The sequence below is a fragment of the Nocardia sp. NPDC051750 genome (assembly GCF_044453135.1).
Taxonomy (GTDB): domain Bacteria; phylum Actinomycetota; class Actinomycetes; order Mycobacteriales; family Mycobacteriaceae; genus Nocardia.
Window position 1 is genome coordinate 57,672 of the sequence record NZ_JBITCK010000006.1, and the last position, 115,343, is coordinate 173,014.

The window sequence follows — 115,343 nt, forward strand, 5'->3', positions numbered from 1 at the left end:
GCCGCGCGAGACGAAGCTCGGCGCGATGGGCGCGGCCGGAAGTATCGCCGACCGGCATCTGCTCGACCGACAACCCGACGGTCACGAACGATGTCATCACATCGTTCGGATCGGACCGATAGACCAGCACATCGAGCCGATCGATCGGGCCCGGGCCCCCAGGGAAGGCGTATCCGCCGTCCTCGGGGCCGTAGGTTTCCTGGAATGCGTCGTAGTCACCACCGACACCGGCCGGCGCGGTGGTTTTACATTTCCTTGATCCACCTTCCGGCCTGTGGTGATAGCGACGTGGAGAAGAATTCGGCATCGCCCAGGGGTACGTTTCGCCGGCAATCGGTCACAATCGGGCCTTGTGAACGCATACCGTTACGATCCCGCCGCCGGGGCCCGATTCCGCCCTGGGCTCACACCTGTGCGCGTGCCGCAGGAGGCGGGCGAGGGGTGGCTGATCTGGGCAGCAATGACCGACTTCCTGTTGGCCCCACTGATCGGTATCGCAGCCGTCGCCGGGTTGCTGCAATACTCGTTGACCGACCTGGTCTTCGCCCCAACTGTCTTCGGTATCGCGCTTGCCGCCTCGTTCGTCAACCATGTAGTCGGCACTGTGCTGTTCCGGGGCAGTCTCGGTAAACTGGTGTTCGGTCTCCGGGTGGTCCGGGCAACCACCGGGGCCCGGTCCGGTTTCTGGCGTGCGGTGGGCCGGTGGCTGCTCGGCTTTGTGCTCCTGGGCGTGATGATGCTCGCCCAGGACGGCGGCGGAATCGGTGAGTCGAACGGCCTGCGGGTCATCCGGCGTCGCGATGAGCGACAGTAATGGTCCGGACCGGCACTATCTGCTTCAGCCGTGTTGGCTGCGGTAGTAGGCGGCTGCGGCGGGATGCAGCGGAATGTTGCCGGTGCTCACGAGCCAGCGCCGGTCGAAGAATTGGAATCCGCGCGCGCGTTCGGGAACCAGCGCGCCGCTGTCGTGCAGAAGGAGTTCGGCCAGGGCAACGACGATGTTGTCGGCGACGTCGGGCGCCACGAGAATCAGAACCGGCACGCCGATCGTCTCGAACCCGGGAACTCCGGGATATGTGTTGGCGGGAACCGGCACCCGGTCGTAGGGGTAACCGAACTGTTCTCGCATCGGCTGCACCCAGTCGCCGAGATCGAGGAGCTGGATCGGGGCGGGCGCTGAGACTCCGGAGGTCGGCAAGCCGGCGCCCCAGACAATCGCATCCACGGCTCGGGATCGCAGCGCCGGGAGCGCTTCGGACAACTCTCGGTGGTAGAGGGTGATATCGGTGCCGGGCTCCAGCCCCGCCGTGCGGAACAACCGCTCTGCGGTGAGTGCCGCGCCCGACCCTGCCACACCCACATCCACTCGGGCGCCTCGCAGATCGTTCATCTGCCGGATATGACTTTCGGCGCGAACAGCCACGTGGATGTAACTCTCATAGAGCCGGCCGATCGCAAGCCCGCGAGTGCCGATGGCGATGGCGGTATCGCCGAGTGTGAGGGCCGCGTCGATGGTGCCGGCGTCGAGAAAATCCAGATTCGTTACCGATCCGGCGGTCGGTACCGGGGTGATCCGGACGGTTGTCGAACGCTCTGCCGCCTCGGCCAGCGTACTGCCGAATTCGTGAAACAGTCCGCCCTCGAGCCCGGAGCCGAGGCGGATGCGATGGGGTGGGGTGGTGCATGCCGCTACGGCAAAAGCCACAGTCGCTGCCGCCAGATGGAGAATTCTGCGCCGATTGATATTTGTCGCGCCGGCAGCGCTACCGAACATTGGACGCTGCACTCCTCGATATCAACCGAACCGGCTTGTTACCGCATGACGTGGAACATGCCGTGTGACGAACAGACAGAGGTTAGCGTATTACTGGCGGGTTGCCTATTGATTGCCGAGAATGGTACTGCTATGCAACTGGCAGGTGGTTCGACAGTCCGGATGAGGTGTCGCCGGTCGGTGCCGCGATCTCAGTGGGCCGGAACATCCGAACCGGCCGAGGGCTGCCGTGGCAGGTCGATACCCGTTGTGACCGGTCCGGATTCAGCTCCGTGTCGATCGAACGATGTCTGTTGCCTGCGAACCGGTTCAACATCTTCGGCGAGATTCTCTTCCCGGACGGCACGTGGATTTACACAGGGCTGATCTCGTGCCTCTCGGGAATGCGCGCGAAAACGAGTAACCTACTGCCGGTGAGTGATTCGCAAGGTTGGGATGCAATCGACGAAGCCCTGTCCGGCTTGTACGGCCACGACGCGCCATTTCATCTGGGAACGGAGCATCCCTGGGGACTCGGTGGTCCGGATCCGCTCGACGGAATCAGCGTCTACCCGAGGGAATCACCCCGCCCGCATTGGCACTATGTCGGATACGGGATGTCGGAACTGTACGAGAAAGAATCCACGAACCCGGAGATATCCGGTTGGGGTTTCGAATTCACAGTTCGTGTTGCCCGCATCGTGGATGGCTCGCCGCCGCCCGTGTGGCCGGCCGGGTTACTGCAGCAGCTCGGCCGGTATGTCTTCGATTCGGGCAAATGGTTCGCGCCGGGACATACGATGAAGGTGAGTGCCGGGATCGACCCGGATCGCCCGGAAAGCGCCATTCGGGGTCTCGCCTTTGTCGAAGACCCCGAGCTCGCGACAATCGACACCCCGCATGGAGCACTGCAGTTCCTGCAGGTGGTCGGAATTACCGCGGATGAATTCGCCGCGGCCAAGGACGGTCGTGCGAGGATCCTGCTGGATCGGATCGCTCCACGTCTGCCGCTGTGGGTCACCGATACCGCACGCGGCACTCTGATCGCCTGACCTCGGCTTTCTTCTCCGTATGGATATCAACGACCGGTAAGCTCCGGTTGAGATCCCGAAATGAGGGCGCAGTGTGGTGTTCGATAGTGCAGCCCGACAGTTCGTCCTCGGTCGGGAACCGACCGGCCCGCGCCCGTCGTCTATCCGGCGGTTCACTGCACGCTCGATCATCGGGATGGGTGGGGTCCACCGGCTCCGGAGTAGCGCTGATCGGCAAAGATGGGGTGTGCCAGTGCATTCGATTGGCCCTACGGTAGGTCGTCCCGGCCTGAAGGAGTATGTGTTCGTGACCCGAGACGAGGTAGAAAGGCCCGATAGTGGTGTGGGGCCGGAGCCAGAACGCCGGCGGATCCGATTCGGGGTGGTCGAGGACGACGACGATGTGGGCGATGCGCTGGTCGAGGTGCTGGAGGAGTGCGGATACCACGCCGAGCGAAAGACTCGCGGCGCGGATCTCCTGCTCGGTCACCGCAATTACGATGCTGTGATCCTCGACCTCGGTTTGCCCGACGGTGACGGGCTGGACATCCTGCGCAAGTTACGCGAGGTGAGTTCGGTCCCGGTGGTCATTCTCACCGCGCGCGATGATGAGCGCAGTGTGGTGCGAGGATTGCGCATCGGCGCCGATGACTACCTGGTGAAACCACCGCGGGTCGCCGAGATGATTGCCCGGCTCGAGGCCGTTGTCCGGCGAGCCAACCCCGTCGACCGTGCCGGCGCGGACCGGGTTGTCGTCACCGGCGATGTTCGAGTGGATCTGGGCGCACGAGAGGTGACTGTCGGTGATTCGCCCGTCGATCTCACCCAGAAAGAATTCGAACTGGTGGAGGTTCTGGTCAGCCGTCCGGGCTGTGCGGTGAGCCGGGAGATGTTGATGGACCAGGTGTGGGGTGATGCCTTTCTTGCGGTCTCACGATCACTGGACGTGCACATCTCCACTTTGCGCGGCAAATTGGGGCGGCCGGGACTGATCACCACGATCCGGGGGTTCGGGTACCGGTGGGGTTCGTGAGTTCCGGTGGGCATGCGCAACCGACTAGTCGCGATCCTGGTGGTCATGGCTGCACTGACCGTCGCCGGGCTGGCCTTTCCGCTGGGTGCGTCGTCGGCGACCGGGCGTACCCAGGAATTATGGTTCAGCAGGTATGTCGATGCCGAATGGTTCGGTGATCTCGCTGCCGAAGCGATAACCACGGGCAACACCGAATCCTTGTTGCTGGCCATGAATCGGTACCACGAACTCTACGGAGATTCGGTGATCGTGGTCGATGCCGCGGGCCGGGAAGTGGCGAACTCCGGCGTGCCGTCGGACGATCCGGCCGTGATAACACTGCTGACCGAGGCACGGCGGAACAGGCACGCTCGGCAGCCACCGCACCGGCTGCGTCCGTGGGATCCGGAGACGATGCTGGTGGCGCTTCCCGTCGGCCGCGGGGTACGAATCGAAGGCGCAGTGCTCATCGAGACCTCCACCGGCGAGGCGATCGAAGATATCGAGAACCGTCTGGCAGTCATCACATTCCTTTCCTGGACGGCGCTGGCGGTGTTCGCGGTGGTAGCGGTGCTGCTGAGCCGCTGGATCCTCGGTCCGCTCATGCGGTTGTCCAGCTCGGTGCGCCAGTTGACCGGCTCGCTACCGAAACCTGTCGCAGCGGCGGCGCCGAGTGTTATGCAGCGGCACTACGGCGGGCCGCCGGAAGTCCGGATGCTTGCGCAGTCGTTCGACTCGATGGCGCTGGCGGTCACCGAATCGGTCGATGCCCAGCGGCAGCTGGTCGCTGACACCGCACACGCGATCCGTAACCCGCTGGCGGCCTTGGCGATCCGGCTGGAATCGCTGGAGCGGTTCATTCCCGAAGAAGGTGCCGCCGCGTATCGTCGCACAAGCTATCAAGTGGACCGGCTCTCGTCGGTGCTGGACGGTTTGCTCCGGTTGGCCGTGGCCGAGACGCCCACCGGCTTCGCCGCCGCACACCCGGACGGGGACTGGCCGAGTGAATGCCTGGTCCGTTCTGCGGTGGCCGATCGAGTGGACGAATGGCAACCGGCCTTCGAAGCGGCGGGAATGACGCTGGCCGTCGAACCCTCGCCGGTGCCGGACGATCTGGTGGCCGCGATACCGGGCCAGGTACTGGATCAGATACTCGATATCGCCTTGAGCAACTCCTCGCGGTACGCCGGCGCGGGCACAGCAACCCGGGTCACTGTCGAGATCGTGCAGAAATGCGTGCGAATAGCGGTGACCGACGACGGGGTGGGGGTTTCTCCGGCCGAGCTGGACCAGTTGGTGAACCGTTTCTTCCGCGGGGCCTCGGCGGCGGCGGGCGGGACGGGACTGGGACTTTCGATCGCGGCTGCCCTGGCGACCCGGCACGGCGGCGAGCTGTCCGTCGAGTCGGCGCAACCGCATGGGCTCCGGATCGCTGTCCGTGTGCCCGTCGCGACACCGCATGAGAAACGCTGATCATCCGTGCTCGGCTCGATAGTAGGCTGCCGCGGCGGCATGCAGCGGTACTTGACCGGTACCGACCAGCCATCGTCGGTCCAGGAACTGGAAACCGATGGTTTGTGCGGGTACGAGGAGATCACCGTGACCGAGCAGGAGCTCGGCGATACCGGTTACCGCGTGGTCTGCCAGATCGGGTGACGCCAGCAGCAGAGTCGGTACGCCGACCGTGTCCACGGCACCGGATCCCGGATAGGTATTCGAGGGAACCGAAACGGTGTCGTACGGATAGCCGGACCGCTCGTACATCGGTGCTACCCATTCGGAGAGGTCGAGCAAGCGCAGCCGTGTCGGATGCTCGAATACCGGGGTGGGCACCTCGTCGCCCCACAGAATCGCATCCACCTCCCGGCGCTGGAGGGCTCGCACTGCTGCGGAAAGGTTCCGGTGCTCGATCGTGATATCGGTCCCGGGCGTGATACCCGCGGTGCGCAGGAGTCGTTCGCCGGTCACGGCGGAACCTGACCCGACCAGCCCCAGGTCCATTCGCTGCCCGCGGAGGTCGGCCAAGTGCCGGACCGGACTATCGGGCCGGACCGCGACCTGGATATAGCATTCGTACACACGCCCGATCGCGAGACCACTGTCGTGCGGGCTCGCTGCGTCACCGAGCGTGAGTGCCGCATCGATCTCCCCGCGCGCCAGCAGTCTCAGATTGGTGAACGAACCTTCCGTGACGATCGGCTCGATCCGTAATCGGCTGTACTTCTCCGCCGCGGCGGCGAGAGCGGAGGCGAACTCGTGGAATTGACCCCCGGGTTGTGCGGTACCCAGCCGGACCCGTGCTGCGCTGCCGGTGCAGCCACTGGTCGTCAGGCCCGCCGCCACAGCTGCGGAAAGGGCCAGGACTCCGCGCCTGCTGATCCGCTTCGTGAACCCGGGATCGCGCGAGATCGCGGTGGGGGCTGTGTTCACCGCGGGCCAGGCTTGTTCGAGTGCGGGTGGGAAAAGGGAAAACGCGACCGGGGCGCGCTGCCGTACATATATCCGCGTTCCTAGACCTGCTTCTCCGGGCTCTCCGCCGAACGGCAACCGGCATTCGCCGCTGCGAATGCTCTGATAGGGGATCCTAACCGTGTCGGATCGGGAGTCAAATCGCCGGAGACGAACACGGATACGTACCCTGCTCTCCGGGGTTCTGCGCAGGCCCTTCGGCTCGGACTCTCGGTGAAGTACCCGATCCGCCAGGCGATATCGGTGGTTGCTACGAGCAGGTCGTCTGTGGCGGCGCGCTTTCCCACTCAGCGTTCCCGGAGCACCAGCGGCAGTCCTCCTTTGGGCTGACAGGTGACCACATATCGCGGGATCACCTCGAAGCCCTCCACTATCGTGAACTCGAAGTTGCGAACCAGTGCGCTGACCACCATTTGCGTGATCGTGACCGCCAGCCGTTCCCCTATACATACCCGGCTACCTTTCCCGAACGGGTAGTAGGCGTGCCGACGGGCGGAGTCGAAGCGGTCGGGAGTGAACCGGTCGGGGTCGAACGCTTCGGGATCCTCCCAGAACCGCGGATCACGGTGGGTGATATGTGGATTGACGATGATCTTCGCGTTTTCCGGCAGTCGATAGGAGCCGAGGATGTCGGCGTCGACGGCAGTGCGGAACCAGATCGGAAATGCGGGATGGAGCCGGAACGCTTCGTCGATCACGCGGCGCTGATACCCGAGCTGGGAGAGCTCGGCAAAGGCTGGAAGTGTCCGCACGCCGGCCCGGTCGAGTTCGCCGGCCACGGCATCGGCGATTTCGGGGTGCCGGGCGAGTTCGTAGCAGATCCAGGTGGTCCCGGTGGCCGTTGTTTCGTAGCCGGCCATGAACAAGGTGAAGACCTCATCCCGCAATTGCAGATCGCTCATCCGCTCTCCGGTGTCGGCATGCTCGGCGTCCAGCAGCAGGCCCAGGAGATCTCGGGGCCGGGTGGCGGCGGTCCGTCGTTCGGCGATGATCCGGTAGACCTCGGCATCGAGCTCGGCCACGGCCCGTCGATAGGCCGTCGCACCCGGCAACGGAAGCCGGTCCGGGACGAAGAAGGTCCATACCTTCGACGCCAGCCCGGCGAATACCTGGGAGGTGAGTGCGCGCAGGCGCTCGGCGCGCTCGACGTCGAGCGAGGTGCTGAACAGTGTGCCGAGCACGATCTCGACATTGAGCCGGGTCCCTTCCTCCATGATGTCGAGCGGTGTGCCTTGTGCGGCGGCGCGCCGCCAGCGCTCGACAGCGCGCTCGACACATCCGGCGATGTGGGCTTCCATGGCCTGTAACTGTTCACTGTGGAACGCGGGCTGCATGAGCCGCCGCTGACGCTTCCAGTAATCGCCCTCACTGGTCACCAGGCCGTTGCCCAATGCCGTCCGGAACGGAGCCATCATCGAGCCTTTCGGATAATTGGCCGCATTCGTGACCAGGATCCGGCGGATGTAGTCGGGATGGCTGACGACGTAGACGTTGAGCAGGGCGGGGCCTATGCGGACCAGGCCGTCGTGCCGGGCGGCGGCATCCATGAGGTACCGGAAGGGATCTCGAAACAGACCCGCGCGCACACCGGCGGCAGGCGGTTTCTCGGAGACCGACGTGGTTTCGGTGGTGCTGGTCATTCCGGTACTTTCCTCGGTTTCACGCGGTTCGGTTGTTCGAGAAGTTTTTTCGAGTATCCCTAGGTCACGTGCCCCGACTGTTCACCGATGGGGATGATCCGGGCGGCGATCGGGCGGAGTAGGGACCGAGCTCGGCGCCGTGCAGGTGGGATCCGAGTCGACGGGATATATCTCGGTGCGCGGAAGAGGCCGTCGCCGAACAGTTCTTACAGGTTGTTGAGGTGGTGTGCACCGGAAGGATCAGTGGGGCCGACTGGGCACGCGATGCGTGCCGAGTGACCGGCGGGGCGCGAGGATTCCGAGCCGTGCGCTGACCAGATGGCTACATCCTCCGGATCCGGGTGTGTACGAAGGTAAAGCTGCGGCGCACCCCGCAGCGCCGCAACCATATATTCGTACACACCGGATCCGGAGAAGCCTCCACAGCGGGATCAGCGAAGGACCGACGCGAGGTGCTATATCGCCTTCGCGTTATACGCGGTATCCAGCCGGATATTCGGCGGGGTGCGCGGTGCGGAGGTGTGGGCGAGGTGCGGCGGGTCCGTGCGTCGCGGGCGCGAGTTGCGCAGTGGTCATAGCCGGCCGTTCACCCTTGGTCTCCGATGTTCACACGAATACGGTGCCGTCACCGAAAGCGACGGCACCGCTGTGGCTCGACGTTACTGGGTGGGACACATCGAGCGGAGGGGCGGAAGCGACAGGATGCGATCGGTTTGCGACATGTGCCCGACTGTTCGTGACTGCGACGCAAGGGGGCTGAACAGACCGCTCGGTTTCCATGGTTGAGTGCCTGTCCGTATCCTGCCAGCGTGGATGTGGGCATTTTCGTCGTGGACGGTGTGGGTGACCTCGGCCTGGGTGCCCTGCTGGGGGCATTCAGCACAGCGAACGTTCTCCGCAAAGAACTCGACCATCCACCTGCTGCGTGGAATGTGCGCACGGTATCCCTCGGTAGTTCGGTCCTCTCGGGCAGTGGCAAGCTGGTGCCGACCGTTCCGTTGAGTCAGGTGTCCGCACCGTTCGATGCCGTGGCGGTGGCCGCCGTCAGTGTCTTCGAGCCCGGCCCCCTGGTGGAACTCGTCTCGGATCCGGGCAATGCGTGGCTCCTCGACCGGATCCGCAGTGCACACGCCCATGGCGTGCACCTCGCCGCGGCCTGTACCGGGACGTTCTTCCTGGCGGAATCCGGCGTACTCGACGGTTCACCGGCGACGACGAGCTGGTGGCTGGGAGCGAGTTTTCGCGGCCGTTATCCCGGGGTCGACCTCGATGAGCGGAGCATCGTCTGTCACGGTGACGGCATCACCACGGCGGGCGCCTCGCTGTCGCATATGGATATGGCGCTGTCGCTGGTATATCGGACCAGTCCGGAGCTGGCCGAGCGGGCCCGGCGCTACCTGGCGATCGAGGACCGGACCAGCCAGGCGGACTACATCATCCCCGAGGTGGTGGCCCGGGGGAACCCGTTGATAGTCGGTTACGAGCGGTGGGTGCGCGAGCACATCTCGGACCAGTTCCTGATCACCACCGCCGCCCGCGAACTCGGCGTCACCGAACGCAGCCTGCAGCGGGCGACCCGCGCGGCGCTCGGTATGTCGCCCAAGGATTTCGCCGACGATATCCGGCTGGACCGGGCCACCGGATTGCTCCGCACCACCGGGCTCACGGTGGAGGCGGTGGCCCGCGAGGTCGGCTACGTCAATGCCAGTGCGCTGCGAGCGCTGGCCCGCCGGCGCCGCGGGATGTCGCTGGCCGAGATCCGGGCCACCCGCGCCCCGTGGTGACCGCACCGGCGCCGAACCGGGGGCCGGTACCGCGTCCGCTCCCTAGACTGGGCGCATGTCTGTTCGACGGCTCATCGCCGCTGCTCTGCTCGTAGCCACCGCATCCCTGGGTGTTTCCGCCTGTACCGCCACCGGCGCGGGCGCGACGAGCCAATGCGACGTCAGCGGCTGCACCGTGACCTTCGACCGGGGCGTGGACGCGAAGATCAGCGTCCTGGGCGTCGATGTCGAGCTCGCGGCGGTGCAGGGCGATATCGTGACGCTGAAGGTCGCGGGCCAGGAGGTGACTGTACCGATGGGGTCGACCGAAACGACGCAGGGTCTGGACCTCACCGTTCGTGAGATCACCCAGGAGAAGGTCGTCGTGCAGTTGTCCACCGGGCTCTGACCGCCGCTGCCCGCATGCGGCAGTCCGGCCGCTGCCCGCATGCGGCAGTCCGGCCGCTGCCCGCATTCGGGCCGGGCGGGCCGACGGCTCACCCGGGTTCGCGTACCGGGGTCTCTTCCCAGTGGGGTGCGGTGCGACCGTAGCCCGGCGCGGGGAACGGATAGTCGGGGAATTCGGCCAGCGCCGGGGCCGCGGTGGTGACACTGCCATGCGTCACGGTGGTACCGGCTCCCGGTACCGCGGGGGCCGGATGTTCGGGTGTCCGGCCCCGTTCGGACAGCAGCCACATGGCGGTACGGGCCAGCGATACCCGGACATCGCGGCCGCGGCCGTCGCCGGTCCGGGCGGTGAGTGCGTCGACGATACCGGCCGCGAGCAGGTAGCCGGAGGCATGATCGAGTGCCTGGGCGGGCAGTGCGCCGGGCATCGAGGACGCTCCCTCGATCACCGCGATCCCGGTGGCGGCCTGCACGATACTGTCGAAACCGCGCCGACCGGCCCACGGCCCGGTGAAACCCCAGGCACTCACCCGGGCATGCACCAGTCCCGGCCGGCCGGCCAGCCCCAGACGTTCCAGCGCACCCGGCCGGTAGCCGGTGACCAGGACATCGGCGGTATCCAGCAGCCCCTCCCACTGTGGGTTCGGAGTGCGGAGGTCCAGGAGCGTGGAGCGCTTTCCCTGGCCGGTATCGGTGTACTGCCACGGAATCTCTGGTAGCTGCGGTGGATCGATCCGCAGCACTTCGGCGCCGAGCAGGGCCAGTGCCCGCGTCGCTACCGGGCCCGCGATCACCCGGGTCAGGTCCAGCACCCGCACACCTCGCAGCGGCTGATACGGGGTACCGGAGACCGGAAGCGTATAGCGCCGGCGGTCCCGCCGTTCGACCACGGCCACCAGCGGTCCGGCCGCTGCCGAACCGGACTGCGGGTGCGCGCGCCACTGTGTCTCGTCACGGACCCGGACCGCGATCGCGCCGCGCGCCGCCGCGAGTTCTTCCAGGTCCGCGGCGCGGATCATGGCGATCTGGGATTCGGCCTGTTCCACGGGGGCATCGGCGGGCAGTTCGAGTGCGGCCAGGAGCCGGGCACGGTGGTGCGGATAGTTGGCGTGGGTGCGGACCCAGCCGTCGAAGGTGGGAAAGAATCCGGACAGATCGGCGAATCCGCCGACGGCCGCGCCGTCGATCCGCAGCAGCCGGTCGCTGGTGAACGATGCCGCGATACGTTCGGGGTCGAGGCGGTGCCGGATGGGTGCCGTGCCCGCGGCCGCGCGGTAGCGGTCGGTGGCGGCGAGGAATGCCTGGACGGATCCGGCGGCTAGACCCCACACCGGTAGGGTCGCGGCGAGGTACTGCGCGGGGTCGGGCCAATCCACCGGGGCCGATCCGGCGACACCCGCACCGTCCTCGTAATCACGAACAAGCCGTGCACCGACGTCCACCGCACCGAGCCTACTGGCCCGGATTGCCGGTGATCCCCGGGTCACCCGTTGGCACAGCGATTTTCATCACATGGTCACCGCGGGTGTACGCGGTCAGCCGGTGATCCGGGCGGCGGAACGGCCGGGATCGCGATGGGCGCGCCACCACCAGCCCGCCCACGAGGCCAGGACACACGCCGCGACCATGATCTGCACCTCGACGAGCATGCTCTCCGGGTAGATGACGCCGGTCAGGTAATGGTCGATGAACCCTTCCGGGGGCAGGCCCTGGAGTCCGGCACGCAGCCGGGCCCAGTTCTCGGCATAGGTGAGCGGACAGTCGTAGCCGATCAGTACCGTGCCGAAACCCCAGGCCGCAGCCCCCGCGTGGAACCAGATCGTGCGCGGCCACCGCCAGGCAACAAAACCTCCCACCACCACGTAGCCGATGAACAGCACATGCGCGGCGGCGGTCAGATCGGCGAGCAGCCGGTACCACACCCTTCCAGGGTATGTCCTGATTCGGGTGGCGGCGAAGGAATTTACCAGGGTGAGGCCTGATAGTCCTTGAGGAAGCAGCCGTACACATCGTCGCCGGCCTCGCCGCGCACGATCGGGTCGTAGACCCGGGCGGCGCCGTCCACCAGGTCGAGCGGGGCGTGGAAGCCCTCGTCGGCCAGCCGGAGCTTGGTGTAGTGCGGGCGCTCGTCGGTGATCCAGCCGGTATCGACCGCGGTCATGAGAATGCGGTCGGTATCGAACATCTCGTTCGCGCTGGTACGGGTGAGCATGTTCAGTGCCGCTTTGGCCATATTGGTGTGCGGATGCCCGGGGCCCTTGTAGCCGCGGGAGAACTGGCCCTCCATCGCCGAAACGTTCACCACGTACTTGCGGCGGGCCGCCGCGGCGGCCAGGGCCGGGCGCAGCCGGGACACCAGGATGAACGGCGCGACGGAGTTGCACAGCTGTACTTCGAGCAGTTCGGTCGGGTCGACCTCGCCGACGGTGTGTACCCAGCTGTTGGTGTGGGCGATATCGGGGACCAGCCCGCCGGCGTCGATCGCGATACCGCGGGCGATCCGGTCCGGCGTCGCCGAACCGGCCACCAGGGCCAGCTCGGCCACATCGGCGCCGGTGAGATCGGGGGTGAGCGATGCGGTGAGCGCGGTCGGATGGGCCCGGGTCGTCTGGCCGAAGGTCACCGTGTCGGGAAGCGCGCCCGCGGGCAGCGGGTCGGATTCGGCGGCGACCAGCGCACTGTAGGAACCGGGGGAGCGGCGGACGGTCTGCGCCGCATTGTTGATCAGAATATCGAGCGGTCCCGCGGCCGCGACATCGTCGGCCAGCGCCACGACCTGGGCGGGGTCGCGCAGGTCGATACCGACGATGCGCAGGCGGTGCAGCCAGTCGGCGCTGTCGGGTTGTGCGGCGAACCGGCGGATCGCATCGTTGGGGAAACGGGTGGTGATCGTGGTGTGCGCGCCGTCGCGCAGCAGCCGCAGCGCGATGTACATGCCGATTTTCGCGCGACCGCCGGTGAGCAGCGCCCGGCGGCCGGACAGGTCCGTGCGGGCGTCGCGGCGGCGGTGGCTCATCGTCGCGCAGTCGGGGCACAGCTGGTGATAGAAGGCGTCGACGCGGGTGTACTTCTGCTTGCAGATATAGCAGCCGCGGGCCCGCAGCAAGGTCCCGGCCGAGCCGCCGGAGGTGGCCGAGCTGATCGGGATACCCGCGGTCTCGTCGTCGATCCGGTTCGGCGACCCGGTGGCCGTGGCGGCCACCACCGCGCGGTCGGCCGCCGATTTGGCCTGCCGGGCGGCTGTCCGGCGCTGACGTTTGAGTTCCTTGAACATGCCACCGACCGCGCGTTGCACGGTGACCGAATCCGGGTGGCCGGGGTCCAGCTGTCCGGCGTGCTCGAGTACGCGCAGGCAGGTGGCGAGGTCGTTCGGATCGATACTGGTCTCGGCCATCGGTGCGGGGGATTTCCTTCGTGAGCTGGGCAAGCGTGCCCACCATTGTGGCAAGGGGCGGGAGCGACCCGGCCGCCGGGCGGGGCGGCCGGGTGCGATCCCTTCGTTGACATAGCGCCAATAGTGCGGGAAAGTCGACTCCGGACATTCCGGCACCGGTGTGCCGGCCTGGGTGATCACGAAAAAGAGGACGCGATATGGCACGCCCCGCGTGGAGCGACGACGAGGTCGAGGCGGTTCGGGAACTCGCGCGCACCTACTTCGACAAGGAAGTGGTGCCGCATGAGGAGAAGTTCATCGAGCAGGGTCATCCGGACAAGGCGTTGTACCGCCGGGCCGGCGAACTCGGCCTGCTCTGCCCCGCGGTCGCGGAAGACCTCGGCGGTGGCGGCGGCACGTTCGCCCACGAGGCCGCCATCATCGAAGAGCAGGTGCGGGCGGGCGACGGTGCCCTCGGTATTCCGGTGCACAGTTCGATCATCGCGCCGTATCTGGCCGAGTTCGGCTCCGACGAGCTGAAGAAGCGCGTGCTGCCCAAGGCCTGTAGCGGCGAGATGGTGCTGTCGATCGGGATGACCGAACCGGGGACCGGTTCGGATCTTCAAGCGATCAAGACCCGTGCCGTGCGCGAGGGCGACGAGTACGTGATCACCGGTTCCAAGATCTTCATCTCCAACGGCTGGCTCTGCGACGGCATCATCATCGCCGCCAAAACCGACCCCGAGAAGGGGGCGTCCGGAGTATCGCTGCTGTTCGCCGAGGTCAGTGACGACACCCCGGGTTTCACCCGCGGCCGGATCCTGTCCAAGATCGGCGGCAAGGGCCAGGACACCGCCGAACTGTTCTTCGACGGCCTGCGGGTCCCCGCGGGGAATCTGCTCGGCGGGGTAGAAGGCCAGGGCTTCTATCAGATGATGCAACTGCTGGCGCAGGAGCGGCTCGTCACCGCGATCATGGCGGTGGCGATGATGGAGCGTGCGGTCGAATTGACCGTCGAGTACACCAAGGGCCGGGAGGCCTTCGGCAAACCGCTGTTCGCGATGCAGAACACCAAATTCGAACTGGCCGAATGCGCGACCATCGCACGGACCAACAGGGTCTTCCTCGACGACTGCATCACCCGCCATCTGAAGGGCGAACTCGATATCCAGTCGGCGGCCATGGCCAAGTACTGGTCCACCGATCAGCTCGGTGTCGTCGTGGACCGCTGCCTGCAGTTGTTCGGGGGCTACGGGTATATGACCGAATATCCGATCTCTCAGCTGTACACCGGCGCCCGCGTTCTGCGCATCCTCGCGGGCAGCAACGAAGTCATGAAAGACCTCATCGCGCGTGGGCTCTGACCTCGAACGCGCCATCGGGTCCGGCACCGCGGCGGACGGGGCCGGTGCCGGGGCCGCGGTACCGGCGCGGCGGCGCCGGCTCGAACCCGACGAGCGCCGGGCCCAGATCCTGGCCAAGGCGATCGATATGTTCGGCGAGCGCCCGTACGCAGCTGTATCCACCGCCGAACTCGCCCAGCGCGCCGGGGTGGCCCGCGGGCTGATCAATCACTACTTCGGCAATAAGCGCGACCTCTACCTCGCGGTGGTCCGCCGGATGGTGACCCTGCCCCGCGCCGGCGAACTCGCGGTGCCCGCGGGCAGCACCCGGGAACGGATCGACGCCAGTGTGCGGTGGTTGCTGGATACGATCTCCGAACACGGCAGCACCTGGGTGAAGGTGACCAGTCACGAAGGAGTCGGCGACGATCCCGAGGTGCAGCAGATTCTCGACGCCGCCGACGATGCGGCGGCGCAGCGCCTGCTGGCGATGATCGGACTGTCCGGCGCCGCGGCGGGGGAGCCGCGCCGTGCGATGGTCCGCGCCTACGGCGGAATGGTGAAGGTCGCCGGCCGGGAATGGCTCACCCGGGGCACGATGACCCGGGCGCAGGTCCACGCACTCCTGGTCGATGTGCTGACCACCCTCGTCACCGAATCCCTGCCCCGGGTGCCCGAGGAGAATTGACCGGGCACATCGGGTCTCGTTATGAGATAGCACGGCGTGTCGGGTGGACACATGTGATCCGAACCCCTCCCGTTTCCCGGGACTGTCGCGGCGATCCGGCCTATATTTGGCGAAGTGCCGGGCGGGGTCTACTGCTCCGGGGTCTCCCGGCAGCAGTGCGAAGGGATCGGGCATGGCGTATTCACAGCGTTGGGGCGAGCAGCGCTGGCCGGAAGTACCAGCGGACCGGGACGAGGAGCCGCCACCGCGACCCGGCCGCCGAAGACCCGGGCAGCGCGACGAACCCGAGGAGATCGACCTCGACGAACCGCTCTACACCGATCGACCGATCGTCAACCCGTATGCGATCGTTGCACTGGTCGCGGCCCTGATCCTGCTGTTCCCGGTGGCGATCGTCTTCGGGCTGATCGCGTTCACGCACCCGCGGGGCCGGGTGATGGCCTTCGGCGCATTCGTGCTCGGTGTCGTCGAGGCAGCGTTGCTGGCGGCCTTGGTCGTACTACCGCACGACGGCGTCGCCGGTATGTTCTCCCGGGTCGGTGACGCCGTGAGCGAAGCGGCGGGTTCCCCGTCCGCCGCAGACGACCCCGCTGCTCCGGCAGTGCCCGGCGCGGTGGTGGAGAGTGCCGCTGTCTCGATCCCGTCCCCGCCGACCCGCACCACTCCCGCCGGTCCGCCACCCTCGACTCCCCGGAGTGTCCCGGCCCCTGTCCCGCCGGCCGCCGAGCTGGATACCGCCTGCCCCGAGGCGGGCCTGCTCGGCGCTTCCGCTCGCGGTGACACCCTGCTGTGCCTCGCCGACCCCGCGTCGGTCACCGGCTATCAGTGGTCCGGCCCCCACCGAATCGCCGAGGACATCCGCGAGGCGGGCGGTGAGTGCACGCCCGGCGGAGCGACGGCCCGCACCGACGCCGGCTATGCGCTGGTCTGCGAGCGCGGCGAATGGGTCCTGTGGACCTCGTGATCCAGTGGATGCCGGTAGGCCCGTGATCCGGATCGGTTCCGCGGCGCGGGCGGAATGTCCTGCCCGGCGCTCGACGGCGACCGCCCACCTCGGTACCTGGGTCTACCGCTCGGGGACGTGCGCTACCGAGCCGGGGCGCGCCCCGGCTGTGGTCGGTGATCCGCGGCGTTCGCGCTGCGGACGGCCTAGCCGGCCGGGTCCGGTTTGCGGGCCCGGCTGGGTTGGACCCGCGGTGGTTCGTTCGGCATCTTCGGATACTGGGGCGGCCAGGGGGCGTCCATGAGACCGGCGGCCAGATCGCGTTCCGACATCTCCAGCAGTACATCGATGGACTGCGGCGCCCGTTCCGCCCACGGATCGCCGAACGCGGCCAGCCGCGCGGGCACCGTCGCGATCGTGAGGTCCTCGGGAACTATTGCGTCCAGCTCGGACCAGCGCAGCGGCGTGGACACCTGCGCGCCGACCTTGGGCCGCACACACCACGCCCCGAAGACGGTTTTGTGCGGGGCGTTCTGGTTGTAGTCCACGAACACCCGCCGGCCCCGCTCCTCTTTCCACCAGTGTGCGGTGATGTCCTCCGGGTACCGGCGTTCCAGCTCGCGGGCCAGGGCGACCGCCGCGGCCCGCACCTGGTACCCGTCCCAGCGGTGTTCCAGCGCGATGTACAGATGCAGGCCGCGGGACCCCGAGGTTTTCACCCAGCTGTCGATACCGAACTCGGCACACAGTTCCCGGGTGCGCAGCGCCGCGGCCCGCAATTCCGCGAAGCCGATACCGGGTGACGGGTCGAGGTCGATCCGGAGTTCGTCGGCGACCCGCAGGTCCGCGGCGTGGTTGGGCCAGACGTGGAAACCCAGGCAGCCCTGGTTCACCGCCCACAGCACATGGGCCATATCGTGTGCCACCAGCGCATCGCTGGTGGTGCCGTTCGGCGTGGACACCTCGACGGTCCGCAGCCAGTCCGGCGCCGATTTCGGGACCCGTTTCTGGAACCACGATTTGCCCGAGGCGCCGTCGGGATAGCGTTCCAGCAGCAGCGGCCGTCCGCCGTTGACGCGCAGGAACGCCTCGGCGACGCTCTGATAGTAGTGCACCAGATCCAGTTTGGTTTCGCCGCGACGGGAGAAGTACACCTTGCCGGGATTGCTGATGGTCAGCACGCGGCCCGCCGCTTCGATCTCTATCGATTCGCTCATTTCGCCACCGGAGTCCCGAAGATCTCGTGCAGTTCGGCGGGCGCTACTTCCTCGAGCTGCGCGTAGGTACACGATTCCGGTGTGCGGTCGCTGCGGAACCGGACCAGCCGCGCCCCGTGCCGGAACCGGCCGGACTGCAGGTGTTCGTACCGGACCTCGGCCACCAGCTCCGTGCGCAGCGGTTCCCAGGACAGATCCTTACCGGCGCTCCATCGGCTGATCCCGCCCGGCATCGAGCCGCCCGCCGCCGCCTGGGCCGCGGTGTCGGCCCATTCACGCCAGGGATGGTGGTCGAGGGCGTTCTCGCGGTAGGGGTCGAGCTCCGCGACCAGCTCCTCGCGGCGGGCGGCGGCGAAACTGCTGGCCACCCCCATATGGTGCAGGGTGCCCTGGTCGTCGAAGAGGCCGAGCAGCAGTGAGCCGACCCCGGCCCCGTCCTTGTGCCAGCGGAATCCCGCGACCACGCAGTCGGCCGTGCGCTCGTGTTTGACCTTGAGCATCACCCGTTTGTTCTGCTGATACGGCTGGTCGTCGGCCTTCACCATCACCCCGTCGAAACCGGCGCCCTCGAACCGGGTGAACCAGTCCCGGGCGACGGCCGGGTCACCGGTGAGCGGGGTCAGGTGCACTCGGCCGGGCGCGGTGTCCAGGATCGACTCGAGCAAACCGCGGCGTTCGGCGAAGGGCGCGGCGGTGAGATCCCGGTCGGCGAGTGCCAGCAGGTCGAACGCGACGAAACTGGCCGGGGTCTCGGCGGCGAGTTTGGTGACCCGGGACGCCGCGGGGTGCAGGCGCTGCTGGAGGACGTCGAAATCGAGGCCGTGTTCGGTGACCACGACGATCTCCCCGTCCACCACACACCTATCCGGCAGCGCCGCCTTCAGCAGCTCGGCGACCTCGGGAAAGTACCTGGTCAGCGGCCGGTCGTTACGTGACCCGAGTTCCACCTCGGCGCCGTCGCGGAACACCACACACCGGAAACCGTCCCATTTGGGCTCGTAGCTGAGCCCCGGGCCGGGTGGGATATCGGGTGCCGTTTTGGCCAGCATGGGCCGTACGGGTGGCATCACCGGCAGATCCACTGATCCTCCTCGGGTCGATCCTCACCCGTATCGACGTCGCGGCGAGCGCCGATTCATCGCTCCCGATACTAGGAGCCGACCCCGACAGATCGATGGATCCGCCGCGTCAGTCCGCGATCCAGCCCTGGTCGGCGGCGAAATCGGTGAGTCGTTCCCGGATCACCACGATCTCCCCGGCGGTGAGCGCCGGGGAGGCGTCCAAGAGCAGTTCGGTGACCTGCCGGAGGTATTCGCCGGCGGTGAGGCGGACCCCCGCCGGAGCGGCGGTATCGGGCCGGGCGCTGTGCATGCGTGGCGACCGGAGATTGATCGCTTTCGGGCCACGGTCACCTTCGGTGACGTCGAACTCGAACACCCGGCCTTGCCGGAGTTCGTCCTCACCGAGGCCTATATCGTTGACGTGGACGAATACGTCGGGCCCACCGTCCTCGGGCCGGATGAAACCGAAACCCCGCGTTCCGTCGAACGACACCAATTTCCCGCTGGCCACCACACCGCTCCTCGCCGCAGTTACGCGGTCACTCTATATCCCGTTTTTCCTCGTTGTCGGCGATCAGGGCCTTTTGCAGCGAGTTGAATACGGTGAGCCCCTGCCCGACCATTCCGTTGAGCAGTTCGCCGACCCCGTCCGGGCCGTTGAGCACGGTGAGATTCGCATTGGACAGCCCGCGGGCGGCCTGTTCCACGATCAGCGGGAGCTGTTCGATCAGCATTTGGTCGAGCGCGATCCGGTTGTTGGAGGCGGCGGCCTCGGCCTGGATCCGGGTGCGGTTGGCTTCGGCCTCGGCCAGGATACGCACCCGGTCGGCTTCGGCCTGGGCCGGTTTCACCACTTCGGCCTGCAGCTGCTGTTCGCGCAGTTCGGCTTCCTTCTGTGCCTGGGCCGCCTGGGCGCTGAGCACTTCCTGCTGTGCGAGTGCGGCGGCCAGCGGACCGGCCGCGGCGGCTTCCGCCTCTGCCTTGTCGATATCGCGCTGGTAGCTCGCCTTGAGGATGGACGTCTCCCGCGAGTATTCGGCCTGTTTGCGCAGCGATTCCTGTTCGGCCTCGGCCGACCGCTGAGCCGCCTGCGATTTCGCGATCTGGGCATCCCGGTGCACCGCCGCGTTGTGCGGGGCGGCGAGGGCGGAGATATAGCCGAGATCGCCGTCGTCGATGGACTGGATCTGGAACGAGTCGACCCACAGCCCGATATTGCTCATCTCCACCTTCGAGGCGACCAGCACCTCGTCGGCCAGGCGCTGGCGTTCCCGGATGATCTCCTCGACCGTCATCGAACCGACGATGGAGCGCAGATGGCCGGAGAAGATCCGCCCGGTCAGCACCGACATCTCCTGTTCCTGTTCGGACAGGAAACGCTGCGCCGCGTTCACGATCGACGCGGTGTCGTTGGCGACCTTGAACGCGATCACCGCACGGACCTGCAGCACGATGGCCTGTTTCGTCACGCAGCGTTCGGTGATCTCGGCTTCGAACATGGCCAGCGACAGATACCGGACCTTGCGGAAGAACGGCATCACCCAGGTGCCGCGGCCGATGATCACCCGGAACGGTGTGGCGTCGCGGCTCTTCGCACCGCTGACCAGCATGGCCTCGTCGGGATCTGGGACGTGATAACCCAGCACGTAATGACTCCTCGCGTCGAAATGCTACGGTGCCGGGTCCGGGGTGAGGGGTATCCAGGGCACGACATCGGCGATACGGCCGGAATCGACCCCGACGACCAGCACAGTGCTACCGGCCGGGATGGCTTCGGCGGCGCGGGCGATGTACCCCTCGGTTCCCCCTCGTACGGCGACCAGGACCTCTCCCAGCGTCCCGGGGCCTCGGATCGGCGAGGTCAGCTTACCTGTCGACCCGACGACTTCGTCGTGCAATATCGTGAACCTCCTTGCCCGGCCGTGGCTTCCGTCCACGCGCGAGGCTACTGGTACAGCGTGCGGTACGCGCCCAGCATGGCGACGAGGTGATCGACGATCTCCTCGCGGGTGGCGCGCAGTGAACCGTTCAACCACGCCGAGAACATGCCCGCGTTCCCGCTGGCCATGGTGACGGCCGCGAGGCGGCGCCGCACGGGGTCGTCGATCCGGGCGAACAGATGGTCCTGGATCAGCCTGGTGAAGGCGGGCATCACCGAAATGGTGGTCTGGCCGAGTCCGGTGCTGGAATACGGCTCGACCAGGAACAGGCGTGATTTCCGCGGATCGGCGAGCACCTTGTCCACCAAGGCCTCCGACAGCGCCCGGTCCCGGGAGGAATCGTCGGCGACCGCGAACGCGGTCATCGGCTCCAGGAAATCGTCGGCGGTCTGCCGATACAGCACATCGAGCAATTCGTCGCGGCTGGCGAAACTTTCGTAGAAGTACCGGTCGGTGAGATTGGCCCGGCGGCATACCGCGCGCATGGTGACGCCGGCCGCGCCGGCCTCACCGATCAGGTCCAGCGCGGCTTCGAGCAGGGCGCCCCGCCGGGCCTGCTTGCGCTCCGAAAGCGTGGTACCACCCCAGATCCGGGGTCCGCCGTCGTCCGATCGCTGGTTTGCACGCACCCGTTCACAGTAGTGTCCGCCTGCCCGCTCGCCTGCCGGTGGTCGGCCGGGCCGGGCGGTGGGGTGCCGGTAGCACGCTCCGGCGGCCGGGCGATCAGTACGGCGTGGCCGCGATCGAGATCGACCCGATCGCGCGGTGGCGCGCCGTCGCTGTGGTCGTCGCGAAGCATCGACTGCTCGGCGCGGTCGTCCAGTTCGCGGCGTTTGGTCCCGTACCAGAACGCGGTGATCTCCTCGACCCCGGCCGCGGCGAGCCGGGTCGATGTGTGCGCTGCTGGAGCCTGCCCGGTCTTCGGGAACCGCGAATAGACCCACCGGGTCGCTGCCGCGGCGCCGAGCAACAGCATGAAAGCCGGGGCACCGAGGAAAAGGAGTTCCACAGGCCGACGATACCGGTCGCGGACGGAACGCGGAGTGCACCCGGAGCACGCCCGGCCCGGGCCTCCGCGTTCGAATTGTGCTGGACACAGGGGCACGCTGCCTGAGTATTTCCAGCGGTGCGGGCGGCGAACCTTCCCTGGCCGTGGCCACTTGCGGGCCGAACCGGCTGCCCGGGGGGACCTCCCGCATGACTCTGAGCCGTCCCTGTCCGTTTCGTCCGACTGCCGGCAAATCCGTGGCGACTATCGTGAAACGCATGGTCTTCCTCGCTGCGCTGCTGTTCGTGGGGTTCATGGCCGCCACCGGGTTCGTGCTCGCCGGTGACGCGCTGACCGGTCTCGACCGTCCGGTGTACGAATGGGTGCTCGGGCGGCGGGAGGAACCGTTCACCACAGCCGCGACCGTGATCACCCATGCCGGTGGATCCGTCATGATGTGGGCGCTGGCCTTACTGGCCTGCGGATGGCTGCTGTGGCGTGGCGACACCGGGAATCTGGCCCTCGTCGCCGGTGTGGGAATGTCCTCCGCGATCCTGGTGCCGGTGTCCAAACACTTGATCGACAGGCCACGGCCCCCGGTCGGTAACCGGTTGGTGGAGGTCGGCGAGCCGTCGTTCCCGTCCGGGCACAGCACCGGTGCGGCAGCCGTGATCGGTGTGCTCGCCGCCGTCGTCTACCTGCGGTCCCGCCATCGGACAGCGGCCCGGATGACCGCGGTGTGCGCCGCGGTATTCGTCGCCCTCGTGGGCCTGACCCGGATCTATCTCGGTGTGCACTGGACGACCGACGTACTCGCCGGCTGGGCTCTCGGCGCCCTGCTGGTGGTGCTCGGTGTGCTGGTGCGTGGCCGATTCGGCGAGCCGGGGTCCCGGCGAGGACGCGGGGAGCCATCACCGGGGACTGCTCATCCTTCCGGATCCGCGGTCTCTGCCACGTCCACGCCGGGTGGCACCCGCGGCTGATCCGCCGGTCAGCCACCTCGTTCCAGTGCCATCCCGGCCGCGCGCCAGCCCGCGATCCCGCCGTCGAGGCTATAGGCGGTGTGCCCGGTGCGCTGTGCCAGGGCGGCGAAGTGCCGGGAGATATCGCCGGTGGGGCAGGTGAAGACCACCGGATGTGCCCGGGAGAACGGGGTGCCGTGCGCGAACAGATCGGTGAGCCGGTCATCGGGGATATTGACGGCGCCGGGAATATGCCCGACGCGGTAGGCCATCGCGCCCCGGGTGTCCACGATGATGGGCCGCTGCGTGTCCACCAGGACGGCGAGTCCGGCCGGGTCGAGCACGGCGGCCGCGGCGACCTCGGCCGGTCCCGGCGTGGCGGCCCGGGTCTCGCGGCCGAACAGTTCGGGACGCCGCTGTTTGATATACGACAGGTACGGTTCCAGCCGATCGCACACGATGACCACCGCGACCAGCGGGGAACCACCCCGGCCGGGGCGGTTCAGTACCTCGCGCGCGGCGGCGTAGGCGGCACCGCTGGTGGGCCCGGCGAGAACCCCGTATCCGGTGGCGAGTTCCAGCGTGGCGTCGATCGCCGGCCCGGATTCGACGGTGACGATCTCGTCGTAGAAATCCGGCTGGAACAGGCCCACCTCCCACATCTCCCGCTCGGAGCGGATACCGGGGACGAAATCGCTGCGATCGGACACCACCGCCACCGTCCGCAGGTCGGGATGGTATTTGCGCAGATAACTGCCCGCGCCCCGGCTCGACCCCGTGGTGCCCAGGCCGCCGAACAGGTAGTCGATACGGTCGACGCCCGCGGCGGCGAGATCCTCGTGGATCTCCCGGCCGGTGCCGTCGTGATGCGCGGCGATGTTCTTTTCGCTCGTGTACTGCGACAGATGCCGGAACCGCGCTGGTTCGGCCGCCATGGCGCGCTCGATCGCGGAGTACACATCGTTCGGGGTGGTGGGATCGGGGCATTCCGACAGCCCGGGTAATTCGACGATATCGGTACCGAGCAGTCGCAGCAGATCGCGGACCTCGCCGACCTTGATCCGGTTGGTCATGGCCCGCAGGCCGATCCCGTGCACCGCGCCGAGAATGCGCAGCGCCTTGGCGGTGTTTCCGCTGGATGCCTCGATAAGGGCCCGGCCCTGGTCACGCAGCGTATCCAGTTCGTCGCGCAGCATCGCCCAGGCGACCCGGTCCTTCACCGAGCCGAACGGATTGTGCGATTCCAGTTTCGCGTACAGTTCGACGCCGTCGAGCCGGTGGACGGCCGGGTCCAGGCGGAGCAGAGGAGTGTCACCGATCAGTTCGGTGATGTGCTGGTAGATCGTCACGAAACCTCGGGAGATGCAGATCCGGGATGGGGGAGAACCGGACGGAACTCGTCGTCCGGAGTGATACCGAAACGGCCGTCGCGGAGATCGACCGCCACCTTCTCGGCCGGCGGATGCATGGCGGCCGGACCGGCCGAGAGATCCATGTGATAGCCGGCGGTGTTCGGGAAGACGATCAGATCACCGGGCCGGGGATACCACGGCAGCCATATCTTGTGCGTGCTGACCAGATCGCGTTCCAGACAGAGCCGCCCGGCCAGATAGACCCCGATCGGACTGCCGGACGGTGCCGGCCCGGGGCCCGGTAGCAGCAGCGGATCGGCCATCACCTCCTGATCCGCCGGGGTCACCGTATCCCGGCTGAGATCGAGATGGACGAGCACGCTGCCGTCGGCGGCCTCCTTCACGAACTCCACCCGGGCCAGGGTGATCCCGGCATGATCGGTCAGCGCCTTGCCCGGTTCCAGCCAGATCTCCAGCAGGTTGTCCGCGACAACCCGGCCGATACTGCGCCCGCCCTGGCTGTCGAGCGGGGCGGCCAGCAATTCGGCCAGCATCTCGTCGGCCGGGACGGTGTTGGCGTATTTGTGGAACACCGGTGTGCCCCGCACAGCGCTGCCGTCCACGTGGTATCCGAAGGTATCGGTGCCCCAGCTCATCCGGGGCCCGTGGCCGGTCAGTCCCGCACGCAGGCGATGCACATAGTCGTCGAACCGGTCCGCGTCGGCGGTGAAGACCTGTCGCAGGCCGCCGCCGATATTCAGCACGGCGGGCAGCAGATCCCGGGCGTAGGCCCGTTCGAGCAAGGTGAGACAGGTATCGGCCGCGCGCACCCGTTCCGCGGTGTCACCGGTATCGAGGTGGAACGCCAGACCGCGGAAATCGAGCCGGTCACGGTTGTCCGCGAGGACGTCGAACGCCTGGTCCACGGTGTCCACCGCGATCCCGAACCGGCTGACCTGCGAGCCGGGGAATCCGCTGATCCGCAGCAGCACCGGGACCGGTGCCGCCCCAGCGAGCCGGGCCAGCGTCCGCAGTTCCCAGTGGTTGTCGACATTGACCGTCACGCCGCTGCCGGCCAGAACGTGAAGGAATGCCTCCCCTTTCGGGCCGGTCACCTCGATCCGGCCGGGTGGGAACCCGGCCTGCCGGGCCGATTCCAGTTCGCCGGCCGACGCGACATCCACGGCGGCGCCCAGCGCCGCGGCGGTACGGACGAATGCCCGGGATCGATTGACCTTGTGCGCGTAGCAGATCCGATACGGTACGCGAGCCGCGTCGAGTACATCGGTCAGGCGCTCGAGGTTCCGGCCGAACACCGCGGGGAAGACGAGGTGCAGGGGAGTACCGAACCGCGCCACCGCCCGGTCGAGCGCCGCCCGGTCGTTCAGGAAAGCGCGGACCAGCGGATCCCAGCGCGCCGGTAACGCCGGCGGCTCGCTGTCCCGCGGCGGTGTGTCCCGGCCGGTGGGGATCGACGGCTGCCGCACGATCACTGCCCCGGCTCGTCGGGCGACGTGTCGAGTCGTTCACCCACCGGGTTGTAGCCGCCGTCGCGCAGGGCTTCGAAGGCCCGGGCCCGATTGCGCGGGCTGCGGAATTCGGCCACCACCCGTTTACTGTCCAGGTCGATCTCGACCACCCGGATCTCCATGGACTCCAGTACCCCGCCGATGGTGCGCACACAGTGTTTACAGGTCATATCGGGCACGTAGAAGACCCGGTCCTCGGCGGCGACCGGGTGATCGCCGGGACCTTCGGTCTCCGGCGGGACCGCCACGGGTTCGCATCGGGTCGCGAGTTCGGTGAACACTTCGACGAACCGCTGGACGACCACCGGGAGCAGGCTGTAGTTCGCACCGTCGATCCGGTGCGTGACGGCGGCGAGGCAGGACGGCCGCGCCCCGGCCGGGAGCAGCGCGTACTGGCGGGAGATGAGGTCGAGGTCGTCGTGATAGCGGGCGATGGCGTCGGGCACCGAGAGGCCCTCGCCGGTGGTGGCCCGGTGCATGATCCGGTGCGCGTCGCCGATCGTGGCCTCCTTCATCGCGCGCAGGGTCGCGATGGTCCCGGACGAGTAGCGGAGCGTTCCGTCTCCGGCGCTCTGCAGGGTCACCGGGATCATGCCGCGCCGGTAGGTGGAGGCCTGTAATTCCCAGAACCAGCGGGTCGCCACCGCGGTGAATATCCCGGAATCGCGGAGTCCACGGGCGAATTCGGCGGCAGGCCGGTGCGGGAGACGGTCGGTGAGCAGGGCGTGCTGGGCCAGCGCGCGCCCCGCGGACTCGATCCCGACCCGGAAGATATCGATCGGCTCGTGATCGGTGGTGGTCGCTTCGAGCACCGTGCGTTCGCCGGGCCCGAGTCCGGCGATCCGTTCGGTCAGCGCCGTCTCGGCATCGATCTCCTCCCAGAGCGCGAGTACCGCCTCACGGACGGCGATCGGCACCCGCGGCCCGAGCCCGTCCGCGCGGTAGAAGCCGGTATTGGGGATGCCCGAACTGTCGGTCCAGGTCATCCGGTGGGTGGCGGAGGTGACCTCATCGGCCCGGCACGGACGCATGAACCGGTCCAGGTACAGCTGCTGGGAGACGGTGAGGTGACTTCCCGGTTCGGGACGCAACTCGGTGGCCGTGTAGTCGAAACGCCGCGCCGGTCGCGGTGGGGCGGTGCCGAACAGGCCGGGCCGGGCGAGCCGGGACAGGATCTCCGACGCGGCCCGCCGATCGTAGTGGGCCGTCCGGCTGCTGCCGGCGGGTATTCCGGTCTCGGTGGTCATGCGAACTCCTCGGCCAGGGCGCGGACGCGGTCGGTGAATCGGTCGATATCGTCGAGTCCGGTGTAGATATGGGTGCTGACCCGCACCGATTCGGCGTCGCCGGCGGTCTCCGGAACACAGTGGGTGCCGGTGCGGACCAGAAAGCCGTATTCGGCGAGGACGAAACCCAGGTCGGCCGCCGAGATTCCGTCGAGGGTGAACGAGACGATGCCGTGCCCCGTATCGCCCGCGTGGGCGGGCCCGGGCAGGAAATCCACGCCGGGCACACCGCGTAATCCCGCCAGCAGGCGCCGGGTCAAAACCCGGTTGTGGGCGGCGATCGCGGGCATACCGTAGGAGTCGAGGACCTCGATCGCGGCGCCGAGGGCGAGAATGCCCGGGATGTTCGGGGTGCCGCCCTCCAGCAGACCCGGCATCTGCCCGGTACCGAATCCGCCGGCCGTGAGCTGCGCATCCGTCCCCCCGCCCGGCAGGAACGGGCGCAGTTCGGAGTGCACGCGGCGACGACAATAGAGGATGCCGGTGCCGGGGGCGCCGAACATTTTGTGCGCCGCGAACACCGCGAAATCGGCACCGAGCGCGGTGACGTCGACCGGCAGGTGGCCGCCGCTCTGGCTGCAGTCGTAACACACCAGCACCCGGCCGGGTATGCGGTCGCGGATATCGGCCAGCGTGGTCAGGCCGCCGAATACATGGTGCAGATGGGTGACGGTCAGCAGTCTGGTGCGGGGACCGAGTTTATCGGCGATATCGGCGCTGTCGGCATGCCCCGACGGTGTCGTCCGGTACGGAACGAGTTCGATCCGCCGGCCGAACCGGGCCAGCGTATCCCGCAACAGATACCAGGGCAGGACGTTCGTCGCGTGATCCGCCGGGCTGTACAGGATCTCGTCGCCGTCGCGGAGGGCGGTGAGGCCCCAGGATAGGGCGACCGCGTTGAGCGCGGCGGTGGCTCCCGCGGTGAAGACGATTTCCTCGGGATACGCGGCGCCGACGAAGCGCGCGGTCCGGGCCCGCACCGCGGCGATTCGCTGGGTGAGCGCTGTCGCCCACGGATAGGTGCCGCGGGCGGCATTGGCCGTGGCGGACTCGTGGTAGTTCCGGACGGCGTCGATCACCGCGCGCGGTTTCTGTGTCGTGGCCGCGCTGTCCAGGTAGAGCTCGCGGGCCTGGACGAGGGCGGGAAACGACTCGCGTACCTGCGGCGGGAACAGCTCGGCGGGCGCGGAGGCCTGTGATTCGGTGGCGGCCGGGCGGGCTGCGCGATCCGGCCGATACGGCGGGGAAGTCATCGCGATCGCTCCTTCCGCTCGTACGCCGGACTGCGATCAACGATACCCACGGCCCGGAGTTTCGCCCAGTATTATTGGCCCGCAAGAAGTTTGGAAAAACTGCTGATCGGGTGCGTGCGGATCGCCGGATATGTCGGTGGTGTGTACTACGTTGCCGGTATGCCCCTTACTCCGGAAGACCGTCAGGCGTTTCTGGCCGAACCGCATATCGGTGCGCTATCGGTATCCGCGGGCCCGGATCGGGGCCCGCTCACCGTTCCGATCTGGTATCAGTACATCCCCGGTGGCGAGTTGTGGGTGCTCACCGGCCCGGAATCGGCGAAGATGCGCCGGATCCGGGCGGCGGGACGATTCAGCCTGATGGTGGAGCGGGTGCAGCCCACGGTGCGCTACGTGAGCGTGGAAGGTCCGGTGACCGGCATCGGCCCGGTGTCGGATAGCCGGCATCGCGAGATGGTCGAGCGCTACCTTCCGGCCGAGCAGGTCGAGGGCTACCTCGCCTACGCCGCCGCCGAACTCGGTGAACACGTCATGGTTTCCATGCACCCGCAGCGCTGGCTGTCCGGAGATCTGGGCTGATCGGGTCAGTACCCGCCCTGCAGATATTCCACCAGCTGCTCGCGTTCGGTAGTGAGCTCCGACAGGGCACTTTTGACCACATCGCCGATGCTGACGATTCCGGCCAGCCGGCCGTTGTCGACGACGGGGAGGTGGCGCACGCGATGTTCGGTCATGATCCCGCGGAGCCCGTCGACGCGATCGTCGGGGGTGCAGGTCCGGACCGCGGTCGTCATGATCCGTGCGACAGGCGATTCCAGGAGCGTTGTGCCGTACCGGTGCAGGGCCCGGACGATATCGCGTTCGGAGACGATTCCGGCGATACGGTTACCGTCCGGCGAGACGACGGCGGCGCCGATGTTCTGTTCGGCCAGCAGCGCCAGAAGAGCGCGGATATCCGTTTCGGGCCGGACAGTCACAACGGCGCTGCCCTTGGTATTGAGGATTTCGGCGATTCGCATGGTCACCATCCACATGAGCGCGGGATTACAGAATCTCGCGGCCGGCCCCGGAATACCAGCACGAATCGGCATCGGCCGGCCGCCGGAATATCGGCTCGGACAACGCCGGCGCCGCGGGCCCTACTCGTCATCGAGCCCGGCGGAAAGGTAGGCGGCGGCCGCGAGCCATTGCCGGCATTGCGGGCCGTGGACATCATGGACGTGCAGGATGGCCCGGGCCTGCCGGTAGGTGAGTACCGGCGGTTCGGCGCTGCAATCGGCACCGACCTCGGGTGCTGCCATGTGATGCAGCGGCTCCGTGTGCTGCCCCAGAGGATGGGCGCCGGCCGCACCGGCGACGGCGTTCCGGGGGGGACTTCGGAATGGCTGGATCATTCGGTTGCCCCTCACGTGCGATATTGCGGGGGGACGACGGTCCAGCCGGTGAAAAGGACTGGAAATACTGCGTATCGCCCCTCTTGGTGGACCGAGTCTAGGCTGCCGTAGCTTGCAAATGCAAGTACATCTGTAAACAACAGACGAAAAACTATCTGTGGCGGTTGTGTGCCCGGCCGGCGCGACCGCCGCAGTGGCACTGTCCTTCTCGGCGGCCGGGCGCGTGGGCGCCCGCGGGGACCGGTCACGGTTTGCGTGCCACACCGCCGTATGCCGGGATCGGCTCGATGTCCCCGGGGTCCGAGGTTTCCGGGCGCCACCGGGCTACCGAGACGAAGCCGGGCTCCACCAGGTCCAACCCGTCGAACACGGCCCGGATCTCGGTGCGCGGCCGCGGTATATAGGGGGCGCCGCCGGTATCGGTGTAGCCGGCGCACAGGCGGACGTAGGCCTCGCTGTCGTCGGTTCCGTCCCACAGGATCAGGTAGCTGCCAGCGGGCGTCGCCTCGAGGACGGTACGCACGATCCGCAGCATGTCGGCGTAGGAACGGGCGTGGCCGAGGACGCCCATGAACATCACCGCGACCGGCTCGGTGAAGTTCAGAATGTGCCGCGCGTCGGCGACGATGAGCTCCGGGTGATGGTAATCGGCGTCGATATAGGTGGTGACGCCCTCGTCGGTGCCACTGGTCAGCAACATGCGAGCGTGCGCGAGGACGAGCGGGTCGTTGTCGACATAGACAACCTTGGACTCGGGCGCTACGCCCTGTGCGACCTCGTGTGTGTTCTGCATCGTGGGCAATCCGGTTCCGATATCGAGGAACTGGCGGATTCCCTTCTCCTGTGCCAGGTATCGGACGGCGCGGAGGAGGAATCGCCGGGACTGGGTCGCCATCGCGATGATCCCGGGGTAGGTGGCGATACCCGCGTCGCCGGCGATCCGGTCGACGTCGTAGTAGTCGGTGCCGCCCATCCAGTAGTTCCAGATGCGGGCGGGGTGGGGGATATCGGTCCGGGTGGTTCGAGGGTGATCATCGGGCACTGTGGGCTCCTCGGCGGTGCGGTGTCGGAAGCGTGCCGGAGGGTGTGCTGCGCCCGGCTCCCGAGGGGGTGGAACCGATCTTGTCTTGGGACGGTACAAGACTCGCCGACGGTCACCCGAGCCGACGCGCCAGCCGGTTACCACCCCGTGGCGTGACCGAAACCGCCCCGGCGATCCGGGTCGCGGGGCGCCCGATCCGGTCGATGGGGATCCGTGGACGCGCGTCGGCGAACTTCGTGCTATCGTCCTGATGTCGGTGCAGATGCAAGAACACCTGCGAGTGCATCTGTAAGGACCGGCGTATGCGACTGTGGTGATCAGCAACCATGAGCAAGGAGTAGGTCCTATGTCGGAAATGACCAATCAGGTGATCGGAGATTGGCGGAAGAGCACCTTCAGCAATCCGAGCGGGAACTGTGTCGAGTTCGCCGAAGCGGCCGGCAACCAGGTGGCCGTCCGTAACTCGCGTTTCCCGGACGGTGGTGTGCTCTTCTATACGCGCCCCGAGATCGAGGCCTTCCTGCAGGGCGCGAAAGCGGGAGAGTTCGACGATCTGGCCGTCTGAGAGGTAGCATGGGCCGTCGGCGTGGTGCGCTGCGGAATACACTGTGGCGCACCGTGGGTTAACCCGAAAGCGGAGACGACTCCATGATCGCAGAGCCCGAGAATCGTGGCGGCAGAAGTTCCGTCGAGGCGGAACGTGGCCCCACGGTTCTACGTATCGCACTCGGCGGGCAGTTACGGAAACTGCGTGAGAGCAAGAAGATCACCCGCGAGGCCGCGGGTGAGGCGATCCGCGGCTCCCACGCCAAGATCAGTCGGCTCGAGCTGGGCCGCACGAGCTTCAAAGAGCGGGATATCCGGGATCTCCTGACGCTGTACGGCGTCACCGATCCCGAGGAACGCGAAAGCTTTCTCGATCTCGCACGCAAGGCGAACGAGCCGGGATGGTGGCATCGCTACGGCGATCTGCTGCCGTCCTGGTTCGGCACATATCTGGGCCTGGAACAGGCCGCGAGCAAGATTCGCACCTACGAATCGCATCTGGTGCCGGGTCTGCTGCAGACCCCGGACTACGCGCGGGCTGTGGTAACCCTCGGCTACGAGGATGCCGATACGGACCGCCGGGTGGCGTTCCGGCAGCGCCGGCAGGAGATTCTGCACCGGGCGCATCCGCCCGTCGTCTGGGCGGTCATCGACGAGGCGGCCCTGCATCGCCCCGTCGGCGGGGCGGAGGTGCACCGTGCGCAGATGGAACATCTGCTCGATCTGACACAGCTTCCCAACGTGACCATTCAGGTGGTCCCGTTCTCCGCCGGTGAACATCCCGCGGCGGGAAGCTCTTTCACCATTCTGCGATTCGCCGAGGCGGAATTGCCCGATATCGTCTATCTGGAGCAGCTGACGAGTGCGCTGTATCTGGACCGGCGTGAAGACTTGGCACTGTATCTGTCGGTGATGGACCGATTGAGCGTGCAGGCCGCGACTCCGGAGAAATCGCGGGCGATTATCGCCGACTACACGAAAGGCCTGTCGTAGCAGGCATGTAGTGCGGGGGTGAATGTGGCGGGGCGTTTATTCCGTCCCGGCGCCGAGCCGCCGAGACGGTGAATGTCGCTGCCGTCAGGCCCTGATGAAGGTCGACGCCACCCGCCAGAACGTATCCGGCTGCAGTGCGCGGAAGTCCCAGTCGTCGGCGAGGGCGTGGACAGTGGCGACGATCTGGTCGATATCGAAATCGTCACGTGTCGCCGCGCCGGTGGATTCGATTGCGTCGATGACGAATTCGACGGCGGTCTCGCGCGTCGAACCGGTGCGCGGGCGGCTGCCGCGGACGCTGAATGTACTCATATCAATACCGTTCGCCGACTTGCCGATCGGGGCGGGATCCATTCGGGCCGAACTACTACCGAATCGGTTCGGATCCGTCGGGCTGTCCCGCAGTTGTGGCGGTAAACCACTGGCGAATGTTGTTGTCGGCTCACTCACGCGGCCTCCCCTAGTTTTCCCCTGTATAGCGGTGTGGGATGAGTCTAGGTCGGTAGTGCTTTCAAATGCAAGTACATCTGCACGATCGATTCTTTGTGTCCTAAGGGATTTCGGACGATCCGTCAGGTCGCCAGGGCGGTGACCGCCTCGGCGATCGGCGTGCTGCCCGAGACGAGTTCCAAGGTCCGGCCGGCCGTATGTGACGCGTCGAGCAGTGCCGCGACAACGGTGGCCACATCGGCGCGGGGGATTTCGCCGCGGTCCAGTCGCGGTGGTGCGAGCGTCACGGAACCGGTGCCCGGCTCGTCGGTCAGGCGACCCGGGCGCAGGACGGTCCAGTCCAGGTCGCGGCTGCGCAGATCGTCCTCGGCCTGCGTTTTGGCGTCGATATAGGCCGCCCAGACTTCATCGGTACCCGGTGCCGGGGGCAATCCGGTACCCATGGCCGAGATCTGCAGGAAGCGGCGGGTTCCTACCCGTTCGGCGGCTTCGGCGAGCAGCACCGAGCCGTCACGGTCGACGGTGTACTTGCGGGCGGCGCCGCTGCCCGGCCCGGCTCCGGCCGCGAAAACCACGGCGTCCGAACCCTGGAGGGTCGCGGCGAGATCGGTGACAACCGCCTGTTCCAGGTCCAGGACCACGGGTTCGGCACCGGTGGCGTAGACCTCGGGCGCATGGGCCGGGTTGCGGATCAGGGCAATGGCGCTGTGCCCGCGGCCGGTGAGTTGTTCGGCGAGCAGCAGGGCGATCTTGCCGTGTCCGCCGGCGATGACGATGCGCATAGGGGGCTCCTCTCGTAGCTCAGCGTTCGGGTCCGCCGGGATTGCAGGCGGCGTCGACGGTTGCGTCGTACCCCACCGGCGGCCGCCAGGGTTCCAGATTCCAGGTCGGTTTATCGGGTGCGATGAGCCGCGCCCACTCCCAGTGGCAGCGGAACTGGTCCCACATTCCGGGTGCGTCGGCCGCCGGATCGCGGGAGCGGATCTCCTGCCATGCGCGCAGATCGGATCCAGGGAATGTCGTATCGCGCCCGGCGCGGGTGGGATGAACCATGAGGCGTGGGCCGTCGACGTTGGTGGTCCATTCCAGCTGATCGATCAAGGGTATTCCGGCATAGGGATCGATCACCGGGGTGGCCGAGAGTGTGGCTGTGACCGGGGAGGATGCGCTCGGGAGGGTCATCGTTGTCCGGGCCGCCGCCGAGGTGCCGGGGGCCGGCGGCTCCGTCGTCCCGCAACCGGCGACCATCATCGCGGACAGGAGAGCGAGCGCGCCGGCCGCACGGGACGCGGATTCGGTCGGCATACACGCTCCTGCGGTCGGGTCCGGCGACCTGGTGTGGCCCCGGTGCTCCCGAGCTTAGAGGGCGTGGCCTCGGTTGTGCGGCCGTCCCGGTGTGTGTGGCGGAGTCGGCCGGTTGTGCGCCTGCGGCGCGGCGAGGGCGGGTAGGCCGATCAGCGCCACAGAATGTGGCACGGCAGCCGGCGGAGTCCGGGCCTGATCTTGCTGTCCACGGTCACGGTGAGCCCGGCGTGGACTGCCGCGGAGGTGAACTCCCAGGCTTCGGTATTGGTTGCCGCATATTCCAGGACGAGGGAATTATCCGGAGCCGGTCCGTCGAAGTAGACCGTCACCCGGCGTGTGAGGTTGTCGCGAGTGCTGTTGTCGCGGTCGGCCGTGGCCGATGTCGTGGCGTCCACTGTCGCGCCTCCTTCCGGATAGCGTCACCGTTGACGCCGATGTGTGTAACTCTAAGTCCGCACCATGGGTGAGAACATGTTCCGGAATCGGGTTTGGGCGATTCACAGCGGGCGGTCGATCGCCTCGGGCTGGGTCACGAACGCGGCGACGGCAGGGCGGGGGCCGGAAATCGATACTTGTGTGGTACCGGCCCGTTGCCGGATCTCCGTCGCGGTGGGACCGCTGATGTGTGCCGCGGTGGGACCGCTGATGTGTGCCGCGGTGGGACCGCTGATGTGTGCCGCGGTGGGACCGCTGATGTGTGCCGATACGCGAATTTCGTTCACGGCGGGAGTGATTCGTTTGGTCTCGCGTACCGCTCCCATGCGAAACTCGAATAATGGGTGCTTCTGGGATGCGATCGGCGTTGGAAACGGCTGCCTCGACCGGATCGGGGCCCTCGGCACGTGCCGGGGTAGAGGGAGGCCCGACTGTGCTGCGGATGGTCCTCGGGGGGCGGTTGCGCCGGTTACGGGAAGCCAGCGGGCTCTCGCGGGAGCAGGCGGGGGACCATATCAGGGGGTCGGATTCCAAGATCAGCCGACTGGAACTCGGGCGTACCAGTATCCGCGAACGCGACCTGGTCGATCTGCTCGAGCTCTACGGGGTCAGCGATCCCGAAGAACTCGCGGCATTCCAGGAACTGGCCCGTCAGGCCAACACTTCGGGATGGTGGCATCGGGACAACGACTGGCTCCCGAAGTGGTTCGACATGTATCTGGGCCTCGAACAGGCCGCGCAGGTGATCCGCTGTTACGAGCCGCGCACGGTACCCGAACTGTTGCAGACGCCGGATTACGCGCGGGCGCTGCTCACGCTCGCACATCCGGCGGAAGCAGAGGATGCGATCGAACGCCGGGTCGCGCTGCGGATGCGCCGGCAGCACATTCTGGACCGGGCGCACCCCCCGCATCTCTGGCTGATCGTCGAGGAGGCGGCGCTGACCCGGCGGATCGGTGGTTCGCGGATCTGGTCGGCCCAGATCGATCAACTGCTGGCCGCGGCGCGGCAGCCGCATGTCACGGTGCAGGTGCTGGCCGATCATGTCGGCGGTCCGGCGCTCGCCGACGGGGCCTTCACCTATCTGCGGTTCGCGGAGGCGGACCTACCCGATATCGTCTACCTGCAGCAGCTCACCGGTGCTCTGTACCTGGACAAGCAGGCGGATCTCGACGCCTACCGGTCGGTGGCCAACCAATTGTCGGTGCATGCCGCGCCACCCGAACACACTCCCGGCCTGCTCGCGGCGCTGCGGCGCCGGCAGCCGCGGATCCTGGACCATCCGGTGCGCCGGGAGCCCGGGCGCGGTGGTCACTGACGTTCCGGCGTCGACCGTTCGCCGGAGCGTTACCTCCTTGTGATCGAACCCAATTCGCGGTCGGTCCCCTGATGAACTGTCCGGACTAGCGGTGGATGGGCCCCACACGCCGAACTCGAGGTTACTGTCCAGTAGTTATGGTGGGCAGTAAGGCAGCCGGCTCCGGGAGCGCAGACCTGGAGGCCGAACTCGTGGCACATTTCCGGTGCCCCGAACCGGGCTCGGAAACGGCCGATATGGTCACCACGGTCCGGCACTGCTTGGCGGCGGCCGCACAGGATCTCGGCCCGCGGCCCGCCGCGGCGCCGGCCGCGATCAGCGCCGCGGCCGCGCGGTGGGCACGCGAAGGGGTCGCACTGGAATCGGTGCTCACGGCCTGTCACGACAGTGCCCGTGGCGCGTTCGAATTCCTCGCCGCGCGAATGGCCGGCGCGGCCGCACGGGGTGAGACCCTGGCCGATGCCACCCGGCTGCTGGGGCGGGTGGTCGAGGTGGTGACGACCGCGGCGGCGACCGCGTATCTGGACGAGCACCGGATCGTCGCGCGCGAACATCAGACATCGGCGCAGACAATGGTCGCGGCGCTGCTGAGTGGTCATGGAGTCAGTGCGCTGGCCAGGAAATCCGGCCTTCGGGTCGCTCCGGCATATCAGGTGGTGGCGCTGGCGATCCCGCCGAACGCGGAGGAGTACGCCGGCGGCCCCGGTGTCGTCTCGGCGGCGCGCCGGAAACTGCGCCGGGTACAGGCGGCGCTGGGACCGCCGCTCGGCTCCCGTTCTCTCTCGCTCTTGCGCGCCGACGGTGGCACCGTGCTGATTCCCCTGGAATCCGCGCACGACAGCGGAGCCGGACCGGCGGCCGCCGGGGTGATGAGCGCGGAGGTTCTGCATCTGGTGGCCGAGGCCGCGGACGTCCAGCCGACCGCCGCCGTCGCCGCCGGGGCGACCGCGCAGGTACCGGAGCTGGCCGGCCGCACCCATGAGGCGCTGGACCGGCTGTGCGCCGGCGGCCGGCCTCCCGGCCTGTACCGGATCGGCGAGGACGCAGTGCTCGAGCCGGACGGTTTCGCGAGGGATTCGATGCGGTTGCGGCGACTGCCGCGGGTCGCGCCCGGGCTGCGGTCGCGGCCGGGCAAACCGGGGGCGGCATGACGGTGGGGACGAGTGGCAGCGTTTCGGCGAGGTGTGAGATGAGATCCCGGCTGACTGTTCTGGCCGCACTGGCAGTGATGGGCGTCGCTGCCACCGCTACCCCGGCGAGCGGGGCACCGCCCGGCGCCCCGGCCCCGCCGGCGACGACCGATACGCAGCAGGCCGGTCCACGGCTGCTGCGTGTGGAGGTCCTGGGAGACCAGCGGATCCGCTTGCACATCCGCTCGGTGGCCATGCGCCGGGAGATCGCGATCGATACCTTGATCGGTTCCGGTCCGGCGCCGCGGCCCACCCTGTACTTGCTGGACGGGGTGGACGGCGGCCCTACCTCGGGCTGGTTGACCGAGGGTGGTGCCGCGGAATTCTTCGCGGACAAACCGGTCGATGTCGTGCTCACCACGGGCGGGACGGCCAGTATGTACGCGGACTGGATCCGGGTGGATGCCGCACTAGGGCTCAACCGGTGGGAAACGTTTCTCACCGAGGAGTTACCGCCCATTGTCGAGAAGTATCTGGGGTCCACCGGGGTCCGCGCGATCGCCGGTGTCTCCATGGGCGCGCAGGCGGCGATGATGCTGACCCAGCGGCATCAGGGGTTCTACCGGGGCGTCGCCGGGATGAGCGGCTGCTATTCCACCGCCGACCAGCTCGGCCGGGCGGTCACCGTGATGACAGTGGCCTCACGGGGCGGTAACCCGGAGAATCTCTTCGGGCCACCGGCCTCGCCGGAATGGCTCGAGCACGACAGTCTGCTGGGCGCGGACCGGCTGCGCGGTACCGAAATCTATCTTTCCGTCGCCAACGGAACCCCGAGCGGTGCCGCGTTGATGTCGATCGGCGACAGCCCGGAGATTCTGGCCGTGTTGCTCGGTGGCGGTTCGCTGCTCGAACAGGGCGCACGGCTGTGTACGGAACGGCTCGCCGACCGGCTGACCGAATTGGATATTCCCGCGGTGGTCGATTATCTACCCGAAGGTATGCATTCCTGGCCCGATTTCGAGGTGCAATTACACCGCAGCTGGCCGACCCTGAGCAGGGCATTGGAAATTACGGGTCGGCCCTGAAAGGCAATACGCAACCGGTTCGGTTTCGCGGAAATCCTGTGCAGCGACTCGTATCCCGTTTCGTGGAATCTGGAACATCATGCCGGAAACTGGATTCCGCAGCGCCCGCCCGGTGATTCTTGCCGATGCTCCCTCGTTCCGGCATTGCCCGTCACGGACCGAAAACGGTGACGAATTCCGGGATCTGCCCGGGGGTGAGTGTCGACACCACCGGCACCCCCGCCTTGGCGAAACTGTCCGCCGCGCGGCCGATATGGTTCTCCGAGGTCACCACCACGACGTCGTGGGCGCCGAGGGCAAAGATGAGCGGCGCGCTGCGCTCGGCGTTCTGCAGGGTGTCCGCGGCCGCGGGCTCCTGGTGCACCCGGTGTGCCGGAAGGCCGTGGCGGATCAGCCAATCGGCCATGGCGGCGGACTCGGTGATGCCGTTGCGCGGGTTGCCGCCGGTGACGATGACCGGTGACTGCGGTGCGAGCAGCGCTTGGATATATCCGGCGCGGAGCCGATCCACCAGCTCAGGACGCATACTGCCGTCGGGAAGGAGGCCGTAGCCGAGGATGACGATCGCGGTGCCGGGTCCGTGGATCCGCGCCAGCGGGCCGGTCATGAATTCGGTGAGCCCGGCGGCCACCCGGTCCGGGGTGGGAGGCGCGGCGCCGGCCTGGCCGCACAGGCCCGCGGTGATCGCGGCGGCGGTGAGAGCGGTGGTGAGTCCCGTCCGTAGCGGCCGGGTTCGGCTGCTCCGGCGGGGACGTCTCCGTGGGCGGGTGCGGCCGGAATGTGAATCGGGCATCGGTGCTCCGAAGGGACGGGGCCGGATAGGCCGGGTGTCGAAGATCGGCAACTACATATTCCGCCAGAAATGCGTGATCGATTTGTGATCTGTTGATTTATTGGAGATTCCACGGATCCTGGCAGGGCGCGTTAGTGCATGCAACGGTGCGCTCCGGCGTGGCGAGTGAAATTTATGGGTCCGATTCACAATCCTGCTGTGAACGGCACCAAGACGATTTTCGTGGTTTGGTGATGTCTCCAGTTCCGAGCCGCGAATTCTTGGATATCCGACAGGGAACCGTAGGCTGTGAAGAGTGTCCCCGCCGCGAAATACCTTTTGTGGCAAAAGAATCGGACTGTGGAAAGGTCCTCGATGATTCGACCCACCTCCGGCCGGCTGCGGGCCGCGCGCGTATGTTCCCGCCACCGTGCCTCCGGAGCAGGGGGCACCCCTGCACCGGATCCGGCCGAGCGGAGACGTCGGCACGCCGCCGTGATCCGGTCGTAGACGGGTGCACATCGGGTGGTCGCAGTCCGACTCCACTGTGCCGCCCGGTGTGCGCACGGCCGCCGGTCCGGCCGCGGTGTCCGGGGTTCGTCCTCGTGCTCTGCGCGGATCGGTCCGGCGGCAATGAGCCCACCGGTGGCGTCACCGCACAACCGCCACCGGTGGGCTCACGAGGACACCCATCGGAGCTGCCGGTCCCGAACCGCGTCCGGACCGGCAGCTCCGGAAGTCAGTCCCCGGTCAGGAAATCGGCGGCCCGGGCCCCGATGAACACGCTCGGCGCATGGGTGTGGCCACGCACCAGCACAGGCATGATCGAGGCGTCCGCCACCCGCAACCCCTGCACACCGCGGACGCGCAGCTTCGGGTCCACCACGCTCCGGTCGTCCGATCCCATCCGGCACGTGCCGGCGGGGTGGTAGAGCGTATGGGAGTACCCGTCGAGTGCCGATGCCCGGGTCTGCTCCGACAATCCGTCACCGGGTACGTCCGGCGGGTAGCACAGCGGGCCGAGAACATCCTTCATGGCTTCGGTGCCCGCGATCTCGGCGCAGTAGCGCAAGCCGGCCATGACCGCGGCCCGGTCGGCGCCGTCGGGATCGGAGAGATACTTCGGATCGATCACGGCCTTGGCGAGAGGGTCCTTCGATGCCAGGGTTATCGTGCCGCGACTGTGCGGGCGCAACAGCACCGTCGCCAGGATGACCCCGTGCGCGGTCGGGTCGATCAGGCCTTCGTTGTAGAACGGCGCGGGCGCGTAGACCAGTTCGAGGTCGGGGTACTCGAGTTCCGGGGCGCTGCGCACGAAACCGTAGGCTTCGCCGACATTCGAGGTGAGCATCCCGCGATGCCGCAGCAGGTAATTGGCCAGCTGGGCCGGCTTCTCGGCGGCGAACAGGGAATCGGCGGCCACCGAGTAGCCGAGCCCGGCAACGAGGTGGTCCTGCAGGTTGGCGCCCACCTCGGGAGCATGATGGCGTACCTCGATCCCGTGCCGTTCGAGTTCGGCGCGGTCGCCGATTCCGGAGAGCATGAGCAGCTGCGGGCTGTTGATCGCCCCACCGCACAGGATCACCTCGCCGGTGGCCTTCACCTGCTCGAGGCGCCCGGCCCGCGAGTACTCGACACCCACCGCGCGGTCCCCGTCGAACAGCACCCGGGTGGCGGTGGCCTCGGCGTGCACCGTGAGGTTGCGGCGTTTCATCGCGGGACGCAGGTAGGCGTCGGCCGTGCTCCAGCGCCGACCCCGGTACTGGGTGACCATGGTCTGCGTGAAGCCCTGCGGTTCCGGCAGATTGGCGGCTTCGACGGGGTAACCGAGCTCGGCGACGGCCCGCAGGTACGCGGCGGTGGACGGCCGCGGGCTGCGCTGATGGGAGATGTGCAGGGGCCCGCCGATGCCGTGATCGGCCCCGGCGGGGCTCTCGACATCCTCGATGGCGCGGAACTGTTCGACTGCCTTGTCGAACCCCCAGTCGGGTCCGGCCACCGCGGCCCATTCCTCGTAGTCGGCGCGGAAGCCGCGCACCCACATCTGAGCGTTGAGCGAGGACGATCCGCCGAATGTCTTGCCCCGCGGCCAGTAGATCTGCCGGTTGTCCAGTGCGGGTTGCGGTTCGGTGAGATAGTCCCAGTCGTACGGGCTGCGGAAGAGTTTCGAGAAGCCGGCCGGGATCCGGATGAACTTGTCCTTGTCGGCCGGGCCGGCCTCGAGCAGGATCACCGAACGTCCGGGATCCGCGCTGAGCCGGCTCGCGAGCAATGCGCCCGCCGACCCCGAACCCACGATCACATAGTCCGCACTGACTTCTGTCACCTTCGCACCTTTCGATATCGCGTACGGCAAACATACGAGAGTCGGTGCGGGGATGGGGTGGGTTCGTACCGGTGTCCCGGACACCGGCGGTGGATGATGTGACGGCTGCTCGGAGATGGGTTCCCGACCGCCCGCCGTGCTCGCCGGGCACCTTCCCGACCTGCGGTAATGGCGATAGGTCAGGCCGGTGAGCCCTGGGCGAGGTATAACCGGCTCCATGAGTTACCCGGTGGACCTCGGGGTGCTGCAGGCCGGTGCGATCGTCGCGATCGTTCTCGGTGTGGCCCTGCTGATCTCGGCGCTGATCGCGCTGCGCAGGAAAGGGCCCGGGGCGTCGATCGCGCGGGGCGGGGGTGGTCTGGTGCTGCTGCTCGCCGCGACGCTGGTGCTGTGGACGGCCACTCTCCTGCAAACATATCTGGGTTTGACGGGGGAGATCCGCGCCGCCCATGTGGTGGTTTCCCCGGTCCCCGACGCGGAGCATCAGCTCGAGGTCGAATTGACCCTGTACGACGCCGAAGGCGGTACCACCGAGCGCAGTACCCATCGGGTCGAGGGCGACCTGTGGGTGCTGCAGGCGCAGATCGTCGAACTGGAACCTTGGGTGAACGCACTCGGCTTCCATTCGGGCTACAAGGTATCTCGCCTGTACGGGCAACGGCTCGACGGTGTCGCCACCGGGCAGAATCACATCTTCCTCAACGGCGGCGATCGTGATTTCTTCCGTGAGATGACCGAGGACCGCTGGTTCACCTCGCCGTTCGTCCGCTCCGCCTACGGCAACGCCGTGATCGCGATGCCGGGGGAGTACGACGTCTACATCTCCCGGGACGCGATCAAGACGCGTCCGGTGCCGTAACCGGCCACGGGACGGGGGCCGTGCCGATCGCTGAGCGGCACAGTACGTTCAGCTCGTCGACCACGGTGTCCAGCGCGGCGGGAGTGCGTTCGGTGCGCGCGAGGACGAGGGCGCCTTCCAAGGCGCTGACCACCAGCACGGCGACCGAGCGGGCACGTTCCGGCGCGGCCCCGTCGCGGACGAGCTTGCCGACGATCAGGTCGCGCCAGGTGTCGAAGGCCGCCCCCGCGGCGGTGACGGCATCCGGCTCGTTACCGAGTGCCGCGGCGGCGATGGGGCAGCCGACCGCGTAGTCGCCCCGGTCGAGCCCGCGGGCGAGGGTATCGGCGAGCGCCCGTAACGCCGCCGCGGTGTCGGGGATGCCCAGTGCTTCGGTGAGTTGACCGGTGACCCGGTCTCCGGCCACCCGGGTGGCCTCGGTGACCAGCTGTGCCCGGCCGCCGGGGAAGTGGTGGTAGACCGAGCCGCGGGGTGCACCGCTGGCGTTCAGCACATCGGCGAACGAGACCGCCGCGACGCCCCGGCGGCGGATGAGCGAGATCGCGCTGCGGATCATCGCCGCCCGTGGTCCGTCCGGATCCTTACGTCGTGGCATCGCACTGCTCCCGGTTGCCTCTCATTTCTATGTATGTTGTCATACTTATATTCGTCCCACCACCCGAACATCGGCACAATTCGCAGGAGGACCCGTGACCGGGATCGACGCGCCACCCCATCCGTTCGATACCGCCATCGCGACCGAATACATCGATACGCACCGTCTCACCGGCCGGACCTGCCCCGATTACGCGAATATGGTCGGGCCGTTCGGCGGTGTCACCGCGGCGGCGCTGCTGCGGGCGGTCGAAGAACATCCCGAGAGGCTGGGCGACCCGCTGTCGCTCACCGTCAACTACGCGGGCCCGATCGCGGACGGTCCGTTCGAGATCACTGCCCGTCCGGTCCGCACCAACCGCACGAATCAGCACTGGCAGCTCGAACTCGCCCAGGACGGCGCGATCACCACCACCGCGACCGCGGTGTTCGGGATCCGCCGCGACACCTGGGCGGATCTGGAACTCACCAGGCCGGCGGTGCCGGGTCCCGAACAGGCGGTACCGCAGGAATTCCCGGAATTCATCGCCTGGGGCCGCAACTACGATCTGCGTTTCGTCACCGGCGCCGTCCCCGAGGTCGCGCCGGCCGAACCGCAGCCCGGAAATCCGGATTCGGTGAGCACACTGTGGCTGCGCGACCAGCCGGCCCGGCCCCTGGATTTCGCCTCGCTCACCGCGATGTCGGACGCGTTCTACCCACGGGTCTTCCTGCGTCGTGGTCAGTACGTCCCCGCCGGAACCATTTCGCTCACCGTGTACTACCACGCCACGGCCGCTGAACTGGCCGCCCAGGGCACGGAGTACCTACTGGGCAGCGCCCGCGCGAACCGTTTCACACATGGTCATTTCGACCAGAACGCTCAGCTTTGGGGTCACGACGGCAGTCTGCTGGCGACGAGCCACCAGCTCGTCTACTTCAAGAGCTGACGTCCATCGCCGGCCGTGGCCGCAGGTTCAGCCGGCGGCCGGGTCGGTGACAGCGATGATCGGCAGCCGCAACGCGGCCGGTGCCGACTCGGGAACCACCGGCGATTTCGGGGATACGGGCGCGATCCGGCGATACGGTGCATCCTGCGGGGGCCGGGTATCGTCCTCGCCCTTGTTCGGCCAGTACGCCGCTGCCCGTTCTGCCTGAGCGGTGATGGTCAGCGAGGGGTTCACGCCCAGATTCGCCGATACTGCCGCACCGTCGACCACACTCAGCGTCGGATAGCCGAAAACCCGGTGATAGGCGTCGATCACCCCGGTGTCGCGGTCGGCGCCGATGGCCGCGCCGCCGAGGAAATGCGCGGTGAGCGGGATATTGAACACCTCGCCCCAGGTACCGCCCGCGGTTCCGCCGATCTGTTCGGCGACCCGGCGGGTCGCCTCGTTACCCGCCGGGATCCAGGTCGGATTCGGTTCCCCGTGCCCCTGCCGGCTGGTCAGCTTCCGGCCGAACAGGCCGCGCGTGGTGTAGGTGGTGATGGAGTTGTCCAGATGCTGCATCACCAGCGAGATGATGGTGCGCTCACTCCAGTTGCGGACACTCAGGAAACTGAGCAGCAGCAGCGGATGGCGCAGGGCGGTGCCGAGGAACCGCAGCCAGCGCGGAATCCGGCCACCGCCGTCGACCATGAGCGTCTGCAGCAGCCCCATCGCGTTCGAACCCTTCCCGTAGCGGACGGGTTCGATATGGGTATCGGGGGTCGGGTGGATCGACGAGGTGATCGCGACGCCGCGGGTGAAATCCTGTCCCGGGGCGAGTTTCTTGGTGGCGGCGCCCACGATCGACTCGGAATTGGTGCGGGTGAGCAATCCGAGCCGGTCGGACAGCTTCGGCAGCACTCGGCGATCTCGCATCGCATGCAGTAGCCGCTGGGTCCCCAGGGTTCCGGCGGCGACCACGACCTGCCGTGCGGTGTAGGTTGTCCGTTGTTTCCGGATCCACGCACCGGTTCGTTCCGCCGAGACGACCCAGCTCCCGTCGTCCTGCGGCTGCAGTTCGGTCACCGTGGTCATCGGCACGACCCGCGCCCCGGCCTGTTCGGCGAGATACAAGTAATTCTTGACCAGTGTGTTCTTGGCGCCGAACTTGCAGCCGACCATGCAGTCGCCGCATTCGACGCAGCCCGTGCGGGCGGGTCCCACACCACCGAAATATGGGTCGTCCACGGTTTCTCCGGGTTCGCCGAAGAAGACGCCGACCGGTGTCTGCACGAAGGTGTCGCCGACGCCCATATCCTCGGCAACCTGACGGAACACCTCGTCGGCCGGTGTGATGTGCGGGTTCTGCACCACCCCGAGCATCCGTTTCGCCTGCTCGTAGTAGGGCGTGAGCTCGGCTCGCCAGTCGGTGATATCGCGCCACTGCGGGTCCTGGAAGAAGGGCTCCGGGGGAACGTAGAGGGTGTTCGCGTAGTTCAGTGATCCGCCGCCGACGCCCGCGCCACCGAGGATGAGCACATTGCGCAGTGGGTGGATGCGCTGGATTCCGTAGCAGCCCAGTTTCGGTGCCCACAGGAACTTGCGCAGATCCCAGCTGGTCTTGGGGAGTTCGTCGTCGGTGTAACGGCGTCCCGCCTCCAGGACACCGACGGTGTAGCCCTTCTCCACGAGTCGCAGGGCGGTGACGCTGCCACCGAACCCGGAGCCGACGACGAGTACATCGAAATCGGTGGCCGCCTCGGACATGGGGCTACTCCTTGGTTCGGAAGGTCATCAGTGACTGGCGGTAACATTAACACAGGGATATGGAAGCGGCGATCACTCTTGTTGACACTGCTCTCGTCAATGGCCAGGCTGGGCCGGTGACGACCCCTCGTGCCCGCGCTCGCGCTCAGACCATGACCGATATCGTGCGTATCGCGCGCGAACATCTTGCCACCGGCGGCGCCTCCGCTCTGTCGCTGCGCGCCGTGGCGCGTGATCTGGGAGTGGTCTCTTCCGCGGTGTACCGCTACGTGCGCAGCCGGGACGAACTACTGACCCTGCTCGTGGTGGACGGCTACGACGCCCTCGGCGACGCGGTCGACACCGCCCTGGCCGAGGCCGGTGACGACCCGATCGAGCGGCTGCGGATCACCGCCCGCGCCGTGCGCACCTGGGCGCTGGCCGAACCCGCCTGGTACGGACTGCTGTTCGGCACCCCGGTACCCGGCTACGCCGCCCCGGCCGACCGTACCGAGATCCCGGGTACGCGGGTGATCATCACCCTGGTCCGTATCGTCGCCGAAGCACACCGGCGGCAGCTGCTGACTCGTCCGGCCGTGGACCCTCCGGTGCCGACGGGCCTGGCCCGCGATTTCACCCGGATCCGCGACGACCTCGGCCTCGAGCTACCGGACTGGGCACTCGCCCGTGCGCTCACCGTGTGGTGCACCCTGTTCGGTGCCGTCAGTTTCGACGTCTTCGATATGTACGGCGCCGACACCTTCACCGACCGGGCGCAGGTGTTCGAAGCCCATATCTCGGCCCTGGAGTCGCTGCTCGGCTGCTGAGGGCGCCTACTTCTCGGCAAGCCCGGCCTCGGTGCCGGCCACCGGTGGCTCCGCGTCACTGCCCGGATCCCCACCCGACCGGGCGACGGCGACATCGATCTGCTCGCTGATGTACCGGATCACCACCGCCACCACGGCCACCACCGGAACCGCCAGGAACGCGCCGGTGATGCCGTACAGCGTGCCGCCGCCGGTGACGGCCAGCAGCACCACCACCGCATGCAGTTTCATGGTCCGGCTCTGCAGCACCGGCTGCAGCACATTTCCCTCGAGTTGCTGGACGGCGATGATGATCGCCAGCACGATCAGCGCCGTGGTGAACCCGTTCCCTACCAGCGCCACCAGCACCGCGAGCGCCCCGGCGACGAAAGCGCCCACCATGGGGATGAACCCACCGAGGAAGGTCAGCGCGGTCAGCACGCCCCACAGCGGCACCCCGAGTATCACCAGTCCGAGGCCGATGAAGAAGGCGTCGATAAAACTCACCACCGCCTGGGTGCGGATGAATCCGCCGAGGACATCCCACACCCGGACCAGCACTTCCTCGAAGTGACGTCCGCTGCTTCCGCCCACGAACTTGTGCAGCCACGGCAGGAATTTGGGGCCGTCCTTGATGAAGAAGAACGAGAGCACCAGCACCAGGAAAATGGTGATCAGCACCGAGGTCGCCGTGCTGACCCCGGTGAAGACCCCGGAAGCGATCTGCTCGGCGCTGGACTGCATCCGCGACACCACCGCGTCCACCGCGGAATCCAGCTGCTCGTCGCGGATGTTCAGCGGCGGCCCCTGCAGCCAATCCCGCACGGTATTGATACCGGTGGTGGCTTTGTCGGAGAGTTCGGGCACCTGATCCACCACCGAGGGCACGATCAACGCGATCCCGCCCGACAACACCCCGATGAAGCCGATCAGGGTCAGCGACGCCGCGGCAGCGGGCGGTAGGCCCGCTCTCATCAGCAGCCCGGTCGGCGGCCACAGCACGGTGGCGACGACGATGGCCAGCAGCACCGGCAGCAGCACCACCCACAGTCTCGCCGCCACGAACCCGAGCACCCACGCGCCCGCCGCTATGGCAACGATGCACAAGGCCCATTTCGCGAGCCACAGCACCCCGGATCCCATCACATCCCCCCGGTCCCGTGGGGCGGAGGTAGTTGGGCCGGAGATGTCGTCGCGGATCTCTTTCTCCCCGTTCACCCGGCCAGTCTCGCACGAGGGTTCGACCGGGGCAGTGCACCGGCTCGATGTAACGTTTCGTGGTGGCCGGATCAGTGCGGCACGGTCACCGGATCGGTGCAGCTGGACGTCCCGTCCACGATCGAACATGCCGCGGGTGCCCGGGTCGGCCGATAGTCACCCGGCACACCACCGTGGCGGGTGATCGCCGAGTAGGCGGCGACCGCGTCGGTGGGCCGGCGGGTGAGGTCCGGATCGCCGAGGACGTCGACTGTGTAGAGCCCGAATCGAGGCGTGTAGGAGCCCCATTCGTAGTTGTCGGTCAGGCTCCAATAGTTGTAGCCCATCACATTCATTCCGTCGGCGGCCGCGCGCTGCAGCCAGTAGACGGTGTCGCGGAGCAGGTCGGCGCGGGTATAGCCGTCGGCCCGGGGGCGCCCGTTCTCGGTCGGCATGCCGTTCTCCACGATGTACAGCGGTGTGCCGGGGAAACGCCGCGCGTAATGGTCGAGCGCGTAGTAGATCCCCTCGGACTGCAGGGACAGCGTCCACAGTTTGCCGGGGTCCGGGAACTGAGTGAGCACACTGTGCGGGGAGAACCCGTAGTAATAGTCGATCCCGATGTAATCGAGGTTCGCACCGACACGGTCGATGAAACCACCGTTGACGGCGTCCTCGGCGGCCGGGATATAGGCGACGTTGCTGCTGACCATCGCGCCGGGCCGAATGCGGTGGATATGGTCGTAGACGGCATTGTGGGCGAGGGCCATCCGCTCCTGCATCACCGGGATATCGGCGATTCCGATACCGCCGTGGCGCACCTCGTTCATCAGGTAGGCCGCGGGCTCGTTGAAGGTGATCCACAGGGGATCGAAAGCCGTATATCGCTCGACGACGGTCCGCGCATTCGCCAGCCAGTCGTCGACCATTCCGGCGCGCCGCCAGCCGCCCCGGTCGACCTGCCACCCCGGGTACACCCAGTGATCGAGGGTCAGCATCGGCCGCATGCCCGCGGCGCGGATCGTGGCGATCACGTCGTCGTAGAACCGGAATCCGTTCTCGTCCCAGACACCCGGCTGCGGCTGGACCCGCGCCCATTCGATTCCGATCCGGTACACCCGCACACCCAGGCCGGCGGCGAGCGCGATATCGGATCGGTAGCGCGAGTAGAAGTCGACGGAGTCGAGGTAGGGATCCTCGGTTTTCCCCGCGGCGATGTAACGGGTCCAGTTGCTGTCCGGCGCCCGGCCCTCGGACTGGAACCCGGAGGACGCCACACCCCACAGGAATTCGCGTCCCAGCGGTGCGACTTCCAGCGGGGGAGCGGGGCGGCCGGCGGCCGTGGCCGTTCCGAGCGCGAGAGCGCCGGCGGTGAGCGCGCCGGTGGTCAGAAATCGGCGACGGTTCAGCGGACCCATCGACTCGGCCTCCTTTTCGGCATTGCCACGACCGGCCCGAGGCGGCGCCGGTCCCGGCGCACCAGCCTAGCGGGCGTAGCCCGTTCACAGAGGGGGGATTCGGAGCGACAGCCCAGGCCTGCCGTCACAGAACCCGCTCGGGTGCAACGATTCCCGCAATAATCCGTCGTGCGGACCCGTCGGCATCGAGAGCTGAAGGACTCCAAAAGTCGCCATCCGTAGAGCAAACGGTGATACGTTTATATGCGCATCAAAATATGTGTGGTGAAATCCGACTCCGACCACGAAAGCTCGACGCTCAACGCGTGGATCGATCGGTTCTCACGTTCGCGCAGGCCGGTCAGGATAAGGAGGAATCACCGGAACAGTTCGCAGAACACCTCTACGGAATATCCGCGAGCGGGGCAACGTCGGTCGGGTGAGGTGTCCCGTTGCTCGATCGGCTTACGGAACAGCTCAGGATGTCGTGGCGACTTGGAGCCGGCCCTCTCCGCTGGAGTTGACCAGCAAAGCCTCCCTATCCCGGCGCGCTATCCGCCTGCGTGTGGTGCGCGTGCGGCGGAGGATCCTTCTCGGAGGACCTCTCCGGTGAGATTCCGGTTGGCGTCAGATCCCAGGAACACGATCAGGTGGGCGACATCGTCAGGATCGGACAGTCGCCGGGTCGGGGTGCCCGCGGCCAGCTCGGCGATCACGGCCTCGGGAAACGCCGCTCTGGTTTCGGTGAGTGTGAACCCGGGGGCGACGACGTTGACGAGAATGCCGTCCCGGCCGCCTTCCCAGGCGAGACTGCGCGATAGACCGTACAGGCTCGATTTGGCCGTGCCGTACGGGCCGGGTCCGGGGATCCCTTCCTCGGCCACGCTGGAGGAGATCAGCACCATGCGCCCCCAGCCGTTCCTGCGCATGCCTGGCAGTACCGACCGGATTACCGCCACGGTGCCGATCAGGTTGGCGCCGATCATCCTGTGCCAGTGGTCGAGCGGCACATCCTCGAACCGAATGCTGGGGTCGGGCGGGGCGTCCCCACCCCAGTCGACCGCGTTGGCGACGAGAACGTCGATATCACCCCAGCGCTCGGTGACCGCTCCCACCGCCGCGGTTGCGGTGGCGGCATCGGCGAGCCGCAACGGCACGACCATCGCCTCCCCGCCGGCCGCCTCGACCGACGACGCCGCGGTTTCCGCGCCCGCGCGGTCGGTGTGGTAGGTGATCGCCACCCGGGCCTGCTCGGCCCCGAACGCGCGAGCCGTGGCAGCGCCGATGCCTTTGGAGGCTCCGGTCACCAGTACCACGCGGCCCTTCATTCCTGTATCCATGTTTCTCCGATTTCCGGTGTTTCCCGGGGCTCGTGAGCGCCCGCTCGAAAGTTGTTGCAGGAGTTGGCTCAGCTCGACGGTTGCAGTGGTCGTCCGATCGAGGTGGCGAGCGCGGCGGCGGCTTCCAACGCGGCGGCTCGCGACCTCTGGTGAGAGTCCTTGAATTCGGCGAGGAACGGGACGTGGAGTGCGTTGGTCAGTTCCGTATGGATGAAGTGCAGATCCGTGAGCCCGAGTGTCTCGAAGTAGGCCCGTAGGTAGGGCTCTTGGTAGTCGTGGGCTGCGCGTGGTGTTTCCGGCGCGTACGAGCCGCCCCGGGCGGTAACCACGACCGCGGACCGCCCGGTCAGCGGCAGCCAGGGGAAGGAAATCTGGTCGATCCACGCCTTGAGCGTCGAGGGAAGTGAGAAGTTGTACATCGGGCTCGCGATCAGCAGCACGTCCGCTGCCAGCAGTTCCTCGATCAGCGGCCGGCTCACCGCCCAGCTTCTCTCCTGTGCCGGGGTTCGCACCGCACTGGACATATCGGCCAGCTTCCGGATCTCTGTTGCGGATGCCTGGATCGCGATCTCGGTGCGCGCCTCGTCGACCGGCGGCACGGGATCGGCAGCCAGATCCCGGTAGGTGTAGTCGTCGTCGGGGTGCCCGGTGCGCCATTCGGCGGCGAACACTCCGGCGACTTCGCGGGAGAAGGACGCCCTCCTGACGCTTGAGTCGATGTGCAGCAGATGTGCCACGGTATCTCCGATCTTCAGATTATATAGCCGACCATATAATAGCCGACTGTATAATAGTCGGCTATGGAACTGCCTCGACCAGGATCAGGCCGCGACATCGCTCGCGGCGTAGGTCCGATCGGCTACGCCCTCGCACTCGCCGCGCGTGCACACCGGGCCGATCTGACGCGGCGGCTTGCCCAGTTAGGGTTGCATCCCGGCCAAGAGCTCATCGTGGTCGACCTCCATGAGCACCCCGGGTCGACGCAGGCCGAGCTGGTAGATCGCATGGGAATCGAGCAGCCCACGATCGCCAAGACCATCAGCCGAATGGAGCGCTCCGGCTTCGTGGAGCGGACCCACGACGATTCCGACCGGCGAGTCATTCGACTGCGTCTGTCCGCGCAAGGAGAACAGGCAGTCGAGCCGGTGCGAGCCGCGTGGCGCGACGCCGAAACCGTGATCACCGGTCGGCTCAGCGCGGCCGAACGCCGCCAACTCATCAATCTGCTGCAGGGGATCGGTGACCCGTGATTCCGGGAAGGCGTAGTCAGACCAGGGTGCCGCGCCCCCTCCGTTGTTCTCTGCGCCGTTACTACCGGGACCCCGACCTGGGGGAGTGGTGGCGTCTATGGTCGGGCCCAGCCGTGTCACCGAGGTCGTTCTAGGCGCTGAGCGGGCTCGGGAATCCGCGCTGCCGCCGGTTCACTCAATGCCGCTTTGCCCGTGGTTCAAGCCCAAGAACCGGCCGGTGCGGGCGAAAGTGTGGTCCACGGTCTGCTGGTCGGTATCGACCGGAGTGGTGAGCGCGGGCATCATCCTGGTCAGCACCGGCTCCCACCGCGTGGCATGCTGCGGAAAGCATCGCGCCAGCAGGTCGGTCATGATCGCCGGGGCGGTGGAGGCGCCGGGGGAGGCTCCGAGCAGTCCGGCGATGGTGCCTTCGGCTCCGACGACCAGTTCGGTGCCGAAGGTCAGGATGCCGATCTTGTGTGGATCCGGTGTGATCAGCTGGGCTCGTTGGCCGGCTCGGATCGGATACCAGTCGGCGGGGTCGGCGTCGGGGTAGAAGCGTTGGAGTTGTGCGAATTTGCGGCGGCGGGTGCAGAGGAGTTGTCCGACGAGATAGCGGACGAGGGGCAGGTTCCGAAGGCCGGCGGCGAGGAGTACGGCAAGGTTGGACCAGCGGATCGTGGTGAACACATCGGTCCGCCGCCCGTGGGTGAGCAGTCTGGTACCGAAGGTGGCGTAGGGCCCGAACAGGAGCGATCCGCGGCCGTCGACGACGCGCCGGTCCAGATGCGGCACCGACATGGGCGGGGCGCCGAGCGCGGCTTGGCCGTACACCTTCGCGTCGTGGCGGGCGACTACATCGGGATTGTCGGTGCGCAGGAACTCGGCGCCGAACGGGAACACCGCATAGCCGCGGACTTCGGGAATGCGGGCCTTCTGCAGGAGCCGGAGGGCGCCGCCGCCCGCCCCGACGAAAACGAACCGGGCCCGGATCGCATGGCGCCGTCCGGTATCGCGGTCGTGCACGTCGAGGGTCCAGAGCCCATCGCGGCCGCGCCGCAGCCCGGTGACCTCATGCCGAACCAGGACCTGGGCACCGGCAGCGGTCATGATCGCGGTGAGTGCCCGGGTCAAGGCGCCGAAATCGATATCGGTGCCGGCGCGGTACCGGGTGGCGGCCATCGGTCCGGTGTGGGCGCGGCCGGACATGATCAGTGGCGCCCATTCCGCGAGAGTGCCCGGGTCTTCGGTGTACTCCAGCGCGGAGAACAGCGGCAGCGTCCGCAGTGTCGCGTAGCGCCGGCGCAGGTAGGTGACGTCACGCTCGCCGAATACGACGTCGATATGCGGTGCGGAACGGATGAACGAGGCGGGGTCGGTGAGGTCGCCGTTCTCTACCAGTGCCGCCCAGAACTGCCGCGAGAGGTGGAACGAACGCCCGATCTGCGCGGCCTTCTCCGGATCGGACGGGTCGGGCATATAGTTCAGCTCGCAGAACCCGGCATGACCGGTGCCCGCGTTGTTCCACGGGCTCGAACTCTCACCTGCTACCTTGCCGAGCCGTTCGAACACGGTCACCGACCAGTCCGGCTGCAGTTGGGCCAATAACGCGCCCAGTGTCGCGGACATGATGCCGCCCCCGATGAGCGCAACGTCGAGAATTTCCGGTGCACCCGGTTTCGGGTCGCCGGCGGCTGAGGGCTTCATCCGATGCCTCCTGTGTCGGTGTTGATGGCATCGTGGCCGCCCGGCAACTCATGCGTCTACAAGCAATAACGGGAGAATATGATCCATATATGGATGAATTTCCGTCTGCCCAGGTCGAGGCCCTCGCACCGCTACTGGCGGCGTTCGAGGCGGCGGCTGGTGAGGGACACATCACGCGCGCCGCTCATCGGCTGGGCGTCCCGCAATCCTCATTGAGCAGGCGGTTGAAAACCGTCGAACAGGCGATCGGCGTTCCGCTGTTCCAGCCGGTCGGCCGCGGTATCGCACTCACGGCCGCGGGACGCGAATTGTTCGACCGTACGCGGGGGATGGTCCGCGCCCTCGATGACGCCGTCGCGGTGGTGCGCGGTCAGGCCGATCCGGACAGTGGGCTCGTTCGTTTCGGATTCCCGCTCACTCTCGGGCCGGTCAGCATCCCTTCGTTGCTGGCCGAGTTCCACCGGACTGCACCACGGATACGGCTGCATCTGGTCCAGGCTCATGGGGAAGCCCTCGCCGAGATGATCCGAGACGGGCGACTCGATCTCGCTGTCGTGATTCCCGCACCCACCGACCTCCCGGCAATCACGCTGGGACACCAGCGCATCCATCTGTATGTCGCCCACCACCATCGGCTGGCCGGACGGGACACGGTCGGCCTCGCCGAGCTCGCCGACGAGACGTTCATCGCGAACCCGGCCACCTACCACTTGCGCCGACTGCTGGATTCCTGCTGCGCCGCCGCAGGGTTCGCTCCGAATGTCGCGTTCGAGATCACCGAGTTCGAAACCTTGCGCGCGCTCGTCGCGCGCAACCTGGGCATCGCCCTGCTACCCGAAGCCGAAACGCCGCATGCGGATCTGCACCGGATCCTCCTGACCGATCCGCCGGAACGCAGCATCGGCCTGGTCTCCGGGAACCACCGCCCGACGCACGCTGTCGCACGCCTGCGCGATGTGCTGGCGCAGCATCTGGACCGAGCCCTGAGGACTTCGACCCCCGCGTGACGCCGGGGTAGGGGAGTGTGCGGTCCGGAGGCCCCCAGCGTTGCCCGGGCAAGTCCGCGTGGCCGTCGCCGGGGACCGGGGTTCACTGCGACCGGCAGTCGGTGTTTCGTTCCTGCTCGGGATATGGTTACCAAAATAAGATAGATACGGCGATATGCGCATCTAACAATATAGGTCTGCTCCAACTATCGCCCCACCTACAGAGACAACCTCCTGACCAAAACAAGCAACGGACTGGGGGAGGATCTTTCAGCCGTCGTTTGTGCTGCTCGCCGCGGTCATGTCGGCGAGCCGGTCGACGATGTTCGGGTATCGCATCGTATGAGCGCCGCCGTTGAGATCGATCGCGGCGCCGGTCATCCAGCCGGCCGCATCGGACGTCAGGAAGCCGATGGTCTGCGCGATGTCCTCGGGTGTGCCCGGGCGGCCCAGCGGTGTGTTTTCGACGTATTCGTCGACGAGTCCCGGCACCAAGGTCGCGCCGTAGGTGAGCGGCGTGTGGACGAACCCCGGGTTGACCGCGTTGACGCGGATCCTGCGCGGCGCCAGTTCCATGGCCGCGACCTCGGCGAGCATGAGCACTCCGGCCTTGGCGGAACAGTATGCACTCATCGCCACGCCCGGCTGTCGCCCGTTCAGCGAGGCCACGAGTACCACCGAGCCGCCCTCACGCACGCTTCGTGCGGCTTCTTTGACCGAGAGGAAGGCCCCGGTGAGGCAGACATCCACGGTGGCTTGCCAATCGGCGAGAGAGAGGTCGGCGATGGTTCCGGGGCGGGATATCCCGGCACAGTCGACGACGGCGCCGACCGGGCCGTGGTCGGCGGTGACGGTGTCGAAGAGTGTGCGCATACCGGTCTCATCGGTGACCTGTACCTGATGGCCGGCAGTGGATCCGCCGAGTTCGCCGGCCCGGGCGGTCGCGGCGGCACCGTCGAGGTCGGCGATGATCACCGTATCCCCGCGGGCGGCCATGAGCGCAGCGGTGGCCCAGCCGATTCCGGAGGCGCCGCCGATGATGACCGCGACCTGTCCTTGTGTGCTCATAGCCATGCCTCCGTAACTGTTCTCGGCCGCGTGTCCCGGCCGACTCGGTTCGGACACGAATCTATACGGCTGTCCAGCACCTTCTCCGGACTTCGGCCGATACCCGCACCGCCCGAAGAATGAAGTCCTCCCGAACGTCCGGGCCGAGATCGATCGGGCCGCGTGTCGCCGTGGCCGGCCGGTCGGGCGAACAGTCCGTAGGCGGGGAGGAACGCATTGAGACATCCCTCCCATTGCGCCAAGCGGCATTGCATGCCCTGCGCCAGGGGAGTTTTCCCGCGGCCGGCGTTGTGACCTGGGGTGGGCCGTCTTCGCCGGCAGAACGACTGCGTGATTTCTCCGATGCAGGTGGTCCGTTCGACTGTCCGTTGTGCGAAGCGGCGTTTTATGCCCTCTGCGGGAGGCCAATAGCGTCCGATTCATGGAGTGGAATTATCGGTCGGCCGAAGAGCTCGTGGCCGCTTTGCGTGTCGGTGCGGTGACCTCGGTGGAATTGACCGACGCGGCGATCGCCCGGATCGAGCGCGACGACAAGGTGATCAACGCGATCTGTGTGCCGGACTTCGACCGTGCGCGGGCCGCCGCGCGCGATGCCGACGAGGCGCGCGCCCGCGGCGTGGACCGGCCGCTGCTCGGTATCCCGGTGACGGTCAAGGAGTCCTACAATATGGCCGGTCTGCCGACGACCTGGGGCATGCCGGAGTACCGGGACCATGTGCCGGCCGAGGACGCGGTGCAGGTGTCGCGGTTGAAGGCGGCCGGCGCGGTGCTGCTCGGTAAGACCAATGTGCCGTTGACGCTGCGCGATATCCAGAGCTTCAACGAGATTTACGGCACCACCAATAATCCGTGGGATCACGGCCGCACGTCGGGTGGGTCGTCCGGGGGTTCGGCGGCGGCCTTGGCGGCCGGATTCGGTGCGCTGTCCATCGGTTCCGACCTCGCCGGTTCGCTGCGGACTCCGGCGCATTTCTGCGGTGTCTACGCGCATAAGCCGACACTCGGGCTGGCGCCGACCCGCGGCATGGTCGCACCGCCCGCACCGGCCTTGCCGATCGACCTCGACCTCGCCGTCGTCGGCCCGATGGCGCGCACCGCCCGCGATCTCACGCTGCTGCTCGACGTGATGGCCGGACCGGACCCGCTGACCCACGGCGTCGCCTACGACGTCGCAGTGCCGCCCGCGCGCCACGAGCGGCTGGCGGACTTCCGGGTCCTGATCATCGAGGACCATCCGCTCATTCCGACCGGATCGGCGGTGCGGGCGGGCGTGAACCGGGTCGCCGAGGCGCTCGCCGACGAGGGCGCCCGCGTCGAACGGCACAGTCCGCTGCTACCCGATCCGGCCGAAGCGGCGTCGCTCTACATGCTGTTGATGCTGTCGAACGCCGCCGCGGGTCTTCCCGTCGACGTGTACGAGCAGCTGCAGACCCACGCCGCCGCACTGAGCGCGGATGACCGGAGTCTCGATGCGGCGCGGCTGCGCGGCATGGTGCTCAGCCACCGCGGCTGGGTCGAGGCGAACAATGGTCGTGAACTGCACCGCCGCGGCTGGCGGCAGCTGTTCGCCGAGTTCGATGTCGTGGTGTGCCCTATCACGCCCACTCCCGCCTTCCCGCACGACCACAACGGAGGTCTGGAGGACCGGCACATCGATATCGACGGCGTCGACTACCCGTACTTCGATCAGCTCGTCTGAGCCGGGGTGGCCTCCATGCCCGGTCTGCCCGCCACCGCGATCCCCGCGGGCCGCTCGCCCGCGGGGCTGCCGGTGGGAGTGCAGCTCATCGGTCCGATGTTCGAGGACCGCACCCCGCTGCTGCTGGCCGAACTGCTGGAGCAGAAGATCGGCGGTTTTCAGGCGCCGACGTAAGGCTGCACTCTCAGGGGAGCATTTCTTCGATCAGGTCGGCTGCGCGCCGTGTTCCGCCTTCGGCGCGGGCGGCGTCGCGCAGCCGGGCCGACCGCTCGGCGACGGCGGGGTCGCCTGTCAGGTCGAGCAGTGCGGCGCGCAGTGTTTCGGGGGTCGCGTCGCCGGTGTCGATGCGCTGGGCGACGCCGAGTTCTACCAGCCGGTCCGCGTTGGCGAACTGTTCCGCGGCCTGGGGGACGGCGATCATGGGGACGCCGGTGAACAGTCCTTCGCTGCTGCCGCCCATTCCGGCGTGGGTGACGAAGGCGTCGGCCTGTTCGAGGATGGCGAGCTGCGGTACCCAGGAGTGCACGTCGACGTTGGCCGGGATATCGCCGAGTTCGTCGTGGTCGGTGTATTTTCCGATCTGCAGGACCACATACCAGCCGGGGAGGTTGCCGAATGCGGCCAGGCACCGCCGGTAGAACTCGGGTTGCCGGGTGTAGGCGGAGCCGAGGGAGATCAGGAGCACGTTGCCGTCGTCGGCGGGCCGGGTCCAGGTGTCGCGGGCGGCGCGTTCGCCGAAGCAGGGGCCGACGAAGGTGACGGCGTCGGTGTCGACCTGTTCGGCATGCGGTTGCATCGCGCGGGGTATGAGGGCCAGGGCGCGGGCGGGCCGGCCGGAGAAGGTGTCGACATCGGTGGTTGTGGCGCCGGCGTCGGCGAGCCATCGGGAGAACCGAGAACGGTAGGTGTCGGCGCCGGGAAGTTGCCAGAGTTGGGTGGCGAGCTCGTCGTGGTCGTAGCCGGACCAGGCGACGTAGGTGGGGGACAATTGCAGGACGGGCCGGTTCTGGGTTTCGGCCAGGGCTCGCGCGGCGTAGGCGCCGATGTCGTACAGGTACAGGTCGGCGGGGTCGGGGTCGTAGGTGGCGCGGAGTTGCGGAAGCGCCTGTATCGCGTTGTCCAGGAACAGGCTCATGGCGGCGATGGGATCGTCGGGCCAGTTGTTGTCCGCGGTGGGCAGTGTCGAGTCGCAGGGGACGAGTTCGGCGCCGGTGGCGGTGATCAGGTCGGCGACGGCGGGATCGTTGGCGTAGGTGACCCGGTGGCCGCGGGCGACGAGTTCGCGGATGATCTCGAGGCTGGGCAGGATGTGGCTGACGGCGGGTACGCCGGCCATGGCGATATGGGCTGGGCGTGCGGGCATGAGATCTCGTTCCAGGTCTACGGCGAATGGTTTGTCACCCGGGCCGGGGTCCGGGTGCTGTGGTGGGACATCGCGTCCGTCCGTTCAGCAGTAGAACTGAGGAAAGTACAGTGGTGCGACCCATTTTCCTGCGGGGGGCGAGCGGTCCGGCAGTCGATGGCGACACGCGGTAATTATCAAATGTGCAATTGTGAGTTGCGTTGGTTATCTGATTCGGAATCCGCGGTTCTCTTCGTGGCTTCGTCCCGGGGGGAGTGGTGTAACCGGCTGGGATCCGGCGCCAACGCGGTGATGCACTCGGGGAGTTGACTGCTGACCAGTCGAATGGTCAGGAGCATCAGGGGAAACGGGCTCAGCTCCCAGGCATGGTTGCGTCGTTGACGTCGCCCGCGACCGGGCCCGAGGCACGGAAAGTGCGCCGGTACGTCGACGGGGCGACCCCCGCTTCCGCCGCCAGGTGCCGCCGCAGCGAGGTGGCGGTGGCGAAGCCGACCTCATGGGCGACTCGATCCACCGGCAGGTCGCTGGACTCCAGCAGGTGCCGTGCCCGCCGCAGCCGGTGTTGGGTCAGCCAGCGGCCAGGACTTAGACCGGTCTCCTCCCGGAAGCGTCGAGCGAAGGTGCGGGTGCTCATCGCCGCGTGCGCGGCCAGCTCGTCCAGCGACAAGGGCAGTTCCAGCCGCTGCAGCGCCCAATCGCGGGTCGGCCCGGTGCCGCTTCCGCTCCCCGGGGGCAGCGGCCGCTCGATATACTGCGCCTGCCCGCCGTCCCGGTCCGTGTCACAGCATCTCAGCCGGGGCGACCAGGGCACCGTAACGCCGCCACCCGCTAAGCGCGACTTTTCCTCGTCGCTGGACCTTCCGTCGCCAATTGCACCGCACCACTCACGAATCTGGACAACCCGGCCGAATCGCCTCAGCGCCGGATCCCGGCCAGTTACACCACTACTCCCGTCCCTGGCCGATTCCCAGATGCGGGGCCCGGCAACTCGTTCGAGTCCGCCGGGCCCCGCGTGAGCGTGCAGGAGCTGGCCCTGCGACTGCTCGGTACTTACTACATCTGGCGAACCTGCTGGCGAACCTGATGCAGTTGCAGTTCGAACTGCATCGCGCGGTCCTGGGCCCGGCTGGACTGTTCCTCGGCCTGCTGGGCGAGGTAGGCGGCCTGGTCGGCCTGGTCCTGCGCCGACTGACAGCGCTGGTTGGCCTGGTTGGCATCGGCCTGGGCCTGCTGGGCCTGGCTCTGCGACCGGTCGGCTTCGCTCTGGGCCTGCTGGGCTTGGTTCTGGGCCTGCTGGGCCTGCTGGCGGGCCTGCTGGGCCTGCTGGGCGGCCTGGTTGGCCTGGCTCTGCGCGATCTGGGACTGGTGCTGCACCTGCCGGGCCTGCTGTTGGACCTGGCGGGCGAGGTTCTGTGCCTGTTGGGCGTATTGCCGCGCGCTCTGCGCTTCCTGCCGGATCTCGTCCAGGCCCATGCGCAGCATCTCCAGGCTCTGGACTTGCTGACCGCTGCCATTGCTGGTGTTGGTGCTGGTACGGGGAGCAGCGGTACTGGTGTCTTGCGCCATCTGAGCATCCTTCCAAAGTGGGTTTGAAACGGACTGACTCGTGGAGCGCTCAATATCCTCGCACAGTCCGGCTCCCGCGGACCCCTCCGATTTCACCCGGAATCCGCGGGATATGCGCTGGTCGGAGCGCCGCTCGCGGTTATCGGACGTGACCGCGGCGCGACGGCGGCCGATGTGTTCGCCCCCGATGCCGGGCGATGCCGGATCGAGACCGCACCGTCATGAGCCGACTGCGGCTGCGGCGGTATCGAGGATGGTGTCGAAGGCCTTGGCGATCACCGGCCCGAAGAGCTTCATCGCGGCGGTTCTCAGGGCCGCGAAGGGCAGCGGCAGTTCGGAGGCCGTACTCCAGACGACTCGCGTGCCGCCGGGCACTTCGGTGAAGGTCATGCTGCCGCCGCCGTGGCGGGCGGGAGGAACGCTGCGCTCGACGAGATACTCGAAGCTGTGCGGTGCGTTGTATGCGGTGATGCGTTCGCGGAACCATCCGATCACCCAGAGGTGAACCCGGACGGCGCCGATGCCGTACGGTGCGGCGTCACCCGGCCGGGCCCAGCGGTTGCGCAGTACGAACGGTGATCGGGCGTAATTGCGCGAATCGGCGAACCAGTCGAAGACCTTGTCGATCGGTGCGGGGATAGTCCGCTCGACTGTGATGGTGTGCATGCCGTAACCCTCCCACTGTCTACTACAGATGATAGTAGACAGTGGGTTCCGGCGTCACAATAGATGGCGAAGTCCTGTTCGCCGGATCGCAGGACCGAAGGCACCGCACGCCACGGCAATTCATCGCGCGATCGCTTCAGAGCCCCAGTTTGGTGACGGCGTTGTCGGCGAGGGGGTCGGACGTTCTGATGTAGCGGTGGACGGTGCGCGGGTTGCTCCATCGGCCCTGGCGCATGATTTCCCGGTCGGCGGCGCCGCCGAGTGCGGCCTGGGTGGCAAATCCGGCGCGCAGGGAATGGCCGGAGAAGAGGGCGGGGTCGAGTCCGGCGCGGGCGGCGTAGCGTTTGACGATTTCGGCGACGGCGCGCCCGGAGAGGGCGGTTCCGCCGAGACCGCCGTGCCGGTTGATCGCGGGGAACAGGGGTTGTTCGGGGGCAAGTCGCGGGTCGGGGTGGTAGCCGTGGCAGCGGTGGATGTGGGTGTCGCCGCCGGACTGTCCGTCGATCCAGGCCGGGACGTTTCGCGGGTTCTCGGTGTGTACAGCCAGGAGTCGCAGCCATTCGGCGCAGGCACAGACGGGGCAGGTATGCGCCTGCCGGCCGCGGGGGAGGGCGACGTGTTGTTCGGTGATGCCGGTGGGGTCGGTTTTGGTGGTGGGCAGGTGGATCAGCAGGAGCGGTTCGCCGGTGCCGTGGTCGGTGCCGAAGTGGATATCGGCGATGCGCAGTCCGGCGAGTTCGCTGCGGCGCAGCGCTCCGGCGAAGCCGAGGAGTAGGAGCAGGGTGTCGCGGCGGCGGGCGGGTTCGCCGGGCCAGCCGGGTTCGGGTAGGCCGGTGAGGAGTTCGCCGAGGGTGTGCAGCAGGATCGGCCGTTTGCGGTCGGGGCGGGTGCGACGGGTGCGGCGGATACCGCGCAGGGTCAGCCGGACGACGTCGCTGCGGGTGGGTGCGGGGAATCCGTTGGCGGCGTGGACTGCGGCGATGGCCGCAGATTTTCGTTCGAGGGTGGCTGGGCTGTATGCGTGCCGGCCGTCGGCGCGGCGGGTGTCGGCGGCGGCGGCGAGGTAGACGGCGACGTCGAGTGGGTCGGCGGGGAGCGCCTGGCGGTTTTCGCTCGCGCACCAGGCCGTCCAGGCGATCCAGTCGGTGCGGTAGGCGCGCAGTGTGTTGGGTGATTGGGAGGCGGTGAGGTAGCGGCCGAGTGCGGTGGCTTGTTCGCTGTCGAACCGTTCGCGCACGCTGCGCAGGGCGGCGGTGTCGACGAGGACGCTGGTGACGCCGCGACGTAGTTCGGTGCGGACGGTGTCGGGTAGGTCCACGGCGTGGTCGGCCACTGGGCGTCTCCTCGGTAATTGAGTCACAAAATACGTTTGGTTGCGGGTGACGTAACGAAACGTATTGTTCCGGAACATCTCTCCTGACACTCTACGTGGCTGACCGCCGATAATGTTCACTTATCGGTGGTCAGAACTGAGGCCATACCGAAGCCACTCCAGGCGACACTTCCGATTTCGTTTCGTATAAATACGTAGCGACACAACGAAACAACGCTACGATTCCACGGTGCCAACAGTCTGCAACTACCCCGGCTGCACCCGCCCCCTCGCACGCCCCACCGGACCCGGCCGGCCCGCCGAGTACTGCGATCTTCCCGACCACACCCGCTGGCGCGCGTGGCGCGAAAGGCAACGCCTCCAACAGGAGTCCTCCGCCCCGGCAGAGAACGTCACTGTGACGAACCCCGGCCCCGTAACTACCGCCCGGCTCCGCGCCGACGAACTGCTCGCCCAGTTCCGCACTCTCGCCGACCAACTCGGCACCACCCTGACCGCCGCGGTCACCGAAATGTCCACCCTCGCCGACCCCTCGGCCGCCGAAGCACAGGTTCAGGCCGTCCAGGCCGACGCCTCCCGCCGCATAGCGGAAGCCGAAATGGCCGCGGCCGCGGCCGAACAGGCACGCCGCGAGGCACACGAGGCGCGGAAGCACGCCGAGGAAGCGGCGGAGGACGCGGCGCTGACCGCCGAGACCGCGGAATCCCGGATCGCTGCCGCCGAGGCACGGACGGCCGAGGCACTCCGGGCGCGCGAGGAGGTGCTGCGCGAAATCGAAAATGTCACCACCCGCGCAGCCGAGGATGTCTTCGCCGCCCACAGCGCGGCCGACGCGAAGATCCGCGATGTCCAGAACGAAACCGCCGCGGAGATCACGCGGATCAGGGAACAGTGCGCCGCGGAGATCACCCGCGCACAGCAGGCCGCCGACGCCGACACGGAACGGTTGCGCCGGGAATACGCGCAACGGGAGTCCGCGGCAACAGCGGAACGTGATATGGCCGTTCAGCGCGCCGCCGATATCGAACGGGCCCTCGAACGCGCCGAACAGTCCGCCGCGGAACGCGCCGAGGCGGCCCAGGAGATGCGCGCGGAGTTGCAGCGAGCGCGAGCCGAGTCCGACACCGTCCGCAAAGAACTCGCCGAATACCGGCTCCACGCCGCCGACGAGCTCGCGTCCGTCCGCGCCGAAGCCGCGGACCGGCTGGAGAAAGACCGAACAGAGGCGGCGCAACGTATCCAGGCGCTCGAACATGCCCGCACACAAACGCTGATCCGTGCCGAGCGGGCCGAACGCCAGCTCGACGACCTCTTCGCCGAGCGAACACCCGAGACGACTACCTCTGCGACGGCGTCGGCCGGCTGATCCACCCCACGCTTACTCTCACGCCATGACCGGGCCGGACCCCGCATGAGGTCCGGCCCGGTGGGCAGCGGATCGAACCTCTGAATGCCCGGTAGTACCAGGCTCGCCGGAAACCGAACCGGTACGGTGACCGCATGCCGGAAGATCCATTGGAGCGGTTGCGGGAATTATGTATCGCCTTGCCGGAGACTTCCGAACGGCTAAGCCACGGCGAGCCCACCTGGTTCGTTCGCGGGAAGAAAACTTTCGTCACCTATTCCGATCATCACCACGACGATCGGCTGGGATTCTGGTGCGCCGCCCCGCCGGGAGCGCAGGAGGCGCTGGTCGCGGCCGAACCGGACCGGTTCTTCCGCCCGCCCTATGTCGGCCACCGCGGCTGGCTCGGTATCTACCTGGATGTCCCGGTCGACTGGTCGGAGATCGGCGAAATCGTCATCGACGCCTACCGCGCCGTAGCTCCCAAGACGCTGGTGGCCCGCCTGGACGAGCCCTAGCGGACTGCCGACGGGTCACATGCGCAGCGGCAGCCCGGCTTCCACCCGCGCGACGCGGTCGGCGTGCACGATATGCGAGCGTTCGAGCAGTGCGACCAGTTCCGTTTCGCCTTCCCGGATGCGGCGCCGGTATTTCGGCGGCAGGACGGCGATGGTTTTCTCCTCCTCCAGCATCCGGGCGTAGGTGCGTTCGCGGAGGCTCTGGTCGGCTTCGTAGCCGAGGTCGAGGTAGCGGGTGGCGTGGCGCCGGGCGTTGCCGATCGCGGTCTGCGCGCGCCCGGCGGGGCTGAGCAGTGAGGCGACGACGGTGACCAGCAGGATCAGCACGATCAGTGCCAGCGACATACCCGTGGAGATCTCGGTGACCGGCACCGGTTCGCCGTGGTTGATGAACGGGACGTTGTTCTCGTGCAGGGCGTGCAGGACGAGTTTGACTCCGATGAGTGCCAGGACCGCGGCCAGGCCGAAGCTGAGGTAGATCAGGCGGTCGAGCAGTCCTTCGAGCAGGAAGAACAGTTGACGCAGGCCGAGGAGGGAGAATGCGGTCGCGGTGAAGACGATGAACACGTTCTGGGTGAGCCCGAAGATTGCGGGAATGGAATCGAGGGCGAACAGGACGTCGGTGCCGCCGATCGCGACCATGGCGAGCAGCATGGGTGTCATATGGCGGCGGCCGTCGACAACGGTGAACAGTTTGTCCCCGTCGTAGTGGTCGCTGGTGCGCAGGAACCGGCGGGCCAGCCGCAGGACGAAATTATCGGCGGCGTGACTGTCCTCGCCTTCGGGTTTGAGCATGTTCCCGGCGGTGATCAGCAGCGCGGCCCCGAAAATATAGAACACCCAGGCGAACCGGCTGATGAGGGTGGCGCCGACGAAGATGAACCCGGTGCGGACGATCAGGGAGAACACGATCCCGACCAGCAGCACTTTCTGCTGTGCGGCGCTGGGCACCCGGAAGGTTGTCATGATGATGAGGAAGACGAAGAGGTTGTCGACCGACAGCGCTTTTTCGGTGATGTACCCGGCGAAGTATTCGACGCCCATGCCGGTTCCGCCGAACCCCCAGACCGCGAACCCGAAGGCTACGGCGACGCCGATATAGGCGGCGGACCAGACGGCGGCTTCGGTGAGGGACGGGGTGTGCGCGCTGCGGACGTGGAAGAAGAAGTCGAACAGCAACAGTCCGGCGATCAGGGCGAGAGTGCACCCCCATGCCAGCGCGGGAACGGTCACGACGGCCCTCCTGACTGGTGGGTGCCCCCCGATACAGGTCTGCGTGCGACTGTAGTGCCGGAGCCGCTCGCCGCGACGTCACTGCGCGGCTGGTGTCGCCGCGGCGCTACCGGGGTCGACAGGCGGTGGTGAACGGGCATTGACGGCAACCATTCGGCAATCGATGCCGCTGACCCATATCATTCAGCTATGCCGACCTACGAGGAAACGGGGGACGCTCCGGTGCTCGGTCGTGGAGTGCGCCGAACTGTGCTGGCGATGGGGGGCTGTTCGGTGGTGATCGGGGTCGCCACGGTCACCTGGCCCGATAAATCGCTGGGAGCGGTGGGCAACCTGTTCATGTTCTCGCTCCTGTGCGGTGCGGTGTCGCTGGCCGCGGTGGCGTTGGGTAGCAACCTGAGTCGTTTTCCCCGCGCGCTGCTCCTGTTCGCCGCGGTGGTGTCGCTGGTGACGGCGACCCTGTGTTTCCGGGCGGGTAACTGGACGCTGCTGCTGGCGATGTGGCTGGGTCTGGCGTGGTCGGTCCGGGGGATCGCGCACGCGGTGGCGGGCGTGTGGGACGACGACGAGGTGACCGGACGCGGCAAACAGGAGTTGTTCGGGCTGGTGACGTTGGCGGCCGGTGTGGTGATCGCGATCGCCCCGTTCGGCAGTATCGAGATGCTGGCCGTGGTCGCGGGCGGCGGAATGACGGTGTTCGGCGTGCTGGAGGTGTGGACGGCGGCGCGTTCGCCGCTGGCCGTGCGGTCCGCGGAGTCGGAGGCACTGACCCCGGACGAGCATCTGACCTCGGTGATCGCGAGCGCCGGAGGTTCCGGGGGACGCGCGCCCGACTGAACCGCCGGATCGGTCCGGGTTTCGCTACTCTTTGCTGCTATGGCGACCATTACGAGCCAGCGGATCATGCGCCTGCGTGCCCTCATCGACCATCCCAATACCGGGGCGGACGAACGGGCGACGGCCCAGCGCATGCTGGATCGGATGCTGGCCCGCAGCGGCGGATCGCCGGTCGGTGACCGTACCTACGGGGATCGTCATCATCGGGTCGGCAAACATGCCGATCTGCCGTCGGTGGCGGAGATGATCCGGGCCGATATTGCGCTGGGCCGGATCATGTTCGCCCCGCAGACCCGGCTGGGTGAGCCCGCGGTCCGGGATCCGCTCGGTGACGCGCCGGTGCAGATCGAGATCACGGTCGATCTACCACATCACGGCTGTATCGACATCACGATCGACAATGTTCCCCGCGACTGGGGCTGGGTGATCGAGGACGGTATCGAGCGGGTCAGCCCGCAACTTCAGGAACTGGCCACCGAGCTCGCCGACCTCATGAACGGCTACAACTTCGACGGCAGCGATATCGCCAAACGGTTCTTCGGCCGTGTCCGCGTTCCCGAGTTCACCCTGGTCTGGTAGCGCCGGTCGTATCGGCCGTCGACCGGATTGTGTCCGGTTCAGTTCGGGGCGGCTGCCTCCCGGAGGTCCAGCCCGATCGGGGTGACCGGGGGTATTTCCCCGGCCGCGATCACCGCGTGGGTCAGCGGGCGCAGGACACGGACGAGTTCGTTGCGTTCGGCCGGGGTCAGCGTGTCGTAGGCGGAGGCGGCCAGGTCGTCGGTCCGCGCCTCGATCTCGTCTTTGATCCGCGCCCCGGTCTCGCTGAGCCCGTCACCGTCGACCCAGCCTTTGTCCCGCAGTCCGTTGAGGCGGTTGTCCCATTCCTCGGTGCCGTAGTCGCGGGAGACGGTGTAGATATCGCGGGCGGTCCCGTGGGCGAGCGCCTGCAGCACATGCGATTCCCGGCCGCCGACACCGGCAGCGACCAGCGCGGCGATATGGCCGTCGCCTCGATGTTCACGCAGCAGCGTGGCGGCGTGCCACAGGCGGGCGACCGGGTCGGTCGGTTCCGGGAGGGCCCGGTTGGCGGCGAACAGTGCGCGGCCCTCCAGGGGCGCCACGGCGGCCGCCCGGGAGGCCAGTTCGGCGGCGGTGGCGAGGTCCGGGTGGTCGGCGAGTTCTCCGAACTGCCGGCGTAGGGCTGCGGTCGCACCCTGTTCCCGGGCGGCGAGCGCTGCGGCGGGCGGTGCGAAATCCCAGGCGGAGGGGAGGGCTTTCGCTACTCGGTCGATGGTGAAGTTGTAGAACAACGCCTGCACGATTTCGGGCCCCACAGGGCCGAGTGGGGCGGCACGCCCGGCGAAGTATCCCATCCAGAACCCGCGGTAGCCTGCGGTTTTCAGGGCCTGGAGCGGCTCGGGGGAGAAGTAGGTGAGTGCGTGTAACGGTTCGAGCAGGCTCCATACCTGCCGGGCGAACGCGGGAAGCGGGGTGCTCATATCCGCCACGCTACTGGCCGGGAGCCCCGCGTTCATCGTGCCCGGGAACCGAAGCCGACTGTCACGGTGTAGTGGTTCCCGCCGGCGGCCCGTCCCCGGAACCCTGTTTCGATTCTTCCTCGGCTCGGGCGAGTTCGGCGTAGGCCGCGGTCAGTTCGGCGAGCACGCCGTGCTGGGGTGCGGGAAGGCGCCGGAGGTGGATATCGCGGAGTTCGGCCATGAAGCGGGCACCGAGTTCGGGTCCGCCCTCGGCGAGGAGTCGCGCGCGGATGGCGAGTTCCGGGCTGGTGGGCAGCCACCGCGCACCCCAGGCGCCCAGTTCGGTGATCAGCGGTACGAGTTGGATCGCGGCTTCGGTGAGGTGGTATTCGACCTTTTGCCGGTGGCTGGGGTCGTTGTCGCGGGTGAGCAGCCCGGCGTCGACGAGTTTGGCGAGCCGGGCGGCGAGCATATTGGAGGCGATGCCTTCCATGGATGCGCCGAGTAGTTCGCGGAAGTGGGTGTTCGGGCTGAACATGAGGTCGCGCAGCACGATCAGGCTCCAGCGGTCACCGAGCAGTTCCATGGTCATGTTGATGGGGCACCCGGACTTTCCGGGTTCGACGGGCAGCAGCGCCGGTGAAACTGATTGCGTCATGAGATCAGTCTAGGATAGGTTCCACAACTGGTTGCATATTGAAATCGGAAAGGGAATTCGATGAGCCAGCTCGTGCGTGTACAGAATTTCACCGTCTCCAGCGACGGCTACGGAGCCGGTGTCGGCCAGACCCTCGACCGGCCGTTCGGCCATGCTGATCCGGGGACCATGCTCACCTGGGCCGGCGCCACCGCCAGTTGGCCGACCCGCACCGACCCCGGCGGAACCCGCGGCCTCGATGACTACTTCACCCGCGATTTCACCCACAACATCGGCGCGGAGATCATGGGCCGCAACAAGTTCGGGCCCCAGCGCGGACCGTGGGAGAACGAGGACTGGCGGGGCTGGTGGGGTGAGGAACCGCCGTTCCACACTCCGGTATTCGTCCTCACCCACCACCCGCGGCCGGCGTTCACCCTGAGCGATACGACCTTCCACTTCCTCGACGCCACCCCGGAAAAAGTACTGGAGCAGGCATTCGCCGCCGCGAACGGCAAGGACGTACGGATCGGCGGAGGTGTCGCCACTGTTCGCGAATTCCTGGCCGCGGACCTGATCGACACCCTGCACATCGCTGTCGCACCGAACGAACTCGGCGAGGGTGAGCGACTCTGGGAACGCCCGGAGGAGCTACTCGACCGGTTTCATCTGGAGAAGGTGCCCAGCCCGAGCGGTGTGGTCCACCATCTGTTCTGGCGCCGGTGACGGGAGCCCCGGACAGCGGTGTGCCCGGGCGTCGCACTGACGCCCGGGCACACGAAACCGCTACCCGGCGTACCGGGTGAACGGGATCAGACCAGGTCGAACCGGTCCGCGTTCATCACCTTGTCCCACGCCGACACGAAGTCGCGTACGAACTTCTCCTTCGCGTCGTCGGCCGCGTAGACCTCGGCCACCGCGCGCAGTTCGGAGTTGGAGCCGAACAGCAGGTCGTAGCGGGTGCCGGTCCATTTGACCTCGCCGGTCGCGGTATCGCGCGCCTCGAAGGTCTCCTGCGACTCGTCGGTGGACTTCCACTCGACACCCATATCGAGCAGGTTCACGAAGAAATCGTTGGTCAGCACGCCGACCTTGTCGGTGAACACGCCCTGCGCCGACTGCTTGTAGTTGGCGCCCAGCACCCGCAGACCGCCGACCAGCACGGTCAGCTCCGGCGCGGTGACGCCGAGCAGGTTCGCGCGGTCGATCAGCAGGTGCTCCGACGGCAGCCGGTGACCCTTGCCGATGTAGTTGCGGAAACCGTCGGCCCGCGGTTCGAGCACGGCGAAGGAGTCGATATCGGTCTGCTCCTGCCGGGCGTCGTTGCGGCCCGGGGTGACCGGCACGGTGATCTGCACGCCGGCTTCCTTCGCGGCCTGTTCGACACCGGCGGCGCCGGCGATCACGATCAGGTCGGCCAGCGAGACCTTCTTGCCACCGGACTGCGCGGCGTTGAACGACTCCTGCACCTTCTCCAGCGCGTTCAGCACCGTGGCCAGCTGCTCGGGCTCGTTGACATCCCAGCTCTTCTGCGGCTCCAGCCGGATCCGGGCACCGTTGGCGCCGCCGCGCTTATCGCTGGAACGGAACGTCGAGGCCGACGCCCACGCGGTGGACACCAGCTGCGGCACGGTGAGGCCGGCGGCCAGCACCTGTTCCTTGAGGACCGCGATATCGGCGTCGTCGACCACCTCGAAGTCCACGGCGGGGATCGGGTCCTGCCAGAGCAGTTCCTCGGACGGGACCTCGTTGCCCAGGTACCGCTCGATCGGGCCCATATCGCGGTGGGTGAGCTTGTACCAGGCGCGGGCGAAGGCGTCCGCGAACTGGTCCGGGTTCTCCAGGAACCGGCGCGAGATCGGCTCGAATTCCGGGTCGAAACGCAGCGCGAGATCGGTGGTGAGCATCATCGGCTTCTTCTTCTTGGCCGGATCATGCGCGTCGGGGATGATCTCCTCGGCGTCCTTGGCCACCCACTGGTTGGCGCCGGCGGGGCTCTTGGTGAGTTCCCATTCGTAGCCGAACAGGATCTCGAAGAAATCGTTGGTCCACTGGGCCGGTTTGGTGGTCCAGGTGACCTCCAGGCCGCTGGTGATGGCATCGCCGGCTTTACCCGAGGCGTACGCGCTCTTCCAGCCCAGGCCCTGCTGCTCGATAGCCCCGGCTTCGGGCTCGGCGCCGACCAGGTCGGCGTCACCGGCACCGTGGGTCTTGCCGAAGGTGTGGCCGCCGGCGATCAGCGCGATGGTTTCCTCGTGGTCCATCGCCATCCGGCCGAAGGTTTCCTTGATGTCCACGGCCGCGGCCAGCGGATCCGGGTTACCGTTCGGGCCTTCCGGGTTGACGTAGATCAGGCCCATCTGGACGGCGCCCAGCGGGTTCTCCAGATCGCGTTCCCCGGTGTAGCGCTCGTCGTCCAGCCATACCGATTCGGGGCCCCAGTAGACGTCCTCGTCCGGTTCCCACACGTCGGCGCGGCCGCCGGCGAAGCCGAAGGGCTGGAAGCCCATGGACTCCAGCGCGACGTTCCCGGCGAAGATCATCAGGTCGGCCCAGGACAGCTTCTTGCCGTACTTCTTCTTGACCGGCCACAGCAGGCGGCGGGCCTTGTCCAGGTTGCCGTTGTCGGGCCAGCTGTTCAGCGGCGCGAATCGTTGCTGGCCGCCCCCGCCACCACCGCGGCCGTCGATGGTGCGGTAGGTGCCGGCGCTGTGCCAGGCCATCCGGATCATCAGGGGGCCGTAGTGGCCGAAGTCGGCGGGCCACCAGTCCTGCGAGGTGGTGAGCACCTCGGTGATGTCCTTGCGGACCTCGTTCAGGTCGAGGGTCTTGAAGGCGGCGGCGTAGTCGAAGTCCGGTTCCATCGGGTCCGACGCGGGGGCGTTCTTCCGCAGGATCTTCAGATTGAGCTGGTTGGGCCACCAGTCACGGTTGCCGGCACCCGTGGTGGGGTGTTTGGCCGCGAACGGGCACTGGCCTGTGGTGGTCTCGGACACTGCATTCCTTCCGGTAACAGGGGTCATGTCGGGCTGGAAGATGACGAACAGGCGGGGCACAGGCCCCAGTAGATGACCTCGGCTTCCTCGATGGTGAAACCGTGGTCGTCGGCGGCGGTCAGGCAGGGCGCGGGGCCGGCGGCGCAATCGACATCGGTGATCACACCGCAGGACCGGCAGACGAGATGGTGGTGGTTGTCGGCGACCCGGGTTTCGTAGCGGGCCACCGATCCGGTGGGCTGGATCCGCCGCAGCAGGCCGGCCGTGGTCAGTGCGCGCAGCACGTCGTACACGGCTTGATGCGAGACCGCGCCCAGGGTTTCGCGTACCTGGCCGATGATCGTGTCGGTATCGGAATGGGGGTGGTCGTGTACCACGGTCAATACCGCGAGCCGGGGTGCTGTCACACGCAGCGCGGCATCACGCAGCATGTTCTCGAACTCCGCGGTCGTGGTCACGCCAGGAAGCTTACCGCTTTTCTGGAATCAATCAAGTCTCAGTATTTCTCCAGATAACCGGCGGATGGGTGCGGTCGCCGGTACGATACGCGCAGCACCGACGACATCGTGACAGAACCGATCCCGCCCAGGAGGGGGAGAATATATGCGTTCCACGGTCCGACGCACGGTAATCACGGCAATCGGCGCCCTCGCCGCGCTCTCCGGTGCCGCCCTCGCACCGGCCGCAGCCCAGCCTTCGTACTACAACCCCGAGATCACCCCCTGCGACCACCTGTTCCGCGGCCCGCTGACAGCACCCCGCCCCGGCACCGCCGTCTACTGGAGCCCGTTCGGCGCCACCGGCATCGTCTGCTACGACAACGGAACCGGGCTCGCCGACTACTACCAGCGCGACCCCTGGGGCGCCTGGCACGATATGAACGAACTGGCCCCCGGTCAGTTCTTCTACAGTGTCTTCACCACCGGCATCCCCGACGCCGCGCACTGGCGCTGACCCCGGCACGGGATTTCGCCCGAGGCGGGGCCCGGGCCGCGAACTCGGCAAAGCCGGCCGGCGCGTGCCCGCGTAGCCGCGGCGATCCCCTTCGAACAGCTCTGAGACCCGGCCGATTGTCCGATCGCCGCTGAACCGAAACAACAACGCCGATCAGGATCATCCGCACCCGCGAACCAGCGGATCCACCCGGCTACGGGACCGCGCCGCCGGGCGACCGGACCACGGTGGGCGGGACGGGCGTCGGCCGGTCGCAGGCCTCATGGAACGCGCCAGGCGCACCTCGGACAGTTCGCCGGCGGCACGGGGGCACGACCGGCCGCCAGGTTACTGGAGGTTTGCCGGATGTCGGCCGGGGTGCGGTCACAGGTGCGTCAAGAATTCTCCGCCACCACCTACGAGCAGAACTCAGCGAATAAATACCCGTTGCGTCCTTCGCCGAAACTTGCTTATCATTGCCTTCTCAAGCTGGTCACCGAGACCGCGTGAACGTTCCGGTGACCGCCGGTCCGATTGTCGATACGACCGATCGGGCAGCACAGAAATCCTCCAATTGTCGGGGTTGCGGGGAATCCACAGCGCGAATTCGGCGACAGTGCTGCCGCCGAATTCCGACGGGAACAAACTGGTACATAGAGGCGCCACATCCCAGAAGGCGATCCAGTGCAACCAATGAATTCCATCCACGTCCGCTTCCTGCTCGCCACACCCGACACGGGGCCGAGCCGCCGCCGTGACCTGCGCACAGTCCGCGCCGAGAGCACCCGAAACGCAATGCTCGCGGGCTCCGGGTCCGGCGCGCGGCCGCCCTGGAACTCTCGGGTCCGGCACCGGCACCTCGCCCTGTGAGGCCGGTGCGGTTCAGGGTGCCCACACGCGGCGCCCTCGGACCGGCGCCGGCTCGCGCCGGTAACCGGGACGGGTTTTCGACGGCGGCTACACAGTATTCGTCACCGTAAGGTCTCAATTTTCGAAGGTGATTTATCACGGATTCACCACAAATTGTCACAGCACCCCACATAAATGACCGCAAAAAGACGAATCCATTCGGTGGGCGCGGTATTCGGTGCCATGGACAAAAAACCACCACTTCTTTTGGCGGTGATGCACGTTCTTTGCGGTACAGGGGTCGGACCGAGGTATCGGCCGGTTTCCGATATGACGAAATCCATGGAGGTCACAGGTGACCCAGTCCAAGCGCAACCTCGACAACGAGCAGGAACCCTCGGCGCAGACGCCGATCGGCTCGGCCGAGTTCGCCGGTCACCCGGTTCCCGGTAACGGTTCGCGCGCGCACAACGGCGACGGACCGGCCGGGCCGCACACCGAAACCGGCGACCTGCTCAGGTTGTCCGCGGCGCAGCGGGGGATCTGGTTCGCCCAGCACCTGGCGGGGTCGTCGCCGATCTCGGTGGCGCAGTACGTCGAGATCGAGGGCGAATTGGACGTCGACGCGCTCGTCGCGACCTCCGAGGCCGTCGGGCACGAGTTCGGCTCCGCGTTCGTGCGCCTGGTCGAGATCGACGGCGAGCCCTATCAGGTCGTCGACGAAGATCTCCCTTCCCCGGTAACGGTGCTGGATCTGCGGGATCGGCCCGACCCGGTCGCGACCGCGCACCGGATGATGACCGAGGACTATTCCGCCCCGCTGGACCTCCTGCACGACCGGCTGATGAAATGCTATGTGTTCCAGGTCGGCTCGGACCACTACCTGTGGTATCAGCGCGCCCACCATATTGTTCTCGACGGTTTCGCCGCGGTCACGATGCTGCAGCGGATCACCGAGTTGTACAACGCCCGGGTCGACAAGGAAGAACCGTCGGCGTCGACAGCGAAAGACCTCAGCGAGATCATCGACCAGGATCTGGCGTACCGGGGCTCCACCCGTTTCGACAACGACCGCAACTATTGGACCGAGCACCTCGCCGGCGCGCCACCCGTCGTCAGCCTCGGCGGACGAGTGAGCAAACCGACCATCCACCCGGAGCTCGTCAGCGCCGCGGTTCCGGCGGACACCGCACGACTGCTGGACAGCATCGTGCTGCAGCGCGGTACCAGCGTCACCCCGGTGATCGTCGCGGCCTTCGCCGCCTACCTCGCCCGCATGACCGGCAGTGACGAGGTGCTGCTGAGCCTGCCGGTGTCGGGGCGGCACTCCGCGGTGCTGCGCCGGTCCGGCGGAATGGTGGCCAATGTGGTCCCGCTGCGGGTTCCCGTCGCCGCCCGCACGGTCGGTGAGTCGATCGATGCGACGCAGAGCGAACTGACCAGCGCGCTGCGCCGTCAGCGCTACCGCCAGGAGGACATATTCCACGATATGGGGATCGCGCGCGACGAGGCGGCGTCGTTCGGCCCGGCCGTGAACCTCATGATGGTCGAGAACGAGGTGGTGCTCGGCCCGACGACCGGGCGGCTGAACGTGCTGACCTCCGGCCCGACCGCCGATCTGTTCGTCAACATCTACCCGGGGGCGGGCAAGGACAGCACCCATATCGACTTCCAGGGCAACCCGAACGTCTACAGCCGGTCCGAGCTCACCGGCCACCACAGCCGGTTCCTCGGGTTCCTGCACGAGTTCCTGGCCGGGGGACTGGACTGCCCGGTCAGCCGGCTGCCGCTCCTTGAGGAGGCCGAGCGGGCCGCGCTGCTTCCCGTGCGGGGGCCCGGCGGGGTCGGCACCCGGCTGCTGCCCGATATCTTGAGCGAGAGCGCACGCCGCACCCCCGGAGCGAGCGCGATCGCCGCGGACGGCACGACGGTGACCTACCGCGAACTGGACACCGCGTCGTCCCGGCTGGCCCGATATCTGACAGCACTGGGCTGCGGCCCGGAGACCTCGGTGGCGATCGTGCTGCGGCGCTCGGTCGAATCGATCACGGCGGCGTGGGCGGTCGCGAAAACCGGGGCCGCGATCGTGCAGATCGATCCGGAATACCCGCCGCAGCGGATCGAGCACATGGTCACCGACAGCGGCGCCCGCGTAGCCCTCACGGCCGGCACCACCGGTGACCGGTTACCGCGGACCGTGCGCCGCGTCGACCTCGACGATCCCGGAACCCAGCGGGCCTGCGCGGGCCTTGCGGACGGGCCGGTCACCGATACGGAGCGGACCCGCCCGTTGCGGGCGGCCGACCTCGCCTACACCACCTACACGTCCGGTTCCACCGGTGTGCCGAAAGGTGTGCAGGTCACCCACACCGGGCTCGCGAATCTCATCGCCGACCGCAGCGAAACCTACGGTATCGACGCGGCTTCCCGCGTGTCCTACGCGCTCTCGCCCAGTTTCGACGCCTCCCTGGAACAGTTCCTGACCTGTTTCGCCAACGGCGCCACCCTGGTGGTCGTCCCCCCGGAGGTGATCGGCGGGGACCGGCTCACCGATCTGCTCGCCGGCCAGCACGTCACCCACCTGACCCTGACACCCGCGATGCTGGCCACCGTCGACCCGCACACACTGACCGACCTGCGGGTGGTGGTGGTCGGTGGTGACGTCTGCCCACCGCATGTGATCGAACGCTGGACCCAGCACTGGTCGATGTTCAACGAATACGGGCCCACCGAGGCCACGGTGACCGCCGCCGGTGCCCCGATCCGGCCCGATCGTGAACTCACCGTCGGCGGCCCCATCCGCGGCGTCTCCGCGATGGTGCTGGACCGGACCCTGCAGCCGGTGCCGGTGGGCACCGCGGGAGAGTTGTATCTGGCCGGTCCGGGGTTGGCACGCGGCTACAACCACCGGTTCGCCGAAACCGCCGCCCGGTTCGTCGCCGACCCCTACGCCGAACCCGGCGACCGGATGTACCGCACCGGCGATATCGCGCGCTGGGCCGGCAACGGCTCCGGGATCACGCTGGAACTGATGGGACGCAGCGACTTCCAGGTCAAGATCCGCGGCTACCGGATCGAACCGGGTGAAATCGATGCGGCGCTCACCGGCCACGCCGACGTGGACCTCGCCGTGACGATCCCGGTCCAGAACAACGCCGGGGCGACAGTTCTCGCGTCCTACGTCGTCCCGGTCGACGGCCGGGTGATCGATCCGCTCGACCTGCAGCGCTACGCCCGCAACTCTCTGCCACCGCATATGGTCCCGGCCGTGATCATGCCGCTGGATCATCTTCCGGTGAACGCGTTCGGCAAACTCGATCGAGGTGCCCTGCCCGAGCCCGAATTCGGTTCCGCACAGGTCGGCCGCGCACCTGCCACCCCCCGCGAGATCTTGATGGCCGGCCTGTTCACCGAAGTACTCGGTGTGCCGCAGGTCGGGGCCGACGACAGCTTCTTCGCGCTCGGCGGCGACAGCATCCTGTCGATTCAACTCGTGACCCGCGCCAAGGCCGTCGGGCTGGGGTTCTCCACCCAGGACGTGTTCGAGCAGAAAACGGTCGCGGGCCTGGCTGCCATGGCCACCGAGGCCGGCGGCACCCCGCGGCTGGCCGAGCTCCCCGGTGGCGGTGCCGGGCCGGTACCGCTGTCGCCGATCGTGCACGCCATGCTGGGGCGCGGGCATTTCGACCGGTTCGCGCAGGCGACCCTTGTGGAGCTGCCCGACCACCTCGACGAAACCCATCTGGTGCGTGCCCTGCAAGCGCTGCTGGACCACCACGACATCCTGCGCGCGGTCCTGCGGGAAACCACCCCCGGCACCCCGCAGATCGAGGTCCTCGACCCCGGCGCCGTCGACGCCGCCACCACCCTCACCCGGGTAACGCTCGACGCGCGCGACGCCACCGAAGTCGACCGGCACCTACAGGCTGCCGCCGACCGGCTCGACCCCGGCACCGGCGCCCTCGTCCGGGCCGTCTGGATGCGGGACCCCGCCGGCACCGGACCGGACCTGATGTGGCTGGTGGTGCACCATCTCGCTGTCGACGCGGTGTCGTGGCGGATCCTGCTCGCCGACCTCGCCCAGGCCTGGCAGCAGATCTCGGCCGGCACCGACCCGCGGATCGGTTCGGGTACCACCTCGGTCCGGCGCTGGGTCCACGGGCTGGTCGAACAGGCACCCGATCGGCGCGCCACGGAACTACAACGGTGGAAAGACGTTCTCGCCCAAGACGACCCGCCGCTCGGGTCGCGACCGCTGGACCCCGAGCGTGACACCGCGGCCACCGCCGAACGGATCCGGCTGCGTATCCCGGCGGATATCACCGAGGCCGTCCTCACCACCGTCCCGGCCCGCTTCCACGGCAGCGCCAACGACCCACTGCTCGCGGCCCTGGCCCTGGCGCTGGGCGAATGGCGCCGCCGCCGCGGTATGCCCGCCGCCGGAACACTGATCTCGCTGGAAGGGCACGGCCGCGAGGAGCAGGCCGTGCCCGGCGCCGATCTCAGCGCCACCGTCGGCTGGTTCACCACCCGCTTCCCGGTACGGATCGAACTGCCGGACGTCGACACCGGCGACGCCCTCGCCGGCGGCGCGTCCGCGGGACTCGCCGTCAAACGGGTGAAAGAACAGCTGCGCGCGGTGCCCGACAACGGGATCGGCTACGGAATGCTCCGTTGCCTGGACCCCGTGGGCGGCACCGAACTCGGGGGAGCACCGGAGCCTCAGATCAGTTTCAACTATCTGGGGCGGGTGGGTGTCCGCGATCTCTCGGGGGCGTGGACACCCACCACCGAATTCACGTCGCTGACCGCGACGAGCGATCCCCGGATGGCGCTGCCCGCCGTGATCGATGTCAACGCGATCGCCGAACCGGGCCCCGACGGGCTCGAACTCGACGCCACCTGGGAATTCGCCGCGCAGATCGTGAACGCCGACGATATCGACGAACTCGCCGGGCTGTGGGTGCAGGCCCTGCGCGGCCTGGCCGCCCACGCCCGCACCGAATCCGCGGGTGGTTTCACCCCGTCCGATTTCCCGCTGGTCGAGGTGTCGCAGCACGATATCGACCACTGGCTGCGGGACTATCCGGCGCTCACCGATGTGTGGCCGCTGACCGCACTGCAATCCGGACTGTTGTTCCACGCCGTCTACGACCGCGACAGCGACGACGGCTACATCGTCCAGGCGGCGCTGACCCTCGCCGGCCAGGTCGACACGCGGCGGATGCGGCACGCCGCCCAGGCCCTGATCGACCGGCACGACAGTCTCCGGACCGCGTTCGTCGAAAGCGCCGACGGTCCACGCCAGATCGTCTCCGCCGAGATCCCGGCCGACTGGCGCGACACCGACCTCACCGGTCTCGGCGACGACGAACGCGCCCGCGAACTCCGCCGCCTCGCGGAAGAGGCGGCCGCACCGTTCGACCCCGCCCGCCCGCCGCTGCTGCGTTTCCACCTGATCCGCACCGGCCCCGGCGAATACCAGCTGCTGGTCACCAACCACCACATCGTGCTGGACGGCTGGTCGATGCCGCTGCTGATCCACCAGCTGCTCGCGCTGTACACCTCCGACGGTGACGCGAGCGATATCGCGGCGCCGCGCTCCTACCGCGACTATCTGCACTGGCTGCACACCCAGGACCGGGATACCGCCGTCGCCGCCTGGCAGCGGATGCTGGACGGGGTCGAGAACCCGACGCGGGTCGCGGGCCCACCGGACCGGACGGTCAGCGCGCCCAGCGGCGAGGTCGGCCTGGAGCTCGATACCGTGACCGCCACCGCCGTACGCGATCTGGGCCGCTCCCACGGTGTCACCGCCAACACGGCCATCCAGGCGGCGTGGGCGTTACTGCTCACCGCTCTCACCGGCCGTTCGGATGTCGTGTTCGGCAATACGGTGTCGCATCGCCCGCCGCAGATCCTCGGCGTCGAGCATATGGTGGGCCTGTTCATCAACACCCTCCCGGTCCGGGTCCGCCTCGACCCCGGCGAATCCGTCGCCGACCTCCTCGTGCGGGTGCAATCCGAGCAGGCCGCAATGCTGGAGCACCGCCATATCGGCCTGGCGGAACTGCAGCAGGCCACCGGCGTCGGCGATATGTTCGACACGGTGACGGTGCTGGAGTCCTACCCGCTCGACCGGGAGGGCCTGGCCCGCGACCTCGACGAAGCCGGTTTGCGGCTGGTCGACGTCGATGCCCACGACGCCACCCCGTACCCGTTGAGCCTGCAGGTCACCCCGCCGCGGCCGGCCCGCGACGGGCGCGGCGACACCGCCGGATCCGGCAGCTACACCGTGACCCTGCGCTACGCCACCGACCGCTTCGGCGCCGCCGAAGCCCGCACCCTGCTCGAACGATTCGAGCTGATCCTGACCCAGCTGGTCACCGATCCCGCGGCACGGTCCGCCGCCATCGCGTCGTGCTGGGATCGGGAAAGCGCCGAGCTGCTGTCGATCGCCGGTGACCCGCCCGCCGCCGAACGGACGCTGTACGACATCCTGTCCGCGACCGCGCGCACCTATCCGGACGCGGCCGCGGTCCGGTACGGGGACACCACCCTGACCTACCGTGACCTGGAACAGCGTGCGGACGCGTTCGCCGCCCGGCTGGCCGCGCGCGGAGCCCACCCCGAATCGTTCGTAGCCCTGGCCCTGCCGCGCTCGATCGAACTGGTGGTGGCGATCTGGGCGGTCGCGAAAACCGGTGCCGCGTTCGTCCCGCTGGACTCGGCCAATCCCACCGACCGGCTCGCCGAACTACTGGCGAGTTCGCGGGCCCGTCTGGGTGTCACGACCGAGTCCGTCGCACAACACCTTCCGGACACGGTCGACTGGCTGCTGGTGGACGATACGACCGCCGCCGAGCCGGCCGTTCCGGCGGGCCGGCCCCTGCCCGCCGGCACGGCCTACCTGATCTTCACCTCCGGTTCCACCGGCACCCCGAAAGCAGTCCAGGTCAGCCACCGCGGCCTGGCGAACCTCGTCACCGCCCACGCCGAAACCTTCGGCGCGGATACGACGTCGACGGTCCTGCAGGTCGCCTCACCGGGCTTCGACGCCTGCGTCTCGGAGCTACTGCTGGCCCACGGAAACGGCGCCTGCCTGCTGGTGGCGCCCCCCGACGTGTACGGCGGGACAGGTCTGGCGGAGTTGCTGCGCGCCGGACCGGTCACCCACGCCATCATCACCCCGTCCGTGCTGAACACGATGGACCCGGCGGCCCTGACGTCGCTGGAAACGGTCGCGGTCGTCGGTGAGGCCACCGGCGCGGACACCGTGAACAGGTGGGCGCCGGGACGCCGGCTGCTCAATCACTACGGGCCGACGGAATCCACGATCTGGGCCACCGGCTCCGATCCGCTGTCACCCGGTGAACCGGTGACGATCGGGCGCCCGATCCGCGGTGTGTCCGTGGCCGTCCTCGATATGTGGCTGCGACCGGTGCCCATGGGAGTCGCGGGCGAACTGTATCTCGGCGGGCCCGGACTGGCCCACGGCTACTTCGACCGGCCGGGAACGACCGCGTCCCGCTTCGTCGCCGACCCGCTGTCGGGCGGCGGCGAACGCCTCTACCGCACCGGCGATTCCGTGCGCTGGGTCCACGGCCGCACCGGACCCGAACTGGAATACCTGGGCCGCAACGATCAGCAGGTCAAGATCCACGGGCTGCGGATCGAACCGGGGGAGATCGACGCCCACCTGGCCCAGCATCCCGCGGTCGCCACCGCCGCCACCGTCGCCCGGACCGGTCCCGCCGGAGAACCGATTCTGGTGTCCTATATCGTCGCCGCACCCGAGGCGACGGTGGATGTGCCGGCCCTGCACGACTATCTCGAACGCACCCTGGCCCACTACATGAATCCTGCGGCCATCGTCGAACTCGACGCGATGCCGGTCTCCGCTACCGGAAAAATCGACCGGAAAGCATTGCGGCAGCGCGTCTTCAGCTCACAGGCCGCCGCGGGCCGGCCGCCCGAGACCCCGGCCGAGCAGCTCATGGCGCGCCTGTTCGCCGAGGTGCTGCAACTGGAGAACGTCTCGGCCGAGAGCAACTTCTTCACCCTGGGCGGCGACAGCATCGTCTCGATGCGGTTGGTGGCGCTCGCCAAATCCGCCGGGCTGATCCTGACCCCGCGCGAGATATTCGAAGGGAAAACAGTCGCCGCCCTCGCCACGACCGCCCGCCCCGAAACCACGACGGACGACCACCGCCCGCCGGCGGGCGAGACGGAACACACGGAATCCCCGCGCGTTCCGCTCACCCCACCCGATATCGAAGCGCTACGACAGCAGTACAGCGCCCTGTCCGAAGTGTGGCCGCTGTCCCCGATGCAGTCCGGTATCCACTTCCATTCGACCTTCGCACCCGACACCGCGGACAACTACACCGTCCAGACGACAATCGGGTTCTCCGGCCGTATCGACAGCCCGCGCCTGCGCCGCGCCGCCCAGGCCTTGATCGACCGCCACGATATTCTGCGCGCCGCGTTCGCCGAAACAGCGAACGGCCCGTGCCAGATCGTCCTGGACCACGCCGACGTCGACTTCCGCGATATCGACCTCACCCACGGCGACGATCCGCGCACCGCCACCGATATCGCCGGCGCCGACGCCACCGCCGGTTTCGACCTGACCGCGCCGCCGCTGATCCGGTTCACCCTGCTGCACCTGCGCCCGGGCGAGTACCGGCTGCTCGTCACCAACCACCATGTGATCCTCGACGGCTGGTCGATGCCACTGCTGATGCGCGAACTGCTCGAATACTACGGAGCACCCGACACGATCGGCACCGCCGAACCCGCCCCCTCCTACCGCGACTACCTGATCTGGCTGGACCGCCAAGACCTCGCCACCTCCAAAGCCGCATGGGCACAGGCCTATTCCGACGTCGACACCCCCACCCGGGTAGCCCGCGGAACCGGCGCCGCGGCCAGCACCGCAGCCGAGGTCAACACGGAACTCCCCGCCGACCGCTACGGTGACCTGCGCCGCGTCGCAGCGGACGCCGCCGTCACCGTCAACACAGCGGTCGCCGCCGCCTGGGCGGTCAACCTGCGGATACTCACCGGCGACACCGATGTGATCTTCGGATCCGCGGTATCGGGCCGGCCCCCGGAACTCCCGCAGGTGGACCGGACCCTCGGCATGTTCCTGAACACCGTCCCCGTGCGGGTCCGGCTCGATCCCACCGCGACACTGACACAACTGCTGACCCGGATCCAGGACCAGCAATCCCGCATGCTCGACCACCACTACGTCGGCCTGCCCGATATCCACCGCAGCACCGGAGTCACCGAACTGTTCGACACCGCGATCGCCTTCCAGTCGTTCCCGCTGGATCGCCCCGCCCTGCAGCAGCTCGTCCGATCGGCGGGCCTGCAGGTCGAGGAGGTCACCGGCGTCGACGCCACCCCGTTCCCGCTGAGCCTGGTCGTCGCCCCGAAACGCGACGGAGCCGAAGGCCTGCAGATCACCCTCCGATACCTGCAGGAAGAATTCGACGCCGACCGGGCGCACCGGATACTCGGCCGCTTCGTGGAGCTCCTGGACCGGGTCGCCCGGGAACCGTCCCTGCAGCTGGGCGACCTCGCACTCCCCGACGAACCCGGTCCCGCCCACCCCCAACACACCGGCGAACACCTGGACCGGTCGCACACCCTCGCCGATATCCTCGCGAACTCCGCGGCCGCCACACCCGACGCGGTCGCCGTGCAATTCGGCCGGCACCAGGCGGCAACCCTCACCTACCGGCAGCTCGACGAACAATCCAACCAGCTCGCCCGGCTGCTGCTGCGGCGCGGCGCCCGGCCGGGACGTATCGCCGCCGCCGCCCTCCCGCGCTCCCCGGAGTGGGTCGTCACGGTATGGGCGGCCGCGAAGGCCGGGGTCGCGTTCGTGCCGATCGACCCGAACCTGCCCGTCGGGCGCATCGACTTCCTGCTGTCGGACTCGACCGCCGCCCTCGGCGTCACCGACACCGCCACCAGCCAGAAACTGCCCGGCGATATCGACTGGCTCGTCCTCGACGACGCGGACACCCGCCGCGCCGTCGCCGCCGAATCCGCGGCGCCGATCACCACCACCGAACGCGGCGCACCCATCCGGCCCGGCCACACCGCCTACGTGATCTACACCTCCGGTTCCACCGGAACCCCCAAGGGCGTCCTGGTCGGCCACCGCGGACTGGCCGACGTCGTCGCGGCCCAGCGCCGCACCCTGGACGTCGACGAACAATCGGCGGTACTGCAGGTCGCCTCACCCAGTTTCGACGCCTCCCTGTTCGAACTGCTGATGGCGCACGGATCGGGCGGCCGGCTGGTCGTCGCACCTCCCGACGTGTACGGCGGCCGCGAACTGGCCGAGCTGATCCGGCGCGAACACATCTCCCATGTGGTGATCACACCGTCGGCGCTGGCCACCGTCCCGGCCGACGGTCTGGACGCCCTGCACGTGCTGGCCACCGCCGGTGAGGCCGTCGGCCCGGAACTCGTCGAACGGTGGGCGCCCGGGCGCCGCATGATCAACCTGTACGGGCCGAGCGAAACCACGATCTGGGCCACCGCCGGCGAGGTCGGCGCCGGCACACCGATCACGATCGGCCGGCCCGTCGGCCCCGTCGCGGCCACCGTCCTGGACACCTGGTTGCGGCCGGTGCCCGACGGTGTCGCGGGCGAACTGTATCTGTTCGGCGCGGGCCTGGCCGACGGCTACATCGACCGGACCGGCACGACCGCCGCACGGTTCGCCGCCTGCCCGTTCGGGACACCGGGCGACCGCATGTACCGCACCGGCGATATCGTGCGCCGCACCACCACCGGCGAACTGGAATTCGTGGGACGCAACGATTTCCAGGTGAAAGTCCGCGGCACCCGAGTCGAACTGGGCGAGATCGACACCGTCCTGGCAGCACACCCCGATATCACCTTCGCCGCCACCATCGGACACAGCGCCGAAGGACATCCGGTGCGGCTCGTGTCCTACGTCGTCCCCGCCGCGGGCACGAACGTAGCGGTCGAAGACCTGCATATCGCGCTGGCCGAAGCGCTGCCCACCTACATGGTGCCCGCCGCGATCATGATCCTCGACGAGGTCCCGCTCACCTCGAACGGCAAACTCGACCGCGAACAGCTCCCCGAACCGGTGTTCGCCGGCCGCGAATTCCGGGCGCCGTCCACCCCGCTGGAACATCTGGTCGCGGAGGCGTTCGCGCAGGTCCTGGACATGGACCGGGTGGGCGCCGCCGACGACTTCTTCGCCCTCGGCGGCGATTCCCTCAGCGCATCGCTGGTGGTCGCCCGCGTCGGCGCCGCCCTCGACGTCCGAGTCCCGGTCCGGGCGCTGTTCGAAGCACCCACCGTCAGCGGATTCGCCCGGCACGCAGGATCGCTGCGCAGCGGCGGCCGCATACCGCTCACCGCCGGCCCGCGCCCCGAACCGGTACCGCTGTCGCTGGCACAGCAGCGGATGTGGTTCCTGAACCGGTTCGAACCGGACTCGGCGGCCTACAACATCCCGGTCATGCTGCGGCTCACCGGACAGTTGAACACCGACGCCCTGCACGCGGCACTCACCGACGTCGTCACCCGGCACGAAGTGCTGCGCACCATCTACCCGGAAACCGCCGGCGAACCCCGCCAGGTGATCTTGGACGACCCGCCGGCACCGCTACAGACACGGCGGCTGGAAGCGAGCACAGCCCTGGACACCGTCGGCGAATTCGTTCGCGCCGGCTTCGATGTCACCACCGAGGTCCCGCTCCGCGTCGGCCTGTTCGACCTCGGCGCCGGCGAATACGTCCTCGTCCTGGTGGTCCACCACATCGCCGGCGACGGACAGTCGATGGGACCGCTGGCCCGCGACGTGATGACCGCCTACGCCGCCCGCGTCACCGGCAACGCCCCGCACTGGGAACCCCTGCCCGTCCAATACGCGGACTACGCACTGTGGCAGCGCCGGGTCCTGGGCGCCGCCGACGACCCCGAGTCGCTGCTGTCCACCCAACTCGACTTCTGGCGCACGACACTGGCGGAAACCCCCGACCGGCTGGACCTACCCACCGACCGGCCCCGCCCCACCGTGGCCTCCCTGTCCGGCGGCCGGATACCGATCGAGATCGGCCCCGAACTGCACGCCCGCCTGCTGGAACTGGCCCGCTCCCGCGGCTCCTCACTGTTCATGGCGATGCACGCCGCCCTGGCCGCCGTCCTCGGCCGGTTGAGCGGCACCGACGACATCGTGATCGGCACCCCCGTCGCCGGCCGCGGCGAACCCGGACTCGACGAACTGGTCGGCATGTTCGTGAACACACTCGCCCTGCGCACCCCGATCGACTCCGGCGCACCGTTCACCGACCTGCTCACCCGCACCCGCGACACCGACCTGCGCGCATTCGAACACGCCGACGTACCGTTCGAACGAGTCGTCGAGGAACTGAACCCGGAACGATCCTCCTCCCAGCACCCCCTGTTCCAGGTCGTCCTGGCCTTCCAGAACATCGCGGCCGCACAGATGGAACTTCCCGGCGTCGTGGTATCCCGCGCCGACGTCGACACCGGCCTGTCCCAGTTCGACCTGCAACTGGTCCTCGCCGACAGCTACAGCGACGGGGGAGCGGCACACGGCATCTCCGGAACCATGATGTACGCCCGCGACCTGTTCGACGAAACAACAGCCACCGGATTCGTGCACCGCTTCCTCCGCGTCCTGGAAGCGGTCACCGCCGACCCGGCGACCGCCGTCGGCGATATCGACTGGCTCGACGCCACCGAACACGTCGACCTGGTGACCCGGATCGGCGAGCGGCCCGCAGACACCCCACCATCACCCGTCCTGCTACCGCAGGTGTTCGCCGCCGCCGTCGCGGACAACGGTGCCGGCCCGGCCGTCCTATCCGGCGACACCGAACTCACCTACACACAACTCGACGCCCGATCCAACCAGCTCGCGCGGCAACTGATCCGCCACGGCGCCGGACCCGAACACCCGGTACTCGTCGCGGCCGGCCGGTCCATCGCCTCGATCACCGCCTGGTGGGCCGTCGTCAAAACCGGCGCCCCCTACGTCCCCGTCGACCCCCGCTATCCCGCCGGCCGCATCGAACAGATAATCACCGATTCGGCTGCGGCGCTCGGCGTGACGGTCACCGCCGCACACCATCAACTCCCCGGATCACTCGACTGGATCGTGCTCGACGACACCGGCACGGCCGCACAGATCGACGCCCAGGACGACACCGCCATCAGCGACAGCGAGCGGCTGCGCCCGCTACGCGCTACGAACACCGCATACGTGGTGTTCACCTCCGGATCCACCGGTGTGCCCAAGGGCGTCGCCGTCACCCACACCGGAATCGCCGATTTCGTCGCCGCGCAACGCGCCGAACATCAACTCCGGACCGACTCCCGCGTCCTGCACTTCGCCTCCCCGTCGTTCGACGCCTCACTTTTGGAAATCCTGCTCGCCGTCAGCCGCGCCGCCACCCTGGTCATCGCACCGGCCGGAATGTACGGCGGCGACGAGATGCGCGAATTCCTCCGGACCCGCCACGTCACCCACGCATTCGTCACCCCCGCCGCGCTGGCCTCGGTCGACCCCACCGACCTCGACGACCTCCAGGTCGTCCTGTCCGGCGGCGACGAAGTCCCCACCGACCTCATCACCCGATGGTCGGCCACCGACACCGCCGGCACCCGCGAATTCCGGGTCCTGTACGGACCCACCGAAACCACCATGGTCGCCACCGCCACCCGGCCGATCCGGCCCGGCGACCGGCCCGCCATCGGCACCCCCCTCCCGGGTATGCACGCCCTCGTCCTCGACCACCGGCTGCAACCCGTACCCGTCGGCGTCACCGGCGAGCTGTACCTGGCCGGACCCGCACTGGCCCGCGGATACCTGCACCGGACCGCCACCAGCGCCGCCCGCTTCGTCGCCTGCCCGTTCGGCAAACCCGGCGCCCGCATGTACCGCACCGGCGACGTCGTCCGCTGGAACACCGCCGGCGATCTGGAGTTCATCGGCCGCAACGACTTCCAGGTGAAGATCCGCGGCTACCGCGTGGAACTCGGCGAAATCGACACCGTCCTCGGCGCCCGCCCCGACGTGGCATTCGCGGTCACCGTGCCACGCCGCGAAGGCGCGGGTTCCGTGATCCTGGTGTCCTACGTGGTGCCCACCGCCGGCACAGAGATACCGGTCGAAGAGCTGACCACCGAACTCACCGAGGCACTGCCCTCCTACATGGTGCCCTCCGCCGTGATGGTCCTCGACGAAATCCCGCTGTCCCCCAACGGGAAACTCGACCGCAAAGCACTACCCGAACCCGTCCTGCAGGCCAAACAGTTCCGGGCACCGGCCTCGCCGGTGGAGGAAATCGTGGCCGGAGTCTTCGCCGAAGTACTCGGCCTCGACCGCCTCGTCGGCGCCGACGACGACTTCTTCGAACTCGGCGGCAACAGCCTCGTCGCCACCCGCGTCGCCGCCCGGATCGGTGCCGCGCTCGACGCAAACGTGCCGGTGTCGATGATCTTCGACGCCCCCAGCGTCGCCAAACTCGCCGCCCGCGCCGAATCACACGCCGACACCGGCCGAATCGCACTCACCCCGCAACCACGCCCCCCGCATATCCCGCTCTCCTACGCACAGCAGCGGATGTGGTTCCTGAACCGCTTCGAACCCGACTCCGCCGCCTACAGCATCCCGATCATCATCCGCCTGTCCGGGCAGCTGGACCTCGACGCACTCCACGCCGCGGTCGGCGACGTGGTGTCCCGGCACGAAGTCCTGCGCACCGTCTACCCGTATGTCGACGGTGAGCCCACCCAGGTAGTTCTCCCCGCCGCCGGCACACCGCCGATGACCGTCACCCCGGTCACCGAACCGGAACTCCCCGAAACCATCGCCGGCTTCGTCTCGACAGTGTTCGACGTGACCGCCGAGGTCCCGTTCCGGGTGCGGCTGTTCGAACTCGCCCCGGACACCTGGGTGCTGGCCGTCGTCATGCACCACATCTGCGGCGACGGCTCCTCGCTCGCCCCGCTCGCCCGCGACATGATGACCGCCTACCAGGCCCGGGTCCACAACCGGGCACCCGGCTGGGTACCGCTGACGGTCCAATACGCGGACTACGCGATCTGGCAGCACACCGTGCTCGGCGCCGAACACGACCCCGAATCGCTGCTCCGCGCCCAGATCGACTACTGGACAACCCAGCTGGCGGACCTGCCGCCACAGCTGGAACTACCGGCCGACCGGCCGCGGCCACCGATCCAAACCTATGCCGGTGACACCGTGTCGATCACCCTCGGCGGCGAACTGCACGCACAACTGGAGAACGTCGCCCGCGCCCACAACACGACCCTGTTCATGGTGTTCCACGCCGCACTCGCCGCCACCCTGGCCCGGCTCGCCGACACCGACGACATCGCCATCGGCACCCCCTACGCCGGACGCGGCGAACCCGAACTCGACGAGCTCGTCGGCATGTTCGTCAACACCCTCGTCCTGCGCACCCGGCTGACCGGCCAGATGTCGTTCACCCAGCTGCTCGAACACGTCCGCGGCACCGACCTCGCCGCCTTCGGGCACGCCGACGTACCGTTCGAACGACTGGTGCAGGAACTCAACCCGGTGCGGTCGCACGCCCACCACCCCCTTTTCCAGGTGATGCTCTCCTTCCAGAACCTCACCACCACCGATTTCGAACTACCCGGCCTCACCGCCTCCGCCGTCGAAGCCGACACCGCGACCTCCCTGTTCGACCTGCAGGTCACCGTGTCCGACTCCTACGACGACACCGGCACCCCGACCGGCATCACCGGCGGCGTGACCTACGCGACCGACCTCTTCGACCCGGAAACCGCCACCGGCATCGTCGACCGCCTGCAGCGGATGCTGCAGGCACTCGCCGCCGACCCCGCACAACAGATCTACGACGTGAACCTGCTCGACCCCGGCGAACGGGAAGACGCCCTGCACCGCTGGAACGCCACCGACCACCCCTACGACCCGGACGAAACCCTCGCCACACTGTTCACCCGCGCCGTCCACGCCCACGCCGCCCGGCCCGCAGTGCAATCCGGCACCGAAGCCCTGACTTACGCACAGTTCGCGGCACGCGTCAACCGGCTGGCCCGCTGGCTGATCTCCCGCGGCGTCGGCCCCGACACCCTGGTCGCGCTGCGCATGCGCCGATCCCTCGACCAGGTCACCGCCATGTACGCGGTACACGCCGCAGGCGGCGGCTACGTACCGGTCGACCCGGACCACCCCGCCGAACGGATCGACTACATGCTGGCCACCGCCGCACCGGTGGTGATGCTGTCCTCCCTCGACGGGATCGACCTCACCGAATTCGACGACACACCCGTCACCGACACCGACCGCAGCGCGCCCCTGCGCCCGCACAACCTCGCCTACGTCCTGTTCACCTCCGGCTCGACCGGGCGCCCCAAAGGCGTCGCCGTACCGCACCGCGCGGTACTCAACCAGCTGCACTGGATCATCGACACCTACGGGCTGACACCGGACGACACGGTACTGCAGAAAACCCCCGCCACCTTCGACGTCTCCGTATGGGAACTGTTCGCGACCCTGGCCGTGGGAGCCCGGATGGTGATCGCCCGGCCCGACGGGCACACCGATCCCGCCTACCTCGCCGAAACCATCGCCGCCGAGCAGATCACGGTCACCTCCTTCGTACCCTCGATGCTGGCCGCCTTCTCGGACGCGGCCCCCACCGAATCGCTGCACTCGCTCCGGGCGCTGCTCGTCGGCGGCGAAGCCTTCGGCGCAGAGGTCGTGGCCACCGCGCAGCAGGTACTGCCCGACGTCGACCTGCACAACCTGTACGGCCCCACCGAATTCACCCTGCACGCCACCGCGCATGCCGTGACCGACGCCGACACCGGCAGCGTCCCGATGGGGGCACCGGTGCGGAACGTACGGGCCTACATCCTCGACACCCGGCTGCAACCCGTACCGCCCGGAGTCGCGGGGGACCTGTACCTGGCGGGCATCCAGATCGCCCGCGGCTACCAGGCCCGCCCGGGGTTGACCGCCGACCGTTTCGTCCCCGACCCCTACGCCACCGGCCAGTGCATGTACCGCACCGGCGACCTGGCGCGACACCGGCGTGACGGTGAACTCGAATACCTGGGCCGCACCGATTTCCAGGTCAAACTCCGCGGCCTGCGCATCGAACTCGGCGAAATCGAAGCCGTCCTCGCGGAGCACCCCACCGTCACCCGCGCCATCGCCGCCGTACGCGGTGACCAGCTCGTCGGCTACCTCGTCCCCGCCACCGGCGCCACCCTCGACACCGCGGCCGTACTGGCACACGCCGCGACCGAACTACCCGACTACATGGTGCCGTCCACCGTGATGGTGCTCGACACCGTACCGCTCACCGCCTCCGGCAAACTCGACCGCAAACAACTGCCCGAGCCGGTGTTCGCGGTAGGGGAGTTCCGGGAACCGTCGTCGTGGCTGGAAGGGGAAGTGACCCGCGCCTACGGGCACGTCCTCGGCGTGGACCGCGTCGGCGCCGACGACGACTTCTACGCCCTCGGCGGCAACTCGCTGAAATCGGTGCAGGTGGTGACCGAGCTGAAGAAGGAACTCCGTTACGAGGTCCCGGTCAGCTGGATCCTGTCCGATCCGCGCCCCGCCGATCTCGCCAAACGGATCGAAACCGGTATGCGCACCGGGCAGGTCAGCACCGAACCCACCGCCCCCGGATTCGATGTCCTGCTCCCGATCCGGACTGCCGGGCAGCGGCCCCCGCTGTTCTGCATCCACCCCGCGTCCGGCCTGGCCTGGAGCTACCGCCCCCTCGGCGAATACCTGTCCGCCGACCGGCCGATCTACGGTATCCAGGCCCCGCAGCTCAGCGGCGCCGCCGAGCCGGCGGGCAGTATCGAAGACACCGCCCGCCGCTACTTCGACGAAATCCGCACGGTTCAGCCGCACGGCCCCTACCATCTCCTCGGCTGGTCGCTCGGCGGCCAGATCGCCCACGCCGTCGCCGTCGAAATGCGCGCCGCCGGCGAACAGGTCGCGCTACTGGCCCTGCTCGATTCCGAAGCCGACAGTATCGACGAGTCGGCGGTCACCACCGTGACCGCCGGGGAACTGGTCAGCAACCTCGGCCCGGTGATGGGTATCGAGGTCGTGCCCCCCGAGGCCACCGCCGAGGAAGCCGCCGCACTGATCGAAGAGCAGCTGGGGGACCGGCTCGGTATCGACGCCGCGCTGATCCAGCGCATGACCGACGCCTACAACGAGTCCAGCCGGGCCGCCGCCCACTGGCGACCCCAGATCCTCGACGGCGACCTGCTGTACTTCACCGCCGCGGGCGAACATCGCGCCGACGGCACCGGCCACCGCGGCTGGGAGCCGCTGGTCCGCGGGCAGGTCACCGATATCGCCATCGACGCAACCCATCTGGCGATGACCGAACCCGCGGTATTGGCCCGCATCGCCCGCATCCTCGACGAACACCTCGATCGGTAACCGGCCGAGAGACAAACGCACAGAGGTCCGGCGTTCTTCTGCCGCTCCAGCTCGGTCGGTAGCGAGCAGGGGACCGCCACAGTGCCCAGAAGCAGCCAAGTTTACGTAATGTAGATTATCGGCATTTTTCGGAAGGCCCGGATCGGAGCAACGGAGTTTCGAATCCTCCCACGCACAAACCATTCTCGGCGACCAGGCGCACCACCCCTTGCGAGCGGGTACCTGCCGCGGCGACCGAGTCCCGCACACTCCCGGCCACTCGCGGCAATACGCCCTGATTGCCACATGATTATGTCAAGTAGGTTCGGGACGGTGGACATGCCGGATGTCGACTTCACCGAATTCTCGTGATCCCCGGCGACTGCCCGCGTATCGACCTCGAAGCCCATCGGCAACAGCAGCCCGCTTTGTCGAATATCGCCGATCCCCGCCCGCCGACGCCCCCCTCCCCTGACAGCCTCCGCAATAGAACAAGACTACCCATAAGCGTCACTGTGACGTATTGGATCCGCGCGGGAAGGATTGAACCCGCCGGCGACGCAGGCTTCGAGATGTCTCGGCGCACGGCGCCGGCCGCGGGGGCGGCGAACAATGCGGCGACGGCGGGTCGAGGGTTCCGGGCGCGGGGCGGGCCGGATCGATGTGGTGCGTCGGTGAACGGGCACGGGTGGCCGTTCGACCCGCAGGGGTGACGCGGTGACGCGGCAGAACGCTCCGCGGGCGATACGCTCGGGGTTCTGGGCTCGTATCAGCGATGACCTCTCGGAGGCGGGCTATGCGCGGACGTCGGTTGATGGTTCTCGGTGTCGCGGCGGTGACCGCTGCGGGGCTGCTCGCGGGGTGCGGTGAAATCGAGGAACCGGTGCCGTCCGGGGCGACGGCGGGAACGAGTAGCGGGCCGCCGCATCCCGACCGGGCGGCGGGGGTCGCCATTCCGGACGGCCGGGTCGAGCACATTCTGGGCCGGGTGGAACAGCGCGCCGAGGAGTTGATGCAGTCCACGGGTATTCCCGGTATGGCGGTCGCCGTCGTCTACGACGGGAAGGTCGTGTACGAAAAGGGCTTCGGGGTGCGCGAGGTGGACACGGAGCAGCCGGTCGGTCCGGGCACGGTGTTCCAGTTGGCGTCGGTGTCGAAATCGGTGGGTGCGACGGTGGTGGCGCGGCAGGTCGCCGACGGGGCGGTCGCTTGGGACACCCCGGTGCGTCAGTCCGACCCAGGTTTCGCATTGCAGGATCCCTATGTCAGCGACCATGTGACCGTCGGTGACCTGTACGCGCACCGATCGGGGTTGCCCGAGCATGCCGGGGATCGGCTGGAGGATCTGGGGTTCGACCGGGCGGCGGTGCTGGAACGGTTGCGGTTGCTTCCGTTGTCGCCGTTCCGCGCGTCCTACGATTACACGAATTTCGGGCTCACCGCGGCCGCGGCGGCGGTCGCCGAGCAGGCTCGGCTCGATTGGGCGGAACTGTCGGAGCGGAATATCTACGAGCCGCTGGGGATGACGGCGACCAGTTCCCGATATGCAGATTTCGCGGCGGCGCCGGATCGGGCCGTGGGACATGTGCTGGTGGACGATTCGTACCGGCGGGCGGAACCGGGGCGGCAACCGGATGCGCAGTCGCCGGCGGGCGGGGTCAGTTCCTCGGTGGCGGATATGGCGCGGTGGATGACGATGGTGCTGGGTGACGGATCGTATGAGGGGAGGCAGGTGGTGGCGCCGGAGGCGTTGCAGCCCGCGATATCACCGCAGGCGGTGTCGTCCCCGCCGGCCGCACCGGATGCGCGGGCGGGGTCGTACGGGTTCGGTTTCAATGTGGGTACGTCGGCGGCGGGCCGGGTGGTGCTGAGTCATTCGGGGGCGTTCAATGCGGGTGCCGCGACGGCGTTCACGCTGATCCCGTCGGCGGATGTGGGGATCGTGACGCTGACCAATGCGGCGCCGATCGGGGTGCCCGAGACGTTGAACGCCGAGTTCGCCGACCTGGTCCAGTTCGGGGAGATCCGGGAGGACTGGGAAAACCTGTACCGGGCTGCGTTCGCGCAGATGGACGCGCCTTCCGGGGAGCTGGCCGGTAAGGTGCCTCCCCCGGCGCCGGCTCCCGCTCGTCCGTTGGACGGTTATGCGGGTGTGTACGGGAACGACTATTTCGGTCCGGCGACGGTCGAGGTGGACGGTGACCGGTTGATGTTGACGTTGGGGCCGGGAAAGGTGACCACACCGCTGCGGCATTGGGACGGCGATACGTTCGTGTTCACCCCGTCGGGCGAGAGCGCGGATCCGGGGACGGTATCGCAGGCTCGTTTCGACGGTGACCGGTTGTGGCTGGAGTTCTACGACACCGACGGGCTCGGTACGTTCGTCCGTTGACCCTGCCGGGCGCTCCCCCGGGGGGTTTGCAGGTCACCGCCGCGTCCCGATTTCGACACGGTGTTTCCGGTGGCCGGGAGCGTTATCGGCGGGTGGGTAGGCTGCGCTTCGAATGGCACGGTCTTTCGTTCATCGCGGTCACATTCCGCTCGGTCGTTTCGGTCCCGGAGGCGACCGTGCTGCAGCGAGAGGGAGAGCAGATGAGTTCTACGATTCGTAGCGTTGTCATCCCGGTGTCCGATCTGGCCGCCGCGAAGTCGATCTATTCGGCGCTGTTCGGCGCACCGCATACCGACCAGCCGTATTACGTGGGCTATTCCGCCGACGGGTTCGAGATCGGCCTGAACCCGAATGGTGATGTGGCGGAGGGGCCGGTGGCCTACACCGATGTCGACGATGTCGAGGCGGTTCGCGCCACTCTCCTGGCTTCCGGTGCGACCGAGCGCAGTGCCCCGCGCGAGGTCGCCCCGGGGGTGCGTGTCTGTGTGCTGCAGGACGGCGACGGGAACGCGTTCGGTCTCCGCGGTAAGTAGCGGAACCTGTGCGGCCGGGAGAATACCTCCCGGCCGTACAAGTTTATCCGAAATCGTTGTGCCCGAATCGGTTTCAGGCTCCGACGTAGTCGGCGAGGTGCTGGCCGGTGAGGGTGGAGCGGTCGGCGACCAGGTCGGCGGGGGTGCCTTCGAAGACGATCGTGCCGCCGTCGTGGCCGGCGCCGGGCCCCAGGTCGATGATCCAGTCCGCGTGGGCCATCACCGCCTGATGGTGTTCGATGACGATCACGGATTTGCCGGAGTCTACGAGCCGGTCCAGCAGGCCCAGCAGTTTTTCGACGTCGGCGAGGTGCAGGCCGGTGGTCGGCTCGTCGAGCACGTAGATGCCGCCGGTATCGGCCATCTGGGTCGCCAGCTTGAGCCGCTGCCGTTCACCGCCGGACAGGGTGGTGAGCGGTTGCCCGAGTTTGATGTAGCCCAGGCCGACGTCGACCAGGCGGTCGAGGATTTTGTGCGCGGCCGGGATACGGGCGTCGCCGGCGCCGAAGAACTCTTCGGCTTCGGCGACGGACATGGCGAACACTTCGGCGATATTGCGGCCGCCGAACGTGTACTCCAGCACCTGGGCCTGGAACCGCCGGCCTTCGCATTCCTCGCAGGGCGATTCGACGGTGGCCATGACACCCAGGTCGGTGTAGATCACGCCGGCGCCGTTGCAGGTGGGGCAGGCACCTTCGGAGTTGGAGCTGAACAGGGCGGGTTTGACACCGTTGGCTTTGGCGAAGGCTTTGCGGATCGGGTCGAGCAGCCCGGTGTAGGTGGCCGGGTTGCTGCGCCGGGAGCCCTTGATCGGCGTCTGGTCGACCGATACCACGCCGTCGCGGCGGGCCACCGAACTGTCGATGAGTGAGCTCTTACCGGAACCGGCGACGCCGGTGAGGACCACCAGCACGCCGAGCGGGATGTCGACGTCGACATTGCGCAGGTTGTGCGAGGTGGCGCCACGCACCTGCAGGGTGTCCGCGGGGGTGCGCACGGACGGTTTCAGGGCGGCGCGGTCGTCGAGGTGGTGTCCGGTGATGGTGCCGCTGGCGCGCAGGCCGTCGACACTGCCTTCGAACATCACTTGCCCGCCGTCGGTGCCGGCGCGGGGGCCGAGGTCGATGATGTGGTCGGCGACCGCGATGACCTCGGGTTTGTGTTCGACGACCAGGACGGTGTTGCCCTTGTCGCGCAGTTGCAGCAGCAGTTCGTTCATCCGCTGAATATCGTGCGGGTGCAGTCCGATGGTCGGTTCGTCGAAGACGTAGGTGACATCGGTGAGTGAGGAGCCGAGGTGGCGGATCATTTTGGTGCGTTGCGCTTCACCGCCGGAGAGGGTGCCCGCGGGGCGTTCCAGTGACAGGTAGCCGAGGCCGATATCGACGAAGGAGTCGAGGGTCTGGCCGAGGGCGGTCAGCAGCGGGGCGACGGACGGTTCGTCGAGGCCGCGCACCCAGCCGGCCAGATCGCTGATCTGCATGGAGCAGGCGTCGGCGATGCTGATGCCCTTGATCTTCGAGGATCGGGCTTCGGCGCTGAGCCGGGTGCCGTCGCAGTCGGGGCAGGTGTCGAAGGTGATCGCCTTGTCGACGAACGCCCGGATATGGGGTTGCATCGCTTCGCGGTCCTTCGACAGGAACGATTTCTGGATCTTCGGGATCAGGCCCTCGTAGGTGACGTTGACGCCTTCGACCTTGACCCTGGTGGGTTCCTTGTACAGCAGATCGTTCAGCTGCTTTTTGGTGAATTTTTTGATCGGTTTGTCCGGGTCGAAGAACCCGCAGCCGCGGAAGATGCGGCCGTACCAGCCGTCCATGCTGTAGCCGGGGATGGTGAGCGCGCCGTCGTTGAGTGATTTGCTGTCGTCGTAGAGGGCGGTGAGGTCGAAATCGGAGACCGACCCGCGACCCTCGCAGCGCGGGCACATCCCACCGGTGACGCTGAAACTGCGCCGTTCCCGGACAGTCTGACCACCTTTTTCGACGGTGACGGCGCCGGCGCCGCTGATGGAGGCGACGTTGAAGGAGAACGCCTGCGGTGAACCGATATGGGGTGTGCCGAGCCGGCTGAACAGGATGCGCAGCATGGCGTTGGCGTCGGTGGCGGTGCCGACGGTGGAGCGCGGATCGGAGCCCATCCGTTCCTGGTCGACGATGATCGCGGTGGTCAGCCCGTCGAGGACGTCGACATCGGGGCGGGCCTGGTTGGGCATGAAACCCTGGATGAACGCGCTGTAGGTTTCGTTGATCAGCCGCTGCGATTCCGCGGCGATGGTGCTGAACACCAGGGAACTCTTCCCCGAACCGGAAACCCCGGTGAATACGGTCAACCGGCGTTTCGGGATTTCGACGCTGATGTCTTTGAGGTTGTTCTCGCGTGCGCCGTAGACGCGGATCAGGTCGTGGGTGTCGGCGACGTGCGGTTCCGCCGATCGTGTGCCGGACTTCGTGGCCGTGCTCATCTGCTCTCCCTCTGCTGTTCGGGCCCGTGCGTGCGGTCCTCACCGCCGTCGTCCGGTCGATCCAACCAGACGGCGCCGACAGTGTCCGGCGCCTGCCCGGTGGTGTATCGAAGGTCGCGCCGGCTTCGCTACGACCGGCGCGACGAGGTGGTTGTCGTGCTCAGCCGGCCTGCTGGATGCGGATCATGTTCCCGGCGGGATCGCGGACGGCGCAGTCGCGGATTCCGTACGGCTGATCGGTGGGCTCCTGGATGATGTCGATGTCACCGGCTTGCAGCCGGTCGAAGGTGGCGTCGAGGTCGGCGGCGGCGAGGTTGATCCCGGCGTAGGTGCCTTTGGCCATCATCTCGGTGATGGTGCGGCGTTCGTCGTCGGTGATGCCCGGGTCCACGGCCGGTGGGGTGAGCACGATGGAGATGCCGGGCTGACCGACGGGGCCGACGGTGATCCAGCGCAGCCCTTCGTAGCCCACGTCTTTGCGCACTTCGAAACCGAGGAGGTCGCGGTAGAAGGCCAGCGCCGCGTCCGGATCGTCGTGCGGGAGGTAGCTGGAATGGATGGTGAGGTTCATGACGACGACGCTAGCCGCGTCGCGGTGACCTGCGCTTCTCGATTCCTGATCGGTCTGGTCACCTGTTTGGCGACACAGCTCGGCATCCCGGCCGCTTCGCCGGCCGCTTCCTGCCGGTAGGTGCTGGGCGGTACGCCGACCAGTTCGGTGAACCGGGTGCTGAAGGTGCCGAGTGAGGAGCAGCCGACGGCGAAGCAGACCTCGGTGACGCTCATATCGCCGCGGCGCAGCAGGGCCTTGGCGCGTTCGATCCGCCGGGTCATCAGGTACCCGTAGGGCGATTCGCCGTAGGCGAGGCGGAATTGGCGGCTCAGATGACCGGCGGACATGTTGACTCCGCGGGCGAGCGCGGCGACGTCGAGAGGCTGCGCGTATTCGCGGTCCATCCGGTCGCGGACCCGCCGCAGCAGCGCCAGGTCACGCAGACGCGGATCGGCTGCCGGTTTGCTGGTCACTGGAGAATCGTGCCATACCGGGCGGTCGGCTGCCCAGACCCGGCAGTTCGCCGGAGACACAGCCGGACGGGTGGCGCCGCTGCTCCGGGCAGCGGCGCGGGCTGGGTTCGTATCGGCTCTCCCCCGCTGCCCCGGCTTCCCGCCCGGCGTGGTTACTTCCCGCCGCCGGCTGCGAGACGCATGAGATCGGTGTCGAGGTCGACACCGGTTTCGGTGCCGCCGGCGCTGCCGAAGGTGTGCTGGTAGCTGTCCCAGGATTCGTTCTTGACCTGGTGGGCGAATTCGCTCTGCATCAGCAGGACCAGTTCCAGGGCGGCGCGGTCGATGCGCTTGTTCAGGTCGGTGTCGTTCCAGTCCTCGGAGGCGGCGAACAGGGACGTGGGCACGGTCATGGTGCGCAGGTAGGCGAACAGGGCCCGCATCTGTTCGTCGACGACCAAGGCGTGCCGGGCGGTGCCGGCGGTCGCGGCGAGGATCACCGGTTTGGCGATCAGCAGGTCGTTGTCGAGGACGTGGAAGAACGAGGTGAGCAGGCCGCTGGGGGCGGCCTTGTAGACCGGGGCGGCGACAACCAGCCCGTCGGCTGCGGCCAGTTTCTCGACGGCGGCGGTCATTTTCGGGCCCATGAGCTGGGATACCAGGGCCGTGGTGATCTCGGTGGCCAGTTCCCGGAGGTCGATCACGCTGACCGTGACGGCCGCGCCGCGGCGGGCGGCCAGTGCGCCGACTCGCGCGGCAGTGCGGTCGGCGAGCATCCGGGTCGACGACGGGTTGCTGGTTCCGCCGCTGACCACGACCAGCCGGTAGGGGTCGTGCACCTGCCCGTTCGTGTTCATGGTTGCTTCCTGTTCGTGGTGTCGGCGAGTTTTCCGCAGATTTCTTCGAGGCGGCGCAGGTCGTCGTCGCTGAGCGCGCGGGTCAGGGCCCGCGCGACACCGACGGCGTGCCGGCCGCCGATCCGGCGCTGCCGGGTCCGGCCCTCGGGGGTGAGGGAGAGCCGGACCCCGCGCCCGTCCCGGCTGTCGCGGGTTCGCTGGACGAAACCGCGGTCGACCAGCCGGTCCACCATCCGCGACAGCGCGGGCTGGGTGAGCAGGACGTGCCGGTTGAGCTCGGCGGGCCGGATCGGTTCGGGGCATTTCGACAGCGTGTAGAGGACGTCGTATTCCCGCATGGTCAGGCCGTGCCAGACGTCTTCGGCCGCGAACTGTTTCATCAGCAGAGCGTGCGCGGTCAGCAGCGACTCCCAGGCATCGTTGGCGAGCCGGCTACTGGTTCGACGTTCCACTCCCGCCTCCGGGCCCGGCTCGCTCACGCTCTGTCTTCCTGGCGTGAGCGAGGGCCCTCCGTGGTTACGCTCCGCTGCCTTATCCGGGGCTGACCCGCTCACGCCAGGGCGTCCTGGTAGGGGCTGGCGCCGGCGAGGTTGTCGCCCTGGTTGGCGTTCGGGCGGGCCTGCCGTGGTGCGGCGTCGCCGTATTGTGCGGTGACCAGGGACTGGTGGGTGGGCGCGTCCGCGGATTCGGGGTCACGCCGGGCGTCCAGTTCCTTGCGCAGCACGGGAACGACTTCTCCGCCGAGCAGGTCGAGCTGGTTCAGCACGGTTTTCAGCGGAAGCCCGGCATGGTCCATCAGCCACAGTTGACGCTGGTAGTCGCCGAAGGTGTCGTGGAAAGTGAGGGTCTTGTCGATGATCTCCTGCGGGCTGCCGACCGACAGCGGTGTCATTTCGGCGAAATCCTCCAGGGTGGGGCCGTGGCCGTAGACCGGTGCCTCGTTGAAGTAGGGCCGGAATTCGTTCCATGCGTCCTGGGATTTCTTCGCGATGTAGGCCTGACCGCCGAGCCCGACGATGGCTTGTTTCTTGGTGCCGTGGCCGTAGTGCTCGAACCGCTGCCGGTAGAACTCGATGAGCTGCAGCGAATGTGCGGTGGGCCAGAAGATGTGATTGGCGAAGAATCCGTTGCCGTAGTAGGCGGCCTGTTCGGCGATCTCCGGAGTGCGGATGGAGCCGTGCCAGACGAACGGCGGCACACCGTCGAGGGGGCGCGGCGTGGCGGTGAAACCCTGCAGCGGCGTGCGGTACTTACCGTCCCAGTCGACGACGTCTTCACGCCACAGCCGGTGCAGCAGGTTGTAGTTCTCCAGGGCGAGAGGCAGGCCGGCGCGGATGTCTTTACCGAACCAGGGGTAGACGGGGCCGGTGTTGCCGCGACCGAGCATGAGGTCCATCCGGCCTTTGGACAGATGCTGCAGCATCGCGTAGTCCTCGGCGATCTTCACCGGGTCGTTGGTGGTGATCAGGGTGGTCGCGGTGCTCAGGATCAGCCGCTCGGTGGCGGCCGCGATATGCGCGAGCAGCGTGGTCGGCGAGGAGGAGAAGAACGGCGGGTTGTGGTGCTCGCCGATGGCGAACACGTCGAGCCCGACCTCTTCGGTCTTCTTCGCGATCTGCACGCTTGCGTCGATTCGCTCGGCTTCGCTGGGTGTCACGCCGGTCACGGGATCGCGCGTGATGTCGCTGACCGAGAAGATTCCGAACTGCATTGATGTCACTCCCACCGATCGATTTCTATGCATTTGCATCTACCTGAACGGCGGGGTGGGCGGGGTTATTCCGCGAGGGGTCCGGCGATACCGGCCCAGCGGTCGGTGAGGCGACGGCAGGCTTGGACGAGCTCGACTGGGTGCAGGTCGGTGAGTTCGGTGTCGAAGGTGGCGAGGATCCCGGCGACGCCCGCCCAGGACCAGGCGCCGAGAGTGAGCCGGCAGTGCTCGGTGTCGAGGTGTTCCACGACGGAGCCGCCCGGTGCCCAGCGGGCCACGATGTGCGCGGGCAGGCCGAGTCGGGCGGTGCCGGTGCATTGCCAGTCGGCGGGGGTGTCGCCGCGGTCGTGGGTGCTCATCACGAAATGGGCGAGGTCGTCGCCGGGAAGCGTGCGGGGCGAGAAAGGCTGTGTGGTGCGGCGGGGGTGCAGTCGATCCACACGGTGCACCCGCCATCGATGGTCGGTGAGGTCGTAGGCGACCAGGTACCACCGGGCGGCCCAGACGACCAGGTGATGCGGCTCGATGCGGCGGGGCGGCCGGAAGTCGTGGTCGCCGGGTTCGGGCCGGGTGCCGTCGGGGCGCAGTGTCTCGGTGACGAGTAGATGGCGGTGGCGCACCGCGGTGCCGACGGCGGTGAGGGCGGCCGGATCGATCGGGGGCGCGGGAAACTCCCAGTAGTTCTGCAGCCGGGTCAGGCGCAGGGATTCCATGGATGCCCGCAGCGCCGGGGGCATGACCTGCTGCAGCGTGGCCAGTGCCCGCGCCGCGTCGTCGCCGAGACCGAACATCGTGCTGGGCGCGGTTTGCAGGGCCACCGCGATCGCGAGGGCTTGATCGTGGTCGAACTGCAGTGGCGGCAGGGTGCGCCCGGCGCCGAGCCGGTAACCGCCGTCGGGGCCGTGGACGGTGGTGATCGGGTAGTCGAGCCGGCGCAGGGTGTCGATATCGCGGCGGACGGTGCGCTCGCTGACCCCGAGCCGGGTGGCGAGTTCGCGCAGTGACCACTGCCGCCCCGATCCGAGCAGGGACAGCAGTCGCAACGCTCGGTGTGAGGTGTTCGCCATCGTCCCATCATGACCGGTAGTGGCCATTCGGTGTCCACTACCGGTGTCAGGGTGGGTCTCGAACGAACAGCGGCGGGAAGGACATTCGGATATGCGGGTAGTGGTGGTCGGCGGCGGGATCGGCGGGCTCGCCCTGGGGGCGGGTCTGCGTCGCCGAGGCTTCGAGGTGGCGGTATTCGAGCGCGACACCGATGTGGCGGCGACCGGTGGTTACCACATCACGCTGGACGAGCGCGCGCAGTCGGCGCTGCAGGGGCTGGTGGAACCACAGATCATGCAGCGGTTGCTGGCCTCGGGTTCGGCGCTGCGACTGCGCGAGCGGGACGCGTTCTGGGACCGCCGCGGCCGGCTGCTCGGCCACGGGCCCGATCTCGGCGACAGCGGCAGTATCGACGTCGACCGGGTCACTCTGCGGATGCTGCTGGCCGAAGCGGTCGGCGAGGATTTACACCTGGGGTGCAGTGTGTCCGGGGTCGGGCTGGACGACCACGGCGCGCCGCAGGTGCTGTTCACCGACCGGGCACCGGTCTCGGCGGATCTGGTGGTGGGCGCGGACGGCACCCACTCGGTGGTCGCCCGCCACCTCGCGGGAGGCCCGACCAACAGCCCTGCGGGCATCATCGGGTTCTCCGGCCGCACCCTGCTGCGAGACCTCGGCCCGGGTGAGCGACAGCGGCTGCGACCCCGGTCGGGGCTGGCGGTGGGCCCGCGCGGCGCGGCGCTCTATCTGGGTTTCCTCGACCCGGTCGGCAACGCCGCGCTCGACGCCCCCGAGTTGCGGATGTCGGTCACGACCGGGCCCACCTATATCTGGGGCGCCATGTTCCCCGAATCGGCCGCGACCGATTCGCTGCGCGACCTGCCGTGTGGCGAGTTGCGGGACGCGTTGCTGTCCCGGTTCCGCGCCCATCACTGGGCCGAGCACACACTGGAAGTCATCGCCCGGGCCGACCCGGACAGTGTGGCCGCGTTCCGTTTCAACGCCGCGTCCACCCGCGCGGCGGATCTCGCGCCCTGGCCTGCGGGTCGTATCACCGCGCTCGGCGACGCTGTGCACGCCACACCACCGACCGCCGGAATGGGTGCGGGCGCGGCCATCCGCGACGCCGCCGACCTGCTCGAACACCTCAGTACTGTCGCCGCCGGAACCGCTGTCCTCACCGATGCCGTGGATCGTTTCGAAACCGGTATGCGCCGGCGAGGCAGCGAAGTTCTCACCCTGGCCATGAAGACCGTTCGGTGGATCTTGGCCACCGACACCACACTCGGTGCGGCGGCCACCGCCGCGAGCACCCCGATTCTGGCCGCGGCCGCCCGGCTACGTCACTGACGCCCCCCGACGCGCGCCCGCGCCCTCGACTCGGAACGGGTGTCGCCACACGCGGGCTCCGACAGCCGGAGGGTGGCGCTGGCTGTTCCGTGACGGACCGGAGTGGCAGGTCAGCGGATCGGGGCCGGTTGCGCCGACAGCGAGTCCAGGTCGCGGATCGCGGCGCAACTACGCCGGACCATGGTGGCGAACATGGCGTCGCCTCGTTCGGTCGGAGTTCCGTAGGCGGCGCCGAAGAGGGCGACGAGCGGTCCTTGTAGGGCGGCGAACCGGTAGTCCTGCAGGCAGTCGTCGAGTGGGTAGTCCCTGACACCGAGTTCGACCAGGCGCCGGTGATAGGTGGCGACCAGGGCCTTTTCCGCGGTTCGGCGGGCGTCCGGGTCGAGGCTGGTGGTGATGAAGTACGCGAGGTCGCGGGCGGGCAGACCCAGGTTGACGGTCTGCCAGTCGACGGCGGTGACCTGCGCCGGTTCGCCCGCGCCGAACAGGAGATTGTCCAGGCGGTAGTCGCCGTGGACGAGGCCGAAGCGTTCGGGGCGCGCGATCAGCCAGTCGGCGATGGTGTCGCCGCAGGCGCGGACGGTGTCGTGATCCTCGGGGCTGAGCCGGTCGCCGAGCCGGTCGAGGAAGATCTCGGTGGTCGGTCCGTAGAGTTCGGCCAGCGTGCCGGCTTCCTCGGGACCGTTGCGGCTGAATCCTTCGATATCCAGCAGGGTCTCGTCGCACCAGCGCGGTGCGTGCAGCCCGGCGAGGTTCGCGACGGCCGGATGAGCCTCCGTGACCGGGCAACCGGCGATCTGATCGCCCTGGCGCGCCGGGGCCAGATCCTCCAGCAGGAGCACGAACTCGGCGCCGTCACCGTGGATTTCGGCGTGATGGCAGCGGGGCGTGCGGACGGTGACCGTGCCGGCGATCTCGGTGTAGAAGCGGACCTCCTGGCGGTAGGCGCCGGCGAGCATGGCGCGCGTACCGGGGTCGGCGGCGGGGAGTTTGGCCAGCAACCGGTCCGGTACACCGTCTCCGGTGAGCCTTAGCCGGTACACCGAGCCGATCTGGCCGGTGCCGACGGGTTCGGCGGTGACTTCGCGGACGGGTCGGCCCAGGACGGTGGCGAGCCATCCTGGGGTCAGGTCGCCGATGTCGACGGGTGGGGTCACCGGGAGCTCCTGTCGGGGGTGCGGTGCCGGCGCCACGCCGCGACCACCGGTTCCAGTTCGGTAGGGGTGTTGCCGTGCAGGATGACGCCGTCGACGCCGGCGGTGAACTGGTCGGCGATCCGGGCCGCGCACTGCGCGGGGGTGCCGGTGGCCGAGGCGGCGAGCCATTCGGCGGGCAGTAGTTCCTCGACGGCGGTGAGGGTGTCCGGGTCGGCGACCGCGTCGAGCGCGCCACCGGCGCCGGTGACCAGCGGGTGGGCGCGGAAGTCGTCGAGTATCTGCTGATCCCAGCCGTTGACCCGGACCAGGATGTCGCCGTAGCCCTGCAGGTAGGTGCCGAGGCGGCCGACGAGTTTGCGCAGGCGGGCGGTGTCTCCCTGTGTGTCGTCCACGACGGCCAGCACTGCGTGGATGCGGACGCTGTGCGGGTCGCGGCCGGCGGCTTCGGCGGCGGTGCGGATGGCCTCGACCGCGCGGGCGGTGGTGTCATCGGTGAAGAAGGTGTGCAGGACGACAGAGTCGGCGATCTCGCCCGCGAGGCGGAGGGTGTTGGGCCCGATGGCGGTGAGGGTGATCGGGATGTTCTCGTCGTAGGTGGGGTCGAGTTGCAGCAGCGGGTACGTGCCGGCGGGGCCGTCGTGGCCGAGGACGGTGTCGCCGTGCCAGAGGCGGCGGTAGAGGCCGACGGCGTCGCGGATCTGTGCGGAGGTGATGCGTGGGAGGCCGATCACGTCGAAGAGGGCGGCGAAGCCGCGGCCCAGGCCGAGGCTGTAGCGGCCCCGGGTGAGCCGGTGCAGAGTGACCGCGCCGGCCGCGGTGACCAGCGGGTGGCGCGTGTTGTGGTTGGTGGCGGCGGTACAGATGTGCAGGTCGCGGGTGACGGCGCCCGCGGCGGCGGCGAGGGTGAACGCTTCTTTGGTGTTGAAACGTTCGGACAGGAACAGCGTGCCGAGTCCGAGTTCTTCGGCGGCGCGGGCTTCGTCGAGCAGGATATGCGGGTCGATGGCGTGCCCGGCGAGGCCGTAGCAGCCCAGTTCGGGGAATTCGCTCATCGGTCACCGGCCTGGGCGTTGCTGCCGCTGACCATGGCGTGCAGCTCGTCCTGGGTCCACGGCGGGGTGTCGTTGTGGTCGCGGAAACCGAGAATGCTGGGGGTCGGGCGGTCGTAGCGGCCGAGGAACCCGCCCGCGGCGACGAATATCTGCCCGGTGACCTTTTCGGCGGCGGCGCCGGCGAGGTACAGGTAGAGCTGGGCGGCGTAGTCCGCCGGTGGGGCGTCGAGGGCGGCGTTCTTGCTCATCTCGTCGAGCATGCCGCGGCGGTAGAGCTCCATGATCTTGGCTTCGTAGGCGAAACCGCTGGAGAGACGGGTTTTGGCGCCGGGGCAGACGACGTTGGCGCGCACATCGTGTTCGGCGAGTTCGGCGGCGATGGCGAGGGTGAGGCTGTTGACCGCGCCTTTTCCGGCCGCGTATCCGGTGCCGCCGTAGTCGCCGAGGTAGGCGAACGAGCTGGTGTTGACGATGCTGCCGCGCCGTTGCGCGACCATTTTCGGGGCGGCGGCGCGGCAGGTGTTGAACGTGGTGGTCAGATGGGAGTCGAGCAGGGCACGCCAGTCGCGGGTGGTGACGTTGAGGATCGACGATTCGGCGGGTTCGGCGATACCGGCGCAGTTGACCAGGATGTCGATGGTGCCGAAGGTGCGGAGACAGGTGTCGACGAGTTCGGTGGCGATCGCTTCGTCGGCCGCGCTGCCCGCTACGCCCACGGCCCGCTGACCGGCGAGGGTCACCGAGTTGACGGTGCGTTCGACGGCGGATTCGTTGCGGCCGTTGACGACGACTCCGGCGCCGTGCCGGGCCAGGGCGTGGGCGACGGCGTATCCGATACCGCTGGTGGCGCCGACGACCACGGCTCCGCGTCCCCACAGTGTGTGCTGCCCGCTCATGGACCTGCTCTCGTCTCCGGTGCCGGCGACCGACCGCCGAACACTATTCCGTACAGGTGTCCGGACAGTATGGCACCCTGGCGGTACTGCGTCAGCGGATCGTCGAGTTGAGGAAATGCGTACGACCTTGCCTCGAATCAACACCCCGTAGTACTGTCTGGACAGGTGTCTACCATAGATCCTGGACAGTAATCTGGGGAAGGATTTCCACATGACTTCGGTGAAACCGCCGCGGGTGTCCGGAGGCGAGCACGAACACGGCCACCTGGAAGAATTCCGCACCGACCCGATCGCGCTGATGCGCCGGGTCCGGGAGGAATGCGGCGATGTGGGCGAGTTCGAACTCGCGGGCCGCCACGTCATCCTGCTCACGGGAGCCGAAGCCAACGAATTCTTCTTCCGGGCCGCCGATGAGGACCTCGACCAGGCCGCCGCCTACCCGTTCATGAAACCGATCTTCGGCGAAGGCGTGGTCTTCGACGCCAGCCCCGAACGCCGCAAGGAGATGCTGCACAACTCCGCGTTGCGCGGCGACCAGATGCGCGGGCACGCCGCCACCATCGAACGCGAAGTCGATCGGATGCTGGCGAACTGGGACGACGAAGGCGAGATCGACCTGCTCGATTTCTTCGCCGAACTCACCATCTACACCTCCTCGGCCTGCCTGATCGGGACGAAATTCCGCGAGGAACTCGACAGCCGGTTCGCGCACCTCTACCACAACCTGGAACGTGGTACCGACGCGCTCGCCTACGTGGACCCGTACATGCCGATCGAGAGCTTCCGGATCCGCGACGAATCCCGGGCGAAGCTGGTCGAACTCGTCCAGGAGATCATGGATGTCCGGATCGCGAACCCGCCCGCCGACAAAGAAGACCGCGACCTGCTCGATGTCCTGGTCTCGGTCAAAGGCGAGGACGGCAACCTGCATTTCAGTGCCAGCGAGGTCACCGGCATCTTCATCTCGATGATGTTCGCCGGTCACCACACCACCTCCGGCACTGCCGCGTGGTCGGTGATCGAACTGCTGCGCCACCCCGAAGTGCTGTCGGGCGTGGTGAAGGAACTCGACGAGCTCTACGCCGACGGGCAGGAGGTCAGCTTCCACGCGCTGCGGCAGATCCCGCAGCTGGAGGCTGTGCTGAAGGAAACGCTGCGCCTGCATCCCCCGCTGATCATTTTGATGCGGGTGGCGCAAGGCGAATTCGAGGTGTGCGGGCACACGATCGCCCCCGGCGACCATGTCGCGGCGACCCCCGCGATCTCGAACCGGCTGCCCGAGGATTTCCCGAACCCGGACAGCTTCGACCCCGGCCGCTATATCGACCCGAATCAGGAAGATCTGGTCAACCGCTGGACCTGGATCCCGTTCGGCGCCGGCCGGCACCGCTGCGTGGGCGCGGCGTTCGCGCTGATGCAGCTCAAGGCCATCTTCTCGGTGCTGCTGCGGGACTGGGAGTTCGAGATGGTGCAGCCCTCGGAGACCTACCGCAACGACCACTCCAAGATGGTCGTGCAACTGCAGCAGCCGTGCCGGGTGCGCTACCGCCGCAGGAGCCGGGAGAACTGATGGCCTACGTCATCACGCAGCGCTGCTGCAACGACGCGAGCTGTGTGGCCGAATGCCCGGTGGACTGCATTCGGCCACGCCCGGAGGACCCGCAGTTCACGACCGCGGAGATGCTCTACATCGATCCGGATACCTGCATCGACTGCGGCGCCTGCTACGAAGCCTGCCCGGTGGACGCGATCTACGCCGAAGAGGACCTGCCCGCACACCTGGACGGATTCCGCGACGTCAACGCCGGCTGGTTCGCGAAACATCCGCTGGAACCGGATATGTCGCCACCACCGCCGGTGCAGCGGCTCGCCAAGGACCTCGGCACACTGCGGGTGGCGATCGTCGGCACCGGGCCCGCCGCCTGCTATGCCGCCGAGCAGCTGCTCGGCGCCGGGTCGGTCGAAGTGGAGATGTTCGACCGGCTGCCCACGCCGTGGGGGCTGGCCCGCTACGGCGTGGCGCCCGACCATGCGCAGACGCGTGGGGTCACCGAAATGTTCACGGCCGCGTTCAAACGCGACACCCTGCAGATGTATCTGAACACCGAGGTCGGTGCCCATATCTCGCACGCCGAACTCCGGGAGAGCGCACACGCGGTGGTCTACGCGGTCGGCGCCCCCGCCGACCGCCGCCTTGATATTCCCGGCGAAGAGCTACCGGGCAGCCATTCCGCGACAGAATTCGTGGCCTGGTACAACGGCAACCCCGACTACGCAGACCGGGAATTCGACCTGTCCGGGGAGCGGGCGGTGATCGTCGGCAACGGGAACGTCGCCCTGGATATCGCGCGAATGCTCACCATGGACCCCGACGAACTGGCCCGCACCGATATCGCCGATCACGCACTCGCGGCATTGCGGCGCAGTGAAATCCGTGAGGTCGTGATCATCGGTAGGCGCGGTGTGCTCCAAGCGGCCTACAGTGCACCGGAATTCCGGGCACTGGGGCGGTTGTCCGGGATCGATATCGCCATCGACCCGGCGGATGTCGTACTCGACGAGGCCGCACAGGAATTCCTGGACGGCCCGGAAGCACCGTACGAGCTCGGGTTGAAAATCGCCGCAGCCGGCGAGTACGCGTCCCGCCCGCCACGTGAAGGGCACAAGCGGATCCGGTTCCAGTACTGCATATCCCCCACCGAGATCACCGGCGAGGACCGGGTCCGGTCCGTGCGCTACGTGCGCAACGAACTCACCGGACCCGCCGGTTCTCCCACCGCCCGGCCGACCACCGACAGCGGTGAATTGGAGGCTTCCCTGGTTGTGCGGGCGGTCGGCTACCGCGGGCAACCGATCGGGGATCTGCCGTTCGACGACCGGCGCGGGGTGCTGCCCACCGAATCGGGCCGGGTGGTCGACGCCGCCGGACTTCCGGTGCCGGGGGTGTATGCGGCCGGATGGATCAAACGTGGACCACGCGGTGTGATCGGCTCCAACCGAGCCGACGCCGCGGAAACCGTGGCCGCGATACTCGCCGACTTCCGGGCCGGCGCACTACCCGCCCCGATCCGGGACCGGGCCGCGCTACTGGACCTCGTCCGGCAGCGGCAACCCGACATGCTGGATCGCACCGCCTGGCAGGCAGTGGACCGGGCCGAACGGGCCGCAGGGGCCGCCACGGACCGACCGCGGGTCAAACTCGCCACCGCCGAACAGTTGCTGGCTACCGCACGCCGCGGCTGAGACGCTTCGCCCGGCAGTAGGTCCGCCGCCGGGCATCCAGGACCTGCTGCCGGTTCGAACGGGCGCGCCGCGACACCATCGACGGGCTCAGGGGACGTCGATGGTCGGGCGCGTCGCGGTCTGAGGGCAAGAGCCTCGCCGACGGCCGGTCCGGTGTTGACGAACGTCGGATCGAGGCTGCGAGCCGCCACGAACGCTGCAGCTGAGCCGCGAAGACCTCTTCAGCGGGTTCGTCGAGGATCGAACGACGGATCCTTCAGCTTGTCAGGGCACGGCGGGCGTAGGCGCGGACATCCGCGTCGGGGTCGTCGATCGCTTCTTTCAGGGCAAGACGGGCCGGTTCGTACCCGGACCACGTCGTTAGGGTCAGCACCGCCGCCTTGCGCACATCCAGGTGCTGATCGGTGAGGGCTTCGGCGAGTGCGGGAACCGCGACCGCCGGCTCGGCCGAGGCAAGACCCCGCGCCGCACCGACGCGGACCTGCCAGGCGGTGTCCCGGAGCGCGGCGATACAGGTGTCGACGTCCGCCGCCGCCGCACCGGTGCCGGCGAACGCTGCCAACGCCGCCGCCCGCACCAGGGGATCGCGGTCACCGGCCAGCATCCGCACTGTGCCGGCGCCACCGTTGCCGATGGTGGCCAGGCCCTGCGCGGCCGCGATCCGTACCTCGCGGTTGGCATCGGTGGCCGCGGCCGCGATCGCGTCCCGCTCGTCCAACGAAACCAGTGCTCGCACGCCCTCGATGCGAACACGATGGTCCACATCGTCGAGAGCGGCGCTGTAGTCCGCGGCGGATCCGGCGCGCAGCGCACGCAGCAAGTCGACGACGACCGCGCGGACAACCGGGTCGGGAGAGCCGAGCCGGTCGACGAGTCCGTCCGGGGAGGGCAGGACCTCCACCAGTTCGCGCAGCGCGGCCGCGGCAGCGCCGCGCACCGTTGCTGCCGGATCGTCGAGGGCGCACACCAGCAGCGGCGCGTATCCGTCCGGGGTGTTCTCGGTCAATGCCGCGATCGCCGCCGACCGCACCCGCTCGTCGGTGTCGGACAGGTAATCTGCGAGGTCCGCGGCCGTGGGTGCGTCCAGGGCGAGCAGCGCGACGAGGCGCGGCGAGGCGGCCGGTACAGGTTCCGTGGCAGTGCGGGGCGCAGGTGTGGTGGTATCCGGGGCGCGGCGGTGCCCGACGAGTTCGGGTTGGGCGACGACGACCGGCTCTTCCTGTGAGGGCAGCTCGTCCAGTCCGGGCACAGGCACCAGATACGGTGCGACAGGGCGCTTCAGGAACTCCATCTCACCGTCGGCGCGTTTGCGGAGGTTGAGGTGGTAGCGCCACTTCTGGTCGTCGCGTTCGGGGAGGTCGGCGCGTTCGTGGTAGAGGCCCCACCGGGATTCGGTACGGGTCAGGGAACTGCGGGCGGCCATTTCGGCGCAGTCGCGGATGAACGACACCTCGGCGGCGCGCATGAGTTCGTGCGGGGTGCGGGCGCCCATCTCGGCGATATCACCGCGCATCCGTTCGAAGGTTTCCACCGCCAGCGAGAGCCTGGCCGCAGTTTTCGGGGGCGCCACATAGTCGTTGACGAACCGGCGCAGCTTGTATTCGACCTGGGGTTGCGGTGGCCCGTCCGGATGGCGGAGCGGGCGGTAGACGAGTTCGTGCGCGGCAGCGATCTGGTCGGCGGGCAGCTCGCCGGGGGCCGGCACCTCGGCGCGGCCGGCGGCGGCGTGCGCACCGGCCAGTTCGCCGAAAACGAAGGCGCCGATCATGTAGTTGTGCGGGACGCACGCCAGGTCACCGGCCGCGTACAGGCCGGGAACAGTGGTCCTGGCGTTCTCGTCGACCCAAACGCCCGAGGCGGAGTGTCCGCTGCACAAACCGATCTCGGAGATATGCATCTCGATATCGTGGGTCCGGTAGTCGTGACCGCGGTTGGCGTGGAAGGTGCCGCGGGTGGGGCGTTCGGTGGTGTGCAGGATCCCTTCCAGGGTGCTGAGGGTTTCGTCCGGCAGATGCGACACCTTCAGGTAGATCGGTCCACGCGCGGAATCGATCTCGCGTTTGACCTCCGACATCATCTGCCCCGACCAGTAGTCGGAGTCCACGAACCGCTCACCCTCGGCGTTCACCTGGTATCCGCCGAACGGGTTGGCCACATAGGCGCAGGCCGGGCCGTTGTAGTCCTTGATCAGCGGGTTGATCTGGAAGCATTCGATCCCGCTCAGCTCGGCACCGGCGTGGTAGGCCATGGAGTAGCCGTCGCCGGCGTTGGTCGGGTTCTCGTAGGTGCCGTACAGGTATCCGGACGCCGGTAACCCCAGCCGCCCGCAGGGGCCGGTCGCCAGGATGACAGCTTTCGCGCCGACGGTGACGAATTCGCCGGTGCGGGTGTTCAGTGCGGCCGCGCCGACGGCCCGACCTTCCGCGGTGAGTACCCGGACCGGCATGAGCCGGTTCTCGATCCGGATCCGTTCCCGGTTCTTGCGCTGCCGCAGCACCCGGTACAGCGCTTTCTTCACATCCTTGCCCTCGGGCATAGGCAGCACATAGGACCCCGACCGGTGCACCCGGCGCACCGCGTACTCGCCGTACTCGTCCTTCTCGAACTTGACCCCGTAGCCTTCGAGCCGCTGGACCATGGCGAAACCGCGGGTCGCGGTCTGATAGACGGTGCGCTGGTCCACGATTCCGTCGTTCGCGCGGGTGATCTCGGCGACGTAGTCCTCCGGTTCGGCCTTCCCCGGGATGACCGCGTTGTTGACCCCGTCCATCCCCATGGCCAGCGCGCCGGAGTGCCGCACATGCGCCTTCTCCAGCAGCAGTACGTTCGCGCCCTGTTCGGCGGCGGTCAGCGCCGCCATCGTCCCGGCGGTGCCGCCGCCGATGACCAGGACATCGCAGTCCAGGCGGACGGTGTCGGCGAGATCGGGTGCCGCGAAAAGGGTGGGTGCGGTCACGACAGGGCCTCCACGAGTCGGGCGCGGTCGGCCGACCGGTCGGCGGTTTCGCGCGGATTCGGAACATCGATCAGGGCGCGCAGTGGCTGCCCGGCGCGGCCGAGCACCGCGACCCGGTCGCCGAGCAGCAGCGCCTCGTCCACATCGTGGGTGACGAACACGATGGTGGTGGGATGGGTGCGCCAGGTCTCGATGAGCAGGCGCTGCATGGTGGCGCGGGTCTGGGTGTCCAGCGCGCCGAACGGTTCATCCATCATCACCGCGCGCGGCGCGCCGGCCAGACCGCGGGCCAGCTGGACACGCTGGCGCATCCCGCCGGACAGGCTCTTGGGCAGGAAATCGCCGAACCCCGTGAGCCCGACCTCCTCGATCCACCGGTCGGCGGCCGCCCGGCGCCCTGCCTTCGGTTCGCCGCGCAATCGCAGGGCGAGTTCGATATTCGCGCGGACACTGCGCCACGGCAGCAGGGCGTTGTCCTGGAAGACGACGGCGCGGTCGCGGGAGGTGGTGGTGACCGGGTCGCCGTCGGCCAGGACCCGGCCGGAGTCGGGTGCCAGCAGACCGGCCAGGGCCCGCAGGACGGTCGATTTCCCGCAGCCGGACGGTCCGGTGAGGGCGAGGATCTCGCCCGGGCGGACATCCAAGGACAAGTCGTCGATCACCGGGTCCCCGGTGTAGGACAGGGACACACCGTCCAGCCGCAGGGTCATCCCGTGCTCGCCGGTGTCCGGGCGCGCCTCCCGGGTGGTGAGGGTGGTGGTCATCGATTGTCTTCCTCTCCCCTGGGCAGCCAGCGGGTGACCCGGCGGCCGAGTAGTTCGATCGCCGCGGACGTGCCGAAACCGAGGATGCCGATGGTGATGATCCCGACGAACACACCCGGATAGTCGACTATGGTGTAGGCCTGCCAGGTGCGGTAGCCCACGCCTAGACGGCCCGAGATCATCTCCGCGGAGATCAGGCAGATCCAGGCGACCCCGAGCCCGACCGAGAGTCCGCCGAAAATCCCCGGCAGGGCACCGGGGAACACCACGCGCACCAGCACATCCCAGCGGCTGCCGCCCAGGGTGCGCACCGAGTCCTCCCACAGCGTGGGCAAGGCACGGACGGCATGCCGGGTGCTGACCATGATCGGGAAATACGCGGCGAGGCCGGTGATGAACACGATCCCCGCTTCGTCGTCGGGGAACAGCAGGATCGCGATCGGCACCACCGCGATCGCCGGGATCGGGCGGGCGAGTTCGGTGAGCGGGCCGAGAATCCCGGCGAATATCCGCGACCTGCCGAGCGCGATACCGCTGGCCACACCGAGCACGGTCGCGATCGCGAAACCGGTGAGGATACGGATCAGCGACTGCGCTAGGTCCAGATAATAGACGTCGGTACCCAGCTGCCGGCCGAAGGCGGTCACCACCTCCGTGACGGTGGGCAGCGTGTCGAACCGGAGCCACAACCGGGCATCGGCGGCGGTCAGGACCTGCCAGATCAGTACCGCGCCGGCCACCGAACCCAGCCGCAGCGCCCGGCCCGGCCACACCGAACGGGTGCGGTACCGGGCGCGGGTGCGGTCGCTGTGCAGGGCGGCGCCGGAGTCGGCGGGGGCGGCGACGGTCACGACCGGACCTCCGCGACGGCCTGGTCGTAACCGATCGGCTGGGCGGTGGGATGGGCTTGCCGGTACCGCCCGGCGGCCGCCGGTGTGGTGAACGCCGGATAGGTGTCGCCGTCACGCAACCACACGGCCTTGTCGGCGAACCAGCGGGTGCCCAGTTCGGAATCGGTCACATAGGCGGCACGGACCGTTTTCCCCTGTGCACGGGCGGCTTTCACCGCGCGTAGCAGTTCGGTGGGAGAACCGGCCGGCTCGGTGGTGTCCTGGCCGGCGAACCAGAGCTCGGTCCCGGACCCGCTCGTGTGGTTGGTGGTGTCGGCGAGCGCGGTGTCGTAGTCCTGGCCGCGGGCCGCGAAGGCCGCGCGGATCAGCCGGTCGTCGGCGAAGGCGCCGGTATCGAGGTCGGCGAAATCGCCGATCGACTTCAAGTAGCGCACATCGTCTTTGAATGCCGCGAGCAGGCTCGGTTTGAGGGTGGTGTCGAAGGAGGTGCCGCCGGGGCCGTTGTACAGGTAGACCACCTCCTGCGGCAGACCCGAGCCCTCGGCAACGATCCGTGCCGCCTCCAGCGGTTCGCGCCACAGGAACTCGGTGGCGTCCAATTGTGCCTGCAGGAACGCGTCCACCACTTCGGGATGCTGCGCCGTGTAGTCCTGGCGGGCGACCACCCCGTGGAAAGTGGGGACATTCAACTCGGCGCCGTCGTAGAGCAGTTTCGCCTTGTCCTGGAACACCAGCAGACCCGGCCACACCACGAACTGCGACAGCGCGCTCACCTGTCCCGATTCCAGAGCCGAGGCCCCGACCTGTGGTTGCTGGTTGAGGACCTCCACCCCACCGACCGGGTCGATACCCGCGCGGGTCAGGGCCTGCACGAGCGTGCCGTGCCCGGCCGAGCCGACACTGGCGGAGATCTTCTTCCCGGCCAGATCGGGCAGACCGTTCGCGGGCGAATCCGGCGGCACCACCACCATGTTCAGCGCGCCCTTGGGGTTGTAGCCGGTGACCGACAGGAATTCGGTGCGGGAACGTTCGTTGGCCTGGGTCCGTGATCCGTTGATGAGCAGCGGATAGTCACCCATCGACCCGATATCGATCTTTTCCGCCACCATCTGCGCGGTGATCGGGGCGCCGGTGTCGTAGTCCTGCCATTCGACCTCGTAGGCCGGGCCGCCGTCCTCGGTGAGCTGTGCCAGCCGCTGTTCCAGGTAGCCCTGGGCACGCATCAGGGTGCCCGCGGTGACGGTGTTGATGGTTTTGGACTGGTAGCCGATGACGACGCGGACCGTATCGCCGGCCGTGGCGTCTTCCAGCGAGCATCCGGTCAGGGCGAGCGCGCCGGCGGCGAGCACCGCGGCGAGGCGTTTCAGTGTGGGCATAGTGGGATCTACCTCAGGAGATACGGCATATTGACGGTGACGGCGCCCGTCGGACAGCGGGCGGCGCAGGGGCCGCAGTACCAGCATTCATCGACGTGCATGAAGGCTTTCCCGTTGTCCGGGTTGATCGCCAGGGAGTCGAGCGGGCAGATCTCGACGCAGAGCGTGCACCCTTCGATACACAGCGATTCGTCGATGGTGACCGGGATATCGGTGCGCTGGTTCGCCAGGGCCATCTACAGGACCTTCCATTCGGGGATACCGCGGGAGAGGCTGCCGCGCAGCGTGATCCGATCCCCGCGCATCCGGATGTATTCGAGGTCGACAGGTGTTCCGTCATCGAGCCGGGTCAGGCGTTCGAGCATGAGCAGCGGCGCGCCGTCGGGGACGTCGAGGGTGGCGGCGGTGTGCCGGTCGGCGGGGATCGCCTCCACGGTGAGGTCCGCCGAGCCCAGCGATTGCCCGCTGAGCTGTTCCAGGAGCACGAACACGTCGGTGTGGGCGAGATCGTGGTCGAGGATCCGGGCACCGATCTCGGGCGCGAGATAGGTGAGGTCGAGACTCAGCGGCCGGTCGCCGAGGTAGCGGAGGCGCTCCAGATAGACGACCTGTTCGCCGGGGTCGAGGCCCAGCCGCCGGGCCACCACGGGCGGTGCGGTGATCCGCTGGCCGGCCCGTACTTCGTTGCGGACCGTGCCGCGGCCCTCCAGGGTTTCCTGCAGGCCGAGCAACGCGTCGAGGCCGTGGTCGAATTTGCGGGCGGCCACCCGGGTTCCGACCCGGGGCCCACGGTCGATCAGCCCTTCGTCGCGCAGCAGCGTCAGGGCGTCACGGATGGTGTTGCGGGAGGTTTCGTGTTCGGCGGCCAGGTGCTGTTCGCTGGGCAGCGTCTCGCCGACGGTTCCCGCATGAATCTGGTGGCGCAGGATATCGGCGACCCGCCGAGCCTGGTCCGCGCGGACCCGCCGGACCGTGGCCGCACCGCCCGCCTTATCGGTGTTCGTCTCGCTGACCTGCATGAACGGTGACGATAGTGGCGTTTCGCGGCGCTCCCAGCCGGCTGGGAGGGCAAGGAATTCGGCAGGGGTGTAATCCGCCGGGT

96 protein-coding genes and 1 pseudogene (1 of these 97 only partly in view) are annotated in these 115,343 nt (G+C 68.0%); 35 read left to right on the top strand and 62 right to left on the bottom strand.

Features of this window, described 5'->3' with window-relative positions; genetic code table 11:
- A pseudogene (locus ACIA75_RS25120) lies at nucleotides 1-307 on the bottom strand (suppressor of fused domain protein) (its annotated part extends 86 nt beyond the left edge of the window); the annotation flags it as partial.
- 105 nt (nucleotides 308-412) lie between these two features.
- Here ACIA75_RS25120 and ACIA75_RS25125 point away from each other — a divergent pair.
- Nucleotides 413-814 (top strand): RDD family protein, encoded by a 402-nt coding sequence (locus tag ACIA75_RS25125; protein WP_397108073.1) that lies wholly within the window; start codon nucleotides 413-415, stop codon nucleotides 812-814.
- A 24-nt stretch (nucleotides 815-838) separates the two neighbouring features.
- Here ACIA75_RS25125 and ACIA75_RS25130 read toward each other — a convergent pair whose 3' ends face one another.
- Nucleotides 839-1,774, bottom strand: coding sequence for a TAXI family TRAP transporter solute-binding subunit (locus tag ACIA75_RS25130; protein WP_397108075.1), 936 nt, complete (start codon nucleotides 1,772-1,774; stop codon nucleotides 839-841).
- 413 nt (nucleotides 1,775-2,187) lie between these two features.
- Here ACIA75_RS25130 and ACIA75_RS25135 point away from each other — a divergent pair, with 413 nt between their 5' ends.
- From ACIA75_RS25135 to ACIA75_RS25145, 3 genes are all read left to right on the top strand, one after another.
- Nucleotides 2,188-2,805 (top strand): suppressor of fused domain protein, encoded by a 618-nt coding sequence (locus ACIA75_RS25135; RefSeq protein WP_397108077.1) that lies wholly within the window; start codon nucleotides 2,188-2,190, stop codon nucleotides 2,803-2,805.
- A 349-nt stretch (nucleotides 2,806-3,154) separates the two neighbouring features.
- The gene (locus ACIA75_RS25140; protein ID WP_397109064.1) at nucleotides 3,155-3,817 is read left to right on the top strand and encodes a response regulator transcription factor; all 663 of its coding nucleotides are present in this window, start codon (nucleotides 3,155-3,157) and stop codon (nucleotides 3,815-3,817) included.
- Nucleotides 3,818-3,862: 45 nt separating this feature from the next.
- Nucleotides 3,863-5,269 (top strand): sensor histidine kinase, encoded by a 1,407-nt coding sequence (locus tag ACIA75_RS25145; protein WP_397108079.1) that lies wholly within the window; start codon nucleotides 3,863-3,865, stop codon nucleotides 5,267-5,269.
- Here the strand turns inward: ACIA75_RS25145 and ACIA75_RS25150 are convergent, their stop codons facing one another.
- Both ACIA75_RS25150 and ACIA75_RS25155 read right to left on the bottom strand, forming a co-directional pair.
- Entirely contained in the window at nucleotides 5,270-6,226 is a 957-nt protein-coding gene (locus ACIA75_RS25150) for a TAXI family TRAP transporter solute-binding subunit (protein ID WP_397108081.1), read from the bottom strand.
- A gap of 326 nt (nucleotides 6,227-6,552) precedes the next feature.
- Nucleotides 6,553-7,905 (bottom strand): cytochrome P450, encoded by a 1,353-nt coding sequence (locus tag ACIA75_RS25155; protein ID WP_397108083.1) that lies wholly within the window; start codon nucleotides 7,903-7,905, stop codon nucleotides 6,553-6,555.
- 809 nt (nucleotides 7,906-8,714) lie between these two features.
- Between ACIA75_RS25155 and ACIA75_RS25160 the strand changes: the two genes are divergently transcribed.
- Both ACIA75_RS25160 and ACIA75_RS25165 read left to right on the top strand, forming a co-directional pair.
- Nucleotides 8,715-9,689: a GlxA family transcriptional regulator gene (locus ACIA75_RS25160; protein WP_397108085.1), complete on the top strand. Its 975-nt coding sequence runs from the start codon at nucleotides 8,715-8,717 to the stop codon at nucleotides 9,687-9,689.
- Nucleotides 9,690-9,744: 55 nt separating this feature from the next.
- A complete protein-coding gene (locus tag ACIA75_RS25165) occupies nucleotides 9,745-10,077 on the top strand; it encodes a hypothetical protein (protein ID WP_397108087.1) in 333 nt (110 codons plus the stop codon).
- An 88-nt stretch (nucleotides 10,078-10,165) separates the two neighbouring features.
- Here ACIA75_RS25165 and ACIA75_RS25170 read toward each other — a convergent pair whose 3' ends face one another.
- The 3 genes from ACIA75_RS25170 to ACIA75_RS25180 form a co-directional block, all read right to left on the bottom strand.
- Nucleotides 10,166-11,518 (bottom strand): CoA transferase, encoded by a 1,353-nt coding sequence (locus tag ACIA75_RS25170; RefSeq protein ID WP_397108089.1) that lies wholly within the window; start codon nucleotides 11,516-11,518, stop codon nucleotides 10,166-10,168.
- Nucleotides 11,519-11,611: 93 nt separating this feature from the next.
- A complete protein-coding gene (locus ACIA75_RS25175) occupies nucleotides 11,612-11,998 on the bottom strand; it encodes a DUF2784 domain-containing protein (RefSeq protein WP_397108091.1) in 387 nt (128 codons plus the stop codon).
- 41 nt (nucleotides 11,999-12,039) lie between these two features.
- A complete protein-coding gene (locus tag ACIA75_RS25180; RefSeq protein ID WP_397108093.1) occupies nucleotides 12,040-13,470 on the bottom strand; it encodes an SDR family NAD(P)-dependent oxidoreductase in 1,431 nt (476 codons plus the stop codon).
- A gap of 197 nt (nucleotides 13,471-13,667) precedes the next feature.
- Between ACIA75_RS25180 and ACIA75_RS25185 the strand changes: the two genes are divergently transcribed.
- The 3 genes from ACIA75_RS25185 to ACIA75_RS25195 all read left to right on the top strand — a co-directional run bounded on the left by ACIA75_RS25185 (nucleotide 13,668) and on the right by ACIA75_RS25195 (nucleotide 16,444).
- Nucleotides 13,668-14,813, top strand: coding sequence for an acyl-CoA dehydrogenase family protein (locus tag ACIA75_RS25185; RefSeq protein ID WP_397108095.1), 1,146 nt, complete (start codon nucleotides 13,668-13,670; stop codon nucleotides 14,811-14,813).
- A 13-nt stretch (nucleotides 14,814-14,826) separates the two neighbouring features.
- Nucleotides 14,827-15,480, top strand: a complete 654-nt coding sequence (locus ACIA75_RS25190) for a TetR/AcrR family transcriptional regulator (protein ID WP_397109066.1) — start codon at nucleotides 14,827-14,829, stop codon at nucleotides 15,478-15,480.
- Nucleotides 15,481-15,652: 172 nt separating this feature from the next.
- The gene (locus tag ACIA75_RS25195) at nucleotides 15,653-16,444 is read left to right on the top strand and encodes a hypothetical protein (RefSeq protein ID WP_397108097.1); all 792 of its coding nucleotides are present in this window, start codon (nucleotides 15,653-15,655) and stop codon (nucleotides 16,442-16,444) included.
- 185 nt (nucleotides 16,445-16,629) lie between these two features.
- On the opposite strand, the gene ligD is transcribed toward ACIA75_RS25195, so the two are convergent.
- The 7 genes from ligD to ACIA75_RS25230 all read right to left on the bottom strand — a co-directional run bounded on the left by ligD (nucleotide 16,630) and on the right by ACIA75_RS25230 (nucleotide 21,650).
- Nucleotides 16,630-17,640, bottom strand: coding sequence for a non-homologous end-joining DNA ligase (gene ligD / locus ACIA75_RS25200; RefSeq protein ID WP_397108099.1), 1,011 nt, complete (start codon nucleotides 17,638-17,640; stop codon nucleotides 16,630-16,632).
- Complete coding sequence (locus ACIA75_RS25205; RefSeq protein ID WP_397108101.1) at nucleotides 17,637-18,722, bottom strand: ATP-dependent DNA ligase; 1,086 nt, start codon at nucleotides 18,720-18,722, stop codon at nucleotides 17,637-17,639. The genes ligD and ACIA75_RS25205 overlap by 4 nt, the downstream gene beginning before the upstream one ends.
- A gap of 106 nt (nucleotides 18,723-18,828) precedes the next feature.
- Nucleotides 18,829-19,215, bottom strand: coding sequence for a cold shock domain-containing protein (locus ACIA75_RS25210; RefSeq protein ID WP_397108103.1), 387 nt, complete (start codon nucleotides 19,213-19,215; stop codon nucleotides 18,829-18,831).
- Between the two features lie 25 nt (nucleotides 19,216-19,240).
- Nucleotides 19,241-20,347, bottom strand: a complete 1,107-nt coding sequence (locus ACIA75_RS25215) for an SPFH domain-containing protein (RefSeq protein ID WP_397108105.1) — start codon at nucleotides 20,345-20,347, stop codon at nucleotides 19,241-19,243.
- A gap of 24 nt (nucleotides 20,348-20,371) precedes the next feature.
- Entirely contained in the window at nucleotides 20,372-20,599 is a 228-nt protein-coding gene (locus tag ACIA75_RS25220) for an NfeD family protein (protein ID WP_397108107.1), read from the bottom strand.
- Nucleotides 20,600-20,646: 47 nt separating this feature from the next.
- On the bottom strand, nucleotides 20,647-21,270 hold the full coding sequence (locus tag ACIA75_RS25225; protein ID WP_397108109.1) for a TetR/AcrR family transcriptional regulator: 624 nt from the start codon (nucleotides 21,268-21,270) through the stop codon (nucleotides 20,647-20,649).
- On the bottom strand, nucleotides 21,156-21,650 hold the full coding sequence (locus tag ACIA75_RS25230; RefSeq protein ID WP_397108111.1) for a DUF6191 domain-containing protein: 495 nt from the start codon (nucleotides 21,648-21,650) through the stop codon (nucleotides 21,156-21,158). The genes ACIA75_RS25225 and ACIA75_RS25230 overlap by 115 nt, the downstream gene beginning before the upstream one ends.
- A gap of 257 nt (nucleotides 21,651-21,907) precedes the next feature.
- Between ACIA75_RS25230 and ACIA75_RS25235 the strand changes: the two genes are divergently transcribed.
- Complete coding sequence (locus ACIA75_RS25235) at nucleotides 21,908-22,612, top strand: phosphatase PAP2 family protein (RefSeq protein ID WP_397108113.1); 705 nt, start codon at nucleotides 21,908-21,910, stop codon at nucleotides 22,610-22,612.
- A gap of 8 nt (nucleotides 22,613-22,620) precedes the next feature.
- On the opposite strand, the gene ACIA75_RS25240 is transcribed toward ACIA75_RS25235, so the two are convergent.
- The 4 genes from ACIA75_RS25240 to ACIA75_RS25255 are packed head-to-tail and all read right to left on the bottom strand — an operon-like array spanning nucleotide 22,621 to nucleotide 28,011.
- Nucleotides 22,621-23,940 carry a pyridoxal-phosphate dependent enzyme gene (locus ACIA75_RS25240; RefSeq protein ID WP_397108115.1) on the bottom strand — a complete coding sequence of 440 codons (1,320 nt, stop codon included), beginning with the start codon at nucleotides 23,938-23,940 and terminating at the stop codon, nucleotides 22,621-22,623.
- On the bottom strand, nucleotides 23,937-25,436 hold the full coding sequence (locus tag ACIA75_RS25245) for a decarboxylase (protein WP_397108117.1): 1,500 nt from the start codon (nucleotides 25,434-25,436) through the stop codon (nucleotides 23,937-23,939). Before ACIA75_RS25245 ends, ACIA75_RS25240 begins: the two co-directional genes overlap by 4 nt.
- Entirely contained in the window at nucleotides 25,433-26,719 is a 1,287-nt protein-coding gene (locus tag ACIA75_RS25250; protein ID WP_397108119.1) for a heavy-metal-associated domain-containing protein, read from the bottom strand. The genes ACIA75_RS25245 and ACIA75_RS25250 overlap by 4 nt, the downstream gene beginning before the upstream one ends.
- Nucleotides 26,716-28,011 carry an aminotransferase class V-fold PLP-dependent enzyme gene (locus ACIA75_RS25255; RefSeq protein ID WP_397108121.1) on the bottom strand — a complete coding sequence of 432 codons (1,296 nt, stop codon included), beginning with the start codon at nucleotides 28,009-28,011 and terminating at the stop codon, nucleotides 26,716-26,718. Before ACIA75_RS25255 ends, ACIA75_RS25250 begins: the two co-directional genes overlap by 4 nt.
- A 159-nt stretch (nucleotides 28,012-28,170) precedes the next feature.
- Between ACIA75_RS25255 and ACIA75_RS25260 the strand changes: the two genes are divergently transcribed.
- On the top strand, nucleotides 28,171-28,590 hold the full coding sequence (locus ACIA75_RS25260) for a pyridoxamine 5'-phosphate oxidase family protein (RefSeq protein ID WP_397108123.1): 420 nt from the start codon (nucleotides 28,171-28,173) through the stop codon (nucleotides 28,588-28,590).
- 5 nt (nucleotides 28,591-28,595) lie between these two features.
- Here the strand turns inward: ACIA75_RS25260 and ACIA75_RS25265 are convergent, their stop codons facing one another.
- The 3 genes from ACIA75_RS25265 to ACIA75_RS25275 all read right to left on the bottom strand — a co-directional run bounded on the left by ACIA75_RS25265 (nucleotide 28,596) and on the right by ACIA75_RS25275 (nucleotide 30,447).
- Nucleotides 28,596-29,030 carry a CBS domain-containing protein gene (locus tag ACIA75_RS25265; RefSeq protein WP_397108125.1) on the bottom strand — a complete coding sequence of 145 codons (435 nt, stop codon included), beginning with the start codon at nucleotides 29,028-29,030 and terminating at the stop codon, nucleotides 28,596-28,598.
- 120 nt (nucleotides 29,031-29,150) lie between these two features.
- Nucleotides 29,151-29,312 carry a hypothetical protein gene (locus tag ACIA75_RS25270; protein ID WP_397108127.1) on the bottom strand — a complete coding sequence of 54 codons (162 nt, stop codon included), beginning with the start codon at nucleotides 29,310-29,312 and terminating at the stop codon, nucleotides 29,151-29,153.
- A 337-nt stretch (nucleotides 29,313-29,649) separates the two neighbouring features.
- Entirely contained in the window at nucleotides 29,650-30,447 is a 798-nt protein-coding gene (locus ACIA75_RS25275) for an SAM-dependent methyltransferase (RefSeq protein ID WP_397108129.1), read from the bottom strand.
- Between the two features lie 346 nt (nucleotides 30,448-30,793).
- On the opposite strand from ACIA75_RS25275, the gene ACIA75_RS25280 reads away from it, so the two are divergent.
- Nucleotides 30,794-31,012: a DUF397 domain-containing protein gene (locus ACIA75_RS25280; protein ID WP_397108130.1), complete on the top strand. Its 219-nt coding sequence runs from the start codon at nucleotides 30,794-30,796 to the stop codon at nucleotides 31,010-31,012.
- A gap of 83 nt (nucleotides 31,013-31,095) precedes the next feature.
- Entirely contained in the window at nucleotides 31,096-31,986 is an 891-nt protein-coding gene (locus ACIA75_RS25285; RefSeq protein ID WP_397108132.1) for a helix-turn-helix domain-containing protein, read from the top strand.
- A gap of 84 nt (nucleotides 31,987-32,070) precedes the next feature.
- Here the strand turns inward: ACIA75_RS25285 and ACIA75_RS25290 are convergent, their stop codons facing one another.
- The 5 genes from ACIA75_RS25290 to ACIA75_RS25310 all read right to left on the bottom strand — a co-directional run bounded on the left by ACIA75_RS25290 (nucleotide 32,071) and on the right by ACIA75_RS25310 (nucleotide 34,502).
- The gene (locus ACIA75_RS25290) at nucleotides 32,071-32,298 is read right to left on the bottom strand and encodes a hypothetical protein (RefSeq protein WP_397108134.1); all 228 of its coding nucleotides are present in this window, start codon (nucleotides 32,296-32,298) and stop codon (nucleotides 32,071-32,073) included.
- Nucleotides 32,299-32,558: 260 nt separating this feature from the next.
- A complete protein-coding gene (locus tag ACIA75_RS25295; protein WP_397108136.1) occupies nucleotides 32,559-33,218 on the bottom strand; it encodes an SDR family oxidoreductase in 660 nt (219 codons plus the stop codon).
- A 19-nt stretch (nucleotides 33,219-33,237) separates the two neighbouring features.
- The gene (locus ACIA75_RS25300) at nucleotides 33,238-33,741 is read right to left on the bottom strand and encodes a DUF2599 domain-containing protein (protein ID WP_397108138.1); all 504 of its coding nucleotides are present in this window, start codon (nucleotides 33,739-33,741) and stop codon (nucleotides 33,238-33,240) included.
- A 149-nt stretch (nucleotides 33,742-33,890) separates the two neighbouring features.
- Nucleotides 33,891-34,136: a hypothetical protein gene (locus ACIA75_RS25305; RefSeq protein WP_397108140.1), complete on the bottom strand. Its 246-nt coding sequence runs from the start codon at nucleotides 34,134-34,136 to the stop codon at nucleotides 33,891-33,893.
- 102 nt (nucleotides 34,137-34,238) lie between these two features.
- Nucleotides 34,239-34,502: a hypothetical protein gene (locus ACIA75_RS25310; RefSeq protein ID WP_397108142.1), complete on the bottom strand. Its 264-nt coding sequence runs from the start codon at nucleotides 34,500-34,502 to the stop codon at nucleotides 34,239-34,241.
- A gap of 116 nt (nucleotides 34,503-34,618) precedes the next feature.
- Here ACIA75_RS25310 and ACIA75_RS25315 point away from each other — a divergent pair, with 116 nt between their 5' ends.
- From ACIA75_RS25315 to ACIA75_RS25325, 3 genes are all read left to right on the top strand, one after another.
- On the top strand, nucleotides 34,619-35,494 hold the full coding sequence (locus ACIA75_RS25315; protein ID WP_397109068.1) for a helix-turn-helix domain-containing protein: 876 nt from the start codon (nucleotides 34,619-34,621) through the stop codon (nucleotides 35,492-35,494).
- A 137-nt stretch (nucleotides 35,495-35,631) separates the two neighbouring features.
- A complete protein-coding gene (locus ACIA75_RS25320; RefSeq protein WP_397108144.1) occupies nucleotides 35,632-36,645 on the top strand; it encodes a transcriptional regulator in 1,014 nt (337 codons plus the stop codon).
- 38 nt (nucleotides 36,646-36,683) lie between these two features.
- Nucleotides 36,684-37,709 carry an alpha/beta hydrolase gene (locus ACIA75_RS25325; protein WP_397108146.1) on the top strand — a complete coding sequence of 342 codons (1,026 nt, stop codon included), beginning with the start codon at nucleotides 36,684-36,686 and terminating at the stop codon, nucleotides 37,707-37,709.
- Nucleotides 37,710-37,860: 151 nt separating this feature from the next.
- Here the strand turns inward: ACIA75_RS25325 and ACIA75_RS25330 are convergent, their stop codons facing one another.
- Together ACIA75_RS25330 and ACIA75_RS25335 are read right to left on the bottom strand one after the other, a co-directional pair.
- Nucleotides 37,861-38,502 (bottom strand): YdcF family protein, encoded by a 642-nt coding sequence (locus tag ACIA75_RS25330; RefSeq protein ID WP_397108148.1) that lies wholly within the window; start codon nucleotides 38,500-38,502, stop codon nucleotides 37,861-37,863.
- Nucleotides 38,503-39,220: 718 nt separating this feature from the next.
- Nucleotides 39,221-40,807 (bottom strand): GMC family oxidoreductase, encoded by a 1,587-nt coding sequence (locus ACIA75_RS25335; protein ID WP_397108150.1) that lies wholly within the window; start codon nucleotides 40,805-40,807, stop codon nucleotides 39,221-39,223.
- 217 nt (nucleotides 40,808-41,024) lie between these two features.
- Between ACIA75_RS25335 and ACIA75_RS25340 the strand changes: the two genes are divergently transcribed.
- Nucleotides 41,025-41,666 carry a hypothetical protein gene (locus tag ACIA75_RS25340; RefSeq protein WP_397108152.1) on the top strand — a complete coding sequence of 214 codons (642 nt, stop codon included), beginning with the start codon at nucleotides 41,025-41,027 and terminating at the stop codon, nucleotides 41,664-41,666.
- Here the strand turns inward: ACIA75_RS25340 and ACIA75_RS25345 are convergent.
- A complete protein-coding gene (locus ACIA75_RS25345) occupies nucleotides 41,644-42,261 on the bottom strand; it encodes a TetR/AcrR family transcriptional regulator (RefSeq protein ID WP_397108154.1) in 618 nt (205 codons plus the stop codon). The two genes, ACIA75_RS25340 and ACIA75_RS25345, sit on opposite strands and share 23 nt — an antisense overlap.
- Before the next feature lie 94 nt (nucleotides 42,262-42,355).
- Here ACIA75_RS25345 and ACIA75_RS25350 point away from each other — a divergent pair, with 94 nt between their 5' ends.
- Nucleotides 42,356-43,189 carry an acyl-CoA thioesterase gene (locus ACIA75_RS25350; RefSeq protein WP_397108156.1) on the top strand — a complete coding sequence of 278 codons (834 nt, stop codon included), beginning with the start codon at nucleotides 42,356-42,358 and terminating at the stop codon, nucleotides 43,187-43,189.
- A gap of 27 nt (nucleotides 43,190-43,216) precedes the next feature.
- On the opposite strand, the gene ACIA75_RS25355 is transcribed toward ACIA75_RS25350, so the two are convergent.
- Nucleotides 43,217-44,935 carry a GMC family oxidoreductase N-terminal domain-containing protein gene (locus tag ACIA75_RS25355; protein WP_397108158.1) on the bottom strand — a complete coding sequence of 573 codons (1,719 nt, stop codon included), beginning with the start codon at nucleotides 44,933-44,935 and terminating at the stop codon, nucleotides 43,217-43,219.
- A 152-nt stretch (nucleotides 44,936-45,087) separates the two neighbouring features.
- Here ACIA75_RS25355 and ACIA75_RS25360 point away from each other — a divergent pair, with 152 nt between their 5' ends.
- Complete coding sequence (locus tag ACIA75_RS25360) at nucleotides 45,088-45,741, top strand: TetR/AcrR family transcriptional regulator (protein ID WP_397109070.1); 654 nt, start codon at nucleotides 45,088-45,090, stop codon at nucleotides 45,739-45,741.
- A 6-nt stretch (nucleotides 45,742-45,747) separates the two neighbouring features.
- Here ACIA75_RS25360 and ACIA75_RS25365 read toward each other — a convergent pair whose 3' ends face one another.
- From ACIA75_RS25365 to ACIA75_RS25380, 4 genes are all read right to left on the bottom strand, one after another.
- Complete coding sequence (locus ACIA75_RS25365) at nucleotides 45,748-46,863, bottom strand: AI-2E family transporter (protein WP_397109072.1); 1,116 nt, start codon at nucleotides 46,861-46,863, stop codon at nucleotides 45,748-45,750.
- A gap of 146 nt (nucleotides 46,864-47,009) precedes the next feature.
- On the bottom strand, nucleotides 47,010-48,335 hold the full coding sequence (locus ACIA75_RS25370; RefSeq protein WP_397108160.1) for a family 1 glycosylhydrolase: 1,326 nt from the start codon (nucleotides 48,333-48,335) through the stop codon (nucleotides 47,010-47,012).
- A gap of 530 nt (nucleotides 48,336-48,865) precedes the next feature.
- Nucleotides 48,866-49,654 carry an SDR family NAD(P)-dependent oxidoreductase gene (locus ACIA75_RS25375; RefSeq protein ID WP_397108162.1) on the bottom strand — a complete coding sequence of 263 codons (789 nt, stop codon included), beginning with the start codon at nucleotides 49,652-49,654 and terminating at the stop codon, nucleotides 48,866-48,868.
- Between the two features lie 68 nt (nucleotides 49,655-49,722).
- Nucleotides 49,723-50,391 carry an FMN-dependent NADH-azoreductase gene (locus ACIA75_RS25380; protein WP_397108164.1) on the bottom strand — a complete coding sequence of 223 codons (669 nt, stop codon included), beginning with the start codon at nucleotides 50,389-50,391 and terminating at the stop codon, nucleotides 49,723-49,725.
- 63 nt (nucleotides 50,392-50,454) lie between these two features.
- Between ACIA75_RS25380 and ACIA75_RS25385 the strand changes: the two genes are divergently transcribed.
- Nucleotides 50,455-50,904, top strand: coding sequence for a MarR family winged helix-turn-helix transcriptional regulator (locus tag ACIA75_RS25385; RefSeq protein ID WP_397108166.1), 450 nt, complete (start codon nucleotides 50,455-50,457; stop codon nucleotides 50,902-50,904).
- A 171-nt stretch (nucleotides 50,905-51,075) separates the two neighbouring features.
- Here the strand turns inward: ACIA75_RS25385 and mqo are convergent, their stop codons facing one another.
- The gene (gene mqo / locus ACIA75_RS25390; protein WP_397108168.1) at nucleotides 51,076-52,590 is read right to left on the bottom strand and encodes a malate dehydrogenase (quinone); all 1,515 of its coding nucleotides are present in this window, start codon (nucleotides 52,588-52,590) and stop codon (nucleotides 51,076-51,078) included.
- An 89-nt stretch (nucleotides 52,591-52,679) separates the two neighbouring features.
- Between mqo and ACIA75_RS25395 the strand changes: the two genes are divergently transcribed.
- On the top strand, nucleotides 52,680-53,597 hold the full coding sequence (locus ACIA75_RS25395) for a LysR substrate-binding domain-containing protein (RefSeq protein ID WP_397108170.1): 918 nt from the start codon (nucleotides 52,680-52,682) through the stop codon (nucleotides 53,595-53,597).
- 249 nt (nucleotides 53,598-53,846) lie between these two features.
- Here ACIA75_RS25395 and ACIA75_RS25400 read toward each other — a convergent pair whose 3' ends face one another.
- Nucleotides 53,847-54,644 (bottom strand): SDR family NAD(P)-dependent oxidoreductase, encoded by a 798-nt coding sequence (locus tag ACIA75_RS25400; protein ID WP_397108172.1) that lies wholly within the window; start codon nucleotides 54,642-54,644, stop codon nucleotides 53,847-53,849.
- A 421-nt stretch (nucleotides 54,645-55,065) separates the two neighbouring features.
- Here ACIA75_RS25400 and ACIA75_RS25405 point away from each other — a divergent pair, with 421 nt between their 5' ends.
- A complete protein-coding gene (locus ACIA75_RS25405; RefSeq protein ID WP_397108174.1) occupies nucleotides 55,066-56,343 on the top strand; it encodes an amidase in 1,278 nt (425 codons plus the stop codon).
- A gap of 15 nt (nucleotides 56,344-56,358) precedes the next feature.
- Nucleotides 56,359-56,517 carry a hypothetical protein gene (locus ACIA75_RS25410; protein ID WP_397108176.1) on the top strand — a complete coding sequence of 53 codons (159 nt, stop codon included), beginning with the start codon at nucleotides 56,359-56,361 and terminating at the stop codon, nucleotides 56,515-56,517.
- A 10-nt stretch (nucleotides 56,518-56,527) separates the two neighbouring features.
- Here the strand turns inward: ACIA75_RS25410 and ACIA75_RS25415 are convergent, their stop codons facing one another.
- From ACIA75_RS25415 to ACIA75_RS25435, 5 genes are all read right to left on the bottom strand, one after another.
- On the bottom strand, nucleotides 56,528-57,706 hold the full coding sequence (locus ACIA75_RS25415; RefSeq protein WP_397108178.1) for a macrolide family glycosyltransferase: 1,179 nt from the start codon (nucleotides 57,704-57,706) through the stop codon (nucleotides 56,528-56,530).
- Between the two features lie 352 nt (nucleotides 57,707-58,058).
- Nucleotides 58,059-58,517, bottom strand: a complete 459-nt coding sequence (locus tag ACIA75_RS25420) for a GlxA family transcriptional regulator (RefSeq protein ID WP_397108180.1) — start codon at nucleotides 58,515-58,517, stop codon at nucleotides 58,059-58,061.
- A gap of 242 nt (nucleotides 58,518-58,759) precedes the next feature.
- Nucleotides 58,760-59,272, bottom strand: coding sequence for a hypothetical protein (locus ACIA75_RS25425; RefSeq protein WP_397108181.1), 513 nt, complete (start codon nucleotides 59,270-59,272; stop codon nucleotides 58,760-58,762).
- Between the two features lie 219 nt (nucleotides 59,273-59,491).
- Complete coding sequence (locus tag ACIA75_RS25430) at nucleotides 59,492-59,938, bottom strand: SRPBCC family protein (protein WP_397108183.1); 447 nt, start codon at nucleotides 59,936-59,938, stop codon at nucleotides 59,492-59,494.
- Between the two features lie 136 nt (nucleotides 59,939-60,074).
- On the bottom strand, nucleotides 60,075-61,271 hold the full coding sequence (locus tag ACIA75_RS25435) for a tyrosine-type recombinase/integrase (protein WP_397108185.1): 1,197 nt from the start codon (nucleotides 61,269-61,271) through the stop codon (nucleotides 60,075-60,077).
- Nucleotides 61,272-61,500: 229 nt separating this feature from the next.
- Between ACIA75_RS25435 and ACIA75_RS25440 the strand changes: the two genes are divergently transcribed.
- Nucleotides 61,501-62,637 (top strand): hypothetical protein, encoded by a 1,137-nt coding sequence (locus ACIA75_RS25440; protein ID WP_397108187.1) that lies wholly within the window; start codon nucleotides 61,501-61,503, stop codon nucleotides 62,635-62,637.
- Between the two features lie 134 nt (nucleotides 62,638-62,771).
- Nucleotides 62,772-63,134, top strand: a complete 363-nt coding sequence (locus tag ACIA75_RS25445) for an MmcQ/YjbR family DNA-binding protein (RefSeq protein ID WP_397108189.1) — start codon at nucleotides 62,772-62,774, stop codon at nucleotides 63,132-63,134.
- A 15-nt stretch (nucleotides 63,135-63,149) separates the two neighbouring features.
- Here the strand turns inward: ACIA75_RS25445 and ACIA75_RS25450 are convergent, their stop codons facing one another.
- Nucleotides 63,150-64,367, bottom strand: coding sequence for a TerC family protein (locus ACIA75_RS25450; protein ID WP_397108191.1), 1,218 nt, complete (start codon nucleotides 64,365-64,367; stop codon nucleotides 63,150-63,152).
- A 189-nt stretch (nucleotides 64,368-64,556) separates the two neighbouring features.
- On the opposite strand from ACIA75_RS25450, the gene ACIA75_RS25455 reads away from it, so the two are divergent.
- Both ACIA75_RS25455 and ACIA75_RS25460 read left to right on the top strand, forming a co-directional pair.
- Nucleotides 64,557-65,204 carry an HdeD family acid-resistance protein gene (locus ACIA75_RS25455; protein WP_397108193.1) on the top strand — a complete coding sequence of 216 codons (648 nt, stop codon included), beginning with the start codon at nucleotides 64,557-64,559 and terminating at the stop codon, nucleotides 65,202-65,204.
- Nucleotides 65,205-65,243: 39 nt separating this feature from the next.
- Nucleotides 65,244-65,783 (top strand): hypothetical protein, encoded by a 540-nt coding sequence (locus ACIA75_RS25460; protein ID WP_397108195.1) that lies wholly within the window; start codon nucleotides 65,244-65,246, stop codon nucleotides 65,781-65,783.
- 38 nt (nucleotides 65,784-65,821) lie between these two features.
- Here the strand turns inward: ACIA75_RS25460 and ACIA75_RS25465 are convergent, their stop codons facing one another.
- Nucleotides 65,822-66,703 (bottom strand): hypothetical protein, encoded by an 882-nt coding sequence (locus ACIA75_RS25465; protein ID WP_397108197.1) that lies wholly within the window; start codon nucleotides 66,701-66,703, stop codon nucleotides 65,822-65,824.
- A 61-nt stretch (nucleotides 66,704-66,764) separates the two neighbouring features.
- Nucleotides 66,765-67,340 (bottom strand): winged helix-turn-helix transcriptional regulator, encoded by a 576-nt coding sequence (locus tag ACIA75_RS25470; protein ID WP_397108199.1) that lies wholly within the window; start codon nucleotides 67,338-67,340, stop codon nucleotides 66,765-66,767.
- A gap of 60 nt (nucleotides 67,341-67,400) precedes the next feature.
- On the opposite strand from ACIA75_RS25470, the gene ACIA75_RS25475 reads away from it, so the two are divergent.
- Nucleotides 67,401-68,045: a dihydrofolate reductase family protein gene (locus tag ACIA75_RS25475; RefSeq protein ID WP_397108201.1), complete on the top strand. Its 645-nt coding sequence runs from the start codon at nucleotides 67,401-67,403 to the stop codon at nucleotides 68,043-68,045.
- A gap of 86 nt (nucleotides 68,046-68,131) precedes the next feature.
- On the opposite strand, the gene katG is transcribed toward ACIA75_RS25475, so the two are convergent.
- Both katG and ACIA75_RS25485 read right to left on the bottom strand, forming a co-directional pair.
- A complete protein-coding gene (gene katG, locus ACIA75_RS25480; RefSeq protein ID WP_397109074.1) occupies nucleotides 68,132-70,342 on the bottom strand; it encodes a catalase/peroxidase HPI in 2,211 nt (736 codons plus the stop codon).
- A complete protein-coding gene (locus ACIA75_RS25485; RefSeq protein ID WP_397109076.1) occupies nucleotides 70,339-70,746 on the bottom strand; it encodes a Fur family transcriptional regulator in 408 nt (135 codons plus the stop codon). The genes katG and ACIA75_RS25485 overlap by 4 nt, the downstream gene beginning before the upstream one ends.
- Nucleotides 70,747-70,918: 172 nt before the next feature.
- On the opposite strand from ACIA75_RS25485, the gene ACIA75_RS25490 reads away from it, so the two are divergent.
- The 4 genes from ACIA75_RS25490 to ACIA75_RS25505 all read left to right on the top strand — a co-directional run bounded on the left by ACIA75_RS25490 (nucleotide 70,919) and on the right by ACIA75_RS25505 (nucleotide 93,512).
- Nucleotides 70,919-71,269 (top strand): hypothetical protein, encoded by a 351-nt coding sequence (locus tag ACIA75_RS25490; protein ID WP_397108203.1) that lies wholly within the window; start codon nucleotides 70,919-70,921, stop codon nucleotides 71,267-71,269.
- A gap of 1,183 nt (nucleotides 71,270-72,452) precedes the next feature.
- Entirely contained in the window at nucleotides 72,453-90,608 is an 18,156-nt protein-coding gene (locus ACIA75_RS25495; RefSeq protein ID WP_397108205.1) for an amino acid adenylation domain-containing protein, read from the top strand.
- Between the two features lie 793 nt (nucleotides 90,609-91,401).
- The gene (locus ACIA75_RS25500) at nucleotides 91,402-92,979 is read left to right on the top strand and encodes a serine hydrolase (protein WP_397109078.1); all 1,578 of its coding nucleotides are present in this window, start codon (nucleotides 91,402-91,404) and stop codon (nucleotides 92,977-92,979) included.
- 200 nt (nucleotides 92,980-93,179) lie between these two features.
- A complete protein-coding gene (locus ACIA75_RS25505) occupies nucleotides 93,180-93,512 on the top strand; it encodes a VOC family protein (RefSeq protein WP_397108207.1) in 333 nt (110 codons plus the stop codon).
- A gap of 73 nt (nucleotides 93,513-93,585) precedes the next feature.
- Here the strand turns inward: ACIA75_RS25505 and ACIA75_RS25510 are convergent, their stop codons facing one another.
- From ACIA75_RS25510 to ACIA75_RS25540, 7 genes are all read right to left on the bottom strand, one after another.
- Complete coding sequence (locus ACIA75_RS25510; protein ID WP_397108209.1) at nucleotides 93,586-95,976, bottom strand: ATP-binding cassette domain-containing protein; 2,391 nt, start codon at nucleotides 95,974-95,976, stop codon at nucleotides 93,586-93,588.
- Nucleotides 95,977-96,136: 160 nt separating this feature from the next.
- Complete coding sequence (locus tag ACIA75_RS25515) at nucleotides 96,137-96,547, bottom strand: VOC family protein (protein ID WP_397108211.1); 411 nt, start codon at nucleotides 96,545-96,547, stop codon at nucleotides 96,137-96,139.
- Nucleotides 96,544-96,933 (bottom strand): helix-turn-helix transcriptional regulator, encoded by a 390-nt coding sequence (locus tag ACIA75_RS25520; RefSeq protein ID WP_397109080.1) that lies wholly within the window; start codon nucleotides 96,931-96,933, stop codon nucleotides 96,544-96,546. The genes ACIA75_RS25515 and ACIA75_RS25520 overlap by 4 nt, the downstream gene beginning before the upstream one ends.
- 221 nt (nucleotides 96,934-97,154) lie before the next feature.
- Nucleotides 97,155-97,838 (bottom strand): CE1759 family FMN reductase, encoded by a 684-nt coding sequence (locus ACIA75_RS25525; RefSeq protein ID WP_397108213.1) that lies wholly within the window; start codon nucleotides 97,836-97,838, stop codon nucleotides 97,155-97,157.
- Nucleotides 97,835-98,317, bottom strand: coding sequence for a MarR family winged helix-turn-helix transcriptional regulator (locus ACIA75_RS25530; RefSeq protein WP_397108215.1), 483 nt, complete (start codon nucleotides 98,315-98,317; stop codon nucleotides 97,835-97,837). The genes ACIA75_RS25525 and ACIA75_RS25530 overlap by 4 nt, the downstream gene beginning before the upstream one ends.
- A gap of 71 nt (nucleotides 98,318-98,388) precedes the next feature.
- Nucleotides 98,389-99,549, bottom strand: coding sequence for an LLM class flavin-dependent oxidoreductase (locus ACIA75_RS25535; protein ID WP_397109082.1), 1,161 nt, complete (start codon nucleotides 99,547-99,549; stop codon nucleotides 98,389-98,391).
- Nucleotides 99,550-99,614: 65 nt separating this feature from the next.
- The gene (locus tag ACIA75_RS25540) at nucleotides 99,615-100,616 is read right to left on the bottom strand and encodes a helix-turn-helix transcriptional regulator (protein WP_397108217.1); all 1,002 of its coding nucleotides are present in this window, start codon (nucleotides 100,614-100,616) and stop codon (nucleotides 99,615-99,617) included.
- A gap of 91 nt (nucleotides 100,617-100,707) precedes the next feature.
- Here ACIA75_RS25540 and ACIA75_RS25545 point away from each other — a divergent pair, with 91 nt between their 5' ends.
- A complete protein-coding gene (locus ACIA75_RS25545) occupies nucleotides 100,708-101,946 on the top strand; it encodes an FAD-dependent oxidoreductase (RefSeq protein ID WP_397108219.1) in 1,239 nt (412 codons plus the stop codon).
- A gap of 110 nt (nucleotides 101,947-102,056) precedes the next feature.
- Here ACIA75_RS25545 and ACIA75_RS25550 read toward each other — a convergent pair whose 3' ends face one another.
- From ACIA75_RS25550 to ACIA75_RS25560, 3 genes are read right to left on the bottom strand one after another with little or no spacing between them, the layout of a single operon-like run.
- Entirely contained in the window at nucleotides 102,057-103,103 is a 1,047-nt protein-coding gene (locus tag ACIA75_RS25550) for a phosphotransferase (protein ID WP_397108221.1), read from the bottom strand.
- Entirely contained in the window at nucleotides 103,100-104,155 is a 1,056-nt protein-coding gene (locus ACIA75_RS25555) for a TIGR03857 family LLM class F420-dependent oxidoreductase (RefSeq protein ID WP_397108223.1), read from the bottom strand. The genes ACIA75_RS25550 and ACIA75_RS25555 overlap by 4 nt, the downstream gene beginning before the upstream one ends.
- Nucleotides 104,152-105,051 carry an SDR family NAD(P)-dependent oxidoreductase gene (locus ACIA75_RS25560; RefSeq protein WP_397108225.1) on the bottom strand — a complete coding sequence of 300 codons (900 nt, stop codon included), beginning with the start codon at nucleotides 105,049-105,051 and terminating at the stop codon, nucleotides 104,152-104,154. Before ACIA75_RS25560 ends, ACIA75_RS25555 begins: the two co-directional genes overlap by 4 nt.
- A gap of 211 nt (nucleotides 105,052-105,262) precedes the next feature.
- Here ACIA75_RS25560 and ACIA75_RS25565 point away from each other — a divergent pair, with 211 nt between their 5' ends.
- Complete coding sequence (locus ACIA75_RS25565; RefSeq protein ID WP_397108227.1) at nucleotides 105,263-106,621, top strand: cytochrome P450; 1,359 nt, start codon at nucleotides 105,263-105,265, stop codon at nucleotides 106,619-106,621.
- Nucleotides 106,621-108,294, top strand: a complete 1,674-nt coding sequence (locus tag ACIA75_RS25570) for an FAD-dependent oxidoreductase (protein ID WP_397108229.1) — start codon at nucleotides 106,621-106,623, stop codon at nucleotides 108,292-108,294. The genes ACIA75_RS25565 and ACIA75_RS25570 overlap by 1 nt, the downstream gene beginning before the upstream one ends.
- A 256-nt stretch (nucleotides 108,295-108,550) precedes the next feature.
- Here the strand turns inward: ACIA75_RS25570 and ACIA75_RS25575 are convergent, their stop codons facing one another.
- Genes ACIA75_RS25575 through ACIA75_RS25600 form a run of 6 tightly spaced genes read right to left on the bottom strand, consistent with a single transcriptional unit; the run spans nucleotide 108,551 to nucleotide 115,260 of the window.
- Complete coding sequence (locus tag ACIA75_RS25575) at nucleotides 108,551-111,250, bottom strand: fumarate reductase/succinate dehydrogenase flavoprotein subunit (RefSeq protein ID WP_397108231.1); 2,700 nt, start codon at nucleotides 111,248-111,250, stop codon at nucleotides 108,551-108,553.
- Nucleotides 111,247-112,014: an ABC transporter ATP-binding protein gene (locus ACIA75_RS25580; RefSeq protein ID WP_397108233.1), complete on the bottom strand. Its 768-nt coding sequence runs from the start codon at nucleotides 112,012-112,014 to the stop codon at nucleotides 111,247-111,249. The genes ACIA75_RS25575 and ACIA75_RS25580 overlap by 4 nt, the downstream gene beginning before the upstream one ends.
- Nucleotides 112,011-112,865 (bottom strand): ABC transporter permease, encoded by an 855-nt coding sequence (locus tag ACIA75_RS25585; RefSeq protein WP_397108235.1) that lies wholly within the window; start codon nucleotides 112,863-112,865, stop codon nucleotides 112,011-112,013. Before ACIA75_RS25585 ends, ACIA75_RS25580 begins: the two co-directional genes overlap by 4 nt.
- Nucleotides 112,862-114,241: an ABC transporter substrate-binding protein gene (locus ACIA75_RS25590; protein WP_397108238.1), complete on the bottom strand. Its 1,380-nt coding sequence runs from the start codon at nucleotides 114,239-114,241 to the stop codon at nucleotides 112,862-112,864. The genes ACIA75_RS25585 and ACIA75_RS25590 overlap by 4 nt, the downstream gene beginning before the upstream one ends.
- A gap of 8 nt (nucleotides 114,242-114,249) precedes the next feature.
- Entirely contained in the window at nucleotides 114,250-114,477 is a 228-nt protein-coding gene (locus ACIA75_RS25595) for a ferredoxin family protein (RefSeq protein WP_033246130.1), read from the bottom strand.
- Nucleotides 114,478-115,260 (bottom strand): GntR family transcriptional regulator, encoded by a 783-nt coding sequence (locus ACIA75_RS25600; protein WP_397108240.1) that lies wholly within the window; start codon nucleotides 115,258-115,260, stop codon nucleotides 114,478-114,480. It lies immediately after the preceding gene.
- Nucleotides 115,261-115,343 lie beyond the last annotated feature (83 nt).

Excerpts from the sequence above, each read along its gene's own strand:
- ACIA75_RS25340 (WP_397108152.1), top strand. The coding sequence starts at position 41,025 with ATGAGTTACCCGGTGGACCTCGGGGTGCTGCAGGCCGGTGCGATCGTC.
- ACIA75_RS25285 (WP_397108132.1), top strand. The coding sequence starts at position 31,096 with ATGATCGCAGAGCCCGAGAATCGTGGCGGCAGAAGTTCCGTCGAGGCG.
- ACIA75_RS25560 (WP_397108225.1), bottom strand. The coding sequence starts at position 105,051 with ATGAGCGGGCAGCACACACTGTGGGGACGCGGAGCCGTGGTCGTCGGC.
- ACIA75_RS25510 (WP_397108209.1), bottom strand. The coding sequence starts at position 95,976 with ATGAGCACGGCCACGAAGTCCGGCACACGATCGGCGGAACCGCACGTC.
- ACIA75_RS25250 (WP_397108119.1), bottom strand. The coding sequence starts at position 26,719 with ATGACCACCGAGACCGGAATACCCGCCGGCAGCAGCCGGACGGCCCAC.
- ACIA75_RS25415 (WP_397108178.1), bottom strand. The coding sequence starts at position 57,706 with ATGCCCGCACGCCCAGCCCATATCGCCATGGCCGGCGTACCCGCCGTC.
- ACIA75_RS25355 (WP_397108158.1), bottom strand. The coding sequence starts at position 44,935 with ATGTCCGAGGCGGCCACCGATTTCGATGTACTCGTCGTCGGCTCCGGG.
- ACIA75_RS25525 (WP_397108213.1), bottom strand. The coding sequence starts at position 97,838 with ATGAACACGAACGGGCAGGTGCACGACCCCTACCGGCTGGTCGTGGTC.
- ACIA75_RS25520 (WP_397109080.1), bottom strand. The coding sequence starts at position 96,933 with ATGGACCGCGAATACGCGCAGCCTCTCGACGTCGCCGCGCTCGCCCGC.
- ACIA75_RS25455 (WP_397108193.1), top strand. The coding sequence starts at position 64,557 with ATGCCGACCTACGAGGAAACGGGGGACGCTCCGGTGCTCGGTCGTGGA.
- ACIA75_RS25500 (WP_397109078.1), top strand. The coding sequence starts at position 91,402 with ATGGTTCTCGGTGTCGCGGCGGTGACCGCTGCGGGGCTGCTCGCGGGG.
- ACIA75_RS25145 (WP_397108079.1), top strand. The coding sequence starts at position 3,863 with ATGGCTGCACTGACCGTCGCCGGGCTGGCCTTTCCGCTGGGTGCGTCG.
- ACIA75_RS25430 (WP_397108183.1), bottom strand. The coding sequence starts at position 59,938 with ATGCACACCATCACAGTCGAGCGGACTATCCCCGCACCGATCGACAAG.
- ACIA75_RS25490 (WP_397108203.1), top strand. The coding sequence starts at position 70,919 with ATGCGTTCCACGGTCCGACGCACGGTAATCACGGCAATCGGCGCCCTC.
- ACIA75_RS25330 (WP_397108148.1), bottom strand. The coding sequence starts at position 38,502 with ATGCCCGATTCACATTCCGGCCGCACCCGCCCACGGAGACGTCCCCGC.
- ACIA75_RS25360 (WP_397109070.1), top strand. The coding sequence starts at position 45,088 with ATGACCGATATCGTGCGTATCGCGCGCGAACATCTTGCCACCGGCGGC.
- ACIA75_RS25320 (WP_397108144.1), top strand. The coding sequence starts at position 35,632 with ATGGTGGGCAGTAAGGCAGCCGGCTCCGGGAGCGCAGACCTGGAGGCC.
- ACIA75_RS25555 (WP_397108223.1), bottom strand. The coding sequence starts at position 104,155 with ATGAGCGAATTCCCCGAACTGGGCTGCTACGGCCTCGCCGGGCACGCC.
- ACIA75_RS25265 (WP_397108125.1), bottom strand. The coding sequence starts at position 29,030 with ATGCGAATCGCCGAAATCCTCAATACCAAGGGCAGCGCCGTTGTGACT.
- ACIA75_RS25255 (WP_397108121.1), bottom strand. The coding sequence starts at position 28,011 with ATGACTTCCCCGCCGTATCGGCCGGATCGCGCAGCCCGCCCGGCCGCC.
- ACIA75_RS25365 (WP_397109072.1), bottom strand. The coding sequence starts at position 46,863 with ATGGGATCCGGGGTGCTGTGGCTCGCGAAATGGGCCTTGTGCATCGTT.
- ACIA75_RS25535 (WP_397109082.1), bottom strand. The coding sequence starts at position 99,549 with ATGCAGTTCGGAATCTTCTCGGTCAGCGACATCACGCGCGATCCCGTG.
- ACIA75_RS25375 (WP_397108162.1), bottom strand. The coding sequence starts at position 49,654 with ATGGATACAGGAATGAAGGGCCGCGTGGTACTGGTGACCGGAGCCTCC.
- ACIA75_RS25485 (WP_397109076.1), bottom strand. The coding sequence starts at position 70,746 with ATGCTGCGTGATGCCGCGCTGCGTGTGACAGCACCCCGGCTCGCGGTA.
- ACIA75_RS25325 (WP_397108146.1), top strand. The coding sequence starts at position 36,684 with ATGAGATCCCGGCTGACTGTTCTGGCCGCACTGGCAGTGATGGGCGTC.
- ACIA75_RS25590 (WP_397108238.1), bottom strand. The coding sequence starts at position 114,241 with ATGCCCACACTGAAACGCCTCGCCGCGGTGCTCGCCGCCGGCGCGCTC.
- ACIA75_RS25315 (WP_397109068.1), top strand. The coding sequence starts at position 34,619 with ATGGTCCTCGGGGGGCGGTTGCGCCGGTTACGGGAAGCCAGCGGGCTC.
- ACIA75_RS25545 (WP_397108219.1), top strand. The coding sequence starts at position 100,708 with ATGCGGGTAGTGGTGGTCGGCGGCGGGATCGGCGGGCTCGCCCTGGGG.
- ligD (WP_397108099.1), bottom strand. The coding sequence starts at position 17,640 with ATGAGCGAATCGATAGAGATCGAAGCGGCGGGCCGCGTGCTGACCATC.
- ACIA75_RS25185 (WP_397108095.1), top strand. The coding sequence starts at position 13,668 with ATGGCACGCCCCGCGTGGAGCGACGACGAGGTCGAGGCGGTTCGGGAA.
- ACIA75_RS25195 (WP_397108097.1), top strand. The coding sequence starts at position 15,653 with ATGGCGTATTCACAGCGTTGGGGCGAGCAGCGCTGGCCGGAAGTACCA.
- ACIA75_RS25270 (WP_397108127.1), bottom strand. The coding sequence starts at position 29,312 with ATGGCAGCACCCGAGGTCGGTGCCGATTGCAGCGCCGAACCGCCGGTA.
- ACIA75_RS25310 (WP_397108142.1), bottom strand. The coding sequence starts at position 34,502 with ATGGGAGCGGTACGCGAGACCAAACGAATCACTCCCGCCGTGAACGAA.
- mqo (WP_397108168.1), bottom strand. The coding sequence starts at position 52,590 with ATGAAGCCCTCAGCCGCCGGCGACCCGAAACCGGGTGCACCGGAAATT.
- ACIA75_RS25445 (WP_397108189.1), top strand. The coding sequence starts at position 62,772 with ATGCCGGAAGATCCATTGGAGCGGTTGCGGGAATTATGTATCGCCTTG.
- ACIA75_RS25295 (WP_397108136.1), bottom strand. The coding sequence starts at position 33,218 with ATGCGCATCGTCATCGCCGGCGGACACGGCAAGATCGCCCTGCTGCTC.
- ACIA75_RS25405 (WP_397108174.1), top strand. The coding sequence starts at position 55,066 with ATGGAGTGGAATTATCGGTCGGCCGAAGAGCTCGTGGCCGCTTTGCGT.
- katG (WP_397109074.1), bottom strand. The coding sequence starts at position 70,342 with ATGACCCCTGTTACCGGAAGGAATGCAGTGTCCGAGACCACCACAGGC.
- ACIA75_RS25235 (WP_397108113.1), top strand. The coding sequence starts at position 21,908 with ATGGTCTTCCTCGCTGCGCTGCTGTTCGTGGGGTTCATGGCCGCCACC.
- ACIA75_RS25280 (WP_397108130.1), top strand. The coding sequence starts at position 30,794 with ATGTCGGAAATGACCAATCAGGTGATCGGAGATTGGCGGAAGAGCACC.
- ACIA75_RS25470 (WP_397108199.1), bottom strand. The coding sequence starts at position 67,340 with ATGACGCAATCAGTTTCACCGGCGCTGCTGCCCGTCGAACCCGGAAAG.
- ACIA75_RS25600 (WP_397108240.1), bottom strand. The coding sequence starts at position 115,260 with ATGCAGGTCAGCGAGACGAACACCGATAAGGCGGGCGGTGCGGCCACG.
- ACIA75_RS25155 (WP_397108083.1), bottom strand. The coding sequence starts at position 7,905 with ATGACCAGCACCACCGAAACCACGTCGGTCTCCGAGAAACCGCCTGCC.
- ACIA75_RS25475 (WP_397108201.1), top strand. The coding sequence starts at position 67,401 with ATGAGCCAGCTCGTGCGTGTACAGAATTTCACCGTCTCCAGCGACGGC.
- ACIA75_RS25130 (WP_397108075.1), bottom strand. The coding sequence starts at position 1,774 with ATGTTCGGTAGCGCTGCCGGCGCGACAAATATCAATCGGCGCAGAATT.
- ACIA75_RS25460 (WP_397108195.1), top strand. The coding sequence starts at position 65,244 with ATGGCGACCATTACGAGCCAGCGGATCATGCGCCTGCGTGCCCTCATC.
- ACIA75_RS25515 (WP_397108211.1), bottom strand. The coding sequence starts at position 96,547 with ATGAACCTCACCATCCATTCCAGCTACCTCCCGCACGACGATCCGGAC.
- ACIA75_RS25345 (WP_397108154.1), bottom strand. The coding sequence starts at position 42,261 with ATGCCACGACGTAAGGATCCGGACGGACCACGGGCGGCGATGATCCGC.
- ACIA75_RS25395 (WP_397108170.1), top strand. The coding sequence starts at position 52,680 with ATGGATGAATTTCCGTCTGCCCAGGTCGAGGCCCTCGCACCGCTACTG.
- ACIA75_RS25180 (WP_397108093.1), bottom strand. The coding sequence starts at position 13,470 with ATGGCCGAGACCAGTATCGATCCGAACGACCTCGCCACCTGCCTGCGC.
- ACIA75_RS25565 (WP_397108227.1), top strand. The coding sequence starts at position 105,263 with ATGACTTCGGTGAAACCGCCGCGGGTGTCCGGAGGCGAGCACGAACAC.
- ACIA75_RS25300 (WP_397108138.1), bottom strand. The coding sequence starts at position 33,741 with ATGCCGACCGAATCCGCGTCCCGTGCGGCCGGCGCGCTCGCTCTCCTG.
- ACIA75_RS25505 (WP_397108207.1), top strand. The coding sequence starts at position 93,180 with ATGAGTTCTACGATTCGTAGCGTTGTCATCCCGGTGTCCGATCTGGCC.
- ACIA75_RS25425 (WP_397108181.1), bottom strand. The coding sequence starts at position 59,272 with ATGGCGCAAGACACCAGTACCGCTGCTCCCCGTACCAGCACCAACACC.
- ACIA75_RS25260 (WP_397108123.1), top strand. The coding sequence starts at position 28,171 with ATGCCCCTTACTCCGGAAGACCGTCAGGCGTTTCTGGCCGAACCGCAT.
- ACIA75_RS25595 (WP_033246130.1), bottom strand. The coding sequence starts at position 114,477 with ATGGCCCTGGCGAACCAGCGCACCGATATCCCGGTCACCATCGACGAA.
- ACIA75_RS25385 (WP_397108166.1), top strand. The coding sequence starts at position 50,455 with ATGGAACTGCCTCGACCAGGATCAGGCCGCGACATCGCTCGCGGCGTA.
- ACIA75_RS25580 (WP_397108233.1), bottom strand. The coding sequence starts at position 112,014 with ATGACCACCACCCTCACCACCCGGGAGGCGCGCCCGGACACCGGCGAG.
- ACIA75_RS25570 (WP_397108229.1), top strand. The coding sequence starts at position 106,621 with ATGGCCTACGTCATCACGCAGCGCTGCTGCAACGACGCGAGCTGTGTG.
- ACIA75_RS25540 (WP_397108217.1), bottom strand. The coding sequence starts at position 100,616 with ATGGCGAACACCTCACACCGAGCGTTGCGACTGCTGTCCCTGCTCGGA.
- ACIA75_RS25465 (WP_397108197.1), bottom strand. The coding sequence starts at position 66,703 with ATGAGCACCCCGCTTCCCGCGTTCGCCCGGCAGGTATGGAGCCTGCTC.
- ACIA75_RS25165 (WP_397108087.1), top strand. The coding sequence starts at position 9,745 with ATGTCTGTTCGACGGCTCATCGCCGCTGCTCTGCTCGTAGCCACCGCA.
- ACIA75_RS25290 (WP_397108134.1), bottom strand. The coding sequence starts at position 32,298 with ATGAGTACATTCAGCGTCCGCGGCAGCCGCCCGCGCACCGGTTCGACG.
- ACIA75_RS25400 (WP_397108172.1), bottom strand. The coding sequence starts at position 54,644 with ATGAGCACACAAGGACAGGTCGCGGTCATCATCGGCGGCGCCTCCGGA.
- ACIA75_RS25370 (WP_397108160.1), bottom strand. The coding sequence starts at position 48,335 with ATGGGTCCGCTGAACCGTCGCCGATTTCTGACCACCGGCGCGCTCACC.
- ACIA75_RS25410 (WP_397108176.1), top strand. The coding sequence starts at position 56,359 with ATGCCCGGTCTGCCCGCCACCGCGATCCCCGCGGGCCGCTCGCCCGCG.